The organism is Bradyrhizobium sp. LeoB3, assembly GCF_055456055.1.
Window position 1 is genome coordinate 1 of sequence record NZ_JBVBEF010000020.1, and the last position, 97,604, is coordinate 97,604.

The 97,604-nt window shown below is 63.6% G+C and carries 96 protein-coding genes, 1 tRNA gene and 2 pseudogenes; 30 read left to right on the forward strand and 69 right to left on the reverse strand.

Annotated features, from left to right (window positions below; genetic code table 11):
• Positions 1-225: 225 nt before the first annotated feature.
• From ACZXDY_RS16075 to ACZXDY_RS16140, 14 genes are all read right to left on the reverse strand, one after another.
• Entirely contained in the window at positions 226-753 is a 528-nt protein-coding gene (locus tag ACZXDY_RS16075; RefSeq protein WP_464346163.1) for a carboxymuconolactone decarboxylase family protein, read from the reverse strand.
• Positions 754-1,128: 375 nt separating this feature from the next.
• Positions 1,129-1,488 carry a Zn-ribbon domain-containing OB-fold protein gene (locus ACZXDY_RS16080; RefSeq protein ID WP_464346164.1) on the reverse strand — a complete coding sequence of 120 codons (360 nt, stop codon included), beginning with the start codon at positions 1,486-1,488 and terminating at the stop codon, positions 1,129-1,131.
• Complete coding sequence (locus ACZXDY_RS16085; protein ID WP_464346165.1) at positions 1,485-2,621, reverse strand: thiolase family protein; 1,137 nt, start codon at positions 2,619-2,621, stop codon at positions 1,485-1,487. Before ACZXDY_RS16085 ends, ACZXDY_RS16080 begins: the two co-directional genes overlap by 4 nt.
• 139 nt (positions 2,622-2,760) lie before the next feature.
• Positions 2,761-3,927, reverse strand: coding sequence for an acyl-CoA dehydrogenase family protein (locus tag ACZXDY_RS16090; RefSeq protein ID WP_208826728.1), 1,167 nt, complete (start codon positions 3,925-3,927; stop codon positions 2,761-2,763).
• A gap of 11 nt (positions 3,928-3,938) precedes the next feature.
• Complete coding sequence (locus ACZXDY_RS16095) at positions 3,939-5,138, reverse strand: CaiB/BaiF CoA transferase family protein (RefSeq protein WP_464346166.1); 1,200 nt, start codon at positions 5,136-5,138, stop codon at positions 3,939-3,941.
• 130 nt (positions 5,139-5,268) lie between these two features.
• Entirely contained in the window at positions 5,269-5,469 is a 201-nt protein-coding gene (locus tag ACZXDY_RS16100) for a hypothetical protein (RefSeq protein WP_027579670.1), read from the reverse strand.
• Positions 5,470-5,626: 157 nt separating this feature from the next.
• A complete protein-coding gene (locus tag ACZXDY_RS16105) occupies positions 5,627-6,793 on the reverse strand; it encodes an acetyl-CoA acetyltransferase (RefSeq protein ID WP_456641787.1) in 1,167 nt (388 codons plus the stop codon).
• 54 nt (positions 6,794-6,847) lie between these two features.
• Positions 6,848-7,495, reverse strand: coding sequence for a bifunctional 4-hydroxy-2-oxoglutarate aldolase/2-dehydro-3-deoxy-phosphogluconate aldolase (gene eda / locus ACZXDY_RS16110; protein WP_464346167.1), 648 nt, complete (start codon positions 7,493-7,495; stop codon positions 6,848-6,850).
• Positions 7,492-8,460: a sugar kinase gene (locus ACZXDY_RS16115; protein ID WP_464346168.1), complete on the reverse strand. Its 969-nt coding sequence runs from the start codon at positions 8,458-8,460 to the stop codon at positions 7,492-7,494. The genes eda and ACZXDY_RS16115 overlap by 4 nt, the downstream gene beginning before the upstream one ends.
• A 21-nt stretch (positions 8,461-8,481) precedes the next feature.
• Complete coding sequence (gene denD, locus ACZXDY_RS16120) at positions 8,482-9,468, reverse strand: D-erythronate dehydrogenase (protein WP_028164606.1); 987 nt, start codon at positions 9,466-9,468, stop codon at positions 8,482-8,484.
• A gap of 44 nt (positions 9,469-9,512) precedes the next feature.
• Positions 9,513-10,421: a carbohydrate ABC transporter permease gene (locus ACZXDY_RS16125; protein ID WP_464346169.1), complete on the reverse strand. Its 909-nt coding sequence runs from the start codon at positions 10,419-10,421 to the stop codon at positions 9,513-9,515.
• Positions 10,414-11,373, reverse strand: coding sequence for a carbohydrate ABC transporter permease (locus ACZXDY_RS16130; protein ID WP_028164604.1), 960 nt, complete (start codon positions 11,371-11,373; stop codon positions 10,414-10,416). Before ACZXDY_RS16130 ends, ACZXDY_RS16125 begins: the two co-directional genes overlap by 8 nt.
• Before the next feature lie 114 nt (positions 11,374-11,487).
• Entirely contained in the window at positions 11,488-12,810 is a 1,323-nt protein-coding gene (locus tag ACZXDY_RS16135) for an ABC transporter substrate-binding protein (protein ID WP_028164603.1), read from the reverse strand.
• Between the two features lie 157 nt (positions 12,811-12,967).
• Entirely contained in the window at positions 12,968-14,029 is a 1,062-nt protein-coding gene (locus ACZXDY_RS16140) for an ABC transporter ATP-binding protein (RefSeq protein WP_028164602.1), read from the reverse strand.
• 221 nt (positions 14,030-14,250) lie between these two features.
• Here ACZXDY_RS16140 and ACZXDY_RS16145 point away from each other — a divergent pair, with 221 nt between their 5' ends.
• The 3 genes from ACZXDY_RS16145 to ACZXDY_RS16155 all read left to right on the forward strand — a co-directional run bounded on the left by ACZXDY_RS16145 (position 14,251) and on the right by ACZXDY_RS16155 (position 17,689).
• A complete protein-coding gene (locus ACZXDY_RS16145) occupies positions 14,251-16,059 on the forward strand; it encodes an IlvD/Edd family dehydratase (RefSeq protein ID WP_456641791.1) in 1,809 nt (602 codons plus the stop codon).
• A 131-nt stretch (positions 16,060-16,190) separates the two neighbouring features.
• Positions 16,191-16,925, forward strand: a complete 735-nt coding sequence (locus ACZXDY_RS16150) for an SDR family oxidoreductase (RefSeq protein ID WP_464346170.1) — start codon at positions 16,191-16,193, stop codon at positions 16,923-16,925.
• A gap of 17 nt (positions 16,926-16,942) precedes the next feature.
• Entirely contained in the window at positions 16,943-17,689 is a 747-nt protein-coding gene (locus ACZXDY_RS16155; RefSeq protein ID WP_028164599.1) for an SDR family NAD(P)-dependent oxidoreductase, read from the forward strand.
• Here the strand turns inward: ACZXDY_RS16155 and ACZXDY_RS16160 are convergent, their stop codons facing one another.
• A complete protein-coding gene (locus tag ACZXDY_RS16160) occupies positions 17,690-18,538 on the reverse strand; it encodes a LysR substrate-binding domain-containing protein (protein ID WP_028164598.1) in 849 nt (282 codons plus the stop codon).
• A gap of 94 nt (positions 18,539-18,632) precedes the next feature.
• Here ACZXDY_RS16160 and ACZXDY_RS16165 point away from each other — a divergent pair, with 94 nt between their 5' ends.
• From ACZXDY_RS16165 to ACZXDY_RS16175, 3 genes are all read left to right on the forward strand, one after another.
• Positions 18,633-19,550, forward strand: coding sequence for a DMT family transporter (locus ACZXDY_RS16165; protein WP_464346171.1), 918 nt, complete (start codon positions 18,633-18,635; stop codon positions 19,548-19,550).
• A 111-nt stretch (positions 19,551-19,661) separates the two neighbouring features.
• Positions 19,662-20,342, forward strand: coding sequence for a site-2 protease family protein (locus ACZXDY_RS16170; RefSeq protein WP_028164597.1), 681 nt, complete (start codon positions 19,662-19,664; stop codon positions 20,340-20,342).
• A gap of 43 nt (positions 20,343-20,385) precedes the next feature.
• Positions 20,386-20,793, forward strand: a complete 408-nt coding sequence (locus ACZXDY_RS16175) for a hypothetical protein (protein WP_464346220.1) — start codon at positions 20,386-20,388, stop codon at positions 20,791-20,793.
• A gap of 129 nt (positions 20,794-20,922) precedes the next feature.
• On the opposite strand, the gene ACZXDY_RS16180 is transcribed toward ACZXDY_RS16175, so the two are convergent.
• From ACZXDY_RS16180 to ACZXDY_RS16210, 7 genes are all read right to left on the reverse strand, one after another.
• Complete coding sequence (locus tag ACZXDY_RS16180) at positions 20,923-21,711, reverse strand: cell envelope integrity TolA family protein (protein ID WP_464346172.1); 789 nt, start codon at positions 21,709-21,711, stop codon at positions 20,923-20,925.
• A gap of 12 nt (positions 21,712-21,723) precedes the next feature.
• Positions 21,724-22,194 carry a TonB system transport protein ExbD gene (gene exbD, locus ACZXDY_RS16185; protein WP_028164594.1) on the reverse strand — a complete coding sequence of 157 codons (471 nt, stop codon included), beginning with the start codon at positions 22,192-22,194 and terminating at the stop codon, positions 21,724-21,726.
• Positions 22,195-22,197: 3 nt separating this feature from the next.
• On the reverse strand, positions 22,198-23,187 hold the full coding sequence (gene exbB / locus ACZXDY_RS16190; RefSeq protein WP_464346173.1) for a tonB-system energizer ExbB: 990 nt from the start codon (positions 23,185-23,187) through the stop codon (positions 22,198-22,200).
• Positions 23,184-23,873 carry a Fe2+-dependent dioxygenase gene (locus tag ACZXDY_RS16195; RefSeq protein WP_028164592.1) on the reverse strand — a complete coding sequence of 230 codons (690 nt, stop codon included), beginning with the start codon at positions 23,871-23,873 and terminating at the stop codon, positions 23,184-23,186. Before ACZXDY_RS16195 ends, exbB begins: the two co-directional genes overlap by 4 nt.
• Positions 23,874-23,884: 11 nt before the next feature.
• Positions 23,885-26,437: a TonB-dependent receptor gene (locus ACZXDY_RS16200; protein WP_464346174.1), complete on the reverse strand. Its 2,553-nt coding sequence runs from the start codon at positions 26,435-26,437 to the stop codon at positions 23,885-23,887.
• A gap of 236 nt (positions 26,438-26,673) precedes the next feature.
• Positions 26,674-26,910 (reverse strand): hypothetical protein, encoded by a 237-nt coding sequence (locus ACZXDY_RS16205; RefSeq protein WP_028164590.1) that lies wholly within the window; start codon positions 26,908-26,910, stop codon positions 26,674-26,676.
• 104 nt (positions 26,911-27,014) lie between these two features.
• Entirely contained in the window at positions 27,015-27,473 is a 459-nt protein-coding gene (locus tag ACZXDY_RS16210) for a MarR family winged helix-turn-helix transcriptional regulator (RefSeq protein ID WP_130227791.1), read from the reverse strand.
• 168 nt (positions 27,474-27,641) lie between these two features.
• Between ACZXDY_RS16210 and ACZXDY_RS16215 the strand changes: the two genes are divergently transcribed.
• Together ACZXDY_RS16215 and ACZXDY_RS16220 are read left to right on the forward strand one after the other, a co-directional pair.
• A complete protein-coding gene (locus ACZXDY_RS16215) occupies positions 27,642-28,811 on the forward strand; it encodes an efflux RND transporter periplasmic adaptor subunit (RefSeq protein ID WP_028164588.1) in 1,170 nt (389 codons plus the stop codon).
• The gene (locus ACZXDY_RS16220) at positions 28,808-31,954 is read left to right on the forward strand and encodes a multidrug efflux RND transporter permease subunit (protein WP_464346175.1); all 3,147 of its coding nucleotides are present in this window, start codon (positions 28,808-28,810) and stop codon (positions 31,952-31,954) included. Before ACZXDY_RS16215 ends, ACZXDY_RS16220 begins: the two co-directional genes overlap by 4 nt.
• Positions 31,955-32,060: 106 nt before the next feature.
• Here the strand turns inward: ACZXDY_RS16220 and ACZXDY_RS16225 are convergent, their stop codons facing one another.
• From ACZXDY_RS16225 to ACZXDY_RS16325, 21 genes are all read right to left on the reverse strand, one after another.
• A complete protein-coding gene (locus ACZXDY_RS16225) occupies positions 32,061-32,777 on the reverse strand; it encodes an ABC transporter ATP-binding protein (RefSeq protein ID WP_464346176.1) in 717 nt (238 codons plus the stop codon).
• Positions 32,774-33,541 carry an ABC transporter ATP-binding protein gene (locus ACZXDY_RS16230; protein ID WP_464346177.1) on the reverse strand — a complete coding sequence of 256 codons (768 nt, stop codon included), beginning with the start codon at positions 33,539-33,541 and terminating at the stop codon, positions 32,774-32,776. Before ACZXDY_RS16230 ends, ACZXDY_RS16225 begins: the two co-directional genes overlap by 4 nt.
• Entirely contained in the window at positions 33,531-34,526 is a 996-nt protein-coding gene (locus ACZXDY_RS16235) for a branched-chain amino acid ABC transporter permease (protein WP_464346178.1), read from the reverse strand. Before ACZXDY_RS16235 ends, ACZXDY_RS16230 begins: the two co-directional genes overlap by 11 nt.
• On the reverse strand, positions 34,526-35,389 hold the full coding sequence (locus ACZXDY_RS16240) for a branched-chain amino acid ABC transporter permease (protein ID WP_130227785.1): 864 nt from the start codon (positions 35,387-35,389) through the stop codon (positions 34,526-34,528). The genes ACZXDY_RS16235 and ACZXDY_RS16240 overlap by 1 nt, the downstream gene beginning before the upstream one ends.
• A gap of 184 nt (positions 35,390-35,573) precedes the next feature.
• Positions 35,574-36,827 (reverse strand): ABC transporter substrate-binding protein, encoded by a 1,254-nt coding sequence (locus ACZXDY_RS16245; protein ID WP_464346179.1) that lies wholly within the window; start codon positions 36,825-36,827, stop codon positions 35,574-35,576.
• A 446-nt stretch (positions 36,828-37,273) separates the two neighbouring features.
• Positions 37,274-37,347: transfer RNA gene (locus ACZXDY_RS16250), tRNA-Gln, on the reverse strand.
• Positions 37,348-37,601: 254 nt separating this feature from the next.
• Complete coding sequence (locus ACZXDY_RS16255) at positions 37,602-38,339, reverse strand: transglycosylase SLT domain-containing protein (RefSeq protein ID WP_464346180.1); 738 nt, start codon at positions 38,337-38,339, stop codon at positions 37,602-37,604.
• A 47-nt stretch (positions 38,340-38,386) separates the two neighbouring features.
• A complete protein-coding gene (locus tag ACZXDY_RS16260; RefSeq protein WP_464346181.1) occupies positions 38,387-38,845 on the reverse strand; it encodes a hypothetical protein in 459 nt (152 codons plus the stop codon).
• 51 nt (positions 38,846-38,896) lie between these two features.
• On the reverse strand, positions 38,897-39,433 hold the full coding sequence (locus tag ACZXDY_RS16265) for a YbjN domain-containing protein (protein ID WP_455997749.1): 537 nt from the start codon (positions 39,431-39,433) through the stop codon (positions 38,897-38,899).
• 36 nt (positions 39,434-39,469) lie between these two features.
• The gene (locus ACZXDY_RS16270; protein WP_464346182.1) at positions 39,470-40,288 is read right to left on the reverse strand and encodes a hypothetical protein; all 819 of its coding nucleotides are present in this window, start codon (positions 40,286-40,288) and stop codon (positions 39,470-39,472) included.
• Between the two features lie 17 nt (positions 40,289-40,305).
• Positions 40,306-41,364 carry a peptidylprolyl isomerase gene (locus tag ACZXDY_RS16275; RefSeq protein WP_464346183.1) on the reverse strand — a complete coding sequence of 353 codons (1,059 nt, stop codon included), beginning with the start codon at positions 41,362-41,364 and terminating at the stop codon, positions 40,306-40,308.
• The gene (locus ACZXDY_RS16280) at positions 41,361-41,960 is read right to left on the reverse strand and encodes a hypothetical protein (RefSeq protein ID WP_464346184.1); all 600 of its coding nucleotides are present in this window, start codon (positions 41,958-41,960) and stop codon (positions 41,361-41,363) included. Before ACZXDY_RS16280 ends, ACZXDY_RS16275 begins: the two co-directional genes overlap by 4 nt.
• A 2-nt stretch (positions 41,961-41,962) precedes the next feature.
• Complete coding sequence (locus ACZXDY_RS16285) at positions 41,963-43,840, reverse strand: putative porin (protein ID WP_464346185.1); 1,878 nt, start codon at positions 43,838-43,840, stop codon at positions 41,963-41,965.
• Positions 43,841-43,887: 47 nt separating this feature from the next.
• Entirely contained in the window at positions 43,888-44,625 is a 738-nt protein-coding gene (locus ACZXDY_RS16290; protein WP_464346186.1) for a TonB C-terminal domain-containing protein, read from the reverse strand.
• Positions 44,622-44,954 carry a hypothetical protein gene (locus tag ACZXDY_RS16295; RefSeq protein ID WP_051396804.1) on the reverse strand — a complete coding sequence of 111 codons (333 nt, stop codon included), beginning with the start codon at positions 44,952-44,954 and terminating at the stop codon, positions 44,622-44,624. The genes ACZXDY_RS16290 and ACZXDY_RS16295 overlap by 4 nt, the downstream gene beginning before the upstream one ends.
• A 167-nt stretch (positions 44,955-45,121) precedes the next feature.
• The gene (locus ACZXDY_RS16300) at positions 45,122-45,526 is read right to left on the reverse strand and encodes an ExbD/TolR family protein (RefSeq protein ID WP_027584694.1); all 405 of its coding nucleotides are present in this window, start codon (positions 45,524-45,526) and stop codon (positions 45,122-45,124) included.
• 6 nt (positions 45,527-45,532) lie between these two features.
• Entirely contained in the window at positions 45,533-47,554 is a 2,022-nt protein-coding gene (locus tag ACZXDY_RS16305) for a DUF2341 domain-containing protein (RefSeq protein WP_464346187.1), read from the reverse strand.
• Positions 47,554-49,293, reverse strand: a complete 1,740-nt coding sequence (locus ACZXDY_RS16310) for a ShlB/FhaC/HecB family hemolysin secretion/activation protein (RefSeq protein WP_464346188.1) — start codon at positions 49,291-49,293, stop codon at positions 47,554-47,556. The genes ACZXDY_RS16305 and ACZXDY_RS16310 overlap by 1 nt, the downstream gene beginning before the upstream one ends.
• Before the next feature lie 231 nt (positions 49,294-49,524).
• Positions 49,525-49,962 (reverse strand): hypothetical protein, encoded by a 438-nt coding sequence (locus ACZXDY_RS16315; RefSeq protein ID WP_464346189.1) that lies wholly within the window; start codon positions 49,960-49,962, stop codon positions 49,525-49,527.
• A gap of 19 nt (positions 49,963-49,981) precedes the next feature.
• The gene (locus ACZXDY_RS16320; protein ID WP_464346190.1) at positions 49,982-50,785 is read right to left on the reverse strand and encodes a S1 family peptidase; all 804 of its coding nucleotides are present in this window, start codon (positions 50,783-50,785) and stop codon (positions 49,982-49,984) included.
• 180 nt (positions 50,786-50,965) lie between these two features.
• Positions 50,966-51,964: a FecR family protein gene (locus tag ACZXDY_RS16325; RefSeq protein ID WP_464346191.1), complete on the reverse strand. Its 999-nt coding sequence runs from the start codon at positions 51,962-51,964 to the stop codon at positions 50,966-50,968.
• 172 nt (positions 51,965-52,136) lie between these two features.
• Here ACZXDY_RS16325 and ACZXDY_RS16330 point away from each other — a divergent pair, with 172 nt between their 5' ends.
• The gene (locus ACZXDY_RS16330) at positions 52,137-52,316 is read left to right on the forward strand and encodes a hypothetical protein (protein ID WP_464346192.1); all 180 of its coding nucleotides are present in this window, start codon (positions 52,137-52,139) and stop codon (positions 52,314-52,316) included.
• 41 nt (positions 52,317-52,357) lie between these two features.
• Here ACZXDY_RS16330 and ACZXDY_RS16335 read toward each other — a convergent pair whose 3' ends face one another.
• Both ACZXDY_RS16335 and ACZXDY_RS16340 read right to left on the reverse strand, forming a co-directional pair.
• Complete coding sequence (locus ACZXDY_RS16335; RefSeq protein ID WP_464346193.1) at positions 52,358-52,912, reverse strand: RNA polymerase sigma factor; 555 nt, start codon at positions 52,910-52,912, stop codon at positions 52,358-52,360.
• Positions 52,913-53,186: 274 nt separating this feature from the next.
• Positions 53,187-53,786: an STN domain-containing protein gene (locus ACZXDY_RS16340; protein WP_464346194.1), complete on the reverse strand. Its 600-nt coding sequence runs from the start codon at positions 53,784-53,786 to the stop codon at positions 53,187-53,189.
• A gap of 609 nt (positions 53,787-54,395) precedes the next feature.
• Here ACZXDY_RS16340 and ACZXDY_RS16345 point away from each other — a divergent pair.
• From ACZXDY_RS16345 to ACZXDY_RS16360, 4 genes are all read left to right on the forward strand, one after another.
• Positions 54,396-54,866, forward strand: coding sequence for a DUF2231 domain-containing protein (locus ACZXDY_RS16345; RefSeq protein WP_245287327.1), 471 nt, complete (start codon positions 54,396-54,398; stop codon positions 54,864-54,866).
• The gene (locus tag ACZXDY_RS16350; RefSeq protein WP_028164567.1) at positions 54,863-56,230 is read left to right on the forward strand and encodes a PQQ-dependent sugar dehydrogenase; all 1,368 of its coding nucleotides are present in this window, start codon (positions 54,863-54,865) and stop codon (positions 56,228-56,230) included. Before ACZXDY_RS16345 ends, ACZXDY_RS16350 begins: the two co-directional genes overlap by 4 nt.
• 561 nt (positions 56,231-56,791) lie before the next feature.
• Positions 56,792-57,706 (forward strand): RNA polymerase factor sigma-32, encoded by a 915-nt coding sequence (locus ACZXDY_RS16355; RefSeq protein ID WP_464346195.1) that lies wholly within the window; start codon positions 56,792-56,794, stop codon positions 57,704-57,706.
• Between the two features lie 110 nt (positions 57,707-57,816).
• Positions 57,817-58,101: a DUF2158 domain-containing protein gene (locus tag ACZXDY_RS16360; protein WP_464346196.1), complete on the forward strand. Its 285-nt coding sequence runs from the start codon at positions 57,817-57,819 to the stop codon at positions 58,099-58,101.
• A 154-nt stretch (positions 58,102-58,255) separates the two neighbouring features.
• Here ACZXDY_RS16360 and ACZXDY_RS16365 read toward each other — a convergent pair whose 3' ends face one another.
• The 3 genes from ACZXDY_RS16365 to ACZXDY_RS16375 form a co-directional block, all read right to left on the reverse strand.
• Entirely contained in the window at positions 58,256-58,474 is a 219-nt protein-coding gene (locus ACZXDY_RS16365) for a hypothetical protein (protein ID WP_464346197.1), read from the reverse strand.
• 214 nt (positions 58,475-58,688) lie between these two features.
• Positions 58,689-59,468 carry an MBL fold metallo-hydrolase gene (locus ACZXDY_RS16370; RefSeq protein ID WP_464346198.1) on the reverse strand — a complete coding sequence of 260 codons (780 nt, stop codon included), beginning with the start codon at positions 59,466-59,468 and terminating at the stop codon, positions 58,689-58,691.
• Positions 59,469-59,544: 76 nt separating this feature from the next.
• A complete protein-coding gene (locus ACZXDY_RS16375; protein WP_464346199.1) occupies positions 59,545-60,666 on the reverse strand; it encodes a polysaccharide deacetylase family protein in 1,122 nt (373 codons plus the stop codon).
• A gap of 62 nt (positions 60,667-60,728) precedes the next feature.
• On the opposite strand from ACZXDY_RS16375, the gene ACZXDY_RS16380 reads away from it, so the two are divergent.
• Positions 60,729-61,643: a LysR family transcriptional regulator gene (locus ACZXDY_RS16380; protein ID WP_028166480.1), complete on the forward strand. Its 915-nt coding sequence runs from the start codon at positions 60,729-60,731 to the stop codon at positions 61,641-61,643.
• Positions 61,644-61,772: 129 nt separating this feature from the next.
• Positions 61,773-62,021: pseudogene (locus tag ACZXDY_RS16385) on the forward strand (IS5/IS1182 family transposase); the annotation flags it as partial.
• 12 nt (positions 62,022-62,033) lie between these two features.
• Here the strand turns inward: ACZXDY_RS16385 and ACZXDY_RS16390 are convergent.
• Positions 62,034-63,215, reverse strand: a complete 1,182-nt coding sequence (locus ACZXDY_RS16390) for an MFS transporter (RefSeq protein ID WP_464346200.1) — start codon at positions 63,213-63,215, stop codon at positions 62,034-62,036.
• Positions 63,216-63,318: 103 nt separating this feature from the next.
• Here ACZXDY_RS16390 and ACZXDY_RS16395 point away from each other — a divergent pair, with 103 nt between their 5' ends.
• Positions 63,319-64,278, forward strand: a complete 960-nt coding sequence (locus ACZXDY_RS16395) for a LysR family transcriptional regulator (protein ID WP_464346201.1) — start codon at positions 63,319-63,321, stop codon at positions 64,276-64,278.
• Positions 64,279-64,550: 272 nt separating this feature from the next.
• Positions 64,551-65,801, forward strand: coding sequence for an acyltransferase family protein (locus ACZXDY_RS16400; RefSeq protein ID WP_464346202.1), 1,251 nt, complete (start codon positions 64,551-64,553; stop codon positions 65,799-65,801).
• A gap of 2 nt (positions 65,802-65,803) precedes the next feature.
• Here the strand turns inward: ACZXDY_RS16400 and ACZXDY_RS16405 are convergent, their stop codons facing one another.
• The 4 genes from ACZXDY_RS16405 to ACZXDY_RS16420 form a co-directional block, all read right to left on the reverse strand.
• Complete coding sequence (locus tag ACZXDY_RS16405) at positions 65,804-66,343, reverse strand: c-type cytochrome (protein WP_464346203.1); 540 nt, start codon at positions 66,341-66,343, stop codon at positions 65,804-65,806.
• Complete coding sequence (gene soxC / locus ACZXDY_RS16410) at positions 66,330-67,595, reverse strand: sulfite dehydrogenase (RefSeq protein ID WP_464346204.1); 1,266 nt, start codon at positions 67,593-67,595, stop codon at positions 66,330-66,332. Before soxC ends, ACZXDY_RS16405 begins: the two co-directional genes overlap by 14 nt.
• A 130-nt stretch (positions 67,596-67,725) precedes the next feature.
• Positions 67,726-69,213 (reverse strand): amino acid permease, encoded by a 1,488-nt coding sequence (locus tag ACZXDY_RS16415; protein ID WP_464346205.1) that lies wholly within the window; start codon positions 69,211-69,213, stop codon positions 67,726-67,728.
• Between the two features lie 73 nt (positions 69,214-69,286).
• Positions 69,287-70,495, reverse strand: a complete 1,209-nt coding sequence (locus ACZXDY_RS16420) for a cytochrome P450 (protein WP_028166487.1) — start codon at positions 70,493-70,495, stop codon at positions 69,287-69,289.
• A gap of 174 nt (positions 70,496-70,669) precedes the next feature.
• On the opposite strand from ACZXDY_RS16420, the gene ACZXDY_RS16425 reads away from it, so the two are divergent.
• The 4 genes from ACZXDY_RS16425 to ACZXDY_RS16440 all read left to right on the forward strand — a co-directional run bounded on the left by ACZXDY_RS16425 (position 70,670) and on the right by ACZXDY_RS16440 (position 74,301).
• Entirely contained in the window at positions 70,670-71,098 is a 429-nt protein-coding gene (locus tag ACZXDY_RS16425) for an SRPBCC family protein (protein ID WP_028166488.1), read from the forward strand.
• Positions 71,099-71,388: 290 nt separating this feature from the next.
• Positions 71,389-73,125 (forward strand): ATP-binding protein, encoded by a 1,737-nt coding sequence (locus tag ACZXDY_RS16430; RefSeq protein WP_208827447.1) that lies wholly within the window; start codon positions 71,389-71,391, stop codon positions 73,123-73,125.
• Positions 73,126-73,209: 84 nt separating this feature from the next.
• Entirely contained in the window at positions 73,210-73,788 is a 579-nt protein-coding gene (locus ACZXDY_RS16435; protein WP_464346206.1) for a peroxidase-related enzyme, read from the forward strand.
• A gap of 21 nt (positions 73,789-73,809) precedes the next feature.
• Positions 73,810-74,301: an MgtC/SapB family protein gene (locus tag ACZXDY_RS16440; RefSeq protein WP_464346207.1), complete on the forward strand. Its 492-nt coding sequence runs from the start codon at positions 73,810-73,812 to the stop codon at positions 74,299-74,301.
• Here ACZXDY_RS16440 and ACZXDY_RS16445 read toward each other — a convergent pair.
• Entirely contained in the window at positions 74,298-74,924 is a 627-nt protein-coding gene (locus ACZXDY_RS16445) for a ParB-like protein (RefSeq protein ID WP_464346208.1), read from the reverse strand. The genes ACZXDY_RS16440 and ACZXDY_RS16445 overlap by 4 nt on opposite strands.
• A 293-nt stretch (positions 74,925-75,217) precedes the next feature.
• Here ACZXDY_RS16445 and ACZXDY_RS16450 point away from each other — a divergent pair, with 293 nt between their 5' ends.
• The 6 genes from ACZXDY_RS16450 (at position 75,218) to ACZXDY_RS16475 (ending at position 80,044) form a co-directional block, all read left to right on the forward strand.
• Positions 75,218-75,559 carry a hypothetical protein gene (locus ACZXDY_RS16450; protein WP_028166493.1) on the forward strand — a complete coding sequence of 114 codons (342 nt, stop codon included), beginning with the start codon at positions 75,218-75,220 and terminating at the stop codon, positions 75,557-75,559.
• Between the two features lie 194 nt (positions 75,560-75,753).
• Positions 75,754-76,059, forward strand: a complete 306-nt coding sequence (locus ACZXDY_RS16455) for an acyl carrier protein (RefSeq protein WP_027583603.1) — start codon at positions 75,754-75,756, stop codon at positions 76,057-76,059.
• Positions 76,060-76,070: 11 nt separating this feature from the next.
• Positions 76,071-76,544: a 3-hydroxyacyl-ACP dehydratase FabZ family protein gene (locus ACZXDY_RS16460; protein ID WP_028166494.1), complete on the forward strand. Its 474-nt coding sequence runs from the start codon at positions 76,071-76,073 to the stop codon at positions 76,542-76,544.
• Entirely contained in the window at positions 76,537-77,724 is a 1,188-nt protein-coding gene (locus tag ACZXDY_RS16465) for a beta-ketoacyl-ACP synthase (RefSeq protein WP_464346209.1), read from the forward strand. Before ACZXDY_RS16460 ends, ACZXDY_RS16465 begins: the two co-directional genes overlap by 8 nt.
• Before the next feature lie 32 nt (positions 77,725-77,756).
• A complete protein-coding gene (locus ACZXDY_RS16470; protein WP_028166496.1) occupies positions 77,757-79,034 on the forward strand; it encodes a beta-ketoacyl-ACP synthase in 1,278 nt (425 codons plus the stop codon).
• 74 nt (positions 79,035-79,108) lie between these two features.
• Positions 79,109-80,044, forward strand: coding sequence for a lipid A biosynthesis lauroyl acyltransferase (locus ACZXDY_RS16475; RefSeq protein WP_464346210.1), 936 nt, complete (start codon positions 79,109-79,111; stop codon positions 80,042-80,044).
• Between the two features lie 23 nt (positions 80,045-80,067).
• Here the strand turns inward: ACZXDY_RS16475 and ACZXDY_RS16480 are convergent, their stop codons facing one another.
• The 10 genes from ACZXDY_RS16480 to ACZXDY_RS16525 form a co-directional block, all read right to left on the reverse strand.
• Positions 80,068-80,307 carry a DUF5615 family PIN-like protein gene (locus tag ACZXDY_RS16480; protein ID WP_464346211.1) on the reverse strand — a complete coding sequence of 80 codons (240 nt, stop codon included), beginning with the start codon at positions 80,305-80,307 and terminating at the stop codon, positions 80,068-80,070.
• A gap of 106 nt (positions 80,308-80,413) precedes the next feature.
• Complete coding sequence (locus ACZXDY_RS16485) at positions 80,414-80,641, reverse strand: DUF433 domain-containing protein (RefSeq protein ID WP_464346212.1); 228 nt, start codon at positions 80,639-80,641, stop codon at positions 80,414-80,416.
• Positions 80,642-80,757: 116 nt separating this feature from the next.
• Positions 80,758-81,867 carry a polyamine ABC transporter substrate-binding protein gene (locus ACZXDY_RS16490; RefSeq protein WP_464346213.1) on the reverse strand — a complete coding sequence of 370 codons (1,110 nt, stop codon included), beginning with the start codon at positions 81,865-81,867 and terminating at the stop codon, positions 80,758-80,760.
• Positions 81,868-81,871: 4 nt separating this feature from the next.
• Positions 81,872-83,041 (reverse strand): aminotransferase, encoded by a 1,170-nt coding sequence (locus ACZXDY_RS16495; RefSeq protein ID WP_028166499.1) that lies wholly within the window; start codon positions 83,039-83,041, stop codon positions 81,872-81,874.
• Positions 83,042-83,048: 7 nt separating this feature from the next.
• Entirely contained in the window at positions 83,049-83,378 is a 330-nt protein-coding gene (locus ACZXDY_RS16500) for a rhodanese-like domain-containing protein (protein ID WP_464346214.1), read from the reverse strand.
• 123 nt (positions 83,379-83,501) lie between these two features.
• On the reverse strand, positions 83,502-85,427 hold the full coding sequence (locus ACZXDY_RS16505) for a potassium transporter Kup (protein WP_028166501.1): 1,926 nt from the start codon (positions 85,425-85,427) through the stop codon (positions 83,502-83,504).
• Between the two features lie 148 nt (positions 85,428-85,575).
• Entirely contained in the window at positions 85,576-87,474 is a 1,899-nt protein-coding gene (locus ACZXDY_RS16510) for a potassium transporter Kup (RefSeq protein ID WP_464346215.1), read from the reverse strand.
• A gap of 140 nt (positions 87,475-87,614) precedes the next feature.
• Complete coding sequence (locus tag ACZXDY_RS16515; RefSeq protein WP_028166503.1) at positions 87,615-88,445, reverse strand: OmpA/MotB family protein; 831 nt, start codon at positions 88,443-88,445, stop codon at positions 87,615-87,617.
• 34 nt (positions 88,446-88,479) lie between these two features.
• Positions 88,480-89,253: a motility protein A gene (locus ACZXDY_RS16520; RefSeq protein WP_028166504.1), complete on the reverse strand. Its 774-nt coding sequence runs from the start codon at positions 89,251-89,253 to the stop codon at positions 88,480-88,482.
• A gap of 207 nt (positions 89,254-89,460) precedes the next feature.
• Entirely contained in the window at positions 89,461-90,291 is an 831-nt protein-coding gene (locus ACZXDY_RS16525) for an SDR family NAD(P)-dependent oxidoreductase (RefSeq protein ID WP_464346216.1), read from the reverse strand.
• A gap of 301 nt (positions 90,292-90,592) precedes the next feature.
• Here ACZXDY_RS16525 and ACZXDY_RS16530 point away from each other — a divergent pair, with 301 nt between their 5' ends.
• Both ACZXDY_RS16530 and ACZXDY_RS16535 read left to right on the forward strand, forming a co-directional pair.
• Complete coding sequence (locus tag ACZXDY_RS16530; protein WP_464346217.1) at positions 90,593-90,841, forward strand: hypothetical protein; 249 nt, start codon at positions 90,593-90,595, stop codon at positions 90,839-90,841.
• Between the two features lie 291 nt (positions 90,842-91,132).
• Complete coding sequence (locus ACZXDY_RS16535) at positions 91,133-91,759, forward strand: TerC family protein (protein WP_028166507.1); 627 nt, start codon at positions 91,133-91,135, stop codon at positions 91,757-91,759.
• A 17-nt stretch (positions 91,760-91,776) separates the two neighbouring features.
• On the opposite strand, the gene ACZXDY_RS16540 is transcribed toward ACZXDY_RS16535, so the two are convergent.
• From ACZXDY_RS16540 to ACZXDY_RS16555, 4 genes are all read right to left on the reverse strand, one after another.
• Positions 91,777-92,496: an RraA family protein gene (locus ACZXDY_RS16540; protein ID WP_028166508.1), complete on the reverse strand. Its 720-nt coding sequence runs from the start codon at positions 92,494-92,496 to the stop codon at positions 91,777-91,779.
• A gap of 244 nt (positions 92,497-92,740) precedes the next feature.
• A complete protein-coding gene (pssA, locus tag ACZXDY_RS16545) occupies positions 92,741-93,622 on the reverse strand; it encodes a CDP-diacylglycerol--serine O-phosphatidyltransferase (protein ID WP_464346218.1) in 882 nt (293 codons plus the stop codon).
• A 77-nt stretch (positions 93,623-93,699) separates the two neighbouring features.
• On the reverse strand, positions 93,700-94,398 hold the full coding sequence (locus ACZXDY_RS16550) for a phosphatidylserine decarboxylase (protein WP_028166510.1): 699 nt from the start codon (positions 94,396-94,398) through the stop codon (positions 93,700-93,702).
• Between the two features lie 142 nt (positions 94,399-94,540).
• Entirely contained in the window at positions 94,541-96,514 is a 1,974-nt protein-coding gene (locus ACZXDY_RS16555) for an ABCB family ABC transporter ATP-binding protein/permease (protein ID WP_464346219.1), read from the reverse strand.
• A 230-nt stretch (positions 96,515-96,744) separates the two neighbouring features.
• Here ACZXDY_RS16555 and ACZXDY_RS16560 point away from each other — a divergent pair, with 230 nt between their 5' ends.
• Positions 96,745-97,350, forward strand: coding sequence for an LOG family protein (locus ACZXDY_RS16560; RefSeq protein ID WP_028166512.1), 606 nt, complete (start codon positions 96,745-96,747; stop codon positions 97,348-97,350).
• An 86-nt stretch (positions 97,351-97,436) separates the two neighbouring features.
• Here the strand turns inward: ACZXDY_RS16560 and ACZXDY_RS16565 are convergent.
• Positions 97,437-97,526: pseudogene (locus ACZXDY_RS16565) on the reverse strand (VOC family protein); the annotation flags it as partial.
• Positions 97,527-97,604: the final 78 nt, after the last annotated feature.

A 97,604-nucleotide genomic window follows, 5' to 3' on the forward strand; every position in this document is an offset into this window, starting at 1 on the left:
GCGAGCGACGGCGGCTCCGAGGGGATGGCTTGGCCGGACCCCATGATCAATTTTGCTGAACTTGACGCACAGAACTGGGAGAGGGTTAGGGTGAGGGGCTGCTTCCGCGAAGATGGTAATAGCTGTATTCGCGGAAGCAGCCCCTCACCCGGATCGCATCTTCGATGCGATCCGGCCTCTCCCCGCGCGCGGGGCGAGGCGAGGAAGAGCGCGGCGCCAGATCGATCACCCCACCACTTCCGTGACCGGCTGCAGGTCGATCTCGAACGTTTCGAGGAATTTCGAGGTCATGATGTAGAAGCCGACCGAGAGCTGCAATTCGACGAGCGCGGCTGGCGTCAGTTTCGAGGCGATCGCGTTGAAGGTGGCATCCGTCGGCTTGTTGAGCTTGACGATCTCATCGGTGAAAGCGAGCGCGGCGCGCTGCACGTCGTTGAAGCAGGTGGCGGACTGCCAATTCTCCAACGCTTCGTTCTGTTCGTCGGTGACGCCGACATTCTTGCCGATCCGTTTATGCGCGACGATTTCGTAAGGAGCTTCGCACAGGATGCCGGTGCGGGTGATCGCAAGCTCGCGGACAACAGGATCAAGCTCGCCTCTGTGTCGGATCGCGCCACCGAGCCGGCAATATTGCTCAAAATAACTGGGCGAATGCGCCATCATGCGGAAGATGTTGGCGTTGCGATTCTTGTCGAGGATTTCACGGGTGCGATCGCTGGCTTTGGCGGGATCGCTGTATTCGATGCGGGCCATTCTTTTCCGTCTCGTTCTTTTTTCTCGATTTGCTTCGGTTCCGTTAAGTTTCAAAACACTATCCGCCGCTTGACGCAGGAGCAACACAGCCGAGTCAAAATGCCGCCGCAATGCTGACCGACCCTGCTACCGTCGATATTCGCCGAGTGGGGACTCAATCAGAGCGAATGTCCGACGCGGGGTGTTCCGAGAGTACCAATCTAAAAGGCCGTCGCTTGCGCGGTTTCCGCGCCACGATGAGTCACGCCCAAGTCTAGGGAGACAGGCATGAAGGAAGCCACCAGGAGGGCGGCCTCGGAAGCGCTCGCGCAAATGCTGGCGGTGACGGCAATGGTCGTCATCGCCAGTATTGTGCTCTATTGGCGGTGACCGCGATCATCTAACCTTTTCAAAATACGGCACCACGCGGCCCGCGAACTGCGCAAACCGCGCGGTCACCTTGTCGCCGATCGCAAGATCATTCTCGCCGTGGGCCATCATGCGGAAACCTTCGGCGGTGTCGACCAGCACCATGTTGTAGGGCACATGCGCGCGCGTCTCGGGCGTCGCGGCGCGGCAGACCAGCGAGGTCGCGTAGACCCTCCCTATCCCGCTGGCGCGCTTTTCCTGCGGATCCGGCGCGCCGCAGGCGGCGCAAAAGCTGCGGCGGAAATATTGCACAGCGCCGCAAGCGGTGCAGGATTGGTAGACGATCGCTTCCGCGCCGCTGGTCCAGTCTGCAAGCTTGCCGCTCATCGCACCCGCTCCAGGAACATGCTGACATGCGAGGACAGCACGCCGCCATCGCCATGCAACAGCGCGACCGAGCCGTCGCGGACCTGGCGGTTGCCGGCTCGCCCGGTCATCTGCAGATGCGTCTCGACCAGATGCGCCATCGCGCCGCCGACACCGCAATGGCCGTAGCTCAACAAGCCACCATGGGTATTGAGCGGCATCTCGCCGTCCTGATTGAAGTGGCCGGCACGCACGCGCGCGGCTGCCTCGCCGCGCTTGGCGAGACCGAGATCTTCGAGCAGCATCGCCAGCGTGATGGTGAAGCTGTCGTAGACCGCCGCATAGCGCACATCGGAGATCGCAACGCTGGAGACCGCCTTGGCCTTGGCGATCGCGATCTCGGCGCCGAGTTCACTCAAAGCCGGCGCGGCGGTGACATGCTGATGCGTATGCGCCTGCGCACAGCCGCGGATGCGCACGCCGATGTCGCTGATCCGCTCGCGGCTGATCACGAAAGCCGCGCCGCCGTCGGAGACCGGGCAGCAATCGAGCAGCTTCAGCGGCTTCGCCACCGGCTTTGACGCCATCACGTCGGCGACCGTGATCGGGTCGTGGAATTGCGCGCCAGGATGGGTCAGCGCGTGCTTGCGCATCAGCACGGCGAATTCGGCAAGGTCTTCCTCGGTGACGCCGTATTCGTGCATGTAGCGCGAAGCAACGAGGCCGTAATAGGCGGGGATGGTCGGCCCCAGCGGCACTTCGTAATCGGGATGACCGACTTGGGCGAGCGCCTGGATCGAAGCGTCGCGGCTCTGGCCGGTCAGCCTGTTCTCGCCGCCGACCACAAGCACATGCTTCGCCACGCCGGCATCGACGAGATGATGCGCCAGCATGGTCATCGCGAGCCCGGTGGCGCCGCCGACCTGCACGGCATGGGCATAGGACGGGCGAATGCCGAAATGCTCGGCGAACACGGTCGCAAGCATGATATGCGGCGAGACTGTGGAATAGCCGCAGAGGATGCCATCGATCTCCGATCGCCTCACGCCGGCGTCCGAAATTGCAAGCTCAGCCGCCTTGCTCATGAGATCGAGCGAGGATGAGCCTTCGTGCTTGCCGAACGAGGTGAGCCCGACGCCGGTGATGAAGCTCATGGTCGCTTTCCGTCATTCCGTGGCGCGTCGAAGACGCGAGCCCGGAATCCATTGCGCCTCCTCGCATGCGGCCCGATGGATTCCGGGCTCACCGCTTCGCGTCGCCCCGGAATGACAGGGTGAATCATCGCGGGCATCCTCAATACGACTTCGGCAGCCCGAGCACCTTCTCGGCGATGAAACTCAGAATGAGCTGCGGGCTGATCGGGGCGATGCGCGGGATCAGGGACTCCCGCAGGTAACGCTCGACATGATACTCCTTGGCATAGCCAAAGCCGCCATGGGTCATCACCGCCTGCTCGCAAGCGCGGAAGCCGGCTTCGGCGGCGAGGAACTTCGCCGAATTGGCGGCCGGCCCGCATGGCAGGCCATTGTCGTAGTGCCAACCAGCGGACAGCACCATCAGCCACGCGGCCTCCAGCTCCATCCAGCATTTGGCGAGCGGATGCTGGATCGCCTGGTTCATGCCGATCGGGCGGTTGAACACGATGCGGCTCTTGGCATAGGCCTGCGCACGCGACAGCGCGACCTTGCCGAGCCCGACCGCTTCGGCCGCGATCAGGATGCGCTCCGGATTCATGCCGTGCAGGATGTATTCGAAGCCGCGGCCCTCCTCGCCGAGCCGATCCTCGACCGGAATTTCAAAGTTCTCGAAGAACAATTCGTTGGAGTCGACGGGCTTGCGGCCCATCTTCTCGATCTCGTGCACGGTCACGCGCTGCTTGTCGAAATCTGTATAGAACAGGCTCAGGCCCTGCGTCGGCGTCCGCACCTCCTCCAGCGGCGTGGTGCGCGCCAGCAGCAGGATCTTGTTGGCGACTTGCGCGGTCGAGATCCAGACCTTCTGGCCGTTGACGATGTATTTGTCGCCCTTGCGTACCGCGCGGGTCTTGAGCTGGGTAGTATTGAGCCCGGTGTTCGGCTCGGTCACCGCAAAGCAGGACTTGTCGCGGCCATCGATGATCGGCGGCAGCATGCGCTGGCATTGCTCCTTGGTGCCGAACACGACCACCGGATTGAGCCCGAACACGTTCATGTGCACGGCTGACGCGCCCGACATGCCGGCGCCGGACTCCGAGATCGTGCGCATCATGATCGCAGCATCCGTGATGCCGAGCCCGGAGCCGCCATATTCCTCGGGGATGCAGATGCCGAGCCAGCCCGCCTCCGCCAGTGCACGGTGGAAGTCGGCGGGGTAGCCGCCCTCCTTGTCCTTCTTCAGCCAATAGGCGTCGTCAAAGCGCGCACAGATTTTTGCCACAGCATCGCGGATGGATTCCTGGTTGGCCGAGAGCGCAAAATCCATCAGTGTCTGTCCTAGTTCTCTGGTGTCTTGGTGACGCCGTCGCGGAGCATGGCGGCGATCTCGTCGGCGGAGAAACCGGCCTCCTGCAGGAGCTCCACACTGTGCTCGCCGAGCCGCGGCGCGAGCCGCTTCGGCTCGGCTGTCGTCTCCGACCAGCGCGCCGAGACCTTCATGCTGCGGATGCGACCTTCGGTCGGATGCTCGATGACCGGAAACACATCGGTTGCAACGATGTGCGGGTCCTGCAACAGGGTCTCGAGATCGTGCATCGGCATGACCGGCACGTCGGCCTTCTCGAGAATCTCGTTCCACTCCGCGGTGGTCTTGGTCTTGAGGATGCGCGCAAGCTCGGCGTAGACGCAATCGATATTGGCGGCGCGGCCGGCGAAGGTCGCAAATCGCGAATCCCCGCGCAGATCGTCGCGCCCGATCGCGGTGAAGAAATTGTCCCACTGCTTGTCGTTGTAGACGATCACACAGATATAGCCGTCGCTCGTCTTGTAGGGGCGCCGGTCCGGCGACAGGTGTCGCTTGTAGCCCCCGCGGTCGAGCGGCGGATCGTAGGTGAGGCCGCCCATATGGTCGCCCATGACGAAGCCGGCCATGGTCTCGAACATCGGGATGTCGACGCGCTGTCCCTGCCCGGTCTTGTCGCGATGCACGAGGCTTGCGCAGATCGCGCCGACCGCGGTCAATCCCACGATGCGATCGACCAGCGCGTTTGGCACGTAGCGCGGCACGCCGTCCGAGGTCTGCGCCATCAGCGCCGGCAGCGCCGTCGCGCCCTGGATCAGGTCGTCATAGGCGGGCTTGGCGGCATACGGTCCGTCCTGGCCGAAACCGAACACGCCTGCATAGATCAGCCGCGGATTGATCCTGGAGACGACATCGTAGCCGAGTTGCAATCGCGCCATCGCCTGCGGGCGCACGTTGTAGACGAGCACGTCAGCCTTGGCGATCAGGCGCAGCACGGCCTCGCGGCCGGCCGGCTTCTTCAGATCGAGGCAGATTGAGCGTTTGCTGCGGTTGGTGTTGAGGTACACCGGGCCCATGCCGGCATGGCGGGTCGGGCCGATCTGGCGCGTAACGTCACCGTCGGGCGATTCCACCTTGATGACATCGGCACCGTAGTCGCCGAGCGTCTGGGTCGCATACGGCCCCATCAACACGGTCGTCATGTCCACGACCTTGATGCCATCCAGCGGTCCCATAGCCTCGTCATCCTCTCAGAAAGGCAGCCAATCACGGCCGCGTTATCGCTTCCGGGGACCTAGTAACGGCAGGGCGTCCGCGAGATCAAGGCGCGCGGCGCGTATGGCCGTATGCGCGACGGGTAGCGGATTATCTTGTCGACCGCGCGTCGCGCTCCTTCATCAGCCGCTCGAGCTCGTCATTCTGCTGGCTGATGCGGTCGGCAATGCGCGCCTCGTTCTGCTCGCCGGATGCCGCGGCGGCCTGTTCGATGAGCTGCCTGATATTGTCTTCAAGAATCGCGATGCGATCGTTGAGTTCGTCCAGCGACAACGAGCTTTCGTTACCCATGATACACGCTCCGAAAGTCTGCGCCGCGGCATACCGCGGTGATCCCGTAGGATGGGTAGCATTGTAGGGTGGGCAAAGCGAAGCGTGCCCACCGTCACGAGCGGAATGCTTGATGGTGGGCACGCTTCGCTTTGCCCACCCTACGGCAGTCCGCAGCCTACTTCGCCGGCTCCAGCAGCGAAACGTAATTCGCAACCGCGGCACCGCCCATGTTGAAGATGCCGGCAAGCTCCGGGTTCTTCAACTGCATGCCCTCGGGCGCCTGTCCCGTGAGCTGCATCGCGCTCATCACATGCATGGAGACGCCGGTGGCGCCGATCGGATGGCCCTTGGCCTTGAGCCCGCCGGACGGATTGATCGGCAGCTTGCCGTCCTTCAGCGTCCAGCCCTCCTTGATCGCACGGGCGCCCTGCCCGCGCGGCGTCAGGCCCATCGCTTCATACTCGATCAACTCGGCGACGGTGAAGCAGTCATGGGTCTCGACAAAGGAGAGATCGGACAGCTTGGCGCCGGCCTGCTCCAGCGCGCGCTGCCAGGCCACCGTGCAGCCCTCGAACTGCAGGATGTCGCGCTTGGACATCGGCAGGAAGTCCTGCGCATGGGCGGTGGCGCGGAAGTTCACCGCCTTGCCCATGGTCTTGGCGGTCTCCGCATCCGTCAGCACCAGCGCGGCGGCGCCATCCGACACCAGCGAGCAGTCGGTGCGCTTCAAGGGGCCGGCGACGAACGGGTTCTTGTCGCTCTCGGCGCGGCAGAACTCGAAGCCGAAATCCTTGCGCATCTGCGCGTAAGGGTTGGCGACGCCGTTCTTGTGGTTCTTGGCGGCGATCAGCGCCAGCGCATCGGACTGGTCGCCATATTTCTGGAAATAGGCCTGCGCGATCTTGCCGAACACGCCGGCAAAACCGCCAACGGTGTCGCCATCTTCCGGCAAATAGGACGCCTTCAACAGGTTGCGGCCGATCTCCGGCCCCGGCGTCCGCGTCATCTGCTCGACGCCGACCACCAGCACGAATTTAGCGCCGGTCTGGATGGCGCGGATTCCCTGGTGCACAGCGGCAGAACCGGTCGCGCAGGCGTTCTCGACGCGCGTGGCCGGCTTGAAACGGAACTGCGGATCGGCTTGCAGCACCAGCGAGGCCGTGAAATCCTGCGGCGAGAAGCCTGCGTTGAAATGTCCCAGCACGATCTCGTCGACGTCGCCGGCCGAAATGCCGGCATCAGTCAGCGCCTCGTTGGCGACGCGTGTTACCAGGCTTTCAACGGTCTCCGCGTCGAATTTGCCGAAGGGCGTATGCGCCCACCCCACGATGCTGGCTGTCATGGCCGTTCTCCCGAAAATGTTCCTGATCGCTTGTAGCTGATCCGTAACCGGACTTCACCCGGCTTTCAGCGATTTCATGGTGCGGTCGCACATGGCGGTTATGCCGGCCCAATTGTTGGACCTGACCTCCGCGGGCGGGCAGAGCCAGGACCCACCGACCGCGACCACATTGGGCTCCGCCAGCCAGGTGGCGGCATTGGCCTCCCCGACGCCGCCGGTCGGGCAGAACCGCGCATTCCGGAACGGCCCGGCCAGCCCCCGAAGTGCCTTGATACCGCCTGACGATTCCGCAGGGAAGAATTTTGCGAGATCGAAGCCGTGTGCCAGCGCCTGCATCAATTCGGATGCGGTCGCGATCCCCGGCGCGAATGGCAGGCTGCTTGCCGCCGCCGCCTTCAGAAGCTCAGGCGTCGCGCCTGGGCTGATCCCAAATTTGGCGCCGAGCGACTCGGCTCGGGCCAGATCATCAGGGCTCAGGATCGTGCCGATGCCGACGATCGCGTCCGGCACCTCGGCCATGATCGCCGTTGCCGCCTCGATCGCGACCGGTGTCCGCAAAGTGACCTCAAGAGTGACCACCCCGCCGGCGACCAGGGCGCGCGCCAGCGGCACCGCATCCTCGCGCCGCTCGATCGTGAGGACGGGGATGACCTTGGCCTGGCTGAACAGCGTGACCAGCGTTTCCTGTTTGGCTGATGTCATTGCGAAACCCTGCGCGAACTCGGCGGCCGCGGCACTTTCTTCGGCGGCATGGCATAGCGCGGAATGATCGCGCCGGGATAGCACACCACGACGCCGGCCAGCCGGTGGCCCGCCCGCGCGGCCTCCGGCGGCTCGGCGCCGGAAAGCCGGGCCGCAAGGTAGGCGGCCGCGAAACTATCGCCCGCGGCGGTGGTGTCGATAACCGGCTGGGTCACCGGCTCGGCCCTCACTTCCCGCGATCCACCGGCAAAGCGCAGCACGCAGGCCGGCTCCGACAACTTCAGCACCACTTCCGGGCTCGGAATGCCCGCGAGCAGCGCCTCGGAGCCCTCGCCCGGATAGAGCGGCAACAAATCCTCGGTCGAGGCGAGCACGATGTCGGCCGCCTCGAACGCCGCGCTATAGGCGCTGCGCGCCTCGGCCAGATCGGGCCAGCCGCGGGCACGGAAATTGGTATCGAAGACGAAGCGCGTGCCGAGCAGGCGCGCGCGCTTCAGGGCCGTCATCAGGCGCCCTCGCCCGTAATCGTCGTAGATGGAGAGCGTGATGGCGGAGAGATAGACAAGATCGTAGGTCGCAAGTGAATTGAGGAGATCCTCGGTCTCCGGCAGGTGCATCAGCTTGCGGGCGGCCGAGTTCTCGCGCCAATGGAAGAATTTCCGTTCGCCCTTCTCATCCGTCTGGATCAGATAGAGGCCGGGCAATTTACCAGCGAGCCGGGCGACGCGCTTGGTGCCGACGCCCTCGGCCTTCCAGGCAGCGATCATCTCCTCGCTCAACGCATCGTCGCCAAGCGCGGTGACGTAGTCTACGTCGACGCCGAGGCGCGCGAGATAGACGGCGGTGTTGAGGGTGTCACCGCCGTAACCCCGGGAGTAGAGGCCGCCTGTCGTCCCGCTTTGGGGTCCGCCTTGCGCCTGCCTCAACTCGATCATGCATTCGCCGATAGAGGCTACCCGCGTCATGACCGCACTCCGAAGGGAAAGCTAGGCTGCAAACTTGCCGCCCAGCTCGTCCTCGATGTGAATCCGGATGATGTCGTCGAAGGTCTTCTCGGCCGTGGTGAAGCCGAGCTTCAGCGCGCGGTCGGTGACGAAGTCGCGTGGCCAGCCGGAGACGATGCCGATGATGGTCGGATCCGGCACCCGCTTGATCCGCGCCGTGACGTTCTTGCCGGCGACGCGCTCGAGTGCTGCGATCTGCTCGCCGACAGTGGCGGAGAGCCCGGGCATGCTGAGGTTGCGGCGCGGGCCGATGGCATTGAGGTCCATGGTCCCGGCATGCACGAGGAAGCCTACCGCCGAGCGCGGCGAGGCATGCCAATGGCGCACGTCCTCGGACACCGGCAGGATCGCCTCCTCGCCGGCGAGCGGCTCGCGCATGATGTTGGAGAAGAAGCCAGACGCCGCCTTGTTCGGCCGGCCCGGCCGGACGCAGATCGTCGGCAGGCGGATGCTGATGCCGTCGAAGAGGCCCTTGCGGGTATAGTCGTTGATCAGAAGCTCGCAGATCGACTTTTGCGTGCCGTAGCTCGTCAGCGGCGTGTGGAAGAACTCGTCGCCGATCTTCTCCGGGAACGGGGCGCCGAACACGGCGATCGACGACGTGAACACCAGCCGCGGCTTGTAGCCGCCGCCGACCGCGCGGATGGCGTCGATCAGGTAGCGCGTGCCGTCGAGATTGATGCGATAGCCCTTGTCGAAGTCGGCCTCCGCCTCGCCGGACACGATCGCGGCGAGATGGAAGATCACGTCGGGCCGCTCGGCGATCAATGGCGCCGCGGCGCCGGCATCGGCGAAGTCGGACGCCACAACCGTCACCGGGATCGAGGCGTTGGCCGGCTTTGCAGGCTCGACCACGTCCTGCAGGGTCATCCTGGTGATGTCCTGCTTGCCGAGGCGGCCGTCGCGCAGCAGACGGTCGGTCAATTTGCGGCCCACCATGCCGGCGGCGCCGAGAATCAGAACGTGCAAGACCCAACTCCTTCGTGTTCTTCAGGGCTAGATGGGCGCCTGCGCTATTCCTTCACGGCTCCCGTCATGGCCGACACATAATGCTCGACGAAGAAGGCGTAAAGGATCACGAGCGGCAGCGAGCCGACCAAAGCACCCGCCATCAGCGATCCCCATTTGTAGATGTCGCCGTCGACGAACTCGTTGACGATCGCGACCGGCACCGTCTTGTTCGGCGTCGATTGCAGGAAGGTCAGCGCATAGATGAACTCGTTCCAGCACAGCGTGAACGAGAAGATGAAGGCCGAGATCAGGCCGGGGATCGCCAGGGGCACGATGATCTTGGCCAGGATCTGCCAGCGCGAGGCGCCGTCGATCAGCGCGCATTCCTCGAGCTCATAGGGGATGGTCTTGAAGTATCCCATCAACAGCCAGGTCGAGAACGGAATGAGCAAGGTCGGATAAACCAGGATCAATGACAGCGGCGAGTCGAACAGGCCATAGGCCTGGATCACCGAGGCCAGCGGGATGAACAGGATCGACGGCGGCACCAGATAGGCGAAGAAGATCAGGATGCCGACGGTGTCGGCCCCCTTGAACCGCAGCCGCGTGATCGCATAGGCCGCGAGCACGCTGGCCGCGATCGACAGGAATGTGGCGCCGACGGCCACATACATCGTGTTCCAGAGCCACCTCGGATACTGCGTTTCGAACAGCAGCTTGCTGATGTGCTTGAAGGTCGGATGGACAACCCAGAACGGGTTGAACTTCTCCATGTCGATCAGCTGCTCGTCCGGTTTGATCGACGTCAGCACCATCCAGTAGAACGGGAACAGCAGCACCACGAGGATGATGAACAGCGGCAGATAGAGCGTGATCAGGCGCCGCGGCAGCGACTCCAGATAGCTCATGCCCTCGGAGTCGTCGCTCGCGGCCGACGCCGGCGCTTTGGTTTGCAGGGCTGAATCAGTCATTGTTCGATCCTTGCTGCCACTTGCGGCGCTGCATGCCGAACCAGGAGATCGCGATCGCGGCGAGCAGGAACGGGATCATCGCGGTCGCAATCGCCGCGCCCTCGCCCAGCCGTCCGGAGATGATGCCGCGCTGATAGCTCAGCGTCGCCATCAGATGCGTCGCATTGACCGGCCCACCGCGGGTCAGAGCCCAGATGAGCTGGAAGTCGGTGAAGGTGAACAGCACCGAGAACGTCATCACCACGGCGATGATCGGCGTCAGCAGCGGATAGGTGATGTAGCGGAAGCGCTGCCAGTTGGTGGCGCCATCGAGCGTCGCGGCCTCATAGAGCGAGGGCGACACCGTCTGCAGGCCGGCCAATAGCGTGATCGCCACGAACGGAACGCCGCGCCAGACATTGGCGAAGATGACGCTGGCGCGAGCCCAGGTGCTGTCGCCGAGAAAATTGATGTTGTGTTCAATCAGGCCGAGCTTGATCAGCGACCAGGAGATGATCGAGAACTGGGCGTCATAGATCCACCAGAATGCGATCGCGGACAGCACCGTCGGCACGATGAAGGGAATCAGCACGATCGAGCGGATCATGGCCTTGAACGGCATGTGCCGGTTCAAGAGCAGCGCGAGATAGAGGCCGATCGCGAATTTGATGACGCTGGCGATCAGCGTGTAGAGGATCGTGTTGAAGACCGACAGCCAGAAGATCGCGTCGTCCCACAGCCATAGATAGTTCTCCAGGCCGATGAAGACGCCGGCACGGCCGATGCGTTCGTCCGTGAAGCTCATCCAGATGCCGAGTCCCAGCGGATAGGCCAGGAACAGGATCAGGAAGGCCGCGGCCGGCAGCATGAACCACAGCGCCGCCCAGTTACGGCTGGCGCGCAGTCTTGACCAAAGTGACTGCTCGCCGGCAGCGGCAGTCTGCGCCGGCATCGATGTCTGGACAGTGCTCATTCCGTCTCCAACTCTAAATCGAAGGCAACGCCGGCCCGTGCCCCCCACGGCCGAGCGTCGCCCCGATCACCTTCACATCCAAGGCCGGCGCGGCCCTCCGCGCCGCCCGCTCGCTTAGCGGAAGATGCGCTTGGCCGCGCGTTCGGCCGAAGCCATCGCGGTTTTCGTATCCTCGCGTCCGGTGCAGTAGTTCGCGTACATGTCGACGAGCACGAAGTCGGCGATCGCAGCCGCCGCGTTCTCGCTCATCTGCGCCTCGCCGGCTGGCGTCGACGCGCTCTGCGCCACGCTGCGGTAAGGCGTCGTCTTCGGATCTGCGGTCCAGACCGGGTTCTTGTCGTAGCCGAGGAGGAAGTGGGACAGATAACCCTGCGCCGCTTCGATCCAGGGGTTGAACTGGTCCGGCTCCAGCATGAAGGCGGTGAACGCCTTGCAGGTCTGCGGATACTTCGAGAAGGTGAAGATCAGGATCGGGAACCCGAGATGAAGCTCGCGCGTCTTGCCGTCGATGCCGGGCGGCAGATGCGCATGGTTCATGTCCTCCGCGATCTGCGGATTCTCCTTCTTCGCCGTCACATAGATCGAGATGCCGTTCGTGGTGAGGTGAAGCTGGCCGGCGAGGAACGCCTTGTTGTTGGAGCTGTCGTTCCACGACGCCGTGCCCGGCACGAAGTTCTCATAGAGGCCCTTGACGTACTCGAGCGACTTGGCGGTCTCCGGCGAGTTGATGACGACCTTGTTGTTCTTGTCGATCATCTTGCCGCCATGGGCCCACAGCGCCCAGTGCAGCCAGCCGTTGGCGTCACCCGAGGCATGGCCCAGCGCCATGCCGGCCGGCGTGCCGTTCTTGTTCATGCCCTTCACGAGGTCGGCAAAGCCGGCGAGATCCTTCGGGAACTCCTTGTGGCCGGCCTTCTCGGCCGCGGCGACGCGATAGTTGACGAGGCCGCCGGTGGCGGCAACGGGAATGCCGATCCATTTGCCGTTGAGCATGCCGTAGGCCTTGCCGGAGTCAGTCCAGCCGCCGCATTTCTGGCCGAGATAGTCGGCGACGTCGGTAACATCGACGCATTTGCTCGGGAACAGGAACGGCAGCGAATACAGACCCCAGACCATGTCGAGGCCCTGCCCGGTGTTGGCGGCAACCGACGCCTTGGGCTGGATGTCGTCGTAGGATTCGTTGGAGACGTTGATGGTGACGTTGTTGGCCTTCTGGAAGGCGTCGACGATCTTCATGAAGGCAACGTCTTCGGCTTCGACGAAACGCTTCCAGCGCAACAGGTTGATCTTGGCCCCCGGCTCCGGCTTCCACGGCGAAGTCTGCGCCCAGGCCTTCGCATAGCCCAGCAGTTCGTCGCCCGACATCGTCGCGGCGGCTGCCAGAAGGCCTGCACCGCCCTTGAGCAGCGAGCGGCGATCGGTCGTAAACTTATTCATTTCAAGTCTTCTCCCTTAATTTTATGGTCTTGCTTGGGCTAGTTAATCCGGCCGCCTAGAGCGTGATGACTTTTCTTCGAATTGTCATCCCGCTCTAGCTCTTTGTTCGAGCATGATCTTCTTCGGAAAACCGGTCTCCACTTTTGCGGATTATGCTCTAAAGACGGTGGCCGGTGTCCTTGTCGAACAGGTGAGCGGACGACGCGCGCGGCCGCAAATGAATCCTTTCGCCGGGCTTGACGTCGTGTCGCTCGCGGAACACCGCAATGATGTCCTGCTTGCCGATGCGCGCCACGATCTGGGTTTCCGAACCGGTGGGCTCGACGACGATGACTTCGGCCTCGATGCCGTCACTGGCGAGGTCGAGATGCTCGGGCCTGATGCCATAAACCACCGGCTTGCCGTCGGAAGCGGTCGGCGCGGTCGCCAGCGGCAACCGGGCGCCCTCCTCGGTCTCGACATAAACCTGACCGTTGGCTTTCAGATGCCCGTTGAGGAAGTTCATTGCGGGCGAGCCAATGAAGCCGGCGACGAACTGGTTGTCGGGCTTGTCATAGAGCTCGAGCGGCGATCCCATCTGCTCGACGATGCCGTCATGCATGACGACGATCTTGTCGGCCATCGTCATCGCCTCGATCTGGTCGTGGGTGACATAGACCGTCGTGGTCTTCAGCCGCTGGTGCAGTTCCTTGATCTCGGTGCGCATGGCGACGCGCAGCTTGGCGTCGAGATTGGACAGCGGCTCGTCGAACAGGAACACTTGGGGATCGCGGACGATCGCGCGCCCCATTGCGACGCGCTGGCGCTGACCACCCGACAATTGACGGGGAAAGCGCTCAAGGAGCGGCGTCAATGCGAGGATTTCGGCGGCCTTCTTGACCCGGGAGGTGATGTCCTGCTGGTTCGCGTTCCGCAATTTCAACGAGAAGCCCATATTTTGGGCAACGGTCATATGCGGGTACAGCGCGTAGTTCTGGAACACCATCGCGATGTCGCGCTCTTTCGGCTGCACGTTGTTTACGACGCGATTGCCGATCGAGATCGTCCCGGAGGTGATGTTCTCCAGTCCCGCCAGCATGCGCAGCAATGTCGACTTGCCGCAGCCGGAGGGGCCGACCAACACCACGAACGCACCGTCCTCGATCGGAACAGTCACGCCGTGCAGGACTTCAAACCCACCGAACGACTTGCGCACGTCGCTAATCTGCACCGACGCCATTCATTTCCCTCCGATTCTAGCGGCGGTTAGGACCATAAAGGCCCTGCCCACTCTTCAAGTTGAGTTGCCTCTTAGCAGAATTTTTTCGCCATGTCGTTGGATCAAAGTTGAATATCGCGGCGCTCAATCAATTGCGAACAGTCGGTCGACGTGCATAAAGTCGCGTCAATGAAACAAGGCTGAGTGCAGTGCAGCATGCCTTTTGCGCTCGGGGAGAAACAATGAACAAGCCCGTTACGCCAGTCACCAAACGCAAGCTCCGCTCCAGTGAATGGTTCAACAACCCGCACAATCCCGGCATGACCGCGCTCTATCTCGAGCGCTACCTTAATTATGGACTGACGCGGCAGGAACTGCAGTCCGGCAAACCGATCATCGGCATTGCGCAGACCGGCAACGATCTCTCGCCCTGCAATCGCCATCATCTTGAATTGGCGCATCGGGTGCGCGAAGGCATCCGCGAAGCCGGCGGTATCGCGATGGAGTTTCCGACCCATCCAATTCAGGAGACGGGGAAGCGGCCCACCGCCGCGCTCGATCGCAATCTCGCCTATCTCGGCCTCGTCGAAGTTCTCTTCGGCTATCCGCTCGATGGCGTGGTGCTGACCACCGGCTGCGACAAGACCACGCCCGCCTGCCTGATGGCGGCGGCGACCGTGAACCTGCCCGCGATCGTGCTGTCGGGCGGGCCGATGTTGAATGGCTGGCACAATGGCGTGCGCTCAGGTTCCGGCACCGTGGTCTGGAAGGCGCGCGAGCAACTCGCCGCCGGCGAGATCGATTATGAGGAGTTCATGAACGTCGTCGCCTCCTCGGCGCCGTCGGTCGGCCATTGCAACACGATGGGCACCGCCTCGACCATGAACTCGCTGGCCGAAGCGCTCGGCATGTCGCTGCCAGGATGCGCGGCGATCCCCGCGCCCTATCGCGAGCGCGGCCAGATCGCCTATGAGACCGGCAAGCGCATCGTCGAGATGGTCTGGGAGGACCTGAAGCCTTCCGACATCCTCACCCGCAAGGCGTTCGAGAACTGCATCGTGGTGAATTCGGCGATCGGCGGCTCGACCAACGCGCCGATCCACATCAACGCACTCGCCCGCCATGTCGGCGTCGAATTGTCGATCGACGACTGGCAGAAATATGGCCACGACGTGCCGCTGCTGGTGAACATGCAGCCGGCCGGCTTCTATCTCGGCGAGGAATATCACCGCGCAGGCGGCGTGCCTTCGGTGGTGCGCGAATTGATGACGCACAAGCGCATCCATGAAGATGCGGTGACGGTCAACGGCCGCACCATGGGCGAGAACTGCAAGGATGCAGCCCGGCCCGATGCCGACGTGATCTGGACCTACGACAAGCCGCTGGTGAAGGACGCAGGCTTCCTGGTACTGCGCGGCAATCTCTTCGATTCCGCGATCATGAAGACCAGCGTGATCTCCAAGGAGTTCCGCGACCGCTATCTGGTCAACCCGAAGGACCCGAACGCCTTCGAGGGTCGCGCCATCGTGTTCGAGGGGCCGGAGGATTACCACAAGCGGATCGAGGATCCCTCGCTCGAGATCGACGAGCACTGCATGCTGTTCATCCGCGGCGCCGGTCCGATCGGCTATCCCGGCGGTGCCGAAGTCGTGAACATGCAGCCGCCGGCGGCGCTGATCAAACGCGGCATCCTGTCCCTGCCGTGCATCGGCGACGGACGCCAGTCCGGCACCTCGGGCTCGCCGTCGATCCTCAACGCCTCGCCGGAAGCGGCCGCCGATGGCGGGCTGGCGATCCTGAAGACCGGCGACCGGGTGCGCATCGACCTGAACAAAGGCACCGCCAACATCCTGATCTCGGATGACGAGGTGAAGAAGCGGCATGCCGAATTGAAGGCAAATGGCGGCTTCCGCTATCCGGCGAACCAGACGCCGTGGCAGGAACTCTATCGCGCCACCGTCGGCCAGCAGGCCACCGGCGCCTGCCTCGAACTCGCCACCCGCTATCACGACATCGCCGGCAAGGTCGGCGTGGCCAGGGATAATCACTAGGTTGGCGTCATTCCGGGGCGTCGCGAAGCGACGAACCCGGAATCCATTGCGCCACATACGCAAGCAGACAAATGGATTCCGGGCTCACGCTTCGCGTGCCCGGAATGACGCGCAGAATGAAGGGAGACAACATGTCAGACCGCCTGAAGGGCAAGCGCGCATTCGTCACTGCGGCGGCCGTGGGCATCGGCCGCGCTTGCGCGGTGGCCTTTGCGCGCGAGGGCGCCAGCGTGTTCGCCACCGATATCGACGAGGAGAAGCTCGCGCTGCTCAAGCAGGAGGGCATCGCCGAGGTGGCGCGGCTGGACGTGCGCGACACCGCTGCGGTCGCGGCGATGGCCAAGCGCGTCGGCAAGACTGACATCCTGCTCAATGCCGCCGGCTTCGTCCATCACGGCACGGTGCTCGATTGCTCCGATGAGGACTGGGATTTCTCCTTCGACCTCAATGTGAAGTCGATGCACCGCACGATCCGTGCCTTCCTGCCGGGCATGCTGGACGCGGGCGGTGGCGCGATCGTGAACATCGCCTCCGCCGCCGGCGTGTTCAAGGCCGCGCCGAACCGTTACGTCTACGGAGCGACCAAAGCGGCGGTGGCCGCCCTCACCCGCTCGGTCGCGGCCGACTTCATCTCCAAAGGCATCCGCTGCAACTGCATCTGCCCCGGCACGGTCGAGACGCCCTCGATGCTGCAGCGCGCCGCCGCCGCAGGCCCGCAAGGGCGCGACATGTTCATCGCCCGCCAGCCGATGGGCCGGCTCGGCACCGCCGAGGAGATCGCCGCACTCGCCGTCTATCTCGCCAGCGACGAGAGCGCGTTCACCACCGGCGTCGCGCATGCCATCGACGGCGGCTGGACACTCTAATTTCAAGGAAGCACACCATGAACGAATACGATCTCACCGGCCGGGTTGCGGTTGTCACCGGCGGCGCGCAGGGATTTGGGCGCGCGATCACCGATCGCTTTGTCGCCTCCGGCGCCAAAGTCGCGATCTGGGATCATGACATCACGCTGGCGGAGAAGACCGCGAAGGAGATCGGCCCGGAGGTGGCCGCTTTCAAGGTCGACGTTACCGATCCCGCCGGCGTCGAGAAAGTGCGCGACGAAGTGCTCAAGGCGTTCGGCAAGATCGACATCCTCGTCAATAATGCCGGTATCGCCGGCATCAACAAGACCGTGTGGGAGACTGACCTCGAGGAATGGCGCAAGGTATTGCGCATCAACCTCGATGGCCCCTTCATCTGCTGCAAGGCGATCGTGCCGGCGATGCTCAAGCAGGGCTACGGCCGTATCGTCAACATCGCCTCCATTGCCGGCAAGGAAGGCAATCCGAACGCGGCGCATTATTCGTCGTCGAAGGCCGGCCTGATCGCGCTGACGAAATCGCTCGGCAAGGAACTCGCGCAACACGATATCCTCGTCAACGCGGTAACGCCGGCGGCGGCGCGTACCGCGATCTTCGACCAGATGACGCAGCAGCATATCGACTTCATGCTGTCGAAGATCCCGAAAGGCCGCTTCGTGCTGGTGGAAGAACTCGCCGCGCTTGTCGCCTGGCTGGCGTCGGAGGATTGCGCCTTCTCCACCGGCGCCGTGTTCGACATCTCAGGCGGCCGCGCGACCTACTAATTAAATCGGTTGGCGGAGCTCCGCGACCAGATGGTCGGCCAACAGTAACGCCGCGCGCGACAGGTTCGCGGCGCGATGCAGCCTGATCTCGGCGCGCGGCAGCGGCGGCATGCCGTCGCGATCCGACAGGCGCCGGAGCCGCGGCGGAAAGGTGCCGGCCTTGACCACGGTGACGGCCAATCCCTGCACCGCGATCGCCTCGACCGCCGCGAGGCTGTGGCTGACGAAGGCGAGCCGCCACGGCCGTTTCGCAGCGTCGAGCGCCTGCATCGCCCAACTCCGGAACAGGCAGCCCTGCGGGTAAAGCGCCACCGGAAGCGGATCAAGCTCCTCGACGCGATGCTCCGGGCTCGCCGCCCACACCGCCTGCTCGCACCGCAGTAGTTCGCCTTCGCCGCATCCTTCCGGGTGCATGGCGATGACGAGGTCGTAGGCCTCTCCGAGCCGGTCGGTCATGGACGAGGTCAGCCCCGTCTCCATCTCGATATGGATCAGCGGATAATTGGCGACGAAGCTGGCGAGCAGCGGCGGGACCAGTAGCGTGCCGTAGTCGTCCATCACGCCGAGGCGGACGCGCCCCTCTACCTTGTGCTCCCGGACGCGGCCCATCGCCTCCTCGTTCAGGCTGAGGATGCGGCGCGCATAGCCGAGCAGGCCCTCGCCGGCTGCGCTCAGATCGACGTTGGCTTTGGTGCGATGAAACAGCTCCGCCTGCAGCCGCTCTTCCAGCCGCTTCACCTGCATGCTGACCGCCGATTGCGTCCGGTTCAGCGCCACGGCCGCACGGGTGAAGGAACGATGGTCCGCCACCGCAACGAATGCCTTCAGGAGATCAGGATCCAGGCTCATCACGAACCGTGATTTTATCTATCAGATAAATTCCATTCCTTGATTATCGCGTGTCCCCTACCGTCGGCAAGAGCCGAAAAGGAGGTCAAGCCGGATGGGCGAAACTTGGGGTGTCCTGGCCGCGGTGCTTTCGAGCGCGCTTGGCGGCACGTCGATCGGGGCAACGCGCTACCTCGTGGGCGCCATCGACCCGCTCGCCATCGGCGCGTTCCGCTTCGGCATCGGCTTCCTGCTGCTGCTTCCGCTCGTCCTGATACAGGGACGAAGCTGGCCGGCGCGACGCGACTGGCCGGCGGTGATTGGCCTCGGCCTGTTGTTCTTCGCCCTGTTCCCGATCCTGTTCAACGCATCGCTGATCTTCACGACGGCGGCGCGCGGTGCGCTCGCGCTCTCGACATTGCCGCTATTGACGATGGCGGTCGGCGCGGCGCTTGGCAGCGAGCAATTGACGGTGCGAAAGACCACGGGCGTACTGGTGACGATAACAGGTGTCGCCATGGCCCTGCTCTCCGGCCTCAGCACCGCGCCTGACGGGGCGTGGCGCGGCGATCTCCTGATGGTCGCGGCCGCGCTCTGCATGGCGCTCTACAGCATCTGGTCGAGGCCCTTCATCCGCCGCTCCGGCCCCATCCCGTTCACGACGATGGCCATGGCCGCCGGTGCCGCCTGCCTTATCCTCGCCTCGCTCGCGCGTGGCAGTTTTGCCCCGGTCGCCGCTTTCGGTGTCCCACAATGGTTCGGCGCGGTCTATCTCAGGGCCTTCGGCGCGGCGCTGACGTTCTATCTCTGGGCATTCGCGCTGGAGCGCACGACGCCGACCCGCGTCGCGATCTCGGTGACCGTCAATCCGATCGCGGCATCGCTCGTCGGCGCGACGCTGCTGGGCGAGCCGCGGCGCTGGAATCTGGTGATTGGCATCGTGACCGTGTTCGCGGGCATCTGGATCGCGACGACGCAATCCGGCCCCAAGGAGGTCGTCGAGGCCGATCCGGCAGTGCAGAAGCTACGCTGACGGCCGATATTCCGCGCTAATGCGTCGCAGCGCATTTCCGCCTTGCGCCGGAACCCGGCCGCAACCATCATGTGTGGTTGAGAGCGGCGCCGCCGCGACCGGATATCCCCCTTGAACATCTCCCTCTACACCATCTCCGTCTGGGTGCTGCCGCTCCTGATCGCCATCACCTTCCATGAGGCGGCGCACGGCTTCGTCGCGCACCGGCTGGGTGACAACACCGCCTGGCAGCTCGGCCGCGTCAGCTTCAATCCGCTGAAGCATATCGATCCCTTCGGCACGGTGGTCCTGCCCGCCGTGCTGTTGCTGTCGCAGTCGCCCTTCCTGTTCGGCTATGCCAAGCCGGTGCCGGTCAATTTCCGCAATCTCAAGCATCCCCGGCTCGACATGGTCTGGGTGGCGCTGGCCGGCCCCGCCACCAACATCATTCTCGCTCTGGTTGCCGCACTGGCATTCCACTTACTCCCATTCGTCCCGCCGGACAGCGCGCGCTGGGTCGCGGACAATCTCAAAAACGCCTTCCTCATCAATATCGTGCTCGCGATCTTCAACATGATGCCGATCCCGCCGCTGGATGGCGGCCGGGTGGCGGTCGGGCTCTTGCCCCGGCCGCTCGCTGAGCCGCTCGCGCGCCTCGAGCCCTACGGGTTGCTGATCCTGATCGGGCTTTTGATCTTGCTGCCCCTGCTCGGTTCGCAGCTTGGTCTCAATCTTGATATTATTTCCGCGATACTGCGGACACTGACCGGCTATGTGATAGGTGCGCTTCTCCTCATCACCGGCAACGCCTAGGTTGAGAAAAAATCGCGAGGGCCTCTTGATCAAAGCTGCCGATATGCTGATCGCTCGACGTGCGGACACCCGTGCCAGAGCGGACTTCGCGACCTGGAAAATGCTCGCCAAGCTGAACGGCTCGTCGTCCTTGTCGGCCGACGCGCAGAACTTCCTCGGCACCTACAACAAGCTCCTGGAGCAGATGCCGGAGCTTGAGGCGAGCGAGGCCACCATCAAGCTGATGTACAAGAGCTATTATGCCGAGATGGGCGGTGCCGGCACGCCGCCCGACGTCCCCGCCCCCTCCCGCGAGCCGGTCGCCGACCGCGGCAATGTCACCGCCTTCCGCCGCCTCCCCGCCAAGAAGCCGGGGGTATCAGGCCCGATGGGCAAACGGCCGCTGCCTGTGGCGCTGATCTTCGCCTGCCTCGTCGTGGTCTACGTCGGCATCCGCTATTTCTGGCGCTAGAGCCGCGTTGCAGCCGTAGGATGGGTAGAGCGAAGCGAAACCCATCATTCGCGCAGCTTGCTTTGAGACCGATGGGTTTCGCTTCGCTCTGCCCATCCTACGAGCTAATCCGCCCTGTGCCTCAATCCGTTACTTCGGCTTCTTGAAGTTCACGTCGAGGCTGAAGGCGAATTGGTCTTCGGTGAGTTCGGCTGGCGGCGCGGGGACGGGATCGGAGCGACGGACCATCGAGATGGCTGCGTCATCGAAGGCCGGGTCGCCTGAGGACTCCGCGACAGCGACGTTGACGATGTTGCCGCGACGGTTCAGCACGATGCTGACCTTCACGGTGGTCGCCTTGCTCTTGTTGTGCGGATAGCGCTTGTGGAGCTCGAAATAGGCGCTGATCTTGCGGCCCCAGTCGGCGGTCAGCTTCTGCCTGTCCTTGCCGATGCCGCGATTGGGGGCCTTGGCCTGCTCGGCCTCCGGCGCGTTCTCCTCCAGCGTCTGCCGCGCGGTCGCTTCCTGGGCGGGCGCCTCCTCGGAAGCCTGGGTCTGGACGGCCTGGACCTTGGGATCGTCTTCCTGGGGCTTCTTCGAGTCGTTCTGCGTGACGATGCGGTCGGGGTCTTCGGACTCGTGCGGCACGTCCTTTGGCAGGTCGGTCTCCTTGACCTCGGCCTTCTGCTCGGAGAGCTGCGGAGCGGCCTGCGACGCATCGGCGTCGGGACCTGGCGGCAGATTCTCCTCCTCGACCTTGGGCGAGGCCATCTCCACCGCGAACTCGGCGGCATTTGCACCCAAGCCGTCGCCGACGTCATCGCCGCGCAAATTCGCAAGCGCCAGCGCCGCGCCGCCAACATGCAGCGCAAGCGCCGTCGCTGCGGCGCAAATCCATAGCCGTCGGGAAGGCTTCTGCTCGAGATCGAGGTCAGACATCGCTGTCCGTCGTCAAGGTTTTGCCGGTTCGGCGGCTTGCGGTGCGGCAGGAGCGCCGGGAACACCTTCGAGCGTCACCAGCTTGACCCTGTTGTAGCCGCCCGAGCGCAGGATTTCCATCACCCCCATCAGCTCGCCATAAGGCACCGCGCGATCCGCGCGCAGGAATACATACTTATCCTTGCTCATGTCGGCCAAGGTATCGAGCGAATGCACCAGCTCAGTGCGCTTGACCGCATTTTCGCCGATCGCAAGCGTCAGATCCGACTTGATGCTGACATAGGTCGGCTTATCCGGCTTCTTCTGCGGCGTCGCGCTCGACGTCGGCAGATCGATCGGCAGGTCCACGGTGGAGAGCGGCGCGGCCACCATGAAGATGATCAGCAGCACCAGCATGACGTCGATGAATGGCGTGACGTTGATCTCGTGCGATTCCGCGAAATCGTCGTCGTCGCCGTCATTGTCCGCGATCGAGACAGCCATCGCCTACTCCGCCGCCGTGCGCGAATGTGCGCCGCTGGACACGCTGACATTGGTGCGGTCGAGGTCGCGCGACAGCAGCCGCGCCGCCGCGCCCGAGGCACGGCCGACCAGTTCCAGATAACCCTTCGTCACCCGCGAGAAGTGATTGTAGATGATCACGGCCGGGATCGCCGCGACGAGGCCGATCGCGGTCGCGAGCAGCGCCTCGGCGATGCCGGGCGCGACCACCGCGAGGTTGGTGGTCTGCGATTTCGAGATGCCGATGAAGCTGTTCATGATGCCCCAGACGGTGCCGAACAGACCAACGAAGGGCGAGGTCGCGCCGATGGTCGCAAGCAGGCCCATCCCGACGCGAATGCGGCGGCCTTCGGCACGTACGATCTCGGCAAAGCTCGATGCCGCGCGTTCCTTGATGCCGGCGTCGCTGGAGATGCCGGCCGACAGTCGCCCTTCCCGCATCGCCGCGGCGATCAGGGTCGACAGCACGCTGCCCTTGGCGCCGAGCGCGAACTGCGCTTCAGCCAGCGAGCGCACATCGCTGATCTTGGCGAGCGCGGCGCGCAACTTGCGCTGCACGACGGTAAGCTCGATCATCTTGGCGATGAACACCGTCCAGGTCACCAGCGATGCAAAGGCAAGACCGATCATCACCGCCTTCACGACGATGTCGGCATTCCAGAACATCACCCAGGGCGACAGTTCCTTCAGTCCGGCGATGGTCGCCGATTTCTTGCCGTCGCCCTCGGCGGGCGCTGCACTGACCTCTTGAGTTCCCTGCGAGGCAACCGACGCGGCGGCAGAGGGTGACTGCGCCGGCGTCGTCGCCTCTGCCGGTGGTTGCGGCGCGGCGGGAGCAGTCTGTTGCGCGACAGGCGCAGATGGAGCGGGGGCGGCGGGCGCCATCTGCTGCTGCGCCGACGACGGTGTCGTCAGCGCGGCCAGCGTCAGCACGGAGAGTGCAAGAAGTGTCGCGCGGGTAGTTAGAATGTTCATACTTCGGCCCAGTGGCGTATCAAGTTGTGATAGATGCCGGTCAATTTGACCGTTTCGGGATCGTCTCGCCCAAGCCGCTCCACCAAGGCCTGGATAGCGGTGTCCAGATCGAAGATCAGACTGCGAGCGTGCGCATCCCGTACCATGCTCTGCAGCCAGAAGAAAGACGCAACCCGCGCGCCCCGCGTCACCGGCGTGACCAGATGCAAACTAGAAGCAGGATAAAGAACGAGGTCGCCGGCCGGCAGCTTCACTTCATGCGAGCCGTAGAGATCTTCGATGACGAGCTCGCCGCCATCATATTCGTCCGGCTCCGATAAAAACAGCGTAACCGAGAGGTCGGTGCGTATCCGCAAGCCGGTGAGATGGTCTCCCCTCACCGCGTTGTCGACATGCAGACCGAAATGATGACCGTCGGTGGCGACGTAACGGTTGAACAAAGGTGGAAAGATTCTAAGTGGGATCGCCGCCGAGATGAAGCGCGCACTGGCCGAAAGCGCCGACAGCACGCGGTTGCCGAGCTGGCGTGCAACCTCGCTATCCGGCGGCAACTGCTCGTTGCGCTTCACCAGCGCCGATGCGGCGCCTGCCGTCGAACGTCCATCCTCCCAGGCGCTGGCATCCATGATGCGACGGAAGTCAGCCACATCGGTCTTGCTCAGCACATTCGGAACGCAAATCAGCATGCCCTGTCGTTTCAGAACCGTGCCGATACGACGAGATAGGCGGCGCGACCTGGCGCTTCGAGCACGAACGGAGCCGGGCTCTGATACAACGCGTCGTAATAAAGCTTGTTGAAGATGTTGTTCACGAACAGTTTGACTCTCCAGTTCTTGTTGAGCTTCGCCTCCGCGAACGCATCGAAGCGCCAGTAGCTCGGCAATTGCGTGCCCTGGTTCGCCGCGAGGAACGTGCCGCCATAGATCTTGGAACGGTAGACCGCCTGCCCACCGATCTCCCACATGTCCGTGAGCTGGTACTTCGTCAGCAGGCTGAACGATTGATGCGCGACGTTGGCGAGCGGCAGGCCGACATTGGTGGTGTAGAGAATCGTGTTCGCGGGCGGAACGAGCGATTTCGTCACCTCGGACTGCATCAGCACCAGTCCGCCGAACACGCTCCATTTGTCCGTGATCTTGCCGCCAAGGCCGAGGTCGATGCCGCGGATGCGGTAGGCAGCGCCGGCACTGATGCAGGGCACGGTGCCGCTTGTGTTCGCGGGATAGGGACAGGATGCGGTGGCGGTCGCCGGCGTGATATTGACCGATTCACGCGCGTTATCCTTTTCGGTCTGGAATAGCGCCGCCGTCACCAGCAGGTGCCGATCGAACAACTCCCATTTGGTGCCAAGTTCGATCGCCGTGTTCTTCTCGGGACCGAAGATCTGATTGGTGTTACCGTTCAGCACCGGCGAGAGGCCGCCATACGCCGTGCTGGTGCCGTCGAACTCCGCACCGACGGGATTGGAAGAGGTGGCATAGGCCGCATAGACACTCGCGATCGGAAGCGGCTTGAGCAGGAGGCCCAAATTGAAATTCGGCAAACCGAACTCGGCCGACTGCGTCCCGAACACGTTGGGCACGCCGTTCACCGTGCCGAAGCCGCTCGTGTTGATCTTGTAATTGTCGTAGCGGATGCCGCCGTTGAGGATGACGAGATCGTTGTAGTTGACGGTGTCGAGCAGGTAGCCGCTCGTGGTGTCGATCCCGATCTTGGTCGGGAGACCTGCGAGCGTCGGGGTCGTGCCGAACGGCAGGAATGTGTATTGCGGGTTGAACACGCTGACACCCGTGACCGAGCCCGTGCCCGAGAACGGCGCGCCAATGGCTTCCGAACTCAAGCCGGTATACTTGTCGATGCTGGAGCGCTCCTGCGACACTTCAACACCGGCGAGCGCCGTATGGCGCCAGCCGCCAGTGTCGAATTTGTAGGTGGCCTCGGTCTGGTTGGCCAGCGTATCGGTGGTCTGATAGCGGCTCTGCGGATTGGCCGACAACGTCGAGAAAATGAGCGGATTCCTGAGGACCGGCGCCTCAGGCAGCGTGCCGATGTAATTCAACAGCGAGCGCGAGGCCCTGGTCTTGTTGCTGAGCGTAAGATCCGGCGTGACCTGCACCTCGGCGTTGATGGTGCCGATATCCTGCTTCACCTGCGAGAAGTCGCGATCGTTGAAGCCGTACCAATTGTTTCGGTTGACGCCGAAATCCGGGAACGGGCCGCCTGCCTTGCTCGCGGTGCTCGGCCGGAAATAGGGCACGCCGAAGTCCGGCAGGCCGTGAATATCGGTGTGAATGTAGCCTGCAGTCACCTTCACCGCATCGATCGGTGTCCACTTCGCCGCAACGAACCCGCCGCCGCGGTCATCGGACACGTAGTCACGGCCGGCAACGCCCGCGTCCTGGAACAGGCCGCCCGCGCGCACGGCAAGCGTCGGGCTGATCACCTGGTTGACGTCGAGCGTGACGCGCTTGGTGCGGTCGGTGCCGAACGTCGTATCCATGTTGTAGAAGCTGCCCTCCGTCGTCGCCTGCTTGGTGACGATGTTGATGGCGCCGCCGGTGGTGCCTCGGCCGGCGAATGAAGAGCCGGGGCCGCGCAGGATTTCGACCTGCTCGGTGAAGAAGTTCTCGCGGACGCTGACGCCGGCGTCGCGCACGCCATCGATGAATATGTCGTTGCGTGCATCAAAGCCGCGGATGAAGAAGCGGTCGCCGAAGGCGTTGCCGCCCTCGCCCGTGCCGAGCGTGACACCGGCAGTGCTCAGCACGGCCTGTCGCAACGTGGTGGCGTTCTTGTCGTCCAGCACTTGCCTGGAGAGCACCGTGATCGTCTTCGGCGTATTCAGGATCGGCTCGGGAAACTTTCCTGACGCCTGCACGCGATCGACCTTGTAAGGCGCGGCAGGATCCGCATAGGGATCGCGATCGGCATTGAGCCCACCGGCGTTGGGATAAGGCACGGCCGCAACCCGCGTCTGCTGCGTGCGACGTGACGCGCGCCTGAGTGCGGTGCGGGCGCGGACCTGATCCGGTGTCGGCTTGGTGTTGGCCGGCCGCGGCCGCGCCACGGGCGCTTCCACATTCACCGGCGGCAAATTGGGCTGTTGCGCTTCGGCGCCGGAAAACGATGCGACCGCGATCAGGCCCGCAACCGTCGACACTTTCTTGCCCGAGTAGCCCTCAAGCCGTTCGCCGGCCGAGTTGATCGCCACCTCGAAACGCAGCGACCTCGGCGTCTTTATGTTGCTCATCACTCGCCCCCGCGATGAATTCTGATTTATGCGCTTTGATACGCGACGATGTGTCTCGGGGCGGTGGTATCGGCGACGAAATTTCGGGTCAACGCGAATGCGTGGATCGCTCGTTTGAATCGATCCAGATCAGAACGCTTCTAATCTGACTATTTCAAACTATTCTAATAACGATTCTAAAGAGCAGGAAAACCGCTGCGAAATCAAGCACCGCACAGTTCGGCGGTAAACGAAGCTTAATCGGCGCTCGGCGGCTTCATCAGCGAGAACAATTCGTCCACTGTCCGCTGTGCGACCTGACGCACGCGATCGGTGTTCTCGCCTGCAATATTCACTCCATTCACCACCGCTTTGATCTCGTCGCGGAAATCGGTGAGAAAACGCAGCGGATCCTTCTGTTCGTTGGCGACGCGCGCGATCAATCCCGTGATCAGGATCTGGCAGGCCATCATGCGTCCGTTCAGCTCGTCCATCGCTCACCCCGATTTCGCTCGCGGGCTGCGATATGACCGACATCGAGTCCGGATTCAACCGGGAGAGAAACTCCCTCTCCCGCTTGCGGGCGAGGTGACGTGCTTTATTTCACCGCAACGTCCGGGCCTTCGCCGAGCGACTTGATGCGATCCTTAAGGTCCCGCAGCGTCTGAAGGCTGGCCTCGATCCGCTGATCGGGAATGTCGCGCAGCACGTCGGTTGCGATCGCATCGCGCAGGCTGTCGAGATCGTCGACCAGCTGCCGGCCGCGATCGGTGAGGAACAGGCGGTTGGCGCGGCGGTCCTTCGGATCAGGCCGGCGCTCGAGCAGCCCGTGCTCGACCAGTCGGTCAAGCAGTCGCACCAGCGAGATTGGCTGCAGTTCGAGCACATCAGCGAGATCGACCTGCGACAGCCCCTCCTGCTCCCGCAGCCGAAACAGCACGATCCATTGCGCGCGCGTGGTGCCACGCGTCTTCGCACGATGGTCGATATAGTTACGCAACAGGCGTGAACTCTCGACAAGCTGCGAAACAAGCTGGCGTTTCAGATCGAGCGACATGTCGGTTTCAACGGACGGATCGAGGCTTCAGGAACGCGCTCCTAAACCTTTCCAAATGTTTAGGATTCTCAAGTGTTAGTGTGTGTACGCATTAAGTGCTGACGCATTATATGGTTTCCCCGGAACGGTTTTAAACACCTATAATTGTCTCCGAACCCATGAGCGCGCATGTCCAAGTCACGAACGATAGGCTGGCTCTTGCTGGTCGCCGCCGTCGGCGCCGCGGGCTATTTTGGCTGGCAGCGCTATGGCGTGGGGCACACCAAAGCTGACGGGCAAAAGACTGCCGCCGTTGCCCGTCCGCCCGTCCCGGTTCGGATTGCAGGTGTCGAAACCGCCGATTTCCCGGTCTATTTGACCGGCCTCGGCACCGTGCAGGGCTTCAACACCGTCCAGGTCCGCACCCGCGTCGACGGACAGATCATGAAGATCGCCTTCCAGGAAGGCCAGCTGGTCAACAAGGGCGACGTCCTGGTGGAGATCGATCCGCGCCCGTATCAGGCCGCGCTCGACCAGGCCACGGCCAAGAAGCAGCAGGACGAGGCGAATCTCGCCAACGCCAAGCTCGATCTGCAGCGTTTCACCCGGCTCGGCGAGTTCGCCACGCGCCAGCAGACTGACACCCAGCGCTCCATGGTCGCGCAGTTGACGGCGCAGATCGCCGCAGATGATGCGGCGATCACGAATGCGCAGACGCAGCTCGATTACGCGACCGTTAAGGCGCCGATCACGGGGATCGCCGGCCTGCGCCAGGTCGATGTCGGCAACATCGTCAATGCCGCGACCCAGACCGGCATCGTCTCGATCGCGCAGATCGAGCCGATCGCGGTGATTTTCACCGCGCCTGAGGACCAACTGCCTGACATCAAGGCGGCGCTGGCGGCCTCCCCGCCCAAGACCATCGCCTACTCCACCGACGGCAAGCGCCTTCTGTCCACCGGCGTTCTCGCGCTGATCAACAACCAGGTCGATACGACCAGCGGAACCATCCGCCTGAAGGCGGTGTTCGAGAATAAGGACCACGCGCTGTGGCCGGGCCAGTCGGTATCGACGCGGCTCCTGGTGCGGACGCTGAAGGATGCGACCGTGGTTCCCGACGATGCCGTCCAGCATGGCACGGACGGGCTTTACGCGTATACTATCAGCCAGGAGAACAAGGCGGAGCTGCACCGGATCAAGGTCAGCTACTCGATCGACGGCAAATCCGTCGTCGATGAGGGGTTATCGCCGGGCCAGCAGGTGATTACCTCGGGCCAATACAAAGTCTCGCCCGGCGTGCTCGTCAGCACCGCGGTCGCGAGCTCGGATGCGACGCAATCCAAGGTGAAGCCGGAATGAGCTACGGCATTTCCGCTCCCTTCATCCGCTACCCCATCGGCACCTCGCTGCTGATGGCCGGCATTCTTTTTGTCGGCCTCGTGGCGTATCCGCTGCTGCCGGTCGCGCCGCTGCCGCAGGTCGACTTCCCGACCATCCAGATCACCGCGAATTTGCCCGGCGGCAGCCCGGAAACCATGGCGACCTCGGTGGCGCAGCCGCTGGAACGCCAATTCGCGCAGATCCCTGGCGTCGCCCAGATGACCTCGACGAGCTATCTCGGCACCGCATCGATCACCATCCAGTTCGATCTCAATCGCAGTATCGATGGCGCCGCCAACGACGTACAGGCCGCCATCAACGCGGCGAGCGGCCAATTGCCGAAGAACCTGCCGTCGCCGCCGACCTACCGCAAGGTCAACCCGGCGGACTCCCCGATCATGCTGCTATCGGCGACCTCGGAGACGCTGCCGCTGACCGAGGTGAGCGATGCCGTCGACGCGCAGCTTGCGCAGCAGATCAGCCAGATCTCCGGCGTGGCCCAGGTCATCATCGGCGGTCAGCAGAAGCCGTCGGTACGGGTCCAGATCGATCCGGCCAAGCTGGTGGCAAAGGGCCTGTCGCTGGAGGACGTGCGCGCCGCCATCACCAGCGCCACCGTCGACAGTCCCAAGGGCAATATCGACGGCGACACCCGCGCCTATACGATCTACGCCAACGACCAGCTCCTGCAGGCCGCCCCCTGGAACGACGTCATCATCGCCTACCGCAATGGCGGCCCGTTGCGAATCCGCGATATCGGCCAGGCCGTCGCCGGGCCGGAAGACGCCAAGCAGGCGGCCTGGGCCAACGGCCAGCGCGGCGTGTTCCTGGTCATCTTCAAGCAACCCGGCGCCAACGTCATCGACACCGTCGACAAGATCAAGGCAACCCTGCCGCGGCTGGTCGCCGCGATCCCGCCGTCGATCAAAATCGACGTCATCAGCGACCGCACCACCACGATCCGCGCCGCGGTCGAGGATGTGCAATTCACGCTGCTGCTCACGATCGGGCTGGTCGTGATGGTGATCTTCGTGTTCCTGCGCAGCTTCTGGGCCACGGTCATCCCAACTGTGACCGTGCCGCTCGCCCTGCTCGGCGCCTGTGCACTGATGTGGGTGTTCGGCTACACGCTGGACAACCTGTCCCTGATGGCGCTGACCATCGCCGTGGGTTTCGTGGTCGACGACGCCATCGTGATGCTGGAGAACATCACGCGCTATATCGAGGAAGGCGAGAAGCCGATGGCGGCCGCCTTCAAGGGCGCGAGCGAGATCGGGTTCACGATCGTCTCGATCAGCATCTCGCTGGTCGCGGTGCTGATCCCGCTGCTCCTGATGGGAGGCATCATCGGGCGCCTGTTCCGCGAATTCGCGGTCGTGCTGGCGATGACGATCTTCGTCTCGATGTTCGTGTCGCTGACGCTGACGCCGATGATGGCCTCGCGCTTCCTGCGGGCTCATGGCGAGACCAAGCACGGCCGGTTCTACCAGATCAGCGAGCGTGGCTTCGACGCCATGCTGCGGGGTTATCAAAACGTGCTCGACCTCGCATTGCGCTGGAAGTTCACGACGCTGATGATCTTCTTCGCGACGCTCGGCCTGTCGGTCTACCTGTTCGTGGTCATCCCGAAGGGCTTCTTCCCGCAGCAGGACGTCGGCCTGATCACTGCGACCTCGGAAGCCAACCAGGACATTTCCTTCGTCGACATGAAGCGCAAGCAGGAGGCGCTCGGCAAGATCGTGCTCGCCGACCCTGACGTCGCGACGGTGGCCATGGCCGTCGGCGGCAGCGGCCGGGCGGGCAACAACGGCGCCATGTACATCACGCTGAAGCCGCGCGACCAGCGCTCCGCCAACGCGCAGCAGATCATCGCACGCCTGCGGCCGAAGCTCGAGCAGGTCGAAGGTGCCAGATTGTTCATGCAGGCGGCGCAGGACGTTCGCCTCGGCGGCCGGCCGACCCGCACCCAGTTCGAATTCACGCTGCAGGACGCCAATCTCGCCGAGCTGAACGAATGGGCGCCGAAGATTCTCGCGAAGATGCAGACCTTGCCGGAACTGCGCGACGTCGCCACCGACCAGCAGACCAACGGCACCACGCTCGAGCTGAAGATCAATCGCGACACCGCCTCGCGCTACGGCATCCAGCCGCAGCTCATCGACGACACGCTGTATGATGCGTTCGGCCAGCGCCAGGTGACGCAATATTTTACCCAGCTCAACAGCTATCACGTGATCCTGGAAGTATTGCCCGAGCTGCAGGCCGGCATCGACACGCTGAACAAGATCTATCTGAAGTCGCCGCTGACCGGCGAGCAGGTGCCGCTATCGACCTTTGCGACCTGGACCAGCGTGCCGGTGCGGCCGCTGTCGATCAGCCACCAGGGCCAGTTCCCGGCGATCACGATCAGCTTCAACCTGGCGCAGGGCGTGGCGCTAGGACAAGCGACCGATGCGGTGCAGAAGGCGATGGTCGAGATGGGTGCGCCGCCGACGCTGAATTCGAGCTTCCAGGGCACCGCGCAGGCGTTCCAGCAATCGCTGAGCACGGTGCCGCTCCTGATCCTCGCGGCGCTCGTGGTCGTCTATTTGATCCTCGGCATCCTCTACGAGAGCTACATCCATCCGATCACCATCCTGTCGACGCTGCCCTCGGCCGGCGTCGGCGCGCTCGCGATCCTGATGGCGGCCGGCTTCGATTTCAGCCTGATCGCACTGATCGGCATCATCCTCTTGATCGGCATCGTCAAGAAGAACGGCATCATGATGGTCGACTTCGCGATCGCGGCCGAGCGTGACGATCACCTGGAGCCGGAGGCCGCGATCCGGCAAGCCGCCCTGCTCCGCTTCCGCCCAATCATGATGACGACGATGGCAGCGCTGCTCGGCGGCGTGCCCTTGATGCTCGGCACCGGCACAGGATCGGAAATCCGCCAGCCGCTCGGCTACGCCATGGTCGGCGGCCTGATCGTGAGCCAGGCGCTGACGCTGTTCACGACGCCGGTGGTCTACCTCTATCTCGACAAGCTCTCCAATATATTCGCGGGCTGGAGCAGCTCGACGGATGCGGAGGACGAGGAGCATCGGCGCGAAGAGCGTTCCGTCAAGGAAGCCGCGGAGTGAGCTGTTCGTAGCCCGTAGGATGGGTAGAGCGAAGCGAAACCCATTGGTTGCCGCCGCGAAAAAGATAATGGGTTTCGCTTCGCTCTACCCATCCTACAAAGTCGCATTAGCCGCCGAGATATGCCTTCTGCACTTGCGGGTCCTGCGCCAGCGCGGCGGCGGTGCCTGAGAGCACGCTCCTGCCCACCTGGAGCACGGTGGCGAAGTCGGAGACTTCCAGCGCAAGCTCGATCGATTGCTCTGCAAGCAGAATCGTCAGCCCCTCGCGATGCAGCCGGCCGAACGTCTCGTACATCGACTCCACCACGGCCGGCGCCAGGCCAAGCGACGGTTCATCCAGCATCAACAGTTTCGGGTCGCTCATCAGCGCGCGGGCGACGGCGAGCATCTGCCGTTCGCCGCCGGACATGGTGCCGGCGCGCTGGCTGCGGCGCTCCTTCAAGCGCGGGAAGATCTCATAGACGCGCTCCAGCAACGTCCTGATGCGCGTCTTGTCCTGCAGCGGGGTGGCGCCAAGCAGAAGGTTGTTCTCGACGCTCTGCTGCACGAACAGCCGCCAGCCTTCCGGCGACAAAGCAAGGCCCTTGCGCACGATCGCGAACGCGCTCTGCCCCGCGATCGCCTCGCCGTTGAAGTGGATGCTGCCGGCATACACCGGGATCAGGCCAGCGATCGCGTTCAGCGTCGTGGTCTTGCCGCCGCCGTTTGAGCCGAGCAGCGCGACCACGCTGCCCGCGGGCACGTCCAGCGAGACGTCGGAGACGCCGATCAGGTCGCCGTAGCGCACTTCGAGATGTTCGAGGCTCAAGAGCGGCCCGGTCATGTCGCCGGCCCGCCCATCAACTCGATCGGGGTGTGGCCGGCGGCAGCCTTGGCGGCGCGGGTGCCGAGATAGGCCGCGATGACGGCCGGGTTGGACGTCACCTCGCGCGGGCTGCCGCGCGCGATCTCCTTGCCCTGGTGGAACACCATCACCCGGCTCGCCAGCGACATGATCACTTCCATGATGTGCTCGACGATCACGAGCGTGATGCCGGAGCGGTGGATGTCGCGTACCAGCTCGATCGCAAGCTGCACCTCGCGCTGCGTCAGCCCTGCCATCGCCTCGTCGAGCAGCAACACTTTGGGTTCGGTCGCCAGCGCCCGCGCGATCTCCAGCCGCTTGCGGCCGGGCGTGCCGAGCGAGCGCGCCGGCGCATCCGCAAGCCGCATCATGCCGACCCGCTCCAGCACCGAGCAGGCTTTGGTCTCGGCCTCGACGCGATGCGGCGTGCGCAGGAAGGCGCCGATCATCACGTTCTCCAGCACCGTCATGCCCTCGAAGGTCTGCGGCACCTGGAAGGTGCGCGCCAAGCCGAGCTGTGCGCGCGCCTCCGGCGACAGCTCCGTGATGTCGTGGTTCTCGAACAGCACTTGGCCCGATGTCAGCGCGAGATCGCCGGTCAGGCAATTGAAGAAGGTGGATTTGCCGGCGCCATTCGGCCCGATCAGGCCGAGGATATCGCCCCGCCCCAGCGTGACGCTGGCCGCATCGACCGCCTTGAAGCTGCCAAAAGCCTTGGTGACCCCGCGCGCTTCAAGAAGCATGGCCGGCCTCTTGCGCGATGCTGTCTTCCATCGGCTTGGCCCGACGCTTCGCCCACAGACGATTGATCAGGGCCAGGATGCCGCCGGGCTGGAAGCGCGCGATCAGCACGATGATGGCGCCATAGACGACGAAGGTCAGGCCGGCGCCCTTGCCGCCCAAGAGGCTGTTGGAGATTTCCTCGAGCGGCACCAGGATTGCAGCGCCGACGAATGGGCCGAACAATAGTCCGGCGCCGCCGAGCGCCGCCATGATCAGGATCTTCACCGAGATCAGGATGCCGAGCCCGGACTCCGGATCGACGAAGCCGAACATCATCGCATAGAGCGCGCCGGCGACGCTGGTGAGCCCTGCGCTCAGCATGTAGGCGTAAAGTTTGATGCGGCTCGCAGGCGCGCCCAGCGAACGCGCCGCGCGCTCGGAATCCTTGATCGCGCGAAGATAGAAACCCATCCGGCTGCGAGTCATCCACCAGGTGATGGCAAGCGTGATGATCAGGACCGCCAGGAACAGATAGTAATACGGCAGCGCGGAGATGAAGGAGAGATCGAACACGTTGCGCGCCACGGTCGGGCCGCTCAGGCCAACGGCGGCGCCGAGATATTCGGTGTTGGTAACGATCAGCCGCGCGAGCTCGGCGACCGCGATCGTCGCCATGCTGAAATAGTGGCCCGACAGCCGCAGCGTCGGCCGGCCGATCACGGCCGCGATCAGCACGGCAAAGACGATGCCGGCGGGAATTCCGACCAGTGGCGACAGCGCGAAATGCGTATACGCGCCCATTGCGGCATAGGCCCCGCAGCCGAAGAACACGACGTGGCCGACCGAAATCTGGCCGGCGTAGCCGCCGACGATGTTCCACGCCGAGGCTGCGATCGCATAGAGCAGGACCAGCGCGCCGAGCCGTTGCTGGAACGGCGTCGTGAACACCAGCGGATAAGCGACCACCAGCGCAAGCGCGATCAGGAGCCAGAGCGTGCGCCGCATCACGTCTTGCCCATCAGGCCCTGTGGCCTGAACCAGAGGAAGCCGAGGAACAGCGAGTACACCACGATGTCCTTGTAAACGGCGCCGATCAGATAGCCCGATAGCGACTCGATCACGCCGATCAGCAGCCCCGCGATCAGCGCGCCGGGCACGCTGCCGAAGCCGCCGAGCGAGACCGTGACGAAGGCGACGATGCCGAGCGTCTCGCCGACCGTCGGCACGATGTAGAAGAAGGTCGCGATCAGCGCGCCGGCAAGGCCGGTGGCGCCGGCCGCGATCGCCCAGGCGATCGCCTGCATGCTGTCGGGCCGGATGCCCATGAGCTGCGCGGCCGTCGCATCCTCCGCGACCGCCAGCATCCGCGAGCCGAGCGTGGTGCGCGTCAGCAGAAGATGCAGGGCGAGTGTCACCACCAGCGCGACCACGCCGGCCAGCAGGCGCGAGGCCTGGATGCGGATGCCGAAGATGTCGAAGGTGCCGCCGACGAGGTTTTCCGGCAGCGACAGGAAGTTCGCGCCAAACCACCAGAACACCGAATAGCGGAGCAATAGCGCCAGCCCGAAGGTGCCGAGGATCTGCGCCAGCATCGGCCCCTTCATGATGTCGCGGATCAGGCCGAAATAGACGATGACGCCGAGGGTGGCGAGCAACAGCGTCGCGAGCGGCGCGCCGATCAGCGGCCCGCCGCCGAGCAGCGTGTAGACGACGAACGCGACGTACATGCCGAGCATGACGAAATCGCCATGGGCGAAATTGACCACGTTCATCATGCCCCAGACCAGCGTCAGCCCGGAGGAGAACAGCGCGTAGACAGCTCCCAGCAGGAGGCCGCCGACGATCACCTGAACAAGCGTGAAGGTCATGGATGTGCGCGTGACGTTTCTAGTTGAATGAGTTCACCGGGTGCCCTCGGACCACCTCTTCCATCGGGAGAGGTCGGCGCGAAGCGCCGGGTGAGGGGATCAGGTCTATCGATAGAGCGTAACCCCTCACCCGATTTGCTTGCGCAAATCGACCTCTCCCGATGGGAGAGGTGAACACTCTGCATCACCAGCCCTTGTAGGGCATGATCGGCGTCTTCTCGGCGCTCGCCTTTGGCCAGACCGAGACGTAGTTCTCGCCGTCCTGCAGCTGGATGATGAGGCCGGACGCCAGGATGTTCTGGCCCTTGTCGTCGAACTTGACGCCCTTGTAGCCCATCATGATCTGATCGGGCTTGAGGTCGGTCGCCTTCAACGCGGCCTGGACCTTAGCGGGTTCCGTCGAGCCGGCGCGGTCGATCGCCTCGCACAGCACGAACAGCGCCTGCATCTGGCGCGCGACGGTATCGTCCATGTCATCGCCGCTCTTGTCCTTGTACATCTTGGCGATGATCGCGGTCGGCGAGCCCGCGGGACCGACGCTCCAGGACGAGCGGTTGAAGACGCCTTGCGAGATCTTGCCGACCGCCTTGATGAAGGACGGGTCGGAATAGCCGGAGTCGTCGGCGAGCAGCATCGGCGGCTTGTAATCGAGCGCCTGCATCGTTTTGGCGAACAGGATCGCATCCGACGTATAGGAGATCGCGATGACGACGTCGGGCTTCTTCTCCTTGAGCTGCAGCACCTGGCTCTGCACGTCGGTCGCGTTGGTGGCATAGGCGACGTCGAGCGCAACCGCGATACCCTTCTCCTTGAACGCCGTGGTGAGGGTGTTGGCGACGGAGGCGCCGTATTCGGTGTTGTCGTGGAGGATCGCGATATTGTCGGTCTTGGCGCCGGCAGCCTTCATGTCGTTGAGGAATTCGTAATAGACCCGCGCGAAATCGGTCGCGATCGGCGTGACGCGGAAGAACCATTTGAAGCCGCGCTCGGTGAGGTTCGGCGCCACCGACTCGCCGTTGACGAAGGGGATGTTGTATTTCTCCGCGATCGCGCTCGCGGTCAGCGTGATGCCGGACTGATAGGCGCCGGTCAGCGCCACCACCTTCTCTTCCGTGATCAGCCGCAGCGCCTGGTTTTGCCCGGTCGCGGGGCTGCCCTGGTTATCGGCGTAGACGATCTCGACCTTGGCCCCGCCGAGACCTGCGAGGCCGCCATTCTTGGCGAGCGGGAAGTTGCCGAGCTCGGGATGGGGGTTGTTGATGATGTCGAGCGCGACATCGAACGCATGCTTGACGTGAACGCCGATGCTCGCCGCATTGCCGCTCATCGGGAAGATGCCGCCGATCTTGACGGTCTTGCTTTGGGCCGCGGCATTGCCCACCAGCGCGGCCGACATGGCGGCAGCCGAAAACAGCCCGATGACATGTGAAAATCTCATCTTCGAACGTCTCCACTATCCCTTGCCCGATGCCGGGCTTTTTATGCATGGGAAGCGCACGAGCCGTTGCAGCCCCCGCCCCCAATTTTCTTGGTACACCAGCATCGCATGGCACCCTGACCTCGGCAAGCCAAGCCAGGTGCGAGTCCGCATGCGCATCACGCGAGCCGATCGCGCTATCGCTGCTTCAACGCTAGGCAATTCAGCGCTGCACGTGCGGCGTGCGCATTCGAGCGTAAGGTGGGCACGTCACTGCGGGTGTGACGCCGCGTTAGGCGTGACGGAGTTGCTCTTTAGGTGCTCATAAAGCTGACGGCGATGACCGCAGCCGTCTCGCGTTCTGCGAGCAAGAATCTAGGCCACATCAAAACCAACGGCTGCTCCGATGCCGATCGCCTGCAGTGGAAAGCCGGTTTCGGATCAAGCTGTTGCGGGATTAGCCAATCTGGCTGGGGAACCTGGATTCGAACCAAGACAAACAGAGTCAGAGTCTGTTGTGCTACCGTTACACCATTCCCCAAAATTGCTCAACGGCTTCAATAGCTTAAGTCTATAGCCGGGGCAATGCCGGCGGGCGGGACCATAGCAAATCGCCGCCTCGCTGCGAGGTCCTTCTACTGTTCGGTCCGGGCCTTGGCAAGCAGGTATGGCAAGTGTTTCCGGGCAAAAATGCGGCCGGCCGGCGCGTGCAGCCGGCTAACGAGCTAACAATACGCTCGCAGGGGTAACACGCGCGTAGCGCTATCGCTTCATCGCCATCCGAGCCCAGCGCCCTCACCTTCCGCTGCGCACCTGCATGACAATCGCATTGAGCCTCGTATTGAGCCCTGCGAGATCGACGCGGCCGATGCCGGCTGTGCCAAGACATTTCTTTCCGCAGCCGCCGCCTAGCCCCGCCGGCTTGCCGAAGGTTGCCACCGGGACGCTGCCGGTGACGGGAAATCCGCGCGCGAAGAGCTTGGCGCGGAGGCAGTAATTGACCGAGAGATGGGAGAAGCGCGTCTCCCCGTGGCCCGCGCGATATTTCATCGTCGCTGTGCAAAGGTCGCCACCGGCAAGACGCCATGCCTGCGCAAGATAGGTCACCCCGTAACGGATATTGTTTTCGGGCATCGCAAGCTCGGCATCGCTTCCCGTGAAGCCCAACATGCGCGCCGTCGACGGCAGGATCTGCATCAACCCGATTTCGCCGGCACCGCCGATTGCGCCGGGGTTATAACCGCTCTCCACCGCCATCACCGCCTCGGCAATGGCCGGCGCCAGTCCCTGCCGCCCGGCCTCCTTCTCGATCAGCGCGCGGTAGTAGGCCAGCGCGTCGCTGCGGTTCATCGGCGATTGGGGCTTGGCCGGAGCTGAAGAACCAGCCAGCGGTCCGGCAGACGGCGGGCCCGGTGCGGGAGCCGTGTCCGCAGGCATCTCGATCGCGGCGTAACGGACGGCGAAACTCGCATCGTTCGCGGCTGGCTCCGCCCGGCCGGCAGCCGTCATGAACACGGCGGATAGTACCGCCATTGCCGCCACCAAGCCGCGCCATCGCTGCGATGCCGGTGCCGGCACGTTCAATCCTCCACGCGTGTCTTCGGACGCAACGAGAGCCGCATGCGCAGCGGCTGCGGCATATCGAGCGGCGTGCTGCCAACGCCATCGCCGATCAGAAGCGTGGACAGATCATGCGAGGCGTCGTCGTCGAGGCCTTCCAGCTCAATGCGCTGGACTTTGCCATCGGGCATCACCCATACGCGCACGACAATCGACGGGGACGCCGCCCTGGCATCAGATGCGCGCCTTGCGACCGCGTCATGGAAGCGGAGCGCCGGCGTCGATTCCGACGCCAGGCGCTCCTGCAATCGAAGCTGCAGGCGCTTGGCAAAGTCCTGCCAAGCCGCCGGCGCTGGGTCCGCGTTCAGCCTGCCATCCACGTCGGTTGCGGCCTTGGCCGAGATTGGCTTGGCCCCGAGCAAGACGGCAAGCGCGCCGAGCGCTGCGCCGAACCAGCGCGCGCTTCGTCGTCGCCACAAGATGCGGCTTCCGCCGGTATGGATAGCGGCCTTCGTCCGCATCTGGCGCGGCTACTGAACCGTGTGGGGCACGTCTGTCTCGGCGACGCGATCGCGATCCGTCGCAGGCGTCTGCAAGGCTGTGCTGGCAGCGGGCGCATTCGGCGCCTTGGCCTTTGCCAGATTGGCCAGTTCTTCGCGCAGATAGGCCACGAGCTGCTGCACCAGGTGATCCCAGATTTCGATCTGCGCCCGCAGATTGTTCTGCGTCACGCCGCCCGCCACCGAGAAATCGAGCGACAGAGCGAGGAACGGCGGGCTGAGCTGCAGGCGCGCGAACCGGCGGGTCGCATTCCAGCGATTGATCAGGTCAAGCGGCAGTTCGCCCTGCACCTGCAACACGGCGATGAGGGCGACGTCGATGAAGCTCTGCTCGTCGCCGGCGATCCGGTTTCCGGGACGGACGTCGAACGCAAGCCCATTGGTCCCGGAGCGCAGGTAGGAGATGTTGGCGACCGGGTCGGTCAGGGTCTCGACGCGATAGCCGGCGAGCTGAAACAGTTCGCGCAGGCTGTCGAGCGTCAGTTTGGTGATCGTGGCGTCGGACATGGAAAACTCCGTAACAGGCTTGGGGTGAGCGGATCGTCAAATGGCAGCGGAATGCTGCCGGCGTGTGTTGCAGACGTTGCAGTGTTCCGACGACCATCGTTGCGTCATCGGCATCAAGGCGGCGCTTGCGGGCAGCACCTGGGAGGGCCATGGCGCCGTCCCGGGCGAACGCTGCTGCGCGATCAGGGCGCGCGCCGCCTGCGCCAATTCGGGCAGCACCTGGTCGGTCAGGCAATCGCAGGCGGCGAGGCCGAGGCCGACATGGCGCGTGGTGGTGCGGGACGATGCGGTGGCCGGCCCGCCGGCGTCTTGCGGATCGGGCACCACAAGACCGGAGCGGCCGGCGGCGAGGTCAGCGGCGAAGCGGGCCTCGATCCGCAGCACCGGCGCACGGGCCTCCTCGCCAAGCCGGTCGTTGACCGGCAGATGCGCCAGCGTCAGCCGCGCATCCGCGATCAGCAGCCGCAGATGGCGCAGCATCTCCGCCCCCTGCGCCAGCACGTCGTCAAACCGGATCATGGTGCCGAGCAACAGATCGGCTTCGAGCTCGAAATGGACGCGCTGCCCGTCGACCGTGGCCGGCACCACCTTGCGGATCTGCCAATAGGTCACCTCGCCGATGCGCGCGTCATGGCCGTTGAGCTCCAGGCTGCAGCGGATCACCACACGGGTCAGGCCGTCGCCGTCGCGCGCGAGCTGATCGCCGAACTGCAGGCAGACCCGGCACCCGGCCGGCAGCACATGCCGCCGCCAGGTCGCGAGCACGGCGCCGCGATAGCCGCACATCGCAAGCAGCGTCCGCAGCCCGCCGGCGGTCAGCCTCCAGTCCGGCGCCGGTTCGGCGATGGGCGGCACGGCGGCCATCGCACAGATTACCGCGCCGCCGGCGTCGGGCCGCCGATCAGGCTGGAGAGCGCGAGCTCGTTGATGACGGGCGGATTCTGCTTCAGCAGCTCGGCGAGGTAGGCCCGCCGCAGCATCGCCGCGCGCTCGCTGCGCATCTGCTGCACCAGCACCTCGCGCACCTCCGGCAAGGTCCTTGTGTAGGACGCCTTGGTGTCGGTGAGCTTGATGATGTGCCAGCCGTCGTCCAGCTTGATCGGCTCGGCGATCGCGTTCTTGGCGAGCGCCATCACCTGGGTGCGGATTTCCGGCCGGATCTGGGTCTCGGCCAGCCAGCCAAGCTCGCCGCCATTCTTGACCTCGCCGGTCTCGTTGGCGAGCGCGGCGAAGTCGGCGCCGGGGGCCTTCAGCTTGCGCTGGATGTCCTCGACGGTCTTCTTCGCCTTGTCCTCGGCGGCCTTGTCGGCGTCCTTGGCCACCGCCACGAAGATCTGCGCCAGCTCGAACTGCCGCGGCATCAGGAACGAGGCCCGGTTGGCGTCATAGACCTTCTGCAACTCGTCCTCGCTCGGGAAATTCGCCGGCGGGGTCGCGACCTGCTGCAGATAGAGTTCGGCGACCGCGCTCTCGCGCACCCGGTCGAGCTGCTCGGCGATGGCCGGCTGCTGGTCCCACTTCTTGGCCGCGACCTCCTGCAGCACCAGACGGTTGGCGAGCATCAAGCGCACCGCCTGGCTGAGCAGGTTCGGATCCTGCCCGAACGCGGCGCGCTCGCGCGGCCCGAGCGCGGCGACATAGGCCCGGATCTGGTCGGCCGAGATGTTGGTGCTGCCGACCCGGGCGATCACGTCGTCGCCGGCAGCAGACTTGGCGGTGGCCGCGCCCTGCGTCGTCGCCGCCGGCTGCGGAGCCGCGGCGGCGGGGGCCGCGGGCTTCGGCTTGGCGACGGCCTGCGCCGGACGCTGCGGCGCCGGCGGGGCCGCCGTCTGGGCGAAGGCCGTTAGCGGCAGCGCGGCCAGCGCCGTTGCCATCATCGACACACGGAAGGATCGCATCAGGGGTGCACCGCGGAGGGAGGAGATGTTCATGGTTCTGCCTTCTGGTCGAGGATCCTGTCGCCGCTGTCCTGGATCCTGTTCTGGATTTCCACCCGCCGCAGCCCCAGCATCGGCTCATGCGCGACGATGGTGTCGCCGATCGTGACGCTCTTGTACTGCTTCAACAGCTCGCGGCCGGCCTTCAGCATCTGGTCGTTCTTGGCGACGCAGCCCTTGGTCGCGGCCTTGTAGGCGTTGGCCTCGCCCTCGAACTTGGCCCGCGCGGCGTCCTTGTCGCGCGCGACATTGGCCGCCTCTTCATAGGCCGACTTCCATTTCTCCAAGGTCTCGTCGCGCTCGGCGAGGCGCTTGTTGAACTCGTCGACGGCCTCGCGATGCTGCTTCTCGGTCTGGCGGACCTGCGCCTTGGCGGCGTCGACCTGGGCTTTGGCCGCGGCCTTGTCCCGCTCGGCGTCCGCCAGCTTGGCCTGCAGCGCCGTGCGCTGGTCCTCCAGTTGCCGGGTCTGCAAGGTGGCGCTGCGCAGGCCTTCGCGCAGCCGGTCGGTCTCGGCATCGGCGCGGGCGGGTCCGACCTGCGAACCCACCGCGACGGCCGCCGTGAGGAAGGTGAGGATGCGTATCTTCATGATCAGAACTTCGCGTTGAGATCGACCAAGAGGACGTCGACGGCATAGGGCGAGCCGGCGATGCTGTTGGCGCTCAGCCAGCGCATCGAGGCCCACACGTTCTCGCTGAGGCCGACATTGGCGCCGAGGAAGTAGCCCTTGAGGTTGGTGCCGCCGAGCCCGAAATCGGAATCGGCGAAGGCATCGAGCGTCGCGTCCGACTCCAGGTATTTGTAGCCGACATGCACGTTCCAGTCGGCGAAGTGCTTGATCTCCTTGTTGCCGACGGTGACGCGCGCCATCCAGCCCATGTCGCCGCCGTTGAACGGGCCAAGCACCGACCCGCTCGCGGTACCGGCGCGGTTGTTGATGGCGATGCCGGGGACGTTGGACACAGGCGCAAGCCCGGTGCCGGGGACCGTCAGCGCGCGATTGAACGCTGAGTTCCAGACAAATTCGCCGTCGAGCACGATGTGGAACGGATGGAATTCGCCGAGGTCGAGGGATGCGCTGGCGACCACCGGGCGGAATTTCTGCAGCAGCCCGAAATACTGATATTGATTCAGCTGGCCAAAGTTATTCCAAGTGCCAGATGCGATGTTGCGCAACGCCGAGTAGGTGTTGCCCTTCTGGGCAAACAACGGCCGCGACAGGTCCGAGCTGCAGCCGTCGGCACGGTCGAGAATGTAGCAAAGGTCGGAACCCTGTCCCTGCACGTTCTCGAAATCATAATAGGCCACGCCGAAGCGGAATTCGCTGACCGGATCGAACCGCATCGCGAAGCCGCCCTGGGCGCCATACAGCCATTTGTCATGGCTGGCGTACTTCGAACTCTCCGGCAACACGTTGTTGATACCGGCATTGAAGTCGGTGTTGAAGATCGGGAACGCACCGGCCACGCCGAACGCCGTGATATCAGGCATCACTTCCTGCTTGGCCTGCACGGCGACGCCGTCGAAGCCCAGTTCGCGGTACCAGACCAGATCGGTCGGCGACCAGAACGGATTGTCGAAACGCCCGACCTGCGCCACCACATCCTGGTTCGGGAGCTGATACTTCAGGAAGGCACGATCGAGCCAGATCGAATATTTCGAGAAATTCGAGCCGCTGCCGCCCAGCGTCTGGTTGGTCGAGACCGGCGAGTTGCTTTCGCCGGTCGCGATCCGCAAGCCCGCCGCGAAGCCGTTGGTGAGATCGGCATCCATGCCGAGCCGGGCGCGCAGCCGCATCTGGTTGCGGTTCTGGTAGGTGTTGTACGTCGGGAAAGGCGCGTTGGTGCTGCCGACGGCGACGTCGTAGGCTGAGCCGGTGTTGACTGAGTTGAAATTGTACAGCCCCGGATCGTTGCCGGTCGGGAAGAAGCTGCCCATATAACGAGCGCGGACGTCGCCGTAGAAGCGGATGCGCTGCGCCCATTCCGGATACGCGCCCGGCGAGGCCCAGTTCTCCTTCTCGGCCTTTGCCATCACTTCCTTCTTGATGTCCTCGCGCAATTGCCGCTTCACGATTTCCGGCACATAGGTCACGTGCCGGGTGCCGGGCGGATTGGCTGCCGCCGCGGCCGCGGTCGCTGCCTTCGCGGCTTCATCCGCCTTGCTGGTGGCGTCCTTGGAGGCCTGGCGCGACACGTAGGCTTCGTCCTCGGCCTGCTTGATCAGCGACTGCGCCTCATCCTCGCTCAGCAGCTTCCGCTTCACCATGAGGTTGAGCAGATTGACCGTCGTATTCGGCGAGGTCGGCTTGGCATCCGACACCTTCGGCCGCTTGGACTCCAGCTTCTTCTCAGGCGCACCGGCCTCGTCCGCGGGCTGGCCAAGTGCCGGCGCCACGCAGGACAGCGCAGCCAGCGAGACAGCGAGCAGCAGCGTGCGCCGGCGTGCACCTGGATTAATCTCAAACATGTTGTCCCCAGTCCTCTTGTAGTCCGTTGTGTTTGACAAACGTCGCGTTAGCTCGGCCGACGCGCGGTCACGCGCGTCACCATCGGCATCGGCATGTCTTTCGGCGGCGGTTCGCGCAGCGTCAGACTGCCGAGAATGTCGTTACGTATCAGCGCGTCGAGTTCGGCATCGCCGGTCGATGGCACGAGCTGAACCCGGTTGATGCGGCCGGTGCTGTCGGCCCACAGGCGGATTTGCACCTCCATCACCGCCCTGCGCGTTCGGTTGTTGGCGCGCAGCGCGGATTCGATCTGCGCCTGCACCATCGAGGCGTACCAGCCCCAACGGCTGCCACCGCCGCCCCCACCGCCGTAAGGACTGCCGCCCGGCTTGCCGCCGAGATTGAAGAGATCGCCCGGTCCGGTCGCCTGCGCGTCAAGCGACAGCGGCCCCGGCGGCTCGTCGTTCTTGGCGTCCTTGACCGGCTCGTCCCGCGGCTTCTCGATGGGCTTTTCTTCCTTGAACTCCGGTTCGGCCATCTTCGGCTGCTCGATCATCTTCTGCTCGGGCGGCGGAGGTGGCGGTGGCGGCGGAGGTGGCGGCGTGATGTTGACGATCGTGATCTCGCGGACCTGTCGCGGCGGCGGCAGATCGTCCCCGCCGAACAGCCAGTAGCCTGCCCCGCCGAACAGCAAAGCGATCACCGCAAGCGCCGCGCCGTAGCGCATTCCGGGGCTGCGGAATATAGAGCGCTGACGATCTGACGGCTCGTCCGGCAGATTCCAATCGTCCCGAAGCTTGCTCACGATACGACCTCGACCTGCCGCAGACCGCGATCGCGCTCAGCGAAATACTGAAAGACGAATTCGACGAGCCTTGTGAATTCCTTCGTCTCCAGCGTCAGCGCCAGGACAGGCGCGGCATCTATCTTCAGATGAAAGGTTTCGTCTTCGGCGTTGAACTCGACATAGGCGTCGCGGTCGATCGACAGGCGCGGCCGGCGGCCGCGCGAGATCGTCGCCAGGAACGGATCATCCTCCAGCTCTCCGGCCGTGACGCGGCCGCGGAGCTCGTTCGCCAGCTTGACCAGAAGCGCTTCGCCCCGAATGGGAAACGGCAGAACGACAGAACTCACGCAATCCCCTCCCTTCGTGGCATCGGAGGCAAGGTTATCGAGAGCCGGCCCGACCAGCCGCAGCCGGACGAGCGCTCGCTGCAGCGCATCGAGCGCACGCTCATAGGCGCGTTTGCGCCGAATGGGCGTGTGAGGAAGAGGCGTTGGCACCGGGATCGACGATCGCATCACTTCACGAGCGGTTTGGTGGCGAGTCCAACCTGGTTGAGGCCGATGCGGCCCAAGAGGTCGAGCACGTCCATCACGCTTTGGTACTGGGCCTGCGCGTCGCCGCGCAGCACCACGGGGAACTCCGGCGTCAGCGCCTTCTGCTGCACCAGGCGCTGCTCGAGCTCGGGCAAGGTCACCGGAATGGTGTCGAGGAAGATCTTGCCGTCGTTGGCGACCGTGATCGCCTTGGTGGTCTGCGTCGCCAGCGACGGCGCGGCCGAGGCCTTCGGCAGGTTGACCTTCTGGCCCTGCACGGTCGCCGTCGTCATGATGATGAAGATCACCAGCAGCACGTAGGCGAGGTCCAACATCGGGGTGATGTTGATGTCGTCATACGGCTTGGAGTCGCTCTGCAGCTGCATCGCCGTTTACTCCGCGGCCATGCGGTGCAGGGTCGGGTCCGGCCGGTCGGCGGAATAGAACTCCGCCATCTTGGTCACGAACTCGTCGACGAAGACCTGGATGTCGCTGGTCAGGTCCTTGATCTTGGAGATCAGGTAGTTGTAGCCGAACAGCGCCGGGATCGCGACGCCGAGGCCGGCCACGGTGGCGACCAGCGCCGCCGCGATGCCGGGCGCGATCGCGTTGACGTTGACGTCGCCGGAGGCCGCGATCGCCGCGAAGGTGATCATGACGCCGACCACGGTGCCGAGCAGGCCGAGGAACGGACCGCCGGAGATCGCAATGGTCAGGATCACCATCAGCCGGTTCAGCCGCTGGATCTCCTTGACCACGCCGCTGTCGAGCGCGGCGCGGATCGCCGCGATCGAGGCGCCGGACAGCACCGGGGCGGCGCCATTCCGGAAGCGGTGGCGGATCTCCTCGGCGCCGATGTGGTAGATGCGGTAGAGCGAGGACGCCTTCATCGCCTTGGCATCGGCCGCCGACAGCCGGCCGCCGAGGGTGGCGACGTCGGCATCCGCGCCGCGGTCGAGGATGGTGAGGTCGTCGGCGACCGCGCGGAAGTGCTTCATGAACACCGCGTTGGCCTTGGCCTGGCGGTTCAGATAGCCGGAGCGGTCGACCATCACCACCCAGCTCAAGGCCGCCATGATCACCAGGAGGCCGATCACCACCCAGCCGTCGAGCGTGACCGACTTCAGGATCACCGCGAAGTAGCCCGACAGCCAGCTGCCGGTTTCCTCATCGACGCTGAAGGCGATCAGCTTGGCCTGGTCGGGGCCCTGCCCGACCGCGGCGAACTTGATGAAGCCGGCCGGCCGCGCGATCTTCGCGATCTGCAGTTCGTCGACGTCGCCGGCAAAGCCCGCCATCGCCGCGACCGCGACCGGCGCCGCGGCGGCGGCATCGTCCGCCGCCGGCGCCGCGCTGCCGTGCGCAGCCGTCGCAGCAGGGGACTGCGCGGCTGCGGACGGGGCGGCCTGGGCGACCGGAGCACTGGAGGTTGCAGACGTGTCACCTCCGATCAGGGCCACCGTGTTCAGCGCCGGCAACGCCGCGGCGACCGACGCGTAAGGAGTGCCGTCCAGCATCAAGGTCACCTGGCCGTTATTGGCGACCACCGCCAGATGATGCCAGGTGCCAGGTGCGACCGGCGCCCCGGCGCCGCTGCGCTGCGCGGCGCCGGCCGTGGTCACCTCGACGAACGGCGCGCCATTGTCGAGGCCGATCACCAGCGCGTTGCCGGCCGCCGCATCGCGGCGGCTGTAGAGCGCCGCGTTCGGCTGCGCCGCCGCCGGCTTGATCCACGCCGACCAGGTGAACGCGCCACCGGCGGCCTGCGTCAGCGACGGCGAGGCCGGCAGCGTCACCGGGTTCTGCCCGGTCAGCCGCACGCCATTGCCGATGAGCGCGCCGTCCGCCGGCTGGCCGACGCTCTGGGCGTTGTTGGCCCACACCGAGGAGTCCAGCGACGGCGTGCCGCGCTCGTTGAAGTGATAGACCAAGAGCGTGTCGGGGTCGTAGGTCGCCTTGGCGTCGGCCGCAGCCAGCGCCTTCTTGTTGCCGTAGTAGAGCCAGATCTCGGCCTTGGCCCCCGGCTGCAGGTTCGGCACCGCGACCCAGAGCAGCGCCTCGCTGAGCAGCCCGTCATATTTCTCGACGTGATACTTCAGCGGCGTCTTGTCGTCGCCGGCGACGAAGCGCAGGTCGGAGCCGTCGTCCTTGGCGGAGCCAAAGCGGAAATTGCCGGTGTGCAGCCGCACCAGCACCGGCGTCGTGCCGATCGGATCGGTGATGTTGGCCCCGGCGGCGCTGGCATCGATCGTGATCTTCTTGCGCAATTGCCATTCATCGTTCCACCAGGCGTTCGCCGGCGCCGCCAGCGCCAGCACCGCCACCACGGCCAACAGCAGCATGGCCGCCGCGTTCGCGGCCGCGCGCCTCGCACCGCTCCCCATGGCCCGCATCTTGTCCCATCCCATCATCATCAGAATTCACCCCAGAGCCGAACGTTGAAGCGCGGGTCGCCCGCGCGCGTATAGGTTTGGCTGACCATCGGAACGGACAGCGCGAACATGCCATTGAAGGCGTTGAACACCTTGAAGCGGGTGCCGACGCCGTAGCTCCACAGGTTGAACGCCGACTGCTGATCCGGCAGCGGCTTCTGGATGCTGACATGCGCAGCGTCGGCAAAGGCGAACAGCCGCCACTCGTTGAAGGTGGTGAAACGCGGCGCGCCCTGGCCGGTCTCGTCCTTCATCTCCTTCTGCAGCATCGGGCCGAGATCCGGGCTGCGGAGCTCCAGATTGCCGATCACGCCGTCATCGCCGAGCACTTCGGATTCCAGATAGCCGCGCACGGTGTTGAGGCCGCCGGCGCTGAGCTGCTCGCTCGACACCAGAGGGCCGTCGGCGACCTGGGCCTGCACCTTGCCCCAGAGCTGGAAATTCTCCGGCAATTCCTGGGTGTGCGCGACGTCGACGTTGAAGTGCGTGAAGCTCGGCGAGGCGTAATAGCGCTTGGCGTCGAACTCGGTCCAGTCGCTGCCGAACGGCCGCAGGCTGTAGGTGATGCCGGCGTTGAACTGGGTGGTGAAGGTCTCGTTCTGGAACGTCGCGCCGTAGCTGGCGACCACCGGATAATAGGTCACCGGCGAGGCGAAGCTGTCGGTGCCGAGCCCCACGGTCTGGTCGAAGTGCTTGTAGTCGACCCCGACCGACAGCGTCTGGAAGAAGTTCTCGCGGCCCGGCAAGGTCATCACCGCGCGGCCGCCGATGATCTCGCCGGGGCCGACGATGTTGGTGCCGCCGACGGTGGCGACGTTGCTGCTCGACTTCACGCCGTAGAGCAGAAAGCTCAGCCATTCGACGTCGGGAATCCGCGCCAGATACGACCCCGAGAACACCTCGGCATCGCCCGGCCGCTGCGGCGCCACCTGATAGGTGAAGCTGGCGGAATGCCCGAGTTGCCACAGATTGTCGTAGTGCACGGTGGCGATGAGGCGGGCCGGCGTGGTGTTCGGCGAGTTGGCGTTGTTGATCTCGACGGTGCCGTGCAGCGGCGCCTTGTCCTCGACATTGAGGTCGACATCCACCGTGCCCGGCGCGACGCCAGCGCGCAGCGCGGGCGTGACCCGCCGGTCCGGCCATTGGTTGAGCGCGACGATGTCCTTGGTGACATCGTTGAAATTCGGCAGCGTGCCCTCTTGCAGCGAGGCCGCCCGGTCCTTGATCTGGTCGAGATCGAAGTAGCGCGAATTCTTCACCCGCAGCCGCCCGACCTTCATCTCCGCCACCTTGAGAATGACGACCCCGCGCAGCGCATTCTGCGTCGGCACCGACACGCTGACGGTCTGAAAGCCCTTGTCGCGATAGGCCTTCTCCAGCGCCGCGCGCGCCTTCTCGACGTCGTCGGCGCCCTTGTTCGGCCCGAGGAACGGATAGATCGCCTCCTCGATCTCGATCTGCGGCAGCTTGTCGGCGCCCTGCACCGCGAAATCGTCGATGTCGAAGCGTTGCGCCGGCGCCGCCGCAGTGTCCGCATTCGCGGGCTGCTGCGCCGTGGGCGCATTCGCCGGCTGCGGCGCCCTTTGCGGCGCCGCGCCTGCCTCACCCCACGTCAGCGCGCAAAGACCGCCGGCGATCACCGACACGACAGGCCTCAGGCCGAGCAACACCGTTCGGGCGGACGCAGGTCCGCCACGCTTGTAACCGATCTCAGATTGCACGGGCGCTCGCTCGTCTCCTGGGCACGCACATGACGACACGGCGGAATGCCGCGTTCATGGTGCCTCACTTCAACAGACGATCGAGCCGGAACGAGACTGAATCAAAGTCTTAAGAAATTTTTGCGCGCCTTACGATTCGCGGACAGCGCGTGCGCCGTGCGGATCACCAGCGAAGCGCGCGGCGCAAACCACGCGGCATCGGGCTTTCCCGGCGTCGTCCCGGTCGTGATGCTATTTCAGATTCAGCAACAGGCGCAGGCGCAGGGGCTGCAGCATTTCCGGTGGCGGCGCCTCCCCGACATTGCCCCGCGTGAGGATCTTCCGCAGATCAGCGTCGGCCTGCGCATTGTTGAGCGGAGGGAAGGTCACCTTTTCGACCGAGCCGTCAGGATTGAGCCAGGCGCGCACCTCGAGCATCTGCGGCGCCCCGTCCTCTTTTCCGCGGTGTTCGCGAAGATAGGCCCGGAAACGATTGCCGACCTCGTCATCCGCTCCCATCCAGTCTTCAAAACGATACCTGACCAGCTTCGCGAATTGAGTCCAGTGCGGCGGCGCCTTGCTCGCCTCGCGATATTCCTGCGACCGCGCTGGCGCGGAAACCAGCGTCGGCGAAAACGTCGCCACGATGGCTGTCGCCGCAACCCAACCGGCTATCTTGGACAAACTCATTTGCCACATCCGTCCCGCCTCAATTCTGCAAACACGTGACCCGCGCCGAGATCGAGGCCGCTCGGCTGGCGCGCGAGGTCGTGGCGACGATCTGGGATCGGTCATCTTCCGCGACACGAACTCCCTTGGAGGCGAGGAAACTCTTGGCGTCCCCTGCCTCCACCGCGACCACACGGCTCGATCCGGTCCTGCGGCTTATGATCCCTTGTACCAGGCCACGACTGTCCAGTACCGGCGCACCGCTGGCGCCGAAGGTGACATCCGTATCTATCTGCAGCACACCCGACTGGCTGCCTGGGCTTCCCGCCACGGTCGCGTTTGCAAACATGCCGCGGTTGGTCGCCAGCTTATCGTAAGCGGAGGCAAACACCATGTCGTTGGTGCTCACGCCGACCGTATTCGGGAAAACCGCCGCCAGGCCCAGAGTCTTCGTCACCTTGATCAGCGCGATATCCGCGCTGGGCGACAAGGCCACGAGCTGCGCCGCGAGCGCCCGGCCTTCCTTGAAGACAATGAGCCGCGAGCAATCTTCCGCCGCATGACGGGCGGTCAACATATGGCCCTTGTCGTCGACAAAAAAGCCGGTGCCGGTCTTTTGGCGGTTAGGCGCCGTAGGCTCCTGCGTGCGCGCCAGGGGCGAAACCTCAGACCGCTGCTGATGCGGCGCGAAATTCCCAACCGCCCAGCCGATGTCATGAGCCTCGGCGCGCCAGGCGGCCGCCGTTGTCAACCCCAGCAGTCCGAAACCGACCGCGATGCCTCGGATGACGGTGGCCAACCCGCGACACCGGTGCATGCCATCCGCATGTCGCGGCTTGATCATTGAATCCTCTTTGTCCTGCAATTTGTCTGGCAGACCCGTTTTCGAACAATTTGTCGCGGGGCGCGGAGTCCGTTCAAGACGCGAGCGAGATGACTTTTCTTCGAATCGTCATCCCGCTCTAATTCTTTATTTGAGCATGATCTTTTCGGAAAACCGGTCTCCACTTTTCCGGATCATGCTCTAGCTCAGCAACACGATGCCTCCCGGCAGAGTCCGCGCCGTGGCGCCGAACAGGCCGTGGGCCTGAGCGATGAAGTCGTCGAGGTGATCGAGATGAAATGTGCCCGAAATCATGCGGTGCCCAAGCTGCTCGTCCATAACGACAATCCTGCCCGGCCGGTAGCGATTGATCTCTTGGACCAGACGATTGACCGGCCAGTCGCGGACGATCAGAAGACCCTTTCGCCAGCCATTTGCCTGTTCCAGATCCGCCTGCGAGGCGCGTCCGAGCCCCATCTCCGCCGAATAGGATATCTGCTGCTCGCCCGAAATGGCGACGCGTTGTCCTTTCCATTCGACTTCGACGGCGCCTTCAAGGCACGACACCGAGACGGCACGATCGAGACATCTCACATTGAAACTGGCGCGACGCGTCGTGACGCGGCCTCCGGCGGCATCAATGATAAGCGGCGCGGGCGCGTCGCGCTCCGCCTGGACGGCGGCCTCGCCCGAAATCAGCTCGATGCGCGGAGCCCCCTGCTCGGATCGCACGGCGATGCTGGTCTGGGTGTTGAGCGTCAGCGAGACGTTGTCGGCCAAGGCGATGTTGCGTCGTTCGCCCTTGCCGGTCCGATAGTCCGCCGACAGTTCCTCGAACGACGGCCATAGCCCCATCGGCGGACGGACCACCATGTACCCGGCGGCCACCGATGCGGCGGCAGCCATCGCGCCCCCGATCAGCGCCCGGCGGCTGAGCCTGTCGCGCGCGTCGCGTGGACTGCGGCGTTCAACATTCACAAGCTCTTGGCTTGCGAGCACGCGCGTCGCCTCGCCGAAACTGCGCCACAGCCTCACGGCATCGCGGAAGGCGGCCTCGTGCTCAGCGCTGCGCCGCCGCCAAAGCGCCAAAGCGGCAGCATCGTCCGACGTCGCCGACCCGGAGTGCAGGCGAATAACCCACGCAAGCGCCTGCCGCAGCAGCGGGTCAAGCTCGGAAGGAATATCGTCGCCTGCGGTCAAGGCCAATCGCTCTTTGTTGATTCTCCCGCCGAATGACTTCGGCGTACTCAGAAATACCGCGTCCTCATGCTCTATAGACGATTGACGCAAAGGAAGACTGAATCGAAAATGCAGCCTATCCGCACTTTCAAGCTCTTTGTCGCTATAGAAAGTGCATCTTTCAAAATTTTTCTTGAAGATTCGCGATCCGCGCCGGCATTCAACCGTGCGCGTTGGAAAAACGCCGCTGGAGCATGATCCGGAAAAGTGGAAGCCGGTTTTCCCTCGCGACAAACGCGAAGCGTTTGCGCAGGAAGATCATGCTCAAACAAAGAGACGAGATCATGATCCGATCCGTCCAATCGGATTATGATCTAGACAGCCTGACAAGCACGTCTCTTGCCAAGATGCAAGCTACTCGCTGGCCTTCCCCTTTGGACGCGGCCCGAGGCGCCGGAGAACGGTGCGGCCTAGCCGACGGCTGAGATGCTCCATGGCATGCTGCAGGTCGAAATCGACCGTGCGCACATTGATGCCAAACCGATCCGCGATCTCGCGGTGGGGCTGATGATCAAGATGGGCCGCGATAAATACATCGCGCCGCCGGGCGGGCAATTCTGCGAGAGCCTTCTGAAATTCCGTCAGCTCGATGCGCGATTCCGTCACCATTGCCGGGTCCGGACGGTCGTCGGGGATGACGTCCATGATCGCCGCGATTTCCGAGGCGTTCAACAAGTGCCGATCGCTTTTGCGCCGATCCTTGGCGACATTCAGCGCGGTACGAAACAGATAGTCGACGGGGCTATGAATCGGCACCGCATCGGATACTCGATCGACCCTCAGAAACGCTTCGTGCAGCGCCTCGCGCGCGAAATCCGAGGAGCCAAGGCAACGCGTCAGACGCCTAGCCAGGCCCTCGTAATCAGCTGCGACTGTCTCTCGCAGAGATTTACTATTCGAATCAGACACCTACCAGCCCCGCGACGCCACGCCCTGCGTTTCGCAGATCGTAGTCAGTCCCACTATTTTCCCTATCCACCGAGGATGACACTCGCGTGACGGACATCAGTCACTCGCAAGCTGGTCGGCGATTGCGCCAATCGAACCACAGGTGCGGGAATATTAAGATACCGCGGCCATTCAGCCGGAAGCCTTGCAACGGCTGCGCCCCGAGAATCGTTTGATCGCCCCAGCATCGAGTAAGATGTCGCCGGAGCTTGAGGCAACCCCTTATATTAGTCGCTTACAGCGCGTGGATCGAGATCATGAAGCGGATCGGGAGCGGCATGTTGGGCGGCGCCTGCTGGCTCAACACCAGGCCACGCAAGCTCTCGGCGATCGAGCTATCCCGATCAAAGTCGCCTGTCGACCCGTCGAGTTCGGCCCTGTCTATGACTCGCGAGGACGGCGTCACCCATAGTTTGACCGCGACCCGATATTCGCCTCGCCTGGTCCGCCCGCCCTTCTTGAGCGCCTTCTGAATGTCCGATTGCAGGAGGCTGATATATTCTCCCAGATTGCGATCGGGAGCGTCGGTCGTACCGCGAACACGTAACGTTCCAAGCGTTATGTCCGCGGAGACTGGGGAATGGATGGGCGGCTCGTCGGGATCCGGCACGGACGCCGGCGCGAGCGTCACGGCGTTGGATCGGCTATAGCGAACCCTCAGGTCAGTATCGGCCAGGAGCATCAGCAGCGCGGCCTGCGGCGTAAACTCGCCGTTGACCGACGGCGAACGGAAGCCGGCTGCCGAGGTCGTTTCGAACATCACCTGGACGCCGGCCTGCTGGCTGTACGCCTGCAGCGCGTCGATCAGTGGCTGCGCCGGGATATTGAATGTCATGAGCCCGCCCGGCGGCGTCCGCTCGTTTCCAGATGCGACGGTAACCCCTACCAAAATGACAAGTAGCGCCGCGACCTTCGCCAAGGTCCAGGCGCCGAGGCGGGGTAAGTTCATCCTCTGCCGGACTTGCGCCCGGGACGAAGCGATTTGGCCAATACTTAGCATCACTGACAACTGAGCCGTCTCGCCGGCTACTTCCTCGCAAGGGCCTTCGATTTCGCGCAAGCAGATCCCGGAGGTCGCGCCATCCCTCGGTCCTCACATCGTACCTTCCTATGTCAACCATATGACAGATTGCCTGACGGCGTCACCTGCCCGACCTTGGCACATCAGCCGATACCGCCGCGGCCGAACGAGCGCACGCCTCGAGACGATGACGCGGGAAGCAGCTCGGATAGGTTTCGCGAGCCGGCCGAGCTCAGCGGTTAAGGTCACAGAGGATTTACCGTCAGTTTCGAACGCGTGCTTTTGAAAGCGCCGCCCACTTTCCCATTTGCAATGTATGGGAGCTGCGAAGCGCTCCGACATATCGAACAGATCGAAAGTTGCCTCGCAAAGCAGGCGTCGGCGCACTGCCGCGCACTTGCACACGATGGTGAGGATCGAAGTATGACACAGATCGCGGTGGCCTACACCAACTCCACAGTCGAAACTGAAGCGGTGCCGGAGGTTGCGTCCCGCCGGCATGCGATTCATCAAATGCTGCTCCCGTTTTCGGTGGCCTATTTGATCGGCGCCTTCGTCACCGATCTCGCTTATTGGCGGACTGCGCTGGTGATGTGGGAGAGATTTTCGGTCTGGCTGATTGCGGCCGGATTGGTGATCGCGGCGCTTGCGGCCATCGCCGCCGTGATCGATCTCCTGATCGACAGGCAGAGGCCGGCCTGGTTTCGCGCACTCACCTATGTCGTCGCGATCCTGCTCTCGATCGTGAATGTCCTCGTTCACAGCCGCGATGGTTACACCGCTGTCGTGCCGACCGGCCTCGCGCTCTCGGGACTCGTCACGATCCTCCTGCTGTCGCTGTTGGTGGGAGGCTGGGGCTTGACCTATGGCGATCGCGCAGGAGCAGCCAAATGACCAGCTTGTTCAATCTTGCCCGTGCGGCGAACCTGCCGCGCTTTGCCACCGTGGCTGTTGCCGCCGCCGCGGCCTTGAGTCTTGCGGGCTGTGACGACAGCGGCGGGAATCCCGCAAGGCAGATCGGCGCCCATCCGTACTTGCCGGAGGTGCAGCAATATCTGCTGCCGCCGATCAGGATTGCGCGGCCAGCTCCGTGGGGTGACGAAACGCCGAAGGTGGCGGAAGGGTTGCAGGTCCGTGCATTGGCCACGGGGTTCCAACATCCGCGATCGCTTTACGTACTGCCGAACGGCGACGTGTTGGTGATCGAAAGCAATGGCCCGAAGGCCCCGGTCTTCCGGCCCAAGGATCTCATCACCGGTTGGGTGCAATGGTTCGCCGGCGCCAAGGCCGAGGATGCAAATCGCATCACGCTGTTGCGCGACACCAATGGCGACGGCATTCCCGATGTGCGCACCGTATTCCTCGACCACCTCAACTCACCATTCGGCGTTACGCTGGTCGGCCACGATCTCTACGTCGCAAACACCGATGCGATCGTCCGATATCCGTACGAGGATGGACAAACCAGCATCACCGCATCAGGCACCAAGCTGACCGATCTTCCCGGCGGGCCTATCGATCATCACTGGACCAAGACCTTGCTCGCGAGCCCCGACGGCGCAAAGCTCTATGTCGGTGTCGGCTCGAACAGCAACATCACCGAGAACGGCATCCAGGCCGAGTACGAGAGAGCCGCGATCTGGGAGATCGACCGCGCGAGCGGCGCCCATCGCATCTTCGCCAGCGGCGTGCGCAATCCCACCGGGCTGCAGTGGGAGCCCGAGACCGGCAAGCTCTGGGCCATCGCCAACGAACGCGATGAGATCGGCCCCGACCTCGTGCCGGACTATCTGACCTCGGTGCAGGATGGCGGCTTCTATGGTTGGCCTTACAGCTATTATGGCCAGCATCTCGATCCGCGCGTCGAGCCGCAACGCCCCGATCTCGTGGCCAAGGCGATTGCGCCGGACTATGCCCTGAGTTCTCATGTGGCTCCGCTTGGCCTCGCCATGTACACCGGCAACAACCTTCCAGCGCAGTATCATGGAGGCGCGTTCGTCGCCGAGCATGGTAGCTGGGATCGAACCCCGCTCAACGGCTACAAGGTGGTGTTCGTGCCGTTCAGCGGCGGCAAGCCATCCGGTCCTGCGCAGGACGTCGTCACGGGATTCCTCAATGCGGACGATCGCGCGCGCGGCAGGCCGGTTGGCCTCGCGATCGATCGGGCGGGTGCGCTGCTAATCGCCGACGATGTCGGAAACACGGTGTGGCGGGTGTCCGCCACGAGCCCAGCGGCCCAAACCAAGTCGGACACATAAGCGCTAGAGGAGCCCAAGGAGCAAGGCAGAGCCGGGCGTCGTTCGCGACGTCCGGCTCCGCCATCATCGGAATAGCGCGCGGCCCGCGAGCAATGGCAAGAGCGAGATTGCACGCATTTGCGAATTCGCACGGCCGCCACCCCTCCTCGACCAACCTGCGCTTCACAAATAACCGCGGCGTGAACTCGCTTGCCTGCGAGCACAGCAAGCTCACCGATTTGTAAGCAGCATCCTCTCAATCGGACGTGAACTCATTAAACGCCTGTTTAGTGGCCCCGCCGACCACGCCTGGCCTACGTTCAGCTCGCAGCTAACTCGAAGCGAGAGCGTGATCGCCATGAACAGCTCAGTGCACGTTACCGGCCCCGACCGGCTTCGACCTCGGCACGACACAAACTCCGGGCTTCGACCGAAGTGATCTGAAATGTGCGTTTCAGCAAAAACCGTCGCTCTCGAAAGACCGATGCAACGCCTGCCCCTAATGATCGTACTGCCTCGACATAGCGCGGGCCTCGACCAGCACTCGACGCAAAGCGTCGGGCGCAGATAGGAACCTTTACAATGGAACAATACTCTCTATTGGACGCAGAACAGGAACAGCAATTTGCACGCCGTTGGCATGAACTCGGCGATCAGGCCGCGCTGCATGCGCTCGTCAAAAGTCATCTCAGGCTTGCAGCCAAGGTAGCGCGGCATTATCGCGGATATGGTCTCCCGCTCCCCGATATCATCGCCGAAGCCAATGTCGGTCTGGTCGTTGCCGCGCAACGCTTCGAGCCGGACCGTGGCTCGCGGTTTTCGACCTACGCATTATGGTGGATCAAGGCGAGCATTCACGAATACATCCTGCGCTCCTGGTCGCTCGTCAAGATCGGCACCACCGCCGCTCAGAAAAAACTGTTCTTCCGCCTCAGGAGCGAAATCAGGAAAGTCTCGAACAACCAGACCTCGCTCACGCCGGAAATTGCCAATGTGGTCGCCGAGCACCTGGGCGTCACCGCTGCCGACGTGATCGAGATGGACGGCCGGCTGCGCGGCGATTTTTCCCTGAACAAGCCGATGGACGACGATGGACAAACGGCGGAATGGGAGACGATGCTGGTCGATAATTCCCCTGACGCCGAAGTGATACTGGCGGAGCGGGACGAGACGACCCAGCAGACGACCGCACTCTCAGCCGCGCTCAAGGTGCTGACACCGCGGGAGCGACAGGTCTTCGAGGCGCGGCGCCTCACCGACAACCCGCCCACGCTGGCAGAACTCGCGAGCCGGATGGACATTTCGCCCGAGCGCGTGCGGCAGATCGAGAACCACGCCTTTGAAAAAGTGAAGCGCGCAGCGGTCGGCTATCTGAGGACCGATCGATTGACGCCTGATGGCACGACGAGCGTGCCGCCGCCCACGCAACGCGACCGCCTGCAGAGGAACGAGTCGGGTCATGAACGGGTACGCGCGGAATACGAAATGCAGATTTAGAGCATGATCCGGAAAAGTGGATACCGGTTTTCCGAAAAGATCATGCTCAATGCCCTAGAGGCGGACTGAGGATCTCACCTTGTCCCCCTGCAAGACACGGAGGCTGCGACATGCTCGCGATGATGAAGCGCTTCTCGATCGGTGCCGGTTTGATCCTCTCACTCAATGCACCTTTCTTCGCTCAAGCATTTGCCGCTCCGGCTTCACAGGGCATCTCGACCGCCGGCCGCGCCACGCCCGAATTTCGCCCCGGCGATCTTGTCCGCCTGCGCTCAGGCGGCTCATTGATGACGGTGGACACGGTCAAGGACGATCAGGTCGATTGCTTCTGGACCGACGGCAGCGGCCAGACCAACAACGCGACCTTCCCCGTCCAGGTCCTCCGAAAATTCTGATGCCAAACAGACATCGTGGGGCGGATTACGCCGTGTACCCACAAACCCTGCGGCGTGATGCGACGAACGCAATGTCCGCTTTGCCCCTATAGCGGCCGAGTTCGTGCGGCAGCGCAATATGTCGCGATCGGCCAAACCCCGAAATGGCTCGGTACTATTTCATCTCGCCCATCGGCGACAATGAAGGATTATCCTTGTCGCCGCTGGTGAATCGGCCGCTCAGCGGCCCGAGCGATGGATCAATTCCGCCACGTTCGGCAGTATCCTCATCACGACCGCATCGAGTCCGGCTGAGTTTGGATGAAATCCGCTCCTTCGCACATTGGGCTGCGAGTCGTCCCCGCGCACTGTCAAACTTCGGATAGAACAGCATACCGTGTTCGCTGGCGAACTGGAGAACATCGCGACGAACGCCTTGCTATTTCCTCGCCTAGGCAGGCGCGAGCCCGCGCTCCAAAGCGCAGCCCGATGAGAGGCTTCGCGGAAACAATCCAGAATCGTTCCGCGGAAAGGCTCTGGACTGTTTCGTCGCTTCGCCCCTCGCAATGACGAGTGGAGAGCGTGCCTCGGGCTATTTCGGCCTCCTGTCAAGCTACTGCGAACTCGAGTGGCATGCCCTTTTCGATTCGAGTCAGGCGATTTGCCAGACCGAACGTGCGGAAGACATCGGCGAGTTGTTCCTGGCTCTCCCGCAAGTGGCCCCAACCTTCGTTGTGAACCGAGACCAGTCTCGAATTCGGAAACGCGTGCGCGGCTTCCAAAGCATCCTCGCTACCCATTGTCATGCGGAAACGCCCTCGCGGCTCCGCGGCACCGGTGTACAGCACGACAACCTTTGGAGAGAAGCGGCGCGCAACGTCCGCGGTGCCATCGAACCAGAGAGTATCGCCGGTGATGTAGATGAGATCACCCGGCTCATTAACCCCGAGGGCAAATCCAACCACGTCGCCAGCGTCGACCCCGATCGGTCCATGGCGTGCCGGTGTCGCCGTCACGAACAGCTTCGTGCTGCGACCCACCTCGAGCGAGCGCGTCTCGAACGGCCTCAGGCCGACGACACTTCCGCCGAGACGCTGCGCCCCCGACTTTGTCGTGTAGGTCACACCGATGCTGGGCAGAAGAGCGCGGCCAGAGTTGTCGAGATTGTCGAAATGATGGTCGTGACTCAGCAACACGGCGTCGAGCCTGCCTATCTGCTCGGTCGAAAGGGCGGGCCCTGCGGTCTTAAGGTGCTTCACAGGGCTATGTGGTCCCTGATACTGCCCGGGCGGGTCAAACGTCGGATCCGTCAGCAGGCGAATGTCGTCAATCTGAATGAGGACAGTCGGGCCGCCGATCAAGGTCAGCGTCATATTCGAGGCAGTCATGGCCACTCCTGGTCGATCGCGCTGTCCGGCCGAATGTCACACACGGCGGTAACCTTCGGCCAAGCCGTGCACTCCATCAGGCCGACGGCCCCGAAAGACCGGTCTTCTGCACAGGACCACGATCGAGATACGGGGTCTTGTCGCGCGTCTTCAGCGCCCAATTCGCGATCTCGTCCTTACGGGCAAACCAGACGGCTGGCTTGCTCTTTGCGTATGTGAAAAAGCGATCAAGGGCGCGCACGCGATTGGCGTGACCGGAAAGGCGGTCATGGACCGCCATCACCATCATCCGACGGCGACTGGCCCCTTCCTCATAAAGCTGATCGAATTCGTCCTTGAGCGACTGCTCATAGGCAGCCGGGTTATAGCCCTCGAATGGATAAGACACGATGTCGTTCAAATGGAAGGTGTAAGGCACTGTGACGAAATCGCCGCCCCTGACTGGCAGAATGAACGGCTCGTCCATACTGGCTTCGTCCAAATAGTAGGTGAAACCCAGCTCTTTTAGGATATCGAGTGTGTGCGGGCTATTGCGTACCCAATAGGCGCTCCATCCCTTCGGCATCTGGCCGGTCGCGCGCTCGATGCTGTTCATGTTGTCGATGATGAACTGCCGCTCATCAGCCGGGCTCAGATCATAGCTCGCCGACCAGGTGCGGCCGTGGGCGGCCGCTTCGTGTCCGCGACGCACGACCTCTTGTGCCAAAGCGGGATCCTTGTCGACGGCTTGCCCGATCATGAAGGCGGTGACCTTGATGCCGTGCTTGTCGAACAGGTTGAGCAAACGCGGCGTGCCCTCGTAGATGCCGTACTGGAACACGCCGTTAGTCGGCATGTCCGGCAAGCCGTCCTTGATCGGTTCGGGGATCACGCCAGGAGCGCCGGAGAGGGGCTGACCGCCGCCTTCGTACATTAAGGAAATGCTGATCGCGAGACGCGCGCCATTGGGCCAGAGCGGGGAATTGTCTGTCATTGTCGCCTCCTTTCCTTCGACCGTTACATTCAGCGTCATTGCAGCAGCCGAGGCACCGGTGGAGGTCAGAAATTCGCGGCGGTTCATGATGGACCCTCCAAATCCGGGATCAGAAGTGCTGACGCGTCGCAAGTCATTACGCCTACGGATCGTCGAGGCCCACCAGGGCCTTGATGGAGTCGGCGAACTGCTTCTGGCTCTATCAGCCGTGGCTACCGTGAACAATTTGGCTCATGCAAACATTCGGAGTAGTCTAAAAAAATGACTTTCTTAAATACGAGATCTGTATGAATGATCGCTTCACCTCAATGCGGCTGTTCGTGCGGGTCGCACGGAGCGGCAGTTTCTCCGTGGCAGCGCGCGAGATCGGGATTACGCAGCCGACCGCGTCCAGGATCGTGGCGGCGCTGGAGAAGCAAATCGGCGTCGCATTGTTGCTGCGCAGCACGCGGGCTGTGACGCTCACGGAAGCCGGCGCGGATTATCTCGCTCGGTGCGAGGCGATCCTCGCAGCGCTCGATGAAGCCGATCATGCTGCACGGGGCACCGGTGAGTTGCGCGGCACCCTGAGAGTGGCGGCGTCTCCGTCCTTCGCTTCTCGTACGATCATGCCAAAGCTCGCCAAGTTTAGCGATCGGCATCCGAAGCTGCGCATGGAATTTTCGCTCGACGATGCTCGGCACAACCTCATCGAAGATTCCGTGGACGTGGCCGTCAGGATAGGCTCCCTCGATGACAGCACCGCTGTGGCGCGCAAGATTGGCACTCTTCACCGGGTTCTCGTCGCCGCCCCGTCGTACCTGGCGCGAGCTGGTGCTCCTTCCGTGCCGGCTGAGATCACCAAGCACACGCTCATTGTGGGACCTGCGGGTGGGTCTTCAGAGGCATGGTCGTTTCGTAAAGCCAGAAAGGCTGTTTCAGTTCGCATCCAAGGACGATTTGTTATCAGCGCGACGGAAACAGCGTCTGCCGCTGCAGTTGCAGGCTTGGGTATCTGTTCGACCAGCCAGGGAAGCGTTCGGGCTGAGCTGCGGTCGGGAGCACTCGTCAGGATCTTGCCAGACTGGGAAGTTGGTTCGGCCGACATCAACGTGATTTTGCCGGCTGGGCGCGCCGCCAAGGCGTCAGCTCGTGCCTTCGCCGAGTTTATCGCGGAGCGAGTTCATGAAATGGAGCGGGACTTTCCCTGGGAAGGAAATTGAAATCGCCGGTATCCGTGACCTCGGGTCACTCGTGAGGAACCTCGACTCCTTTGCGTGATTTTTCTGCGGCCACGATGTCCGTTGTGGGTCATTTTCGACGGATTCAACAGGGGTTGTCGGCAGGTTAATGACGCGGACTGGATCAGAGAGCTTGCCATGAAGAAGGGCGCGTGGGCCAACATCCCGCCGAAAAGCAAGCGCAGCGATCCGATCTGCTTCAGCCCCTATCTCTACCGCGCTCGCAACCAGGTCGAGCGGTTCTTCAACAGGATCAAACAATCTCGTCGGGTGGCGACGCGTTACGACAGGCTCGCTGCCAACTACCTTGCCTTCGTTCAACTCGAGTCAATCAGGCTATGGCTGCGCCTTAATGTGGAAATCGGCCGGCGCCTATTCCGCAGGACAGGTCGCCGCCCGGGCCTGCGGCCGATCCAGGCGCAGGCTCCACAGCGCCAGGACAAGACCGGCCGAGGTGATCGCCGCCGCAACCAGCGGCAGTGCGGTGAGACCGAGTCCATGATCGATGGTGATCCCGCCGGCCCAGGCGCCGAATGCATTGCCGAGATTGAAGGCGGCGATGTTGAGGCTCGAGGCGAGCGTCCGTCCGGCTTCGCCTGCCGTTTCGAGCACCCGGAGCTGCAGCGGCGCTACGGTCGCGAACGCCGCGATGCCGAGCAGTCCGACCAGCACGATGGTCAGCACCTTCAGCGGAAGCACAGCGGTCATTGCGACCAGGACGACCGCGAGCGCGGCCAGCGTTCCGATGAGAGCGCGCGGCAGGCCTCGATCGGCCAGCCGTCCGCCGGCAACATTTCCGATCGACAGCCCTACCCCGAACACCAGGAGGATTGGCGACACGGCCGCGTCGGAAAATCCGGTGACGCGTGTGAGGATCGGCTGGATATAGGTGAAGACCGTGAACACCCCGGCAAAGCCGAGCACCGTCATGGCGAGGCAGAGCTGGACCTGCGGACGAAGCATCACCGCCAGTTCATCTCGGACCTTCACCGCATTGCCGTCCTCGCCCACGTGGCCCGGCACGAACAACGCCACGATAGCAAAGACCCCGACGCCGATCGCGGTGACCGCCCAGAACGCGGCGCGCCATCCGAGCGATAGCCCGATCCAGGCGCCGAACGGCACGCCGAGAATGGTCGCCACCGTGAGGCCGACGAACATCGTCGCGATCGCGGAAGCGCGCTTGTCCTCGGCGACGAGGCTTGTCGCGACCACCGAGCCGACGCCGAAAAACGTGCCGTGTGCCAATGAGGTCAGCACCCGCGCGGCCATCAGCAACCCATAGCTCGGCGCCAGCGCACAGGCGGCATTGCCGAGTGTGAAAATGGCCATCAGCGCCAGCAGCACGGCCTTGCGCGGCATCCGCCGCGTCGCCAGCGTCAGGATCGGCGCGCCGACGAACACGCCCAGCGCGTAACCCGAAATGAGCAGGCCCGCGGCCGATACCGACACCTGCATGTCGGCAGCGACCTGCAGCAGAAGACCCATGATGACGAATTCAGTGGTCCCGATGCCAAAGGCACCGGCGGTGAGCGCAAGGACAGCGATGGGCAAGGACGTGGCTCCGGACTGGAAGGACGGCAAGCCCGGAAATAGCGTTGTGACGTTGCGAGAATTAGAGGGCGACAAGTCCAATCATTTGTGACACCAGTTCAACATGGTTCGATCAGACACCAACCGCTCCGGCGAAATGGAAGTGTTCGTCCGCGTCGTCGATCGCGCCGGCTTTACTGCCGCAGCGCAGAGCCTGCGGCTCACGCCCTCGGGCGTCAGCAAGCTGGTGTCGCGGATGGAGGCACGCCTCGGCGCCAGACTGATCAACCGCTCCACGCGCAAGCTGCAGCTCACGCCGGAGGGCGAAGCCTTCTATCAACGTGCGGTCCGCATCCTCGCCGAGATCCAGGAAGCCGAACATGAAGCCGCCGCCGGTGCGACGCCGCGAGGCCATCTCACCGTCAACAGCAACATCCCGTTCGGCACATTGCATATCCTTCCGCTGGTACCGCGCTTTCTTGCCGAGCATCCCGGGATCACGCTCGATATCGTCCTTACCGACACCGTGATCGACCTGATGCAGGAGCGCGCGGACGTCGCGATCCGCGTCGGCCCGCTGCAGGTGTCGCGGCTGATCGCGCGCAAGCTCGCGACCAGCCGCATGGTCGTCGTGGCCTCGCCGGACTACCTCGCCAAACATGGCACGCCCAAGACGCCGACTGAGCTCGCCAACCACCGCGGCATCGGCTGGACCTTTCCACGCACGATCCGCGGCTGGCCATTCCGCAAGGGAGAGCGGATCGAAGAGGTGCTGCCGCCGCCGATGGTCCGTGCCAGCGACGGCGAAGCCGTGCGCCGGCTCGTTTTGGGCGGCGCAGGGCTGGCGCGCCTTGCTTTGTTCCACATCGGTCCGGACATCGAGGCCGGACGATTGGTGCCGGTGCTTCAAACTCTCAATCCCGAGGACCGCGAAGATATTCACGCGGTCTATGTGGGCCACGCCGGCCCCCTTCCCGCCCGCGTGCGCGCCTTCATCGATTTCCTGTCGCGCCACATCCGGCTCAGCGACCCCGCGCTCAAGCGAACGGCCGACGGCAAGTGGAAGCTGGTGAGGAAATCGTAAGGGGGCGGGTTAGCGTCCCACGCTGCGCGATAATCAACGAGCGCGGGAGAAGCGTAGTCCTGCCGTTCGCTCGTACGAATACGCCGTGGTCATTCCGGGGCGCGCGCAGCGCGAGCCCGGAATGACGGCTCCGTCATTGCAATCGTAAGCGAATCATCCGCTGATTTACCAAACCTCAGAGAACCCCGATCACCCCGCCGCTCCGCCATCACCGCTGGCCCCCGCCTTGCTCAAGGACATGCCAAACGCATTGCCGGCGAAAGAGGCGTATCATGGCGGGACAGACATCTTCGGGCGTGGGCCGGTTTGAGGCACTTGATGCAATGCGCGGTATCTGCGCGCTGCTCGTGGTGCTCTTCCACATCCCCATTTACCATGCGCTGAAGGGCACCCAGCCGTTCGTGAACCTGCAATTCTGCGTCGACATGTTCTTTGCCCTGTCCGGCTTCGTGCTCTGTCACGCCTATGGCCAGCGCCTTCACCAATCCGGCGATGGCGTCCGCTTCATGGCGATGCGGTTCGCGCGGCTCTGGCCGCTGCATATGGTGATGCTGGCGCTGTTCGTAATGATCGAAGTGAGCAAGATCGTCTTCATGCGCACCGACGGTTCGTTCTCGCTGGATTCGGTACCGTTCGGCGCCGGGCACACGCTCTACGAAGCCGTCACCAACATCCTGTTCCTCCAGTCCTTCAACCTGCATGGCGGCCTGACCTGGAACGGCCCCGCCTGGAGCGCGGCGGTCGAGTTCTACGTCTCGATGCTGTTCGCGGTCATCGTCGTGCTGTTCCCGCGCCGGCGGCGCGAGATCTTCCTTGGCCTCTGCCTTGCGGCCGGAATGCAGCTCTACGAACGTTCGCCGGGAACGCTGTTCGTCTCCGGCGATTGGGGCATGCTGCGCGCGATGTTCTCCTTCTTCGCGGGATGCCTGGTCTACGACCTGCGCCTCTATTCCAACGGCCGGCTCGACATGCCGAACATATTGGAGGTCTCGTGCGCGGTGCTGGTTGCCGTGTTCGTGTTGGTTACTCCATCCGGCGGACCACAATATCTGTTTCCACTGCTCGCCGCGGTCGTGATCTGCGTGTTCTCGTTCGACCAGGGCAAGATCTCGGCGGTGCTGCGCTCGCCTGCGCTGCAGAAGCTCGGGCTGTGGTCCTATTCGATCTACATGATCCACACCTTCATCTTCCAGATCATGCGCAGCGCCGCCTCCTTCCTCGGCCACAAGCTCCACCTCGAACTGGTGGCATGGCACAATGACGACAAGCTGGTGGTGCTGGGAACACCAACGCTGGCGCTGGTGGCCGCGCTGGTTCTTTCCGTGGTCCTCGTCGTCCCCGTCGCTGCGCTCACCTATCGCTGGATCGAGAAGCCCGCGATGGACATGGCCCGACACGCGCTCTCCGGGACGGCGCGCGCCGAAGCGCCGCTCGGCTTCGGCGCGGCAATATGGCGGCTGTTCAGTGCCGGCGTGATCCGCGCGGCGGCCGGCTTCCGCGCCGTTCGGCTGCGGCTGCCGTAGAGCTAGCGCACGTCTGGCCGCGGATCGGAAACGAAGTTGTCGCGATTGGGCATCTTGATAGCGGCGAGCGTCTTCGCGTCGAGCACAGCGTCCGCCGGAACGAGGCCGTTGAGATTGAGGATGTAGGCGGAGACCGCGTAGACATCCTCATCGCTCAGCGACTGCGGCGCGTTCTGCGGCATGGCGCGGCGGATATAGTCGAACAGTGTCGGAGCATAGGGCCAGTAGCTGCCGACGGTGCGCACCGGCTTTGCGCCCGCAAGCGCGCCCTGGCCGCCGACCAGGCGATCGCCGACACCGCCCTGCCCGTCGGCGCCGTGGCAGGCGGCGCATTGTTCGCTGAAGACCACGCGGCCGCGCTCGACGTTGCCGCTGCCGGGCGGCAGGTTCGATCCATCATGGCCGATGTCGATGTCCCAGCCCTTGATTTCCGCCGGCGTCGCCGCGCGTCCGATATGGAAAGACTCCTCGGCCTGCGCGGCAGCAGCGAGCCCGGCGATCACGGCGGCCAGCAGGGCGACATGCGATCTAAGCCAGCGCATTGCTCACCTCCCCATTCGCGGTAATGCGCCACGGCCAGATCGCGTTGTTGTGGTAGTAATGATTGACGCCGCGAACCGCGAGCAATTCGGCGAGCGTCGGCTGCACATAGTCGGTCTCGTCGATCGCGCGGCTCTGGATCACGGCGGGAGTGCCGTCCCACTGCCAAGGCAGGCGAAAGCGGGTGAGCGCGCGGGTCAGGACCGGCTCCTGAAGTTTGGCCGTCTGCCAGCTCTTGCCGTCATCGACCGAAACCTCGACGCGCTTGATCTTGCCGTGCCCGCTCCAGGCGATGCCAGATATCTCATGGAAGCCGGTGTCGTTCAGTTTCTGTCCACCCGAGGGACGCAGGATGATCGACTTCGCCTCCATGGTGAAGGTGAACTCGCGCGCGGTGCCGTCTGGCATCAGGTCGGTATATTTGGAGGTCTCCTCGCGCGAATAGACAGGCTCCGCGACGGCCTTCAGCCGCCGCAGCCATTTGATGTTCATGTTTCCCTCGAAGCCCGGCAGCAAGAGGCGCAACGGATAGCCCTGCTGAGGGCGCAGCCGCTCGCCGTTCTGGCTGTAGACCAGCATGGCGTCGTCGAGGCATTTCTCGATCGGGATCGAGCGCGTCATCGCCGCCGCATCCGCGCCCTCGGCCACGATCCACTTCGCTTCCTTCTGCAGGCCGGCTTCGTCAAGGACGTCCTTCAGCATCACGCCGGTCCACTCGGCGCAGCTCACGAGGCCGACGAGGTCGGACGCGGTCTTGCCATAGGGCTTGGTGTAGACGGGATTGCCGGAACACTCGATGAAATGGATTCGCGACTGCGACGGGAAACGACGGATGTCGTCCATCGTGAAGATCAGCGGACGGTCGACCAGGCCATGCAGCATCAGCCTGTGCTGCGCCGGATCGATGGTCGGGACGCCGCCGTGATGACGTTCGTAGAACAGCCCGTTCGGCGTGATGATGCCGTCGAGCTCCTGCAGCGGCGTGCGGCCGGACGCCGAGAGATATTGCGGCAGCGTCTTGGAGATGTTCTTGACGACGCCCTTCTCATACATCGACGGCGTGCCATAAGGCTGATCGCCCATCGGTGCCCCGGGTGCCTTCATCCATTCGGGAATGTTGGGCGGAAGGTTGCTGGTGTCCGCGGTGCCTGGTCTCGCGCCGAGGGCGGCCCCACCCGCGACCGCCGCGCCGGCTTGCAGGAAATGCCGGCGGGATGGTCGTCGTTCGCGGTTGGTGATTGTTCGCTCGCTCATGACGCGCTCCCTTGCCGCTCTCGTTGATCGATCTCAGGCTATCACCGGACACCAGGAACACGCCTTCACATCTGCAAAATCGCGTGAGCGTCATGGGGGAATCTGCTCCGGGCCGAATCGTTCCGCCGTGTCAGCGCCGATCGTTCGCCTGCAGACGGCTATGCGTCCGGCCATAGGCGGCATAGATCACAAGACCGATCACGAGCCACACCGCGAGCCGGATCCAGGTGTCCATCGGCAGGCTAAGCATCAGGAAGATCGAGGTTGCGGCCGCGGCCGGGCCCACCAGCCAGATCGCCGGCGCCCGGAACGGACGCGGCAGGTCGGGATCGACGACGCGCAGCACCATGGTGCCGATCGAGACCACCGCAAACGCGAACAGCGTGCCGATGCTGACGAGTTCGCCGACCAGCCCGATCGGCAGCAACCCGCCGAGAAGGGCAACGACGATGCCGGAACCGATCGTGGCGACATGAGGCGTCCTGAAACGCGGATGGATGTTTGCGATCGCCGGCGGCAGCAATCCATCATAGGCCATGGCGCGGAAGATCCGGGGCTGCGCCAGCAGCATCACCAGTATCACCGAGGTCAGGCCGAACAGGATGCCGAGTTTGATGACCGGCGACAGCCAGCCGACGCCGGCCGCATCGATCCCGACCGCGATCGGGTCGGGAACGTTCAGCCGGTCGAACGGGACGATGCCCGTCAGCACGAAGCCGACGGCGACATAGAGCGCCGCGCAGATCACGAGCGAGCCGAGAATGCCGATCGGCATGTCGCGCTCCGGCGACTTCGCCTCCTGCGCGGCGGTCGAGACCGCGTCGAAACCGATATAGGCGAAGAACACCACGGCCGCGCCGCGGAACACGCCGGACCAGCCGAAGACGCCGACGCCCGCATTCGGCGGAATGAAGGCCCCTTCGGGATTGCTCGCGGTGACCCAGTTCGCGGTCGTGAACGAGGAGATCGTGCAGGCGATGAAGAGCAGAATGACGATCAGCTTCACCGCGACGATGAAATTGTTGAACCGCGCCGACTCCCTGATCCCTGCAACCAGCAGCGCCGTGATGAAGACGATGACGACCATCGCCGGCACGTTGAAGATCGCGCCCGTCGACGACCATGCGTGCGTGGTCGCGTCATAGCTCAGCGGCGCAGACGCGAGCTCCGGCGGGATCGTAAGGCCAAAATCCCTGGCGAAGCTGACGGCATAGCCGGACCACCCGATCGAGACCGCGATAGCACCGACGGCATATTCCAGGATCAGGTCCCAGCCGATGATCCAGGCCACAAATTCGCCGAGCGTCGCATAGGCAAAGGTGTAGGCGCTGCCGCAGACCGGGACGGTCGATGACATCTCCGCATAGCAGAGACCCGCGAAAGCGCAGGCCACCGCGCCGAACGCGAAGGAAAGCGTCACCGCAGGTCCTGCATTTGCCGCCGCGGCGTGTCCGGTCAGGACGAAGATGCCCGCGCCGATGACGGCGCCGATCCCGAGCGCGACGAGATTGAGCGCCGACAGCGTGCGCCGCAGCGGCGAGGCCCGCGCGTCTCCTTCCACGCCTGCCGCCTCCTGCAGCAGGTCGGCTGTCGATTTCCTGGCCCAGATGTCTGCCAAGAACCGCCTCCTCGCAACTTCGACCCCGGCGGCCGGTCGTACAGGCTAGCATGGTCTCGATACGCTGCGCCGCTCACGCATTCGGCACCACGGGCAACTTCTCGATCATCCGTATCCCGGGACGGCGTCGCCAATGGATCTCCGACGGCTGAACCGCAAGCTGAAGCTTTGGCCAGCGGGTGAACAGCGCCTTGAGTGCGCAGATCGCCTCGATCCGCGCGAGCTGGTGGCCGAGGCAGAAATGGATGCCCGTGCCGAAGGAGATGTGGCGGTTCGGACGCCGCTCGAGATCCATTTGCTCGGGTTGCACGTGCAATGCGGGATCGAAATTGGCCGCCACGATCATGGCCATCACGCGATCGTTCTTCTTCAGGGCGACGCCGCCGAGCTCGACATCGTGCCGCACATAGCGCGGCTTCGAGAATTGCACGGGCGAGACGTAGCGCAGGAATTCCTCGACCGCGAGGGCGGCGCGGTTCCAGTCCGCCTCGAGCCAGTTACGCATCTCAGGATTCTTCAACAGCTCGAACACCGATCCGCTGATCAGATGCGTCGTGGTTTCGGAACCCGCGCCGAGCAATAGCATCACCATCGACACCATTTCGTCTGCCGTGATGCGGCCGCCTTCTCTCTCGACCTGCACCAGTTCGGCAATGAGCCCCTCGCCGCCCTCTTTGCGCGCTACTTGGAGGCGTTCCTCCAGATAGCGCCGCATCTTCCCCAGGGTAAACAGCATCCGCACGAAGCCGAAGGCGTTCGTAATCTGCCCCATCGCATTCGCCCAGCCGATGAATTTCAGCCGGTCGGCCGCTGGCAAGCCGAGAAGCTCGCAGATGACGGAGAGCGGCAGGATGCGCGCATAGCGCTGCACCAGATCGGCGGGGCTACCCAATGCGAACAGTTGGTCCGCAAGGCCGTCCGCGATCGCCCGGATGTGCGGCTCCATCCCGAGCACGGCGCGACGGCGGAAGGCCTCATCGACGATGCCGCGCAACCGGCTGTGATCCGGCTCGTCCTTCGTCAACATGCTGTTGGCGATCGTCGCAATGGATTTCGGCATCCACCACTGCAGTCCCGCGAGCGCCCCGTCGTCCTTGCGCAGCGTGAACGTGGAGGAATCCTTCAGCATCTGTGCGGTGGTCTCATAGGTCGTGGTGACCCAGACTTTGCCCACGATCGGGAATCGCGTGGCAACCACAGGCGCACTGGCTCGCAGCGCCGCGACAGCGGTCGCGGGATCGCGGAAGAATTCTTCGCTGGTAAAATCGATGCGGGGCGCCATCGGTCCCCCCTCCACCTTGCCCCGATCAAGGTGGTGCGGCGCGCGCCAAGCGCAAGACGCGATCGCGCGGCGGACATAGCACTGTTTTCCCGCCCTTTTTCGGGCGTCCCGGAACCGCTGCGCCGCGAAATAGTTTGCGCCACGAGGCAAGCAGAATGACGGGGAGACTGACGCATGCCGCAAATCATCGTATCCGTGCCGATCGGCGAGAAATCCACGGACCTCTGGCGGGAGATCGGCTCCTTCGGCGCGGTGGGCCGATGGCACCCGATGCTGACGAGGGTGGAAAGCGAAGGAGACCACGAAGGCTGCGCGCGGGTTGCCGAGACGTGCGACGGCAAGCGACAGACCGAACGGCTGATCGAATTCGCACCGAATGAGCGCTTCTATCGCTACAGGATGGAGGCAACCGCGATGCCGATCCGCAACTATGTCGGCGAGTTCCGCATCGAGGACGCGCCGGACCACAGCAGCAGGGTCGTATGGTCCGCGCATTTCGACCTGATGTCGGACGAAGCATCCGGTGCGGCGGATGCGGTCAAATCATTCCTGAAAGCAGGTCTCGACCATCTTGCCAGTACCCACCCCCGACCTCCGGCGTGATCATTCCGACGAGGCGGGCGCGGGGCGCGCGTAGTTGACAGCGCAGCCGCCGGTATCGTGCTCTTCTGAAGTGGTAAATCGATCGTTAATCGGAACCACAGGCCGAGTTCTAACCAGAAAACCCTGATTTTCCGGCGCAACTTGGCCCGCTGGCCAGCACCCAGTGGCAAATCCTGAATCGGATGATGTGGATTTAGCAAATTCGGAAGGGCGTCGGCTTAACCCTTTGTGCAGCCCCGCTTCCCATAGTGGGAATCCAGCTCAATCTCCCAACATCCGGGTCCGGAACTGTGACATCCTTTGGACGTGTGATTTCGGTGCGCGGCTCGCAAGCCCGCGTCGGACTCCTGGCAACCAGCCAGATGCCGTTTTCGGAAGTGCGCGCGACCGTCGGCCGCTTCGTCAGCATCCGGAGTGCGTCTTCCGTGATCGTCGCCATGATCACGGAGGTGAGCTGCGAAGACCTGCCGACATCAGACAATTATATCGCAACCGCCTCCGTCGACCTGCTCGGCGAAATCCTCGGCGGCGACCGTCCCAAATTCCAGCGCGGCGTCACCAACTACCCGACCATCGGCGACACCGTAGACCTGATCAGCGCAGAGGAACTGCGTACGATCTATGCGCCGAGCGGCTCGGACCAGATCAATGTCGGCACTCTGCAGCAGGACCGTTCAGTCACCGCCTATGTCGATATCGAGGAAATGCTGTCCAAGCACTTCGCCGTGCTCGGTTCGACCGGCGTCGGCAAGTCCACCGGCGTGTCGCTGCTCCTCAACGAGATCCTGAAGTCGCGGCCGACCCTGCGCATCTTCCTCCTTGACGTGCACAACGAATACGGGCGTTGCTTCGGCGACCGCGCCCAGGTGCTCAACCCGCGCAACCTGAAGCTGCCGTTCTGGCTGTTCAACTTCGAAGAGATCGTCGACGTGCTGTTCGGCGGCCGCCCCGGCGTGCCGGAAGAACTCGACATCCTTGCCGAAGTCATCCCGATGGCGAAGGGCATCTACACCCAATACCAGAATGCCGACCGTATCGGACTGAAGCGCATCGATCCCAAGCAGATCGGCTACACCGTCGACACGCCGGTGCCGTATCGTCTTGTCGACCTGATCGCGCTGATCGACGAGCGCATGGGCAAGCTCGAGAACCGCTCCTCGCGCATCATCTATCACAAGCTGATCTCGCGCATCGAAACCGTCCGCAACGATCCGCGCTACGCCTTCATGTTCGACAACGCCAATGTCGGCGGCGACACCATGGCGGAGGTCATCAGCCACCTGTTCCGCCTGCCCGCCAACGGCAAGCCGATGACAGTGATGCAGCTCGCCGGCTTCCCGGCCGAGGTCATCGATTCCGTCGTGAGCGTGCTCTGCCGGATGGCATTCGATTTCGGGCTGTGGAGCGACGGCGTCTCGCCGCTATTGTTCGTCTGCGAGGAGGCGCACCGCTACGCGTCCGCCGACCGCAATATCGGCTTTGGCCCGACCCGCAAGGCGGTCTCCCGTATCGCCAAGGAAGGCCGCAAATACGGCGTCTATCTCGGCCTCGTCACCCAGCGCCCGGCCGAGCTGGATGCCACCATCATCTCCCAGTGCAACACGCTGTTCACGATGCGGCTCGCCAACGACCGCGACCAGGCGCTGTTGCGCTCGGCGGTTTCCGACGCCGCGGCCAACCTGCTGTCGTTCGTGCCCTCGCTCGGCACTCGCGAGGTGTTGGCGTTCGGCGAGGGCGTGGCGCTGCCGACGCGGCTGCGCTTCAAGGAGGTGCCGCCGCATCAGCTTCCGCGCAGCGAAGCCACCATCGCGACCGTGCCGTCGGTTGCCGCCGGCCACGACATGCATTTCGTCTCGGCCGTCCTGGAGCGCTGGCGCGGCGCGACCTCGCACCGCGACGTGCCCAACGACCCCGCGATCAGCGAGCGGCCCGCCGCGCGCACCACCACGCTGGATGCGCCGATGCTGCAGCCTTCGATGGGACTCGATCCGGACCGCTTCTCGCTCCTGAAGAAGCCATTGCGCTGAGCGCTTTCAGCCGGGCGCTTGCGCTCGCGCCGTCATCGACTATGGTTCCGGCCAAGCTGCATTGCCTTGAGCCGGAACCCGCCCATGACTGAGCCGATCGCAACACGCTTTCCCACGCCTTCCCTCGACAAATTGCCCGAGGATATCCGCGAGCGTATCCTCGCAGTGCAGGAGAAATCCGGTTTCGTGCCGAACGTCTTCCTGGCGTTCGCCTTTCGCCCGGACGAGTTTCGCGCCTTCTTTGCCTATCACGACGCGCTGATGGAGAAGGACAGCGGCCTCTCCAAGGCCGAGCGGGAAATGATCGTGGTGGCAACGAGCGCCGCCAACCAGTGCCACTACTGCGTGATCGCTCATGGCGCGATCCTGCGCATCCGCGCCAAGAATCCGCTGATCGCCGACCAGATCGCCGTCAACTATCGCAAAGCCGACATCACGCCGCGCCAACGCGCCATGCTCGATTTTGCGATGAAGGTGAGCCGCGAGGCGAGCACGATCTCGGAGACCGATTTCAGCGCGCTAGAAGCGCACGGGTTCAGCGACGACGACATCTGGGACATCGCGGCGATCGCCGCCTTCTTTGCACTGTCAAACCGGATGGCGAATTTCACCGCGATGCGCCCGAACGACGAGTTCTACATGATGGGACGGTTGCCGAAATAGCCGGCCGCCGAGGTATGCCGCGTGCTTGAGTGGAGCGACATCATCCTGCGCCTTGGCGTCGCCACGCTGGCGGGCGCCCTGATCGGCCTCAATCGCGATCTGCGCGGAAAGCCGATCAGCTTGAAGACGCTCGGCATCGTCGGACTGTCCACGGCGACAGTCGTGGTGGTCGCCGTGCAGTTCACCGAAGTCGGCAAGATCACCGATGCGACCAGCCGAGTGATCCAGGGCATCTTGACCGGCATCGGCTTTCTCGGCGCCGGCGTCATCGTCCATGAGAGAGAACACTTCCGCGTCCGTGGATTGACGAGCGCCGCCTGTGCCTTTCTGGCCGCCTGTATCGGGATCGTCTCCGGAGCCGGAGAGTGGCGGATCGTCGCGACAGCCCTGGTGATCGCGCTCGTGCTCCTGACCGTCGGCCGCCGCACCGAGCGCTTGCTGCATCGCGCGCTGGGCGGCAACGGCGATTCGAACGAACACGGCGCGCCACCGCAGCCGCCGACAGGCCGCTAATCATCCGAGGCTGGTCCGCACCAGCCCGGCAGGTAGACCGCGTCCTTGCTTTTTGCCGCCGCGAGCGCCTTCTCCATCGCCGTGTCGAAATCAGCGTCCACAAGCTTGCGGGCGACCCTGCGGCGCAGGAAATCCGCCCACAGGAATTCACTGAATGGCGTGGTATCCTTGGCAAAGCCGCCGGCACGGCGCAGTTCGCCGGCAAGGCTGCGGAACGGATCATCCTTCAGGTCGACCACCGATTTCGGCAGATCGCGAAAATGCCTGCGTTCACCCTTGGCGTCATAGGGATAGACCCAGCGCTTGTTGTCCATCACGCCCCAGAATGCATCGCGCTCGACCATGGTGAGATCGCCGATCACGGTGACCAGCACATCCTTGACGCCCTCATCGTGCAGTGCGCGGGCGAGATGGTGATGGTCGACGACGTAGTGGCGATCATCGGGCCCGAGCACCACCGGGATCATGTGCTGGCCGAGCATTTCGGCGCGCTTCTTCGCTGACTTGTGCTCGCGCCAACGCTGACGCTTCTCCTTTACCTCCCTCATGCCGACCGTCATCTGAGTCGGGCGCAGGGACATGATCGTAACCGGCTTGAGAATCGGCTCGCGCGTATTTGCCATGGTTCACTCCCTATTGCTGCCGACGGAAACCATCGAGGGCCGGTTCCACTATGGCACGGCGCCACCAGGGATTGAATTCCTTGGTCTCTCGTTTCGATGAGCTGTGAACAGAGGATCCGCCACGACGCGCGAGGGTGCATCGCACACATCGCCGCGATGCCTTGCGCCCATCGCCCACTGTCAGTTCCATCAAGTGTCGTGGGGATCAGGTTGCGAGAGCGCGCACCAATATTTTACGTGAGGACCGCGCACGGCGTGCTAAACAGGATCACAACTTCTGCGGACGGACGGCAGTGAAAACCCAGCGGCCTATCAGCTCGGACGGTGAGCACGTGGTGCTCAAATTCCGGCCGCGCACCTCCGCCCATCCGCCCGCCCACCACGAGCAATCGCTTGAGGCGGGAAAGCCCGGGCAAGTGGCCCGGGACCTTTCCCATTACGAGCGCCCGCGCGAGGAGCCCGATGACTTCCGCCAGCGCATGCTGGCCAATATCGCGGCCTTCGCTTTCACGGTGGCGCTGACCGCAATCGGCATCTGGTTGGCCGTGAGCATCGCCGACCTGCGCAAAACCCAGGATTGCGTCCTGATGGGCCGGCGCGATTGCGCGCGGATTTCGGTGATGCCGAGGGGCTAGCGCTGGAACCGCAGCCCTATCTGCTGCCCAACAAAGCGGCTCCACAGACAAGGCCAAGCTCCATTGAACTCGCGGCCCCGCTCCGATATACGGGCACTCGAGTCCGCCCGGGGGAACAGGGCATTCCGGGGCAAATCAGCCCGCCGCCTCCCGATCGTCCCGGAATTTATCGCCAATATATCAAAGGCTTAGTGATGTCTTCCACATTCGAGCAGATCGCCAACATTATCGCCGAGACCTGCGATATCCCGCGCGACACGATCAAGCCGGAAAGCCACGCCATCGACGATCTGGGGATCGACAGCCTCGACTTCCTCGACATCGCCTTTGCGATCGACAAGGCGTTCGGGATCAAGATGCCACTTGAGAAGTGGACCCAGGAAGTCAACGACGGCAAGGCCACGACCGAGCAGTACTTCGTGCTGAAGAACCTCGCTGACCGCATCGACGAACTGGTCGCGGCCAAGAACGCAGGCACGGGCACGGCGTCGGGCTCGTAACCGAGCGCCCCATGCAGCTCGAATATTTCACGCTCATCGATCGCATCGTCGACCTCAACATCGGCGACAAGACGATCGTGGTGGAAGCTGACGTTCCGCAGACCAGCACGATCTTCGAAGGCCATTTCCCGGGCTATCCGATCATGCCTGGCGTGCTGCTGACGGAAGCGATGGCGCAGTCGTCCGGCTGGCTGCTGCTCGGCCTGATGAAGTTCGAGCGGATGCCCTTTCTCGCGATGATCAAGGAAGCCAAGATGCGTGGCTTCGTCAACCCGGGCGAGGTACTGACGATCGAGGCCAAGGTCGAGCATGAAGGTTCGGGCTTTGCGGTGACATCGGCCAAGGTTCGGGTAGGCAAGGAATTGAAATGCAGCGCCGATCTGACATTCCGCCACATCCCCTTCCCCCATCCCGATCTTCGCGTGCACATGGACGCGATGGCCAAGAAGATCGGCTTTCCGCTGCAGGCGCTGACGCATGACTGAGCGGAAGGAAGTCTGGATCACCGGCATTGGCGTCCTTTCGTCGCTCGGCGAAGGACTGGACGCGCATTGGGATGCGCTCAACGCCAAGCGCATCAACATCGACGACAAGCGGTTCGCGCCCTATATCGTCCATCCGCTCGCCCCCGTCAGTTTCGACGCGCAGATCCCGAAGAAGGGCGACCAGCGCCAGATGGAAGCCTGGCAGCGCATCGGCACCTATGCTGCGGGGATGGCGCTGGATTCGGCCGGCGTCAAAGGCAATCAGGAAATCCTGTCCCGCATGGACATGATCGTCGCGGCCGGCGGCGGCGAGCGCGACCTCGCAGTCGATACGGCGATCCTGAACGCCGATGCGCGTGGCAATTTCAGCCCCGGCTTCCTCAACGAGCGGCTGATGAGCGAGCTGCGCCCGACGCTGTTCCTGGCGCAGCTCTCCAACCTGCTTGCGGGCAATATCGCCATCGTTCACGGCGTCCGCGGCACCTCGCGCACGTTCATGGGTGAGGAAGCCTCCAGCATCGATGCGGCGCGGATTGCCCTGGCACGCATCGAGGCCGGCCAGAGTGACATTGCGCTGGTCGGCGGCGCCTATAATGGCGAACGCCTCGACTTGCTCGTCCTCTTCGAATTCGGCGACTTCAACCTGACCGGAGAGTTCACTCCGGTCTGGGCCCGCGAGAACAACAGCGGATTCGCGCTTGGTTCCGCCGGCGCGTTCCTGGTGCTGGAATCCCGTGAGCACGCCGAGGCGCGCGGCGCCAAGCCTTATGCCAAGCTCTCCAAGGTGGTCGCCGACCTCGCACAGCGCAAACAGCCGGGCGCGGTGACGAAGTCTCTGGAAGCGCTATGGTCGAAACTCGGCGTCGACGACGATGTCGGCGTGGTGGTCACCGGCGCGACCGGCGCCGAGCCCGTCACGTCAGAGGAGCGCGCGTTCCTGCGCCAGCACCAGGGCCTTGCCGTGCGCGCCACCGGAACGATGTTCGGCCACACCGTCGAGGCCCAATTCCCGCTCGGCGTTGCCCTGGCGGCGCTCTCGGTCTCACGCGGCGCGCTGTTTCCGCCGAACGATCCGACCGGCTTCGAGGTTGAAAAATCCGATCCGCCGACCCAGATTGTAGTGATGGGAACCGGTCACTGGCAGGGCGAAGGGATGGCCCTGGTTGAGGCCGTCAAGTAGGGCGCATTCGCGCGAGCATCGACGGGGGAAGCATGGCGACACCACGCGATAAGTTTGGCAGGCCGATCGTTGTCGTGACCGGCATGGGCATCGTCACATCGCTCGGCGCCGGCAAAGCCGACAATTGGGCCAAGCTCGTTGCCGGCGAATCCGGCATCAAGACGGTCACCCGTTTTCCGATCGATGGACTGAGGACCACGATGGCGGGAACGGTGGATTTCGTCAGCGTCGATCCGTTCACCTCGACCAGTCTTTCCGAGCGCATCGCCGAAATCGCCACCGACGAAGCGCTGGCGCAATCCGGTATCGGCAGCAAGGGTGACTTTCCAGGCCCGCTCTTCCTCGCAGTTGCGCCGGTCGAGACCGAATGGCCGCAGCGGCTCGAACTCGGGCGCACGATCGACAAGAAGGAATTCGACTACTACGACATGCTGCGTGCGAGCGGTGGGGGTAGGTTCGCCCCCTATCATGATCGCTTCATGTTCGGTTCGGTCGCAAAATACCTCGCCGAGAACTTTGGTACCAAGGGCTCGCCGATCTCGCTGTCGACCGCCTGCGCCTCCGGCGCAACCGCGATCCAGCTCGGCGTCGAGGCGATCCGTCGTGGTGAGGCGGATGCGGCGCTCTGCGTTGCAACCGACGGCTCGGTAAATCCCGAGGCCGTGGTCCGCTTCTCCCTGCTCTCCGCACTGTCGACGCAGAACGATCCGCCGCAGGCTGCCTCCAAGCCCTTCTCCAAGAATCGCGATGGCTTCGTGATGGCGGAAGGCGCCGGCGCGCTGGTGCTGGAGAGCTATGAGGCGGCCACCGCGCGCGGCGCGAGGATCCTGGGTGTCGTCGCCGGCTGCGGCGAACTGACTGATTCGTTCCACCGCACCCGCTCGAGCCCGGACGGCAAGCCGATCATCGGCTGCATGCGCAAGACGCTGGCGGACGCCGGGATGGAGCCGGAGCAGATCGACCATATTAACGCGCACGGGACAGCGACGCCCGAGAACGATAAGATGGAATATCTGACGACCTCGGCGGTCTTCGGCGAGCAGATCTCGAAGATTCCGGTGTCGTCGAACAAGTCGATGGTCGGCCACACGATCTCCGCGGCCGGTGCGGTCGAGGCGGTATTCTCGCTGCTCACGCTCGAGCATCAGCGGATTCCACCGACCATCAACTATGACGTACCGGATCCGACCATTCATTTCGACGTGGTCGGCAACAAGGCGCGCGACGCCCGCGTCACTGCCGTGATGTCCAATTCGTTCGGCTTTGGCGGGCAGAACGCCTCATTGATCCTGACGCGCGAGCCGGCCTAGAGCATGATCGGAAGAACTGATCTCCGGTTTTCCGAAGAGATCATGCTCAACCAAACGCTGCGCCGCTTGTCGCGATGAACCGCCTCCAGCTCCTTCGTGCCCGCGCGCGCCTTCGCGACGCCGTCAAGCCCGTGGGCGAGGCGGCGGTGGGCGCGCTGACGATCGCTCTGTTGCGCACCACGCGCTGCTTCGATCCGTTCAAGACTGCCGATTTCTTCGGGCGGGCCGCGCATTTCATCGGTCGCAGGCTGCGTGAGGACCGGATCGGTCGCGAGAATCTGAAGGCCGCGTTTCCGGAAAAATCGCCTGAGGAGATCGAGAAGATCCTGGCCGGTGTCTGGGACAATCTCGGCCGCATCGGCGCCGAATTCGCCCATCTCGACCATATCTGGGACTACGACCGCGACCATCCCGAGAACAGCCGTATCGAATTGTCGCCGCGGACCATGGAGCTGTTCGATCAGATCAGGGACGACGGCAAGCCGGCGCTGATCTTTGCCGCGCATCTCGGCAATTGGGAATTGCCGGCGCTGGCGGCGGTTGCTCACGGGCTCGACACCGCGATTTTGTTCCGCCGGCCGAATAGCGAAGCCGCCGACCGTGCGATCGAGAAGATCCGCGCGATCAAGATGGGCACGCTGATCCCCGCAGGCCGCGACGCGCCGCTCCGGCTTGCGCAGGCGCTGCAAGACAACAAGCACGTCGCCATGCTCGTCGACCAATATCTGACCAACGGGGTCGAGGTTACCTTCTTCGGCCGCAAGACCAAGGCCAACCCGACGCTGGCGCGGCTCCGACGTCAAGTGGAATGCCCGATCCACGGCGCCCGCATCATCCGCCTGTCCGACAACCGCTTCCGCGGCGAGCTGTCGGAGGAAGTGAAGCCCGTGTTCGACGCGTCCGGGCAGATCGATATTCAGGGCACGATGCAGGCCGTCACCAACGTGATCGAAGGCTGGGTGCGCGAATATCCGGAACAGTGGCTCTGGCTGCACCGCCGCTGGCGGTGAGATCCATCACAGTTCTTGAACGGCTAGGCTCTCAACGGCCGCATCCTGATGCGACCTGCTTCCACTACCGAGAAATGGCCGGCCCAATCATTGCGCGACATAATCAGCGCGGCCAACACGCGACCAACCTCTTGAGGCCGAGGCATTGGGATTCGTAGCAAAATGATTCCGCTCGCCGGCGGCAGTCCCGAATTCTTGGCCAGTTCGCCAAAGTCCTTGTCGAAAGTGAGCAGTACCCGACTGTCGCGAACAGCCCACTCCAATCGGAACTGTCCGGAGCCTCGGTTCCGATCCAGATCACATCATTTCCGGCTGCCCTGAGGGCAGCTACCCCTGCCGCCGGAATATTTTCATTGGCAAGAAAACGCATCAAGCCGCGCTCGGATACACCTTTTCGGTGCTCAGCACATCGCGTGCATAGGCGAGGCACGCGATAAAGTCGTCGTGCGTGAGATTTGGATAGTTGGCGAGAATGTCGGCCTCAAGCCATCCATTTACCAGCAGGCCGATCACAAACTCTACCGAAAGCCTGGTGCCCCGGATAACCGGCTTACCTGCAAGGACGTCGGCAGACAGAGAAATGCGAGGATGCTCCATCGTCGTAGCCTTTTGTGGTTCGAGCTGACTTTACTCGAATCCTGCATTCAGCGCGATCTCGGAATCTCGAGGTTCCGGATTCGATGCTTCCCAGCGCCCCGGAATGACGCTTAGCCTCACTTCCCCGTCTTCACCCTTGTCCAGAGCCGGTTGATGATCCGCTGGGTGGCCGGGTCGCGCGCGGTGATGACGAACAGTTTCTTCTGGGTCGCTTCGTCCGGGTAGATGTTCTTGTCGTTGAGAATCTTCGGATCGATCAGCTTCTGGCTGGCCAGGTTGCCGTTGGCGTAGGACAGGAAGTTCGAGTTCTTCGCAGCGACGTCCGGCCGGTAGAGGTAGTTGATCAGCTCATAGGCCTCGGCGACGTTCTTGGCGTCCGAAGGAATCGCGAGATTGTCGAAGAACATCTGCGCGCCCTCTTTCGGGATGGCGTAGCCGATTTCGATGCCGTTCTTGGCTTCGACCGCGCGGCTGCGCGCCTGCATGATGTCGCCCGACCAGCCCACCACGAAGCAGATCTCGCCGGAGGCGAGCGCGCTCAGATATTCCGAGGAATGAAACTTGCGAACATAAGGCCTGATCTTGCTGACGAGGTCAGCGGCCTTCTCGAGATCGGCTTGCTTGGTGGAGTTCGGATCAATGCCGAGATAGTTCAAGGCCGCGGGCAGGATGTCGTCAGCGGAATCAAGCATATGGATGCCGCAATCCTTGAACTTCGCGAGATTCTCCGGCTTGAACACCATGTCCCAGCTATCGATTCTGGCGTCGGGGCCGAGAATCTTCTGCGTCATTTGGACGTTGTAGCCGATGCCGGTGGTGCCCCACATGTAATTGGCGGCGTAGTTGTTGCCGGGATCGTAGGTCGCGAGCTCTTTGGTCACCACCGGCCAGGCATTGGCGAGATTCGGCAGTTTCGATTTGTCGAGCTTGAGGAAGACCTTTGCGGTGATCTGGCGCTGCAGGAAATAGCCGGTCGGCACCACGACGTCGTAGCCGGACTTGCCCGCGAGCAGCCGCGTTTCCAGCGTCTCGTTGGCGTCGAAGGTGTCGTACACCACCCTGATGCCGGTCTCCTTGGTGAAGTCCTCCAGCACACCCGGCGCCATATAGTTCGACCAATTGTAGAAATTGACCGTGCGTTCCTCGGCGCGGGCGGATGAGGAGACGAGCAGAGCCGCGGCAAACAGGGCGGCGAGACAAATTGAATGACGGCCCTGCCCGTGCATCTCTCTACCTCTTTCGACGGTGCACCGCGTCCGACAGACGCTCGAGCGCAGTGTCGAGGGTTGCATCCTTCTTTGCAAAGCAAAAACGTACGACCGAGGTCACCGCGTCCTTTTCGTAGAAGGCCGAGACGGGGATCGCCGCCACCTTGTAGTCGGTCACGATGCGCCGGCAGAACGCCTCGTCGGTCTCGTTGAGCCCGAGCGGAGACAGGTCGACGGTGAGGAAATAGGTACCTTGCGATTTCAGGACGGGAAAGCCGAGGCTCTCCAGTCCCTTTGTCAGCCTATCCCTGCTCCGCGCCAGATCCTTGCGCATGTCGTGAAAATACGCATCCGTCTTGCCGAGCCCATAGGCTACCGCCGCCTGCAGGTTGGGCGCGGTGGTGAAGGTAAGGAACTGATGCACCTTGGCGGCAACCCGCAGAAGCGGCGGCGCGGCGCAGACAAAACCGATCTTCCAGCCGGTGAGTGAAAAGATCTTGCCGGCGCTACCGACCTTGATGGTGCGGTCCCGCATGCCCGGCAGCGTGATCAGCGGGATGTGCTCGCGGCCATCGAAGATCACGTGCTCCCAGACCTCGTCGCAGATCGCGACCACGTCGAACTCCTGGCAGAACCGCGCCAGCAGTTCGAGGTCCTCGCGCGGATAGACCACGGCGGACGGATTGAGCGGATTGTTGAACAGCACCGCCTTGGTCTTGTGATTGAAGACGCTCCGCAGCATCTCCTCGTTCAAGCGCCAGTGCGGCGGCTCCAGCCGCAACAGGCGCGGAATGCCTCCGGCCTGACGGATGATCGGTAGATAGGAATCGTACACCGGCTGGAAGACGACCACTTCATCGCCCGGTTCGACCACGGCCAGGATCGATGATGTCAGCGCCTCGGTGCCGCCCGAGGTCACCATGACTTCCGTCATGGGATCGAGGTCAAGTCCGTGCCAGCGGCCGTAATGGGTCGCGATCGCCTGCCTGAGCTCGGGGATGCCCATCATCGACGGGTACTGGTTGTAGCCGTTGACGGAAGCGTCCGCGGCCGCGCGGCGGATGTCTTCCGGACCGGGATCGTCCGGAAAGCCCTGGCCGAGATTGATGGCATTATTGTCGCGCGCGAGCTGCGACATCGCTTCGAAGATGGTGACGGGAAGGTCTGCGAAGACCTTGTTCATGGAAGTCATGGAAAGGTCAGCCGCCCGTCTTGGTCGGCAATCCCGCAGCCTTCCAACCCAACATGCCCCCTGCCAGATGCTTGTCGCAAGGCAACCCCGCCGCCTGCGCCGCGAGCGATGCCGTCACCGAGCGCTTGCCTGAGCGGCAGGCAAACACGACCTCTTTGCCCTGCGGATCCGGAATCTCGTCCGGATCAAACGTCGACAGCGGCACGACGACGCCATCCGGATAGGCCTCGGCGGCGACCTCGTTGGGCTCGCGGACGTCGACCAGGAGATAGCGTCCATCCGCTATCCCGTTCGACACCTCCTGGGGCGTTAGATCATGCACCTTGTGGTCGGCCACGCGCGTTCTCCAGACAATTCTTGGGCTCAGTTCCTGGGCTCAGCCGGCCCCCGTTTCGGGCGCAAAGTCGCCTCTTGCGCGGGGAAAATCAAGCACCGCAAACAGCTTAGGACCAGCAAAAAGCTAGATCGTGACCTGCGTTCCGACCTCGACGACGCGGCCGGTCGGGATCTGGAAATAGTCGGTGGCGTCGTTGGAGGCGCGGCTGAGCGCGATGAACAAATGGTCCTGCCAACGCGGCATGCCGGAATGCGCGGCGGGCTTGAGCGAGCGCCGCGACAGGAAGAACGAGGTCGACATGATGTCGAACTGCCAGCCGAGCTTGCGGGCGATCGCCAGCGTCTTCGGCACATTCGGCGATTCCATGAAGCCGAAGCGCAGCGTCACCTTGGAGAAAGTCGGGCTGATCTGCTCCATTCGCACCCGCTCGGACGGGTCGATCCGCGGCGTCGGCGCGGTCTCGATGGTGAGAATGACGTTCTTCTCATGCAGCACTTTGTAGTGTTTTAGACTATGCATCAGCGCGGTCGGCGCGCTGGCGGGATCGCTGGTCAGGAACACCGCCGTGCCCGAGACGCGCTGCGGTGGCCGCTTCTCCAGCATCGCCACCAGATCGGCGAGCGGGAATTCCAGCTTGCGCGACTTCTCGAACAACAGCCGGCTGCCGCGCCGCCACGTGATCATCAGCGCCATCACGGCGCCGCCGAGCGCCAGCGGCACCCAGCCGCCCTCAAGCACCTTCAGAAGGTTTGCCGTCAGGAAGGTGAAGTCGAGAAACAGGAAGGGCGCGATCAGCGCGGCGGCGGCGATCGGCGACCATCGCCAAACCTTCCACACCACGACAAAGCCCATCATGCCCGTGACCACCATGGTGCCGGTCACCGCGATGCCATAGGCCGCGGCCAGCGCGCTGGAGGAGCGGAACATCAGCACCAGCAACAGCACCGCGATGAGCAGCATCCGGTTGATGCGGGGAATAAAGATCTGCCCCGAATGGGCTTCCGAGGTATGGCGAATCTCGAAACGCGGCAGCAGGCCGAGTTGGATCGCCTGGCGCGTCAGCGAATAGGCGCCGGTGATGACGGCCTGGCTGGCAATGACGGTCGCGACGGTGGCAAGCACGACCATCGGGATCAGCGCCCAATCCGGGAACATCAGGAAGAACGGATTCTCGATCGCCTTGGGATCGACGATGACGAGCGCGGCCTGCCCCATATAATTCAGCACCAGCGCCGGCAGGACGATGAACATCCAGGCGAACTGGATCGGCCGTTTGCCGAAGTGACCGAGATCGGCATAGAGCGCTTCCGCGCCGGTGACGGCGAGAAACACCGCGCCGAGGGTGACGAACCCGATCACACCGTGATGAAGCATGAAGGAGACCGCATACAGCGGATTAAAGGCCAGAAGGACCTCGGGATGCTTGATGATCTGCGGCACGGCTGCAATCGCCAGCACTGCAAACCAGACGCACATGATCGGTCCGAAGAATGCGGCGACCCGCGCTGTGCCATGGGATTGCACGGCAAACAGCACCACCAGGATCAACGCCGTGACCGGCACGACATAATGTTCGAAGGTCGCGGTGACGAGCTTGATGCCTTCGATCGCCGACAGCACCGACAGCGCCGGCGTGATCACCGCGTCGCCGTAGAACAAGGCCCCGCTGATGATGCCGAGCATCACGACCGCGCCGGCGCCCTTGGTAACGGCGCGTTCGGCCAGCGCCATCAGCGCCAGCGTTCCACCCTCGCCATGGTTATCGGCGCGCAGCAGGATCACCACATATTTGAGCGTGACGACGACAATCAGCGCCCACAGGATCAGGGAGAGCACGCCGAGCACCGCCTGCGTCGTGGCGACGCCACTGTGCTCGCTGGCCGCCACAACGGCTTCGCGCAGGGCATAGAGCGGGCTGGTGCCGATGTCTCCGTAGACGACGCCGATGCTGCCGAGCGTCAGCGCTCCGAACCCTGCCGTGGAATGCGCCTCTCCATGTCCACTTGCCGCGGGCGTTTCCGCCGCGGTGACCGCACTCTCGGACGACATGGGAGGGAGCCTCTATTGTTCACTGCACAATGAAACAGCGCGGCAGGCCTATATCCTCGCTCGAATGCATAGGTTAGGCGAGAAATGGGTTGCCGCCATGCATTTTACACATAGCTCGGTCGTTTAACCAGCCACAATCGTGCGGCGGTCAAATAGTTACCTGGGTGCCGACCTCAACCACCCGCCCCGTCGGAATCTGAAAATAGTCGGTGGCGTCGTTGGCGGAGCGGCTCATGGCGATGAACAAGTGATCCTGCCACAGCGGCATGCCCGACTGCGCCGCGGGCTTGAGAGACCGCCGCGACACGAAGAATGACGTCGCCATGATATCAAACTGCCAGCCGAGCTTGCGGGCGATCACCAGCGCTTTCGGAACGTTCGGCGACTCCATGAAGCCGAACCTGAGGCGCACCTTGGAAAACTTGTCGCTGGTGCGTTCCATGTAGACGCGCTCGGAAACATCAACGCGCGGCGTCTGCGCCGTCTCGATGGTCAGGATGACATTCTGCTCGTGCAGCACCTTGTTGTGCTTGAGATTGTGCAGCAGCGCGGTCGGCACGAAGCCGGGATCGCTGGTGAGGAAAACCGCGGTGCCCTTGACGATGTGCGGCGGCCGCTTCTCCAGGCTCTTGATCAGGTCGTCAAGCGGCACCTCGATGCGCCGGGTCTTGGCGATCAGGATGGCCGTCCCGCGCCGCCAGGTCCAGATCATGGCCGCCATGGCTGCGCCGAACAAAAGCGGCACCCAGGCGCCCTCGAACAGTTTGAGGAGATTGGCGCTCAGGAACGTCATGTCGACCACCACGAACGGCACGATCACCGCGGCCGCGGTCGCTGCGCGCCAGTTCCACAATTTCCAGATCACCACAAAGCCCATGATGCCGTCGGCGACCATGGTGGTCGAAACAGCGATGCCGTAGGCCGATGCCAGTCCGCTCGAGGTGTGGAACATCAGCACCAGCAAGAGGACGCCGACCAGCAGCAAGCGGTTGACGCGCGGCAGATAGATTTGCCCGGCATGGGACTCCGAGGTGTAGCGGACCTCGAAACGCGGCAGCAGACCGAGCTGCACCGCCTGCCGGACCAGCGAATAGGCGCCGGTGATGACGGCCTGGCTCGCGATCACGGTGGCCGCGGTCGAAAGCACCACCAACGGCAGCAGCAGGAAGTCGGGAACCATCCGATAGAACGAATTCTCGATCGCGGATGGATCGGAGAGCACCAGCGCCCCCTGCCCAAAATAATTGAGCAGAAGCGACGGCAGCACGAAGAACAGCCAGCCGGACTGGATCGGCTTGCGGCCGAAATGGCCGAGATCGGCATAAAGCGCCTCGCCGCCGGTGACGGCCAGGAACACCGCTCCCAGCGTCACCAGCCCGATGGTGCCATGCGTGAGCAGGAACTGGAGCGCGTAATAGGGATTGATCGCCGCCAGTACAGATGGGTCATCCTTGATGTGGACCAGCCCCATCACGGCGAGCGTGGCGAACCAGACCACCATCACCGGCCCGAAGGCGGAGGCTACCCGCCCGGTGCCGATGCGCTGGACCGAGAACAAGACGACCAGGATGACGATCGTGACGGGCACTACGTAATGTTGGAGTGCGGGCGTCGCGAGCTTGAGGCCTTCGACCGCCGACAGCACGGAAATCGCCGGCGTGATCATGGAATCGCCGATGAACATCGAGGCGCCGACCACGCCGAGCGCTAGCAACAGCCAGCTTCTCCGCCCCAGCGCGCGCTGCCCCAGGGCCATCAGCGAGAGCGTGCCACCCTCGCCGTTGTTGTCGGCGCGCAGAAGCAGCAGCACGTATTTCGACGTGACGACAATGAAGAGCGCCCACAGGATCAGCGACAGCACACCCAGGACGATGATTCGGGATACCGGCTGTCCATGCGTCGCGCCGGCGACTGCCTCGCGGAACGCATAGAGCGGCGAGGTACCGATATCGCCGAACACCACGCCGATACTGCCGAGCGTCAAGGCCCAGAAGTTGGACGTGACCGGCCCTTCTTGGACCTCGCTGGATGAGACGCTGACAGCCATGGCGGGAGGAACGCCCCATCTGCTAGTTTGATCCGGCGCCGCTATCCACGCTTCCGCGTTCCCTGTCAACGGTTGCGGCGGCCGCGACAAGCGCGTAACGGTCTCGGGCTGGACAGGCGGCCGATAGTAAATTCGGCGGATTACGGCTTCAAGCCGGGCGGCAGCGGCGGATCCTCACGCATCAAGGTGATGGTGACGCGACGGTTTGCCGCGAGCGAAGGATCGTCCGGAAACAACGGCTGGCTGTCGGCCTTGCCCGAGACAGCGAAGATGTGCGAGGGGGGCAGCCCTTCGCGCTCCAGGATCTGGCGCACCGCGTTGGCGCGGTCCGCCGACAGGTCGAACGCTCCGTAGTCGCTGCGCGCCGGCACGAAACCGGCGGCGGTGTGGCCGACGATGGATACGCGCAGGGGCGTTGCCTTAAGCGGCCCGGCGAGCTTCTGGATCAGCCGCCGTGTCCGGTCGTAAGGTACCTTGGAGCCGTCGGCGAACATCGAGCGGCCGTCCTGGTCGATGATCTCGAGGTTGAGGCCCTCCTTGGTTTCCTCGAACATGATGTGCTTGGACATTTCGGTCAATTCCGGCATGTCCTGCAGCGCCTGCCGCAGCGAAGCGGACGCGAGCGCGAAGGCGCGGTCGGTGTGCAGCTTGGCGCCGTTCTCCTGGTTGCGCTCCTTTTCGTCGGGCGTCGGCTTGTCCGACGTCTCCTCCGGAGAGATATGCTCGACATTCTTCAACTTCGGCCGCGTCGGCAGGCCGTCGGATTCGATGATACCGGAATAGCGCACATTGGTCTGCGAGCCGAAGGCGTCGCGCATCGAGCCTGCGACGATCTTCAGCTTGTTGTTGTCCATGCTGGAGAAGGCGACGAGCATCACGAAGAAGCTCATCATCAGCCCCATCAGGTCGGCGAAGGTCACGAACCAGCCGTGACCTCCGGTATGTGCGTCGCCGCGCTTTTTCTTGGCCATCGGGTGAAGCTCCAGACCGCTGCCAGGCCGAAGGTCAGGCCGGCACCGGCTCGCCCTCTCCTTCGCGGTGCTTTTCCGGCAGATAGGCGAGCAGCATTTCGCGGACCAAAGCCGGGCTCTTCGAATCGCGGATCATCAGGATGCCGTCGATGATCAGGGTGCGATTGGTCTCCTCGTCGAGGAGCTTGCCGTGCAGCTTGTCGGCGATCGGCAGGCAGAACAGGTTCGCAACCAGCGCGCCGTAAAGCGTGGCCAGCAGCGCGGTCGCCATGAACGGGCCGAGCTTGGAGGGATCGGTCATGTTGGCGAACATCTGCACCATGCCGATCAGCGTGCCGATCATGCCGAAGGCCGGCGCGCAGTCGCCGATCGCGCGGTAGATCTTGCTGCCCTCGTCGAGATGCATCAGGAAATTGTCGCGGTCGCGTTCGAGATTGTCGCGGATGAATTCGAGGTCGTAGCCGTCGGCGACGTAGCGGATTCCCTTGGCCAGGAAGGGCTCGTTGGTCTCGACCTTTTCAAGGCCCACCGGCCCTTGCTTGCGGGCGATCTCGGCAATCCGGGCCAGCTCGTCGACGAGATCGCGCGCCGAAAGCCGGCTCATGGTGAAGGCGAATTTGGCGCCCAGCGGCAGGCCATGCAGGATCGCGGCCAATGGAAAGCGGATCATCGTGGCCGCGATCGATCCGCCGAAAATGATGATCATCGCATGTTCGGAAATGAACATGTGTAGGTCGCCGCCCATCAGCATCATCGCTGAGATCACGATGATGCCCATCACGAGCCCGACGCCCGTCATAATATCCATGGGAGACTCCAACGCGTACGCTACACACCGCCTGTCCTGGACGGTGCACGACCCAACCGCGGACCGCGCCGGAAAACCCTACGTGGCCGCCATTAAAGACCCGTAAAGGTTAAGCCGAAGAGGAACCCGTAAAATCCCGAGTGGCCGGATCAGGCCTGAGCGCAGCGCTGGTCTCAATCTTTCGCTAACCATAATCGCCGGCGCCGCTCAGTGACCGCTATCGAGCCCCGTGAGTTCGAGACTGAGCGCGCGCAGCCGTCTCCGCGCCGACGCCTCATAGGCCTGCGGATTGGCCCTGGCCTCGTTCATGCCGTTGAAGAACAGCCCGCTCTCATCGGCGACATCATCGCCCGACACCAGATGCAGGATCGCTTCGCCGCCCTGCTCGACGGTCGAGATCGGGGTGATGCCGCCGGCGCGCACCATCGTGGTGTTCATATAGGTTGCCGGGTGCAGCGAATTTGCGGTGACGCCCGAGGCTTTCAGCTCTTCTGCGAGATCGATCGTGAACATGATCTGCGCAAGCTTGCTCTGGGCATACGCGCGCGAGCCGCTGTAGTTCTTCGTGATCATCACGTCGTCGAAGTCGATCGGATGCTGGCCGAGCGAAGCGACATTGACGATCCGCGACGGCGCGCTCGCCTTCAACAGCGGCAGCAACAGACGCGCGAGCAGGAAACCCGCAAGGTAGTTCACGGCAAAGCGCAGCTCATAGCCGTCCCTGCTGGTCTGCCGCGCCGGTCCCTCGTTCTGCGAGCCGATCCCGGCATTGCTGATGAAGACGTCGAGCCGCTTGTGGTTCGCGAGCACGGCCTCGCCGAGCGTTCGCGTCTCGGCAAGCGAGGACAGGTCGGCCTGATAGAAAATGGGCTCGCGGCCTCCTGCCCGCCTGATCTCTTCGATCAGCGATGCCCCGCGCGCTTTGTCGCGCCCGTGGACCAGCACGCTGGTGCCGCCGATGGCGAGCCTCTTCGCAACGTAGCGGCCGACACCGTCGGTTGAGCCGGTGATGAACACGGTTTTGTCACGCATTTCCATCGCACACCTCCGGTCTCTGCCCGCGCGGGTTCCACACGGCGGTCGAAGGACAACTACACCCGTCTGCGGCGCTGCGCCACGGGTCAGAAACCTCCCGCGGGCAAGAGTGTTTTGCTATTGGTTGCCGCCAATAGCTGGCTCGTCAGCAGATGCTGCGCGGCTGCTATTGGGCGTTCGTTCATTCAAAGGGAACCGATGTTGGCCTCCAGTTCAAACTGGATCATGCGAAAATGCTCCGTCGCTGGAGCCTGTCGGTCTGTTCGCACTGTTCGGCGCCCTGACCGTGTTCCCTGCCATCCTGATGATCCGCGTGCTCGAACCCGAGCTCGTGCTGCCTGCGTTCAGCATCCTGCTGTTCGCGGAGGCCGCAGTGGCCGCCATCCTGGCGCGCCTGATCAGGGCTCAGGAGAACTCAGGGAAAGTCACGTGGTGGGATTTTGCCGGTGCATTCACCTTCATGGGGTGTGCAGCGGCAATCTTTGGCGAACCGGACCAGGCGGCGCTGTTCTTCGAGGAAGAAGCCGTCGCGCGTGCGAATTCGCGACCGTAACTAGAGCATGATCCGGAAAAGTGGAAACCGGTTTTCCGAAGAGATCATGCTCCAACTCAAAGAGATGAGATCATGATCCGTCTCATCGGATCATGATCTAAAGCGTACCAGGCCGGGCCCCTCTGGCAGCCGACAGGCTGCGATGTCGGACTGGAGTTAAGTTGGAGTGGCCCTGCTTTGATCTGCGGCATTGATCGCGGGACGTATCGGTGAATCCCTCACCGATGTGCGTCGCCATCAAGCCGGTATCTCATCCGGGTCACTCTCCAGACCAGAAGGGGAGCATGACCCGTGTCCGAATTTCTTGGCTTTGAATTTCTCACCGCGCTGTTGCAGGTCGTCCTGATCGACCTGGTGCTCGCCGGCGACAATGCCGTCGTGATCGGCCTTGCCGCAGCCGGCCTGCCCGAGAAGCAACGCAGCAAGGCGATCCTGATCGGCATTCTGGCAGCGACCGTGCTGCGCATCATGTTTGCCGTCGTGGCAACGCAGATCATGCAGATCGTCGGCCTCTTGCTTGCCGGCGGAATCCTGCTGTTGTGGGTGTGCTGGAAAATGTGGCGCGAGCTGCGCGCCACGGCGAAAGAGGAAGCCGACGCAGAGCTCGGTGGCGCGTCTGCAGACGGGGCGCCCCGGAAGACGCTCTTCCAGGCCACGACGCAGATCATCGTCGCCGACGTCTCGATGTCGCTCGACAACGTCCTGGCTGTCGCGGGAGCGGCCCGCGAGCACCCGAGCGTGCTGATTTTCGGCCTGATCCTCTCCATCGCATTGATGGGCGCAGCCGCGACCTTCATCGCGCGGCTGCTGCAGAAGCATCGCTGGATCGCCTATGTCGGCCTCGCCGTCATCCTCTATGTCGCCATTGACATGGTCATTCGCGGCGCCCACGACGTCGCCAAGGTCGCGGCGCTCTGAGCCGCGACCTATTGGAGTTAGTGGATCTCGGCCGAGCGCTTCAGTGCTTCCTTCAGCTTCTCGAGCGAGAAGTCCGGGCTGCGCGCGATCTCCAGGATCGGCGTCTCGCGACGCGCGCAGAGTTCGGCCGCATCCGGCAGCTTGGCGGCGACATCGTTCGGGATCACGATCGCACCATGGCTGTCGGCATGGATAAGATCGTCGGAGCGCACGGTCATGCCGGCAACCCGCACCTCGCCGCCGAAGCTCTCGGCATGCACCCAGGCGTGCGACGGGCCGATCGATCCGGCGAGCGCCTGGAAGCCCGGCGCCCATTGCGGGATGTCACGGATCGAGCCGTCAGTGATCACACCGAGACAGCCGAGCGCCTTGTGCACATTGCTCTGCACCTCGCCCCAGAACGCACCATAGCCGACATCGGCGCCATCGATATCCTGGATCACGGCGATGCGCGGACCAAAGCCGGTGCCGACATATTCGTAATATTCGATGCGGCGCTTGGCCTGCTCGGCCGCCGGCAGACCGGATTGCAGCACGGAGCGGATCGTCACGGTGCGGGCATAGCCGACAATCGGCGGCAGGTCCGGGAACGGGCAGACCAACGGCTTGGTGGTGTAGCCGATCAACCGCCGTTCCGGGGCGACGATCTCCATCGCATTGCAGATCGTCGGCGTGTCATAGCGCGCCAAGGCTTCGAGGACGGACGCGGGCAGCGGGGCAGTGACGGCTTTATTCACGGCGTTTCTCCTGGCAAATGGACGCTTCTTGACGAGACGATCTTGGCCCATGCCTATAGCCGAGATCGGCCGTGAACCCAACCAAGCTTCCGCTCATGGCTGATATTTGGGGGAAAGCCAACTGCCGCCCCTCATGGTGAGGAGGCGCGTCTTCGCGCCGTCTCGAACCATGAGGCTCCGTCTGTGGCCTCATCCTTCGAGACGCTTGCTACGCAAGCTCCTCAGGATGAAGGTCGAGCATTATTCAATTAAGCCGCGCCGGACGATCGTCGTGGTCGGTGTCAGTGACGCCCGGATAGCTCGGCGAGGGAGTTGGCGACGTCGAGGCCTCGGCCGGCACAGCGGCCTGCGCCTCCGCGGCGCGCGCGTGGTCGCGATAGGTTTTCCAGCCCCATGGCAGGCTGATTAGATATAGCACCGAGCCCGCGGAGAGGATGTGCCAGGGATAGCTGACCAATAGCGCGATGAAGAACACCACCGACACGAACACCGGCAGCAGCATTTCCGGCGGCACCCGCATGCGCATTGTCTTGCCGGAAAACACCGGCAGGCGCGACACCATCAGGAACGCGATCAGGAGCGTGTAGAAGGCCGTCAGCATCGTCGGCGGCGTAGTGATGCCCAGGAAGCCCAAATAGACCGGCAGCAACACCGTGATGGCGCCAGCTGGCGCCGGCACGCCGGTGAAATAATTCGCCGCGAATGCCGGCTTGTTTGGATCGTCGATCGAGGCGTTGAAGCGGGCGAGCCGCAGCCCGCCGCTGATCGCGAACACCATGGCCGCAATCCAGCCGCCATTGCCCAATTCGTGCAGTTGCCAGAAATAGAGGATCAGACCAGGCGCCACGCCGAAATTGACGAAATCCGCGAGGCTGTCGAGCTCGGCGCCGAATTTCGACTGGCCCTTGATCAGGCGCGCGATGCGCCCGTCGATGCCGTCAAGCGCTGCAGCGAACACGATCGCCGCGACCGCGAGCTCCATCCGCCCTTCGGTCGACAGGCGGATCGCGGTCAGGCCGGCACAGATCGCGAGCAGCGTGATGACATTGGGCACCAGCAACCGGACCGGAATCTGGCGAAACCGCCGGCGGCGCAGTTCCGGGTATTTGGAATCGATCGGCATCATGGCTCGCGATTATATAGCAAGCGCCGGCGCCCTCCGCCATTGCAGCGGCAAGGCGCCGCAATTGGCGGTGCCGATGGTTAATCGGCCCGGTACGTCCACCCCGGCTCGGGGGTGCGGAAATCGGCCAGAACGGTCTCGCCCGCGATCGCCGTCTGGCCCTCGGATACCAGCGGCTTGGTGCCTTCGGGCAGGTAGACATCGAGCCGCGAGCCGAACCGGATCAGGCCGAACCGTTCGCCGGCGCCGATTGACTGGCCTTCGCGTACGAAGGAGACGATGCGCCGCGCCACCAGGCCTGCGATCTGGACCACGCCGATGCGGCCGTTGGGCGTCGAGATCACGAGCGAGTTGCGCTCATTGTCCTCGCTGGCCTTGTCGAGCTCCGCATTGATGAAGACGCCCGGCCGGTAGGCGATCCGGTCGATGCGCCCCGCAACCGGACTGCGGTTCACGTGACAGTTGAACACGCTCATGAAGATCGAGACCCGCGTCAGCGGCCGGTCGCCTAGCCCCAGTTCGGCCGGCGGCAGGGCTTGGGTGATCATCGAGACGCGCCCGTCGGCGGGCGCCACCACCAGCCCGTCCCGCACCGGCGTCACCCGCACCGGATCGCGGAAGAACAGCGCGCACCAGACCGTCAGCACGGTCCCGATCCAGCCCAGCGGCGTCCAGATCCAGAACAGGATCAGGCTCGCCAGCGCGAAGCCGCCGATGAACGGATAGCCCTCAGGATGAATGGGCGGAATCTGCGCGCGGATGGAATTGGCGATCGACATCGAATCTCACTCGGTTTTCCGGTCCTAGAGCATGATCCGGAAAAGTGGAAACCGGTTTTCCGAAAAGATCATGCTCAAACAAAGAGATGAGAGCCTGATCTGATTCCGTCTAATCGGATCAGGCTCGCGACGGAGATGGAGCCTATTCGGCGGCCGTCGGCAAGGGCTTCTCGACGGGATCAGGCTCGGGTTCGTCGACCGGCGGCGGCTCGCGGTTCGGCGCCTCGCTTCCGTCGTCGACCATCGCCAGCTTCTCCCGCGCCTCCTCGGCCTCGCGCTGCCGGTTCCACATACTGGCATAAAGCCCGCCCTGCTCCAAAAGCCGGGGGTGGGTTCCGCGCTCGGCGATGCGGCCCTGGTCGATGACGATGATCTCGTCGGCGCCGACGATGGTCGAGAGCCGGTGCGCGATCACCAGCGAGGTGCGGTTGCGCGAGACCCGCTCGAGCGCAGCCTGGATCTCATGCTCGGTGTGGCTATCGAGCGCGGACGTCGCCTCGTCCAGCACCAGGATCGGCGGCGCCTTCAGTACCGTGCGGGCGATCGCCACCCGCTGCTTCTCGCCGCCCGACAGCTTCAGGCCGCGCTCGCCGACCTGGGTCTCGTAGCCCTTTGGCGACATCCGGATGAACGTATCGATCTGCGCGAGCTTCGCCGCCTCTTCCACCTCGGCATCGTCGGCATCCCAGCGGCCATAGCGGATGTTGTAGCGGATGGTGTCGTTGAACAGCACGGTGTCCTGCGGCACCATGCCGATCGAGGCGCGGAGCGAATTTTGCGTGACGTTGCGGATGTCCTGGCCGTCGATCAGGATGCTGCCGCTGGAGACGTCGTAGAGACGGAACAACAGCCGCGAGATCGTGGACTTGCCGGCGCCCGAGGGACCGACGATCGCGACCGTCTTGCCGGCCGGCACCTCGAAGGAGAGGCCTTTCAGGATCGGGCGATCAGGCTCGTAGGCGAACCGCACGTCCTCGAACCGCACGCTGCCCGCCGTCACCACGAGCGGCTTGGCATCGGCTGCGTCCTTGATCTCCGCCTTGCGCGCAAGCACGCCGAACATCTTCTCGATGTCGATGATCGCCTGCTTGATCTCGCGATAGACCATGCCCATGAAATTGAGCGGTTGGTAGAGCTGGATCATCATGGCGTTGACCAGCACGAAATCACCCACCGTGTTGCTGCCATTGCGGATGCCGATCGCGCACAGCAGCATGATCGCCGTCAGGCCGGCGGTGAAGATGATCGCCTGGCCGGTGTTGAGGATCGCCAGCGACGTATAGGTCTTGATGCTGGCGTGCTCATAGCGCTCCATCGAGCGGTCGTAGCGCTCGGCCTCGCGCGCCTCGGCGCCGAAATATTTCACGGTCTCGTAGTTGAGGAGCGAGTCGATCGCCTTGGTGTTCGCTTCGGTGTCGGAGTCGTTCATCTTGCGGCGGATCTCGATCCGCCACTCGGTCGCGACATAGGTGTAGTACATGAACGCCGCGACAGTGATCACGACGACGCCGACATAGCGCCAATCGAACTGCCAAAGCAGCACGGCCGTCAATAGCGCAACCTCGACCACCGTCGGGATCAACTGCAGGATCACCATCCGCACGATGGTCTCGATGCCGGTGCGGCCGCGTTCGAGGATGCGCGTCAGTCCGCCGGTCTTGCGTTCCAGGTGAAAGCGCAGCGACAATTCGTGCATGTGCACGAAGGTGAGATAGGCAAGCCGCCGCACCGCATGCATGGCGACGCGCGCAAAGATGCCGTCGCGCCATTGCGTCAGCACCGCCATCAGGACACGCACCGCGCCGTACCCAGCCGTCAACAGGAGCGGCGAAGCGATCAGCCAAATCGTCCAGTTCGACGATTGCAGCGGCGCGCTGGGCGTGCCGTTCAGCGCGTCGATCGCCCATTTGAAGGTGAAGGCCACTGACAGCGTCGCGAGCTTGGCGAGGAGCAGAAGCACCATCGACCACAAGACGCGCATCTTCAGATCAGTGCGGTCGCCAGGCCAGATATAGGGCCACAGATGCGCGAGCGTACCGACCAGGGTGGCCTTCTCGGCTCTGTTTGCGTCGGCAGATGACATATCGTTCAGGCGCAGTTGGGGTTGGGACGACATTAAGCCATCGCCGACGTCAGGACGGCGCGCCGGTTCGCTGTCATGTGATTTGCATGGATCCGCATTGTGCCCGTCATATAGGGGATTTTGACCTCGCGGAAACCCTCATGGAGTGGATCTTTCACGATTTTCAGCGATTTACGCCACTTTTACGCCACGACACGTGAAATGCCGGGCTTGACGTTTTTTTCGTTGCAGTGCCACATGAGCGGATGAACCAAATCAGACCTATGAACCAGATCAAAACCGTCTGCGTCTATTGTGGCTCCGGCCCCGGCACCAGCCCCAGCTTTGTCGAAGCAGCCAACGCGCTCGGAAGGATCTTTGCCGAGAGTGATATCCGCCTCGTCTATGGCGGCGGCTCGATCGGACTGATGGGCGCGGTCGCGACCTCCACGCTCGACCATGGTGGCAAGGTCACCGGCATCATCCCGGATTTTCTCCGCGCCCGCGAGAACGCGCTCACCCGCGTCCAGGAGATGATCGTCACACCCGACATGCACGAGCGCAAGCGGCTGATGTTCGAGCGCTCGGACGCCTTCGTGGCGCTGCCCGGCGGCATCGGCACGCTGGAAGAGCTGGTCGAGCAGCTCACCTGGCAGCAGCTCGGCCGGCACACCAAGCCGGTGCTGCTCGCCAATATCGACGGCTTCTGGGAGCCGCTGCTCGCGCTGCTCGATCATATGCGCTCGACGGCCTTCATCCGCCCGACGCTGCCGCTCGAGGTGCTGACGGCCGACCGCGTCGAGGACATCGTGCCGCGCCTGCGCGCCGCTGCCGCGCGCGCGCCCGAGGCCGGCAAGGAACTCGCGCCGGACGTGGCGCGGCGACTGTAAGAGCATGATCCGGAAAAGTGGAAACCGGTTTTCCCTCGCGACAAACGCGAAGCGTTTGCGCGGAGATCATGCTCCAACGAAGAGGCTCACTCGCTCGGAAACGTCACCGCCTCGATGCGGTTGCCGTCGGGATCGGTGACGAACGCCGCGTAGTATCTGACACGGTCGTGCGGGCGCGAGCTATGGCGGAATCTGGGTGATGACGGCCTGAGAAGGGCGGCGTATCGAGGCGGGTAACCAGCCAGCCAGAACCT

Coding starts and splice junctions, on each gene's coding strand:
- ACZXDY_RS16075 (WP_464346163.1), bottom strand. CDS start 753: ATGGCCCGCATCGAATACAGCGATCCCGCCAAAGCCAGCGATCGCACC.
- ACZXDY_RS16080 (WP_464346164.1), bottom strand. CDS start 1,488: ATGAGCGGCAAGCTTGCAGACTGGACCAGCGGCGCGGAAGCGATCGTC.
- ACZXDY_RS16085 (WP_464346165.1), bottom strand. CDS start 2,621: ATGAGCTTCATCACCGGCGTCGGGCTCACCTCGTTCGGCAAGCACGAA.
- ACZXDY_RS16090 (WP_208826728.1), bottom strand. CDS start 3,927: ATGGATTTTGCGCTCTCGGCCAACCAGGAATCCATCCGCGATGCTGTG.
- ACZXDY_RS16095 (WP_464346166.1), bottom strand. CDS start 5,138: ATGGGACCGCTGGATGGCATCAAGGTCGTGGACATGACGACCGTGTTG.
- ACZXDY_RS16100 (WP_027579670.1), bottom strand. CDS start 5,469: ATGGGTAACGAAAGCTCGTTGTCGCTGGACGAACTCAACGATCGCATC.
- ACZXDY_RS16105 (WP_456641787.1), bottom strand. CDS start 6,793: ATGACAGCCAGCATCGTGGGGTGGGCGCATACGCCCTTCGGCAAATTC.
- eda (WP_464346167.1), bottom strand. CDS start 7,495: ATGACATCAGCCAAACAGGAAACGCTGGTCACGCTGTTCAGCCAGGCC.
- ACZXDY_RS16115 (WP_464346168.1), bottom strand. CDS start 8,460: ATGACGCGGGTAGCCTCTATCGGCGAATGCATGATCGAGTTGAGGCAG.
- ACZXDY_RS16125 (WP_464346169.1), bottom strand. CDS start 10,421: ATGACTGATTCAGCCCTGCAAACCAAAGCGCCGGCGTCGGCCGCGAGC.
- ACZXDY_RS16130 (WP_028164604.1), bottom strand. CDS start 11,373: ATGAGCACTGTCCAGACATCGATGCCGGCGCAGACTGCCGCTGCCGGC.
- ACZXDY_RS16135 (WP_028164603.1), bottom strand. CDS start 12,810: ATGAATAAGTTTACGACCGATCGCCGCTCGCTGCTCAAGGGCGGTGCA.
- ACZXDY_RS16140 (WP_028164602.1), bottom strand. CDS start 14,029: ATGGCGTCGGTGCAGATTAGCGACGTGCGCAAGTCGTTCGGTGGGTTT.
- ACZXDY_RS16145 (WP_456641791.1), top strand. CDS start 14,251: ATGAACAAGCCCGTTACGCCAGTCACCAAACGCAAGCTCCGCTCCAGT.
- ACZXDY_RS16150 (WP_464346170.1), top strand. CDS start 16,191: ATGTCAGACCGCCTGAAGGGCAAGCGCGCATTCGTCACTGCGGCGGCC.
- ACZXDY_RS16155 (WP_028164599.1), top strand. CDS start 16,943: ATGAACGAATACGATCTCACCGGCCGGGTTGCGGTTGTCACCGGCGGC.
- ACZXDY_RS16160 (WP_028164598.1), bottom strand. CDS start 18,538: ATGAGCCTGGATCCTGATCTCCTGAAGGCATTCGTTGCGGTGGCGGAC.
- ACZXDY_RS16165 (WP_464346171.1), top strand. CDS start 18,633: ATGGGCGAAACTTGGGGTGTCCTGGCCGCGGTGCTTTCGAGCGCGCTT.
- ACZXDY_RS16175 (WP_464346220.1), top strand. CDS start 20,386: ATGCTGATCGCTCGACGTGCGGACACCCGTGCCAGAGCGGACTTCGCG.
- ACZXDY_RS16180 (WP_464346172.1), bottom strand. CDS start 21,711: ATGTCTGACCTCGATCTCGAGCAGAAGCCTTCCCGACGGCTATGGATT.
- exbD (WP_028164594.1), bottom strand. CDS start 22,194: ATGGCTGTCTCGATCGCGGACAATGACGGCGACGACGACGATTTCGCG.
- exbB (WP_464346173.1), bottom strand. CDS start 23,187: ATGAACATTCTAACTACCCGCGCGACACTTCTTGCACTCTCCGTGCTG.
- ACZXDY_RS16195 (WP_028164592.1), bottom strand. CDS start 23,873: ATGCTGATTTGCGTTCCGAATGTGCTGAGCAAGACCGATGTGGCTGAC.
- ACZXDY_RS16200 (WP_464346174.1), bottom strand. CDS start 26,437: ATGAGCAACATAAAGACGCCGAGGTCGCTGCGTTTCGAGGTGGCGATC.
- ACZXDY_RS16205 (WP_028164590.1), bottom strand. CDS start 26,910: ATGGACGAGCTGAACGGACGCATGATGGCCTGCCAGATCCTGATCACG.
- ACZXDY_RS16210 (WP_130227791.1), bottom strand. CDS start 27,473: ATGTCGCTCGATCTGAAACGCCAGCTTGTTTCGCAGCTTGTCGAGAGT.
- ACZXDY_RS16215 (WP_028164588.1), top strand. CDS start 27,642: ATGTCCAAGTCACGAACGATAGGCTGGCTCTTGCTGGTCGCCGCCGTC.
- ACZXDY_RS16220 (WP_464346175.1), top strand. CDS start 28,808: ATGAGCTACGGCATTTCCGCTCCCTTCATCCGCTACCCCATCGGCACC.
- ACZXDY_RS16225 (WP_464346176.1), bottom strand. CDS start 32,777: ATGACCGGGCCGCTCTTGAGCCTCGAACATCTCGAAGTGCGCTACGGC.
- ACZXDY_RS16230 (WP_464346177.1), bottom strand. CDS start 33,541: ATGCTTCTTGAAGCGCGCGGGGTCACCAAGGCTTTTGGCAGCTTCAAG.
- ACZXDY_RS16235 (WP_464346178.1), bottom strand. CDS start 34,526: ATGCGGCGCACGCTCTGGCTCCTGATCGCGCTTGCGCTGGTGGTCGCT.
- ACZXDY_RS16240 (WP_130227785.1), bottom strand. CDS start 35,389: ATGACCTTCACGCTTGTTCAGGTGATCGTCGGCGGCCTCCTGCTGGGA.
- ACZXDY_RS16245 (WP_464346179.1), bottom strand. CDS start 36,827: ATGAGATTTTCACATGTCATCGGGCTGTTTTCGGCTGCCGCCATGTCG.
- ACZXDY_RS16255 (WP_464346180.1), bottom strand. CDS start 38,339: ATGGCGGTACTATCCGCCGTGTTCATGACGGCTGCCGGCCGGGCGGAG.
- ACZXDY_RS16265 (WP_455997749.1), bottom strand. CDS start 39,433: ATGTCCGACGCCACGATCACCAAACTGACGCTCGACAGCCTGCGCGAA.
- ACZXDY_RS16275 (WP_464346183.1), bottom strand. CDS start 41,364: ATGAACATCTCCTCCCTCCGCGGTGCACCCCTGATGCGATCCTTCCGT.
- ACZXDY_RS16280 (WP_464346184.1), bottom strand. CDS start 41,960: ATGAAGATACGCATCCTCACCTTCCTCACGGCGGCCGTCGCGGTGGGT.
- ACZXDY_RS16285 (WP_464346185.1), bottom strand. CDS start 43,840: ATGTTTGAGATTAATCCAGGTGCACGCCGGCGCACGCTGCTGCTCGCT.
- ACZXDY_RS16300 (WP_027584694.1), bottom strand. CDS start 45,526: ATGCAGCTGCAGAGCGACTCCAAGCCGTATGACGACATCAACATCACC.
- ACZXDY_RS16305 (WP_464346187.1), bottom strand. CDS start 47,554: ATGATGATGGGATGGGACAAGATGCGGGCCATGGGGAGCGGTGCGAGG.
- ACZXDY_RS16315 (WP_464346189.1), bottom strand. CDS start 49,962: ATGAGTTTGTCCAAGATAGCCGGTTGGGTTGCGGCGACAGCCATCGTG.
- ACZXDY_RS16320 (WP_464346190.1), bottom strand. CDS start 50,785: ATGATCAAGCCGCGACATGCGGATGGCATGCACCGGTGTCGCGGGTTG.
- ACZXDY_RS16340 (WP_464346194.1), bottom strand. CDS start 53,786: ATGACATTCAATATCCCGGCGCAGCCACTGATCGACGCGCTGCAGGCG.
- ACZXDY_RS16345 (WP_245287327.1), top strand. CDS start 54,396: ATGACACAGATCGCGGTGGCCTACACCAACTCCACAGTCGAAACTGAA.
- ACZXDY_RS16350 (WP_028164567.1), top strand. CDS start 54,863: ATGACCAGCTTGTTCAATCTTGCCCGTGCGGCGAACCTGCCGCGCTTT.
- ACZXDY_RS16355 (WP_464346195.1), top strand. CDS start 56,792: ATGGAACAATACTCTCTATTGGACGCAGAACAGGAACAGCAATTTGCA.
- ACZXDY_RS16360 (WP_464346196.1), top strand. CDS start 57,817: ATGCTCGCGATGATGAAGCGCTTCTCGATCGGTGCCGGTTTGATCCTC.
- ACZXDY_RS16365 (WP_464346197.1), bottom strand. CDS start 58,474: ATGCTGTTCTATCCGAAGTTTGACAGTGCGCGGGGACGACTCGCAGCC.
- ACZXDY_RS16370 (WP_464346198.1), bottom strand. CDS start 59,468: ATGACTGCCTCGAATATGACGCTGACCTTGATCGGCGGCCCGACTGTC.
- ACZXDY_RS16380 (WP_028166480.1), top strand. CDS start 60,729: ATGAATGATCGCTTCACCTCAATGCGGCTGTTCGTGCGGGTCGCACGG.
- ACZXDY_RS16395 (WP_464346201.1), top strand. CDS start 63,319: ATGGTTCGATCAGACACCAACCGCTCCGGCGAAATGGAAGTGTTCGTC.
- ACZXDY_RS16400 (WP_464346202.1), top strand. CDS start 64,551: ATGGCGGGACAGACATCTTCGGGCGTGGGCCGGTTTGAGGCACTTGAT.
- ACZXDY_RS16405 (WP_464346203.1), bottom strand. CDS start 66,343: ATGCGCTGGCTTAGATCGCATGTCGCCCTGCTGGCCGCCGTGATCGCC.
- soxC (WP_464346204.1), bottom strand. CDS start 67,595: ATGAGCGAGCGAACAATCACCAACCGCGAACGACGACCATCCCGCCGG.
- ACZXDY_RS16420 (WP_028166487.1), bottom strand. CDS start 70,495: ATGGCGCCCCGCATCGATTTTACCAGCGAAGAATTCTTCCGCGATCCC.
- ACZXDY_RS16425 (WP_028166488.1), top strand. CDS start 70,670: ATGCCGCAAATCATCGTATCCGTGCCGATCGGCGAGAAATCCACGGAC.
- ACZXDY_RS16435 (WP_464346206.1), top strand. CDS start 73,210: ATGACTGAGCCGATCGCAACACGCTTTCCCACGCCTTCCCTCGACAAA.
- ACZXDY_RS16445 (WP_464346208.1), bottom strand. CDS start 74,924: ATGGCAAATACGCGCGAGCCGATTCTCAAGCCGGTTACGATCATGTCC.
- ACZXDY_RS16455 (WP_027583603.1), top strand. CDS start 75,754: ATGTCTTCCACATTCGAGCAGATCGCCAACATTATCGCCGAGACCTGC.
- ACZXDY_RS16460 (WP_028166494.1), top strand. CDS start 76,071: ATGCAGCTCGAATATTTCACGCTCATCGATCGCATCGTCGACCTCAAC.
- ACZXDY_RS16465 (WP_464346209.1), top strand. CDS start 76,537: ATGACTGAGCGGAAGGAAGTCTGGATCACCGGCATTGGCGTCCTTTCG.
- ACZXDY_RS16470 (WP_028166496.1), top strand. CDS start 77,757: ATGGCGACACCACGCGATAAGTTTGGCAGGCCGATCGTTGTCGTGACC.
- ACZXDY_RS16475 (WP_464346210.1), top strand. CDS start 79,109: ATGAACCGCCTCCAGCTCCTTCGTGCCCGCGCGCGCCTTCGCGACGCC.
- ACZXDY_RS16485 (WP_464346212.1), bottom strand. CDS start 80,641: ATGGAGCATCCTCGCATTTCTCTGTCTGCCGACGTCCTTGCAGGTAAG.
- ACZXDY_RS16490 (WP_464346213.1), bottom strand. CDS start 81,867: ATGCACGGGCAGGGCCGTCATTCAATTTGTCTCGCCGCCCTGTTTGCC.
- ACZXDY_RS16495 (WP_028166499.1), bottom strand. CDS start 83,041: ATGACTTCCATGAACAAGGTCTTCGCAGACCTTCCCGTCACCATCTTC.
- ACZXDY_RS16505 (WP_028166501.1), bottom strand. CDS start 85,427: ATGTCGTCCGAGAGTGCGGTCACCGCGGCGGAAACGCCCGCGGCAAGT.
- ACZXDY_RS16510 (WP_464346215.1), bottom strand. CDS start 87,474: ATGGCTGTCAGCGTCTCATCCAGCGAGGTCCAAGAAGGGCCGGTCACG.
- ACZXDY_RS16515 (WP_028166503.1), bottom strand. CDS start 88,445: ATGGCCAAGAAAAAGCGCGGCGACGCACATACCGGAGGTCACGGCTGG.
- ACZXDY_RS16520 (WP_028166504.1), bottom strand. CDS start 89,253: ATGGATATTATGACGGGCGTCGGGCTCGTGATGGGCATCATCGTGATC.
- ACZXDY_RS16525 (WP_464346216.1), bottom strand. CDS start 90,291: ATGGAAATGCGTGACAAAACCGTGTTCATCACCGGCTCAACCGACGGT.
- ACZXDY_RS16530 (WP_464346217.1), top strand. CDS start 90,593: ATGATCCGCGTGCTCGAACCCGAGCTCGTGCTGCCTGCGTTCAGCATC.
- pssA (WP_464346218.1), bottom strand. CDS start 93,622: ATGATGCCGATCGATTCCAAATACCCGGAACTGCGCCGCCGGCGGTTT.
- ACZXDY_RS16550 (WP_028166510.1), bottom strand. CDS start 94,398: ATGTCGATCGCCAATTCCATCCGCGCGCAGATTCCGCCCATTCATCCT.
- ACZXDY_RS16555 (WP_464346219.1), bottom strand. CDS start 96,514: ATGTCGTCCCAACCCCAACTGCGCCTGAACGATATGTCATCTGCCGAC.
- ACZXDY_RS16560 (WP_028166512.1), top strand. CDS start 96,745: ATGAACCAGATCAAAACCGTCTGCGTCTATTGTGGCTCCGGCCCCGGC.